The organism is Pseudomonas fluorescens (genome assembly GCF_000967965.1).
GTDB lineage: Bacteria > Pseudomonadota > Gammaproteobacteria > Pseudomonadales > Pseudomonadaceae > Aquipseudomonas > Aquipseudomonas grandcourensis.
This window is the reverse complement of the sequence record NZ_LACC01000009.1, coordinates 1-115343: the sequence shown is the minus strand read 5'-3', so window position 1 is coordinate 115343 and position 115343 is coordinate 1. Positions and strand designations below refer to the sequence as shown.

99 protein-coding genes, 3 tRNA genes, 1 pseudogene and 2 riboswitches (1 of these 105 running past the window's edge) are annotated in these 115343 nt (G+C 61.0%); of the genes and pseudogenes, 51 read left to right on the top strand and 52 right to left on the bottom strand.

What is annotated here, in order from left to right:
- The 7 genes from VC35_RS06270 to VC35_RS06240 form a co-directional block, all read left to right on the top strand.
- Window positions 1–578, top strand: partial view of an ABC transporter ATP-binding protein gene (locus tag VC35_RS06270; protein ID WP_046038533.1) — the 3' portion only. It extends 271 nt beyond the left edge of the window; the window shows 578 of its 849 coding nt (coding positions 272–849); the start codon falls outside the window, past its left edge; its stop codon occupies window positions 576–578.
- Window positions 575–1537, top strand: coding sequence for a HEAT repeat domain-containing protein (locus tag VC35_RS06265; RefSeq protein ID WP_046038531.1), 963 nt, complete (start codon window positions 575–577; stop codon window positions 1535–1537). The genes VC35_RS06270 and VC35_RS06265 overlap by 4 nt, the downstream gene beginning before the upstream one ends.
- Window positions 1534–1842: a DUF971 domain-containing protein gene (locus tag VC35_RS06260; RefSeq protein ID WP_046038529.1), complete on the top strand. Its 309-nt coding sequence runs from the start codon at window positions 1534–1536 to the stop codon at window positions 1840–1842. The genes VC35_RS06265 and VC35_RS06260 overlap by 4 nt, the downstream gene beginning before the upstream one ends.
- 102 nt (window positions 1843–1944) lie before the next feature.
- Window positions 1945–2562: a transcriptional repressor LexA gene (gene lexA / locus VC35_RS06255; RefSeq protein WP_046038528.1), complete on the top strand. Its 618-nt coding sequence runs from the start codon at window positions 1945–1947 to the stop codon at window positions 2560–2562.
- The gene (gene imuA / locus VC35_RS06250; protein ID WP_046038526.1) at window positions 2562–3179 is read left to right on the top strand and encodes a translesion DNA synthesis-associated protein ImuA; all 618 of its coding nucleotides are present in this window, start codon (window positions 2562–2564) and stop codon (window positions 3177–3179) included. Before lexA ends, imuA begins: the two co-directional genes overlap by 1 nt.
- Before the next feature lie 7 nt (window positions 3180–3186).
- The gene (locus tag VC35_RS06245; protein ID WP_046038524.1) at window positions 3187–4602 is read left to right on the top strand and encodes a Y-family DNA polymerase; all 1416 of its coding nucleotides are present in this window, start codon (window positions 3187–3189) and stop codon (window positions 4600–4602) included.
- Entirely contained in the window at window positions 4578–7676 is a 3099-nt protein-coding gene (locus VC35_RS06240) for an error-prone DNA polymerase (protein WP_185754746.1), read from the top strand. Before VC35_RS06245 ends, VC35_RS06240 begins: the two co-directional genes overlap by 25 nt.
- 185 nt (window positions 7677–7861) lie before the next feature.
- On the opposite strand, the gene VC35_RS06235 is transcribed toward VC35_RS06240, so the two are convergent.
- From VC35_RS06235 to VC35_RS06205, 7 genes are all read right to left on the bottom strand, one after another.
- A complete protein-coding gene (locus tag VC35_RS06235; protein ID WP_007973324.1) occupies window positions 7862–8524 on the bottom strand; it encodes a flavin reductase family protein in 663 nt (220 codons plus the stop codon).
- Between the two features lie 12 nt (window positions 8525–8536).
- Window positions 8537–10024, bottom strand: a complete 1488-nt coding sequence (locus VC35_RS06230; protein WP_046038521.1) for an amidohydrolase family protein — start codon at window positions 10022–10024, stop codon at window positions 8537–8539.
- Window positions 10021–11217: an amidohydrolase family protein gene (locus VC35_RS06225; protein WP_046038520.1), complete on the bottom strand. Its 1197-nt coding sequence runs from the start codon at window positions 11215–11217 to the stop codon at window positions 10021–10023. Before VC35_RS06225 ends, VC35_RS06230 begins: the two co-directional genes overlap by 4 nt.
- A 139-nt stretch (window positions 11218–11356) precedes the next feature.
- A complete protein-coding gene (locus VC35_RS06220; RefSeq protein WP_046038519.1) occupies window positions 11357–12409 on the bottom strand; it encodes an extracellular solute-binding protein in 1053 nt (350 codons plus the stop codon).
- A gap of 14 nt (window positions 12410–12423) precedes the next feature.
- On the bottom strand, window positions 12424–13212 hold the full coding sequence (locus VC35_RS06215; protein WP_008050662.1) for an ABC transporter permease: 789 nt from the start codon (window positions 13210–13212) through the stop codon (window positions 12424–12426).
- Window positions 13209–14126, bottom strand: coding sequence for an ABC transporter permease (locus tag VC35_RS06210; RefSeq protein WP_046038517.1), 918 nt, complete (start codon window positions 14124–14126; stop codon window positions 13209–13211). The genes VC35_RS06215 and VC35_RS06210 overlap by 4 nt, the downstream gene beginning before the upstream one ends.
- A gap of 1 nt (window position 14127) precedes the next feature.
- Window positions 14128–15213, bottom strand: a complete 1086-nt coding sequence (locus VC35_RS06205) for an ABC transporter ATP-binding protein (protein ID WP_046038516.1) — start codon at window positions 15211–15213, stop codon at window positions 14128–14130.
- Window positions 15214–15353: 140 nt separating this feature from the next.
- Here VC35_RS06205 and VC35_RS06200 point away from each other — a divergent pair, with 140 nt between their 5' ends.
- The 3 genes from VC35_RS06200 to VC35_RS06190 all read left to right on the top strand — a co-directional run bounded on the left by VC35_RS06200 (window position 15354) and on the right by VC35_RS06190 (window position 18717).
- Window positions 15354–16043: a GntR family transcriptional regulator gene (locus VC35_RS06200; protein WP_046038514.1), complete on the top strand. Its 690-nt coding sequence runs from the start codon at window positions 15354–15356 to the stop codon at window positions 16041–16043.
- A gap of 164 nt (window positions 16044–16207) precedes the next feature.
- A complete protein-coding gene (locus VC35_RS06195) occupies window positions 16208–18319 on the top strand; it encodes a hybrid sensor histidine kinase/response regulator (protein WP_046038512.1) in 2112 nt (703 codons plus the stop codon).
- Between the two features lie 164 nt (window positions 18320–18483).
- The gene (locus tag VC35_RS06190; RefSeq protein ID WP_046038510.1) at window positions 18484–18717 is read left to right on the top strand and encodes a DUF465 domain-containing protein; all 234 of its coding nucleotides are present in this window, start codon (window positions 18484–18486) and stop codon (window positions 18715–18717) included.
- 166 nt (window positions 18718–18883) lie between these two features.
- Here the strand turns inward: VC35_RS06190 and VC35_RS06185 are convergent, their stop codons facing one another.
- The 5 genes from VC35_RS06185 to VC35_RS06165 all read right to left on the bottom strand — a co-directional run bounded on the left by VC35_RS06185 (window position 18884) and on the right by VC35_RS06165 (window position 23436).
- The gene (locus tag VC35_RS06185) at window positions 18884–19963 is read right to left on the bottom strand and encodes an SMP-30/gluconolactonase/LRE family protein (protein ID WP_046038509.1); all 1080 of its coding nucleotides are present in this window, start codon (window positions 19961–19963) and stop codon (window positions 18884–18886) included.
- The gene (locus tag VC35_RS06180) at window positions 19960–21105 is read right to left on the bottom strand and encodes a sterol desaturase/SRPBCC family protein (protein WP_046038508.1); all 1146 of its coding nucleotides are present in this window, start codon (window positions 21103–21105) and stop codon (window positions 19960–19962) included. Before VC35_RS06180 ends, VC35_RS06185 begins: the two co-directional genes overlap by 4 nt.
- 106 nt (window positions 21106–21211) lie before the next feature.
- Window positions 21212–22075 (bottom strand): LysR family transcriptional regulator, encoded by an 864-nt coding sequence (locus VC35_RS06175; RefSeq protein ID WP_046038506.1) that lies wholly within the window; start codon window positions 22073–22075, stop codon window positions 21212–21214.
- Window positions 22076–22346: 271 nt separating this feature from the next.
- Window positions 22347–22661 (bottom strand): SCP2 sterol-binding domain-containing protein, encoded by a 315-nt coding sequence (locus tag VC35_RS06170; RefSeq protein WP_007976511.1) that lies wholly within the window; start codon window positions 22659–22661, stop codon window positions 22347–22349.
- Between the two features lie 64 nt (window positions 22662–22725).
- Entirely contained in the window at window positions 22726–23436 is a 711-nt protein-coding gene (locus tag VC35_RS06165; RefSeq protein WP_046038503.1) for a histidine phosphatase family protein, read from the bottom strand.
- Window positions 23437–23637: 201 nt separating this feature from the next.
- Between VC35_RS06165 and sohB the strand changes: the two genes are divergently transcribed.
- Both sohB and VC35_RS06155 read left to right on the top strand, forming a co-directional pair.
- Window positions 23638–24660, top strand: a complete 1023-nt coding sequence (gene sohB, locus VC35_RS06160) for a protease SohB (RefSeq protein WP_046038501.1) — start codon at window positions 23638–23640, stop codon at window positions 24658–24660.
- Between the two features lie 190 nt (window positions 24661–24850).
- Window positions 24851–28738, top strand: coding sequence for a dermonecrotic toxin domain-containing protein (locus VC35_RS06155; protein ID WP_046038499.1), 3888 nt, complete (start codon window positions 24851–24853; stop codon window positions 28736–28738).
- A 51-nt stretch (window positions 28739–28789) separates the two neighbouring features.
- Here the strand turns inward: VC35_RS06155 and VC35_RS06150 are convergent, their stop codons facing one another.
- Together VC35_RS06150 and VC35_RS06145 are read right to left on the bottom strand one after the other, a co-directional pair.
- The gene (locus tag VC35_RS06150; RefSeq protein ID WP_046038497.1) at window positions 28790–29284 is read right to left on the bottom strand and encodes a DUF934 domain-containing protein; all 495 of its coding nucleotides are present in this window, start codon (window positions 29282–29284) and stop codon (window positions 28790–28792) included.
- The gene (locus VC35_RS06145; RefSeq protein ID WP_046038496.1) at window positions 29268–30926 is read right to left on the bottom strand and encodes a nitrite/sulfite reductase; all 1659 of its coding nucleotides are present in this window, start codon (window positions 30924–30926) and stop codon (window positions 29268–29270) included. The genes VC35_RS06150 and VC35_RS06145 overlap by 17 nt, the downstream gene beginning before the upstream one ends.
- 523 nt (window positions 30927–31449) lie before the next feature.
- Between VC35_RS06145 and VC35_RS06140 the strand changes: the two genes are divergently transcribed.
- Window positions 31450–32535, top strand: a complete 1086-nt coding sequence (locus tag VC35_RS06140; protein WP_046038494.1) for an ABC transporter substrate-binding protein — start codon at window positions 31450–31452, stop codon at window positions 32533–32535.
- Window positions 32536–32541: 6 nt separating this feature from the next.
- Here VC35_RS06140 and VC35_RS06135 read toward each other — a convergent pair whose 3' ends face one another.
- Entirely contained in the window at window positions 32542–32760 is a 219-nt protein-coding gene (locus VC35_RS06135) for a DUF2970 domain-containing protein (RefSeq protein ID WP_046038493.1), read from the bottom strand.
- Between the two features lie 167 nt (window positions 32761–32927).
- On the opposite strand from VC35_RS06135, the gene VC35_RS06130 reads away from it, so the two are divergent.
- Complete coding sequence (locus VC35_RS06130; protein ID WP_046038492.1) at window positions 32928–39554, top strand: NEL-type E3 ubiquitin ligase domain-containing protein; 6627 nt, start codon at window positions 32928–32930, stop codon at window positions 39552–39554.
- Window positions 39555–39706: 152 nt separating this feature from the next.
- Here VC35_RS06130 and metH read toward each other — a convergent pair whose 3' ends face one another.
- Entirely contained in the window at window positions 39707–43417 is a 3711-nt protein-coding gene (metH, locus tag VC35_RS06125) for a methionine synthase (protein WP_046038491.1), read from the bottom strand.
- Window positions 43418–43573: 156 nt separating this feature from the next.
- On the opposite strand from metH, the gene VC35_RS06120 reads away from it, so the two are divergent.
- Entirely contained in the window at window positions 43574–45883 is a 2310-nt protein-coding gene (locus VC35_RS06120) for a fatty acid cis/trans isomerase (protein ID WP_046038489.1), read from the top strand.
- 152 nt (window positions 45884–46035) lie between these two features.
- Window positions 46036–46620: a Fe-S biogenesis protein NfuA gene (gene nfuA, locus VC35_RS06115; protein ID WP_007912592.1), complete on the top strand. Its 585-nt coding sequence runs from the start codon at window positions 46036–46038 to the stop codon at window positions 46618–46620.
- A gap of 170 nt (window positions 46621–46790) precedes the next feature.
- Here the strand turns inward: nfuA and cobM are convergent, their stop codons facing one another.
- From cobM to VC35_RS06095, 4 genes are all read right to left on the bottom strand, one after another.
- Window positions 46791–47537, bottom strand: a complete 747-nt coding sequence (gene cobM, locus VC35_RS06110) for a precorrin-4 C(11)-methyltransferase (protein ID WP_046038486.1) — start codon at window positions 47535–47537, stop codon at window positions 46791–46793.
- An 83-nt stretch (window positions 47538–47620) separates the two neighbouring features.
- On the bottom strand, window positions 47621–48034 hold the full coding sequence (locus VC35_RS06105) for a cobalamin biosynthesis protein (RefSeq protein WP_046038484.1): 414 nt from the start codon (window positions 48032–48034) through the stop codon (window positions 47621–47623).
- Window positions 48031–48738 carry a CbtA family protein gene (locus tag VC35_RS06100; RefSeq protein WP_046038482.1) on the bottom strand — a complete coding sequence of 236 codons (708 nt, stop codon included), beginning with the start codon at window positions 48736–48738 and terminating at the stop codon, window positions 48031–48033. Before VC35_RS06100 ends, VC35_RS06105 begins: the two co-directional genes overlap by 4 nt.
- A gap of 11 nt (window positions 48739–48749) precedes the next feature.
- Complete coding sequence (locus VC35_RS06095; RefSeq protein ID WP_046038480.1) at window positions 48750–48941, bottom strand: CbtB domain-containing protein; 192 nt, start codon at window positions 48939–48941, stop codon at window positions 48750–48752.
- Between the two features lie 121 nt (window positions 48942–49062).
- Window positions 49063–49288: riboswitch (cobalamin riboswitch) on the bottom strand.
- Window positions 49289–49382: 94 nt separating this feature from the next.
- A riboswitch (cobalamin riboswitch) is annotated at window positions 49383–49595 on the top strand.
- A 103-nt stretch (window positions 49596–49698) separates the two neighbouring features.
- Here VC35_RS06095 and cobW point away from each other — a divergent pair.
- From cobW to VC35_RS06075, 4 genes are all read left to right on the top strand, one after another.
- Window positions 49699–50769 carry a cobalamin biosynthesis protein CobW gene (cobW, locus tag VC35_RS06090; RefSeq protein WP_046038478.1) on the top strand — a complete coding sequence of 357 codons (1071 nt, stop codon included), beginning with the start codon at window positions 49699–49701 and terminating at the stop codon, window positions 50767–50769.
- Between the two features lie 3 nt (window positions 50770–50772).
- Entirely contained in the window at window positions 50773–54594 is a 3822-nt protein-coding gene (gene cobN / locus VC35_RS06085; RefSeq protein ID WP_046038476.1) for a cobaltochelatase subunit CobN, read from the top strand.
- Window positions 54595–54816: 222 nt separating this feature from the next.
- Window positions 54817–55824 carry a magnesium chelatase ATPase subunit I gene (locus tag VC35_RS06080; RefSeq protein WP_046038475.1) on the top strand — a complete coding sequence of 336 codons (1008 nt, stop codon included), beginning with the start codon at window positions 54817–54819 and terminating at the stop codon, window positions 55822–55824.
- A 119-nt stretch (window positions 55825–55943) separates the two neighbouring features.
- Window positions 55944–56489: a vWA domain-containing protein gene (locus VC35_RS06075; protein WP_046038592.1), complete on the top strand. Its 546-nt coding sequence runs from the start codon at window positions 55944–55946 to the stop codon at window positions 56487–56489.
- A gap of 145 nt (window positions 56490–56634) precedes the next feature.
- Here the strand turns inward: VC35_RS06075 and VC35_RS06070 are convergent, their stop codons facing one another.
- Window positions 56635–57858: an NADH:flavin oxidoreductase/NADH oxidase family protein gene (locus VC35_RS06070; RefSeq protein WP_046038474.1), complete on the bottom strand. Its 1224-nt coding sequence runs from the start codon at window positions 57856–57858 to the stop codon at window positions 56635–56637.
- A gap of 76 nt (window positions 57859–57934) precedes the next feature.
- Here VC35_RS06070 and VC35_RS06065 point away from each other — a divergent pair, with 76 nt between their 5' ends.
- The 9 genes from VC35_RS06065 to VC35_RS06025 all read left to right on the top strand — a co-directional run bounded on the left by VC35_RS06065 (window position 57935) and on the right by VC35_RS06025 (window position 65193).
- Window positions 57935–58339 (top strand): MerR family transcriptional regulator, encoded by a 405-nt coding sequence (locus VC35_RS06065; protein WP_046038473.1) that lies wholly within the window; start codon window positions 57935–57937, stop codon window positions 58337–58339.
- A 267-nt stretch (window positions 58340–58606) separates the two neighbouring features.
- Window positions 58607–59455: a transporter substrate-binding domain-containing protein gene (locus tag VC35_RS06060; protein ID WP_046038472.1), complete on the top strand. Its 849-nt coding sequence runs from the start codon at window positions 58607–58609 to the stop codon at window positions 59453–59455.
- 51 nt (window positions 59456–59506) lie between these two features.
- Window positions 59507–60169, top strand: a complete 663-nt coding sequence (locus VC35_RS06055) for an amino acid ABC transporter permease (RefSeq protein WP_032829783.1) — start codon at window positions 59507–59509, stop codon at window positions 60167–60169.
- Window positions 60170–60178: 9 nt separating this feature from the next.
- A complete protein-coding gene (locus VC35_RS06050) occupies window positions 60179–60841 on the top strand; it encodes an amino acid ABC transporter permease (protein WP_046038470.1) in 663 nt (220 codons plus the stop codon).
- Window positions 60838–61632: an amino acid ABC transporter ATP-binding protein gene (locus VC35_RS06045; RefSeq protein WP_046038469.1), complete on the top strand. Its 795-nt coding sequence runs from the start codon at window positions 60838–60840 to the stop codon at window positions 61630–61632. Before VC35_RS06050 ends, VC35_RS06045 begins: the two co-directional genes overlap by 4 nt.
- A gap of 29 nt (window positions 61633–61661) precedes the next feature.
- Entirely contained in the window at window positions 61662–62051 is a 390-nt protein-coding gene (locus VC35_RS06040; RefSeq protein WP_046038467.1) for a RidA family protein, read from the top strand.
- A 54-nt stretch (window positions 62052–62105) separates the two neighbouring features.
- Window positions 62106–62870 carry an IclR family transcriptional regulator gene (locus VC35_RS06035; protein WP_046038465.1) on the top strand — a complete coding sequence of 255 codons (765 nt, stop codon included), beginning with the start codon at window positions 62106–62108 and terminating at the stop codon, window positions 62868–62870.
- Window positions 62871–62909: 39 nt separating this feature from the next.
- The gene (locus VC35_RS06030; RefSeq protein ID WP_046038463.1) at window positions 62910–64127 is read left to right on the top strand and encodes an amino acid deaminase; all 1218 of its coding nucleotides are present in this window, start codon (window positions 62910–62912) and stop codon (window positions 64125–64127) included.
- A 130-nt stretch (window positions 64128–64257) separates the two neighbouring features.
- The gene (locus tag VC35_RS06025) at window positions 64258–65193 is read left to right on the top strand and encodes a sugar kinase (RefSeq protein ID WP_046038461.1); all 936 of its coding nucleotides are present in this window, start codon (window positions 64258–64260) and stop codon (window positions 65191–65193) included.
- A gap of 178 nt (window positions 65194–65371) precedes the next feature.
- Here the strand turns inward: VC35_RS06025 and VC35_RS06020 are convergent, their stop codons facing one another.
- From VC35_RS06020 to VC35_RS05965, 12 genes are all read right to left on the bottom strand, one after another.
- Window positions 65372–65647, bottom strand: coding sequence for a peptidylprolyl isomerase (locus tag VC35_RS06020; protein WP_007898282.1), 276 nt, complete (start codon window positions 65645–65647; stop codon window positions 65372–65374).
- 79 nt (window positions 65648–65726) lie between these two features.
- Window positions 65727–68264, bottom strand: coding sequence for a PAS domain-containing hybrid sensor histidine kinase/response regulator (locus VC35_RS06015; protein ID WP_046038459.1), 2538 nt, complete (start codon window positions 68262–68264; stop codon window positions 65727–65729).
- Window positions 68265–68401: 137 nt separating this feature from the next.
- Entirely contained in the window at window positions 68402–70357 is a 1956-nt protein-coding gene (locus VC35_RS06010) for an acetoacetate--CoA ligase (protein ID WP_046038458.1), read from the bottom strand.
- A gap of 189 nt (window positions 70358–70546) precedes the next feature.
- Complete coding sequence (locus VC35_RS06005; protein WP_046038456.1) at window positions 70547–71320, bottom strand: 3-hydroxybutyrate dehydrogenase; 774 nt, start codon at window positions 71318–71320, stop codon at window positions 70547–70549.
- A 7-nt stretch (window positions 71321–71327) separates the two neighbouring features.
- Window positions 71328–72719: a GntP family permease gene (locus VC35_RS06000; RefSeq protein WP_046038455.1), complete on the bottom strand. Its 1392-nt coding sequence runs from the start codon at window positions 72717–72719 to the stop codon at window positions 71328–71330.
- 294 nt (window positions 72720–73013) lie between these two features.
- Window positions 73014–74420, bottom strand: coding sequence for a sigma-54 interaction domain-containing protein (locus VC35_RS05995; protein ID WP_046038454.1), 1407 nt, complete (start codon window positions 74418–74420; stop codon window positions 73014–73016).
- A gap of 146 nt (window positions 74421–74566) precedes the next feature.
- A complete protein-coding gene (locus tag VC35_RS05990; protein ID WP_046038453.1) occupies window positions 74567–76144 on the bottom strand; it encodes an ABC transporter ATP-binding protein in 1578 nt (525 codons plus the stop codon).
- Window positions 76145–76158: 14 nt separating this feature from the next.
- Entirely contained in the window at window positions 76159–77181 is a 1023-nt protein-coding gene (locus VC35_RS05985) for an ABC transporter permease (RefSeq protein ID WP_046038451.1), read from the bottom strand.
- On the bottom strand, window positions 77181–78242 hold the full coding sequence (locus VC35_RS05980) for a microcin C ABC transporter permease YejB (RefSeq protein ID WP_046038450.1): 1062 nt from the start codon (window positions 78240–78242) through the stop codon (window positions 77181–77183). The genes VC35_RS05985 and VC35_RS05980 overlap by 1 nt, the downstream gene beginning before the upstream one ends.
- A complete protein-coding gene (locus tag VC35_RS05975; RefSeq protein ID WP_046038448.1) occupies window positions 78242–80110 on the bottom strand; it encodes an extracellular solute-binding protein in 1869 nt (622 codons plus the stop codon). The genes VC35_RS05980 and VC35_RS05975 overlap by 1 nt, the downstream gene beginning before the upstream one ends.
- A 135-nt stretch (window positions 80111–80245) precedes the next feature.
- Window positions 80246–80527: a peptidylprolyl isomerase gene (locus VC35_RS05970; protein ID WP_046038446.1), complete on the bottom strand. Its 282-nt coding sequence runs from the start codon at window positions 80525–80527 to the stop codon at window positions 80246–80248.
- Window positions 80528–80634: 107 nt separating this feature from the next.
- Window positions 80635–81513 (bottom strand): esterase/lipase family protein, encoded by an 879-nt coding sequence (locus VC35_RS05965; protein WP_046038589.1) that lies wholly within the window; start codon window positions 81511–81513, stop codon window positions 80635–80637.
- Window positions 81514–81848: 335 nt separating this feature from the next.
- On the opposite strand from VC35_RS05965, the gene VC35_RS05960 reads away from it, so the two are divergent.
- Window positions 81849–82913 (top strand): hypothetical protein, encoded by a 1065-nt coding sequence (locus tag VC35_RS05960; protein ID WP_046038444.1) that lies wholly within the window; start codon window positions 81849–81851, stop codon window positions 82911–82913.
- 57 nt (window positions 82914–82970) lie between these two features.
- Here the strand turns inward: VC35_RS05960 and VC35_RS05955 are convergent, their stop codons facing one another.
- Both VC35_RS05955 and VC35_RS29925 read right to left on the bottom strand, forming a co-directional pair.
- A complete protein-coding gene (locus tag VC35_RS05955) occupies window positions 82971–84050 on the bottom strand; it encodes a 3-deoxy-7-phosphoheptulonate synthase (RefSeq protein WP_046038442.1) in 1080 nt (359 codons plus the stop codon).
- A gap of 337 nt (window positions 84051–84387) precedes the next feature.
- Complete coding sequence (locus tag VC35_RS29925; protein WP_259674428.1) at window positions 84388–84516, bottom strand: hypothetical protein; 129 nt, start codon at window positions 84514–84516, stop codon at window positions 84388–84390.
- Window positions 84517–84675: 159 nt separating this feature from the next.
- On the opposite strand from VC35_RS29925, the gene VC35_RS05950 reads away from it, so the two are divergent.
- From VC35_RS05950 to otnI, 14 genes are all read left to right on the top strand, one after another.
- Complete coding sequence (locus VC35_RS05950) at window positions 84676–85434, top strand: carbon-nitrogen hydrolase family protein (RefSeq protein ID WP_046038440.1); 759 nt, start codon at window positions 84676–84678, stop codon at window positions 85432–85434.
- The gene (locus VC35_RS05945; protein WP_046038438.1) at window positions 85434–85907 is read left to right on the top strand and encodes a GNAT family N-acetyltransferase; all 474 of its coding nucleotides are present in this window, start codon (window positions 85434–85436) and stop codon (window positions 85905–85907) included. The genes VC35_RS05950 and VC35_RS05945 overlap by 1 nt, the downstream gene beginning before the upstream one ends.
- Window positions 85908–86004: 97 nt before the next feature.
- Window positions 86005–86646 (top strand): response regulator transcription factor GacA, encoded by a 642-nt coding sequence (gene gacA, locus VC35_RS05940; RefSeq protein ID WP_008015884.1) that lies wholly within the window; start codon window positions 86005–86007, stop codon window positions 86644–86646.
- 2 nt (window positions 86647–86648) lie between these two features.
- Window positions 86649–88472: an excinuclease ABC subunit UvrC gene (gene uvrC, locus VC35_RS05935; protein ID WP_046038435.1), complete on the top strand. Its 1824-nt coding sequence runs from the start codon at window positions 86649–86651 to the stop codon at window positions 88470–88472.
- A gap of 32 nt (window positions 88473–88504) precedes the next feature.
- The gene (pgsA, locus tag VC35_RS05930; RefSeq protein ID WP_008051977.1) at window positions 88505–89065 is read left to right on the top strand and encodes a CDP-diacylglycerol--glycerol-3-phosphate 3-phosphatidyltransferase; all 561 of its coding nucleotides are present in this window, start codon (window positions 88505–88507) and stop codon (window positions 89063–89065) included.
- A gap of 63 nt (window positions 89066–89128) precedes the next feature.
- Window positions 89129–89204, top strand: a tRNA-Gly gene (locus tag VC35_RS05925).
- Window positions 89205–89250: 46 nt separating this feature from the next.
- A tRNA-Cys gene (locus VC35_RS05920) sits at window positions 89251–89324 on the top strand.
- A 195-nt stretch (window positions 89325–89519) separates the two neighbouring features.
- Window positions 89520–89606 (top strand) — tRNA-Leu (locus VC35_RS05915).
- Between the two features lie 170 nt (window positions 89607–89776).
- Complete coding sequence (locus VC35_RS29465; RefSeq protein ID WP_185754745.1) at window positions 89777–90118, top strand: hypothetical protein; 342 nt, start codon at window positions 89777–89779, stop codon at window positions 90116–90118.
- Between the two features lie 1120 nt (window positions 90119–91238).
- On the top strand, window positions 91239–92144 hold the full coding sequence (ltnD, locus tag VC35_RS05905) for an L-threonate dehydrogenase (RefSeq protein WP_046038432.1): 906 nt from the start codon (window positions 91239–91241) through the stop codon (window positions 92142–92144).
- A gap of 10 nt (window positions 92145–92154) precedes the next feature.
- Window positions 92155–93453 (top strand): 3-oxo-tetronate kinase, encoded by a 1299-nt coding sequence (gene otnK, locus VC35_RS05900; RefSeq protein WP_046038431.1) that lies wholly within the window; start codon window positions 92155–92157, stop codon window positions 93451–93453.
- A gap of 8 nt (window positions 93454–93461) precedes the next feature.
- Window positions 93462–94100 carry a 3-oxo-tetronate 4-phosphate decarboxylase gene (gene otnC / locus VC35_RS05895; protein WP_046038429.1) on the top strand — a complete coding sequence of 213 codons (639 nt, stop codon included), beginning with the start codon at window positions 93462–93464 and terminating at the stop codon, window positions 94098–94100.
- Between the two features lie 189 nt (window positions 94101–94289).
- Window positions 94290–95750, top strand: a complete 1461-nt coding sequence (locus tag VC35_RS05890) for a GntT/GntP/DsdX family permease (protein ID WP_046038428.1) — start codon at window positions 94290–94292, stop codon at window positions 95748–95750.
- Between the two features lie 21 nt (window positions 95751–95771).
- Complete coding sequence (gene otnI, locus VC35_RS05885; protein ID WP_046038426.1) at window positions 95772–96560, top strand: 2-oxo-tetronate isomerase; 789 nt, start codon at window positions 95772–95774, stop codon at window positions 96558–96560.
- 44 nt (window positions 96561–96604) lie between these two features.
- On the opposite strand, the gene VC35_RS05880 is transcribed toward otnI, so the two are convergent.
- Window positions 96605–97426 carry a DeoR/GlpR family DNA-binding transcription regulator gene (locus VC35_RS05880; RefSeq protein WP_046038425.1) on the bottom strand — a complete coding sequence of 274 codons (822 nt, stop codon included), beginning with the start codon at window positions 97424–97426 and terminating at the stop codon, window positions 96605–96607.
- Between the two features lie 330 nt (window positions 97427–97756).
- Between VC35_RS05880 and VC35_RS05875 the strand changes: the two are divergent.
- A pseudogene (locus tag VC35_RS05875) lies at window positions 97757–98203 on the top strand (phospholipase D-like domain-containing protein); the annotation flags it as partial.
- Between the two features lie 216 nt (window positions 98204–98419).
- A complete protein-coding gene (locus tag VC35_RS05870; protein ID WP_046038422.1) occupies window positions 98420–99025 on the top strand; it encodes a transglycosylase SLT domain-containing protein in 606 nt (201 codons plus the stop codon).
- A 105-nt stretch (window positions 99026–99130) separates the two neighbouring features.
- Here the strand turns inward: VC35_RS05870 and VC35_RS05865 are convergent, their stop codons facing one another.
- Together VC35_RS05865 and VC35_RS05860 are read right to left on the bottom strand one after the other, a co-directional pair.
- Window positions 99131–99325, bottom strand: coding sequence for a hypothetical protein (locus VC35_RS05865; RefSeq protein ID WP_046038420.1), 195 nt, complete (start codon window positions 99323–99325; stop codon window positions 99131–99133).
- Window positions 99326–99417: 92 nt separating this feature from the next.
- Window positions 99418–100260: an NAD(P)H-binding protein gene (locus VC35_RS05860; RefSeq protein ID WP_046038417.1), complete on the bottom strand. Its 843-nt coding sequence runs from the start codon at window positions 100258–100260 to the stop codon at window positions 99418–99420.
- Window positions 100261–100437: 177 nt separating this feature from the next.
- On the opposite strand from VC35_RS05860, the gene VC35_RS05855 reads away from it, so the two are divergent.
- Window positions 100438–101100, top strand: coding sequence for a TetR/AcrR family transcriptional regulator (locus tag VC35_RS05855; protein ID WP_046038415.1), 663 nt, complete (start codon window positions 100438–100440; stop codon window positions 101098–101100).
- Window positions 101101–101302: 202 nt separating this feature from the next.
- Here the strand turns inward: VC35_RS05855 and VC35_RS05850 are convergent, their stop codons facing one another.
- From VC35_RS05850 to VC35_RS05820, 7 genes are all read right to left on the bottom strand, one after another.
- The gene (locus VC35_RS05850; RefSeq protein WP_046038414.1) at window positions 101303–101533 is read right to left on the bottom strand and encodes a hypothetical protein; all 231 of its coding nucleotides are present in this window, start codon (window positions 101531–101533) and stop codon (window positions 101303–101305) included.
- A gap of 128 nt (window positions 101534–101661) precedes the next feature.
- Window positions 101662–101883, bottom strand: a complete 222-nt coding sequence (locus VC35_RS05845; RefSeq protein WP_046038412.1) for a hypothetical protein — start codon at window positions 101881–101883, stop codon at window positions 101662–101664.
- Window positions 101884–102009: 126 nt separating this feature from the next.
- Entirely contained in the window at window positions 102010–103089 is a 1080-nt protein-coding gene (gene modC, locus VC35_RS05840; RefSeq protein ID WP_046038410.1) for a molybdenum ABC transporter ATP-binding protein, read from the bottom strand.
- A 3-nt stretch (window positions 103090–103092) separates the two neighbouring features.
- Window positions 103093–103773 (bottom strand): molybdate ABC transporter permease subunit, encoded by a 681-nt coding sequence (modB, locus tag VC35_RS05835; RefSeq protein ID WP_046038408.1) that lies wholly within the window; start codon window positions 103771–103773, stop codon window positions 103093–103095.
- Entirely contained in the window at window positions 103774–104541 is a 768-nt protein-coding gene (gene modA, locus VC35_RS05830; protein ID WP_046038407.1) for a molybdate ABC transporter substrate-binding protein, read from the bottom strand.
- 124 nt (window positions 104542–104665) lie between these two features.
- Entirely contained in the window at window positions 104666–105733 is a 1068-nt protein-coding gene (locus VC35_RS05825; protein ID WP_046038405.1) for an NAD(P)H-dependent flavin oxidoreductase, read from the bottom strand.
- Between the two features lie 104 nt (window positions 105734–105837).
- Window positions 105838–108282, bottom strand: coding sequence for a hypothetical protein (locus VC35_RS05820; RefSeq protein ID WP_046038404.1), 2445 nt, complete (start codon window positions 108280–108282; stop codon window positions 105838–105840).
- A gap of 179 nt (window positions 108283–108461) precedes the next feature.
- Between VC35_RS05820 and acuI the strand changes: the two genes are divergently transcribed.
- The gene (acuI, locus tag VC35_RS05815) at window positions 108462–109445 is read left to right on the top strand and encodes an acrylyl-CoA reductase (NADPH) (protein ID WP_046038403.1); all 984 of its coding nucleotides are present in this window, start codon (window positions 108462–108464) and stop codon (window positions 109443–109445) included.
- Here the strand turns inward: acuI and ada are convergent, their stop codons facing one another.
- From ada to VC35_RS05795, 5 genes are all read right to left on the bottom strand, one after another.
- Window positions 109446–110510, bottom strand: coding sequence for a bifunctional DNA-binding transcriptional regulator/O6-methylguanine-DNA methyltransferase Ada (gene ada, locus VC35_RS05810; RefSeq protein WP_046038401.1), 1065 nt, complete (start codon window positions 110508–110510; stop codon window positions 109446–109448).
- Window positions 110511–110597: 87 nt separating this feature from the next.
- Window positions 110598–111278, bottom strand: coding sequence for a DNA oxidative demethylase AlkB (gene alkB, locus VC35_RS05805; protein ID WP_046038399.1), 681 nt, complete (start codon window positions 111276–111278; stop codon window positions 110598–110600).
- Window positions 111268–111972, bottom strand: coding sequence for a 2OG-Fe(II) oxygenase (locus VC35_RS05800; RefSeq protein WP_046038398.1), 705 nt, complete (start codon window positions 111970–111972; stop codon window positions 111268–111270). The genes alkB and VC35_RS05800 overlap by 11 nt, the downstream gene beginning before the upstream one ends.
- A 117-nt stretch (window positions 111973–112089) precedes the next feature.
- On the bottom strand, window positions 112090–112257 hold the full coding sequence (locus VC35_RS29460) for a hypothetical protein (RefSeq protein WP_185754744.1): 168 nt from the start codon (window positions 112255–112257) through the stop codon (window positions 112090–112092).
- A gap of 37 nt (window positions 112258–112294) precedes the next feature.
- A complete protein-coding gene (locus tag VC35_RS05795) occupies window positions 112295–112597 on the bottom strand; it encodes a DUF1883 domain-containing protein (RefSeq protein ID WP_046038396.1) in 303 nt (100 codons plus the stop codon).
- A gap of 201 nt (window positions 112598–112798) precedes the next feature.
- On the opposite strand from VC35_RS05795, the gene VC35_RS05790 reads away from it, so the two are divergent.
- Together VC35_RS05790 and VC35_RS05785 are read left to right on the top strand one after the other, a co-directional pair.
- Complete coding sequence (locus VC35_RS05790; protein ID WP_046038395.1) at window positions 112799–113155, top strand: hypothetical protein; 357 nt, start codon at window positions 112799–112801, stop codon at window positions 113153–113155.
- 72 nt (window positions 113156–113227) lie between these two features.
- Window positions 113228–113458, top strand: a complete 231-nt coding sequence (locus VC35_RS05785) for a hypothetical protein (protein ID WP_046038394.1) — start codon at window positions 113228–113230, stop codon at window positions 113456–113458.
- An 11-nt stretch (window positions 113459–113469) separates the two neighbouring features.
- Here the strand turns inward: VC35_RS05785 and VC35_RS05780 are convergent, their stop codons facing one another.
- Complete coding sequence (locus VC35_RS05780; protein ID WP_046038393.1) at window positions 113470–113751, bottom strand: hypothetical protein; 282 nt, start codon at window positions 113749–113751, stop codon at window positions 113470–113472.
- Between the two features lie 137 nt (window positions 113752–113888).
- Complete coding sequence (locus tag VC35_RS05775) at window positions 113889–114077, bottom strand: hypothetical protein (protein WP_046038392.1); 189 nt, start codon at window positions 114075–114077, stop codon at window positions 113889–113891.
- Window positions 114078–114366: 289 nt separating this feature from the next.
- On the opposite strand from VC35_RS05775, the gene galU reads away from it, so the two are divergent.
- Window positions 114367–115206: a UTP--glucose-1-phosphate uridylyltransferase GalU gene (galU, locus tag VC35_RS05770; protein WP_007975949.1), complete on the top strand. Its 840-nt coding sequence runs from the start codon at window positions 114367–114369 to the stop codon at window positions 115204–115206.
- Window positions 115207–115343: the final 137 nt, after the last annotated feature.

Sequence of the window (115343 nt, the reverse complement as noted above, 5' to 3'; positions counted from 1 at the left end):
AGCACACATTGTTTCCGTGGCGCACGGTGCGCGACAACGTGGCGTTCGGCTTGAAAATGCAAGGCATCGGCAAGGCCGAACGGCACAAGGCGGCGGATGAAATCCTCGCCCTGGTGGGCCTCGAAGGCTTTGCCGGGCGCTGGCCCGACCAGCTCTCCGGCGGCATGCAGCAACGGGTGGAAATTGCCCGGGTGCTGGTCAACCGTCCGCGCCTGTTGCTGATGGACGAGCCCTTCGGTGCCCTCGATGCCCTGACCCGATTGAACATGCAGGAACTGCTGCTGGACATCTGGACGCGCATCCGCACCACCGTGGTGTTTGTCACCCATGACATCGACGAAGCGCTGTTCCTCGCCGATCGCCTGCTGGTCATGAGCTCGCGCCCCGGACGAATCATCGAAGACCTGCGCCTGGACTTCCCCCGGCCGCGCAGCACGGAACTGGTGACCCGCCCTGAATTCTCGCACCTCAAGCGCCATTGCCTCGAACTCCTGCGGCACGAAGACGGCCGGCAACTGCCGCGCCTGAACCCGCTCGGACTTCCCCCTGAAACCAAACTGCCGCGATTTGCCCTATGACCTCACTATTCGATGTAACCGATAACGACGACATTCTTGCCCTGCAACCGCGCCTGACCGACGAGGATGCCGGTGTGCGCCGGATCGCACTGATCGAACTGGCCGATCTCGAGGAGCCGGACGGCCTGCTGTGGTTGATCAATCGACTGGCCGAAGACCCGATTGCAGACGTTCGCGCCGAAGCCGCACGCCTGCTGGAAGCCTGGGAGGACGAACCGGTGGTCGAAGCGCTGTGCCAGGCCCTGACGGATCCATCCCCGGCGGTGCAGGTGGCCGCTGCGCAAAGCCTCAGCCTGCTCAAGAGTGAAGCGGCGGGCCGGGTCATCCTGCCGTGGACCGGGCACGCCGACAGCGGCGTACGCATCGCCGCGTTCAGGGCGTTGCGCGAGTTGCGTTGCCCCGATGCCGCCGATGCGGCTGCCCGGGCACTGGACGATGAAAGCGCCAGCGTGCGCCGCGAGGCGGTGGGCGTGCTCGGCTGGCTCAAGCAACTCGATGCCTTGCCGGTACTGGCGCGGCTGGCCAGCGCTGACCCGGACACCGACGTGCGACGTGCCGCCACCGGGGCACTGGGCCTGGCGTCTGACGCACAGGTGCTGCCCGCCCTGCGCCAGGCCTTGCGCGACGCTGCCTGGCAAGTCCGCGAGGAAGCCGCCACCACCCTGGGCAAGGTCGGCCACCTCGACGCCGGCCCGGCCCTGATCGACGCCCTGGACGACGATTACTGGCAAGTGCGTCTGCGCGCCACCCGCAGCCTCGGTCGCTTGCGTTTTGTACCTGCGCTCCAAGCGCTGATCGACACCCTCGGCCACCGTATCAGCAACCTGCGCAAGGAAGCCGCGTTGGCCATCGGCGAATTGAACGACCCAAGGGCCATTGCGGCATTGCAGGACGCACAAGACGACGGCGACCCGGAAGTGCGCAAGGCCGTGCGCATTGCCTTGAGTCAACTGCAATGAACCCGCTGGCGATTGGCAATTCCCGCAGCAAACAGCAGTTGCGACTGAACTGGCCGGATGGTCGCGAGCAGGTGTTCGAACACGCCGAACTGCGCCGGCAGTGCCCGTGCTCGCAGTGCCGGGCGTTTCGGTTGCGGGGGATGGTGCCGATGGTGGATGAGCGGGTTCAGGTGATCGAATTGCACTCGCAGGGGTATGGTCTGCAATTGGTCTTCAGCGATGGGCATGAGCGGGGGATTTATCCGTGGGCCTACCTGGCGCAACTCACCTCTGTAGGAGCGAGCTTGCTCGCGATAGAGGACTGACATTCAACATCGATGTTGACTGTACTGGCCTCATCGCGAGCAATCGAGCGTCGACCGGCTGCTCCTACAAGTCCTTGCCAGGAAAAAGCCAAAAGAGTACAAATGTACTCCATGACGACTCTGACTCCCCGCCGTACCGCCATCCTGACCTTTATCCGCGATCGCATCGCCGAGCACGGTCAGCCTCCGAGCCTCGCCGAGATCAGCGAGGCGTTCGGTTTCGCCTCCCGCAGCGTGGCGCGCAAGCATGTGCTTGCGTTGACCGAAGCCGGGTTTATCGAGGTCAACCCGAATCAGGCCCGGGGCATTCGCCTGCTCGGGCAGCCGCCGCGTCCCGAGTTGCTGGACATCCCGGTGCTGGGCCGGGTGGCGGCTGGTGCGCCGATCGGTGCCGATGCCGAGGTGCACAGCCGCTTGCTGCTCGATCCGTCGATCTTCTCGCGGGTGCCGGACTACATGTTGCGGGTGCGGGGTGATTCGATGATCGAGGACGGCATTCTCGACGGCGATCTGGTGGGCGTGCACCGCAGCCCCGAGGCCGTTAATGGCCAGATCGTCGTGGCGCGGCTCGACGGCGAAGTCACCATCAAGCGCTTCGAGCGGGTCGGCGATGTGGTTCGCCTGCTGCCACGCAACCCGGCCTACCAGCCGATCATTGTCGAGGCCGACCGGGACCTGGCCATCGAAGGCGTGTTCTGTGGCCTGGTGAGGCAAGGCTGATGGGCGCCGTCGTTGCGCTGGATACGCTGTTCAATGGCGGCCAGGTCTGGAGGGGCCGGCCTGCGCCACCGGCTGCCAGCCCGCAGCCCACCGGGCATGCCGCGCTGGACGCCGCATTGCCCAGCGGTGGCTGGCCGGAGGCGGCGCTGACAGAAATCCTGTTGGCCGGGCAGGGCGTGGGCGAGTTGCAACTGGTGTGGCCGACGCTGGCACGGCTGTCGGCGGCGGGCGAACGCATCGTGCTGGTGGCGCCGCCTTATGTGCCGTATCCCCAGGCGTGGCAGGGCGCCGGAGTCGATCTGCGTCAGTTGTCGATCATCCGGGCCAGCGAGCGCGATGCGCTGTGGGCGGCGGAACAATGCCTGCGTTCGGGCAGTTGCGGCGCGGTGCTGTGCTGGCCGCACCAGGCCGATGACCGCGCCTTGCGCCGCTTGCAGGTGGCGGCGGAAACCGGCCAGACCCTGGCCTTCGCCTATCGTCCCCTCGGTGAAGCGATCAACCCTTCGCCGGCGGCCCTGCGCATTGCCATCGATGCCCGACCGGCGCAACTGCGCGTGCTCAAGTGCCGCGGCGGCCTGGCCCGTTCGGCGCCGATTGCCTTCGCCGTGGGGCATTGAGGTTGCCATGCGCTGGGTCTGCATTCTTTTCCCGCAATTGGCGCTGGACGCGGTACTGCGTCAGCGCGCCGATCCCGATGAACCCCTGGCGTTGCTGACCGGCCCGGCCCAGCGCCGGGTGCTGCAGGCCGTCAACGGCGCGGCGCGGGCGCTGGGCTTGCGTCCGGGCCAGTCCATGAGCGCGGCACAGGCCTTGAGCAAAGGCTTTGTCACGGCCGAATACGACGCCGCTGAAATCGACCACTGGCAGCAGTTTCTCGCCGCCTGGGCCTATCGTTTCAGTTCCCAGGTCAGCGTGCATTACCCCCGGGCCGTAGTGTTCGAGATCGAGTCCAGCCTCGGCTTGTTCGGCGCCTGGCCGCAATTCGAAGCGCTTCTGCGCCGAGAACTCGGCGAACTGGGGTTTCGGCACCGCATCGCGGCCGCGCCCAACCCGGTGGCGGCGCGGGTGCTGGCCAACGCCTATGACGGTCTGGTGGTGCCGGATGATCAAGCCTTGCAGCATCACTTGGGGCAAATGCCCGTCGACCGGATCGGCCTCGAAGCCTCGGTCGCCACGGCCTTGTCGCGCATGGGCCTGCGCACCTTGAGCCAGGTGCAGGCGTTGCCCCGGCATAGCCTGGCCCGGCGTTTCGAGGCCCAGGTGCTCAAGCATCTGGATGCCCTGTTCGGTTCGCGGCGGCTGGCCCTGGCGTTTTACCTGCCGCCGGACCGCTTCGATGTGCGTATCGAGCTCAATTTCGATGTGCAGTCCCATCAAGCCCTGCTGTTTCCGTTGCGCCGGTTGACCGGCGACCTGTCGGCGTTCCTCTGTGGTCGCGACAGCGGCGTACAGCGTTTCGACCTGCATCTGGAGCACGCCGGGTTGCCGGACACGCTCATCAAGGTCGGCCTGCTCAGCGCCGAGCGCGATCCGGCGATGCTCTTCGAACTGGCCCGGGGGCGGCTGGAGCAAGTCCAGGTCGAGGCGCCGGTGCGCGGCTTTCGCTTGCGCGCCGAGGATTTGCCGACCTTCGTGCCCCAGCATCAGGAACTGTTCGACGATCGCCCGCAGCAGTCCTTGCCCTGGGAACAACTGCGCGAGCGCCTGCGTGCACGGCTGGGGGATGACGCGGTGCATGGCTTGCGCTTCCAGGCCGATCACCGCCCCGAGTGCGCGTGGCAGGCCCGTGCCGATAGCCAGCCCTGCGCGGTGCCGGCCGCGGTGAAACGGCCGGGCTGGCTGCTGACTGAACCGCTGGCGGTGCATCAGGGCTCGGCGCGCATCCTCATGGGGCCGGAGCGTATTGAGTCCGGCTGGTGGGACGGCGACGACGTACGCCGTGACTATTACCTGATCGAAACCCGTGCCGGCCAACAGGGCTGGGCCTACCGGGCGGTCGGTGAGGACGGCCCGCTGTGGTTGCAGGGCTGGTTCGCATGAGCAACGACTATGCCGAATTGCACTGCCTGTCGAACTTCAGCTTCCAGCGAGGTGCCTCCAGTGCCCTCGAGCTGTTCCGGCGCGCGAAAAAACAGGGTTATCAAGCCCTGGCGATCACCGACGAGTGCACCCTGGCGGGCATCGTTCGCGCTTGGCAGGCAGCGAAGTCCGTGGAGTTGCCGCTGATCATCGGCAGTGAAATACGCATCGAGAACGGTCCGAAACTGGTGCTGCTGGTGGAGAGCCTCGAGGGCTATCAGGCGCTGTGCCGATTGATCACCCGCGCCCGGCGCCGTACGCAGAAAGGCCAGTATCAGGTGCTGCGCGAGGATTTCAGCGAACCCTTGCCGGGATTGCTGGCGTTGTGGGTGCCGGACGCTGTCGATGCCTTTGAACAGGGCCGCTGGCTCAAACAGGTCTTCGCCGAGCGCCTGTGGCTGGCGGTGCAGTTGCATCGCGGTCAGGACGATGCCCGGCGCCTGAACGATCTGCTGAGCCTGGCCAGGGAGTTACGCATTACGGCTGTGGCCAGTGGCGATGTGCACATGCACGCACGCGGCCGGCGCGCCTTGCAGGACACCATGACCGCGATCCGTCATCACCTGCCGGTGGCCGATGCCGGGTTGCGCCTGCACCCCAACGGCGAACGCCATCTGCGCAGCCTCGACGTGCTGCAGGCGCTTTATCCGCCCGACTTGCTCGCTGAAACGCTGAACATCGCCCGGCGCTGCACCTTTGATCTTGGCCAGTTGTGTTATCAATATCCCCGTGAGCTGGTGCCACAAGGGCACTCGGCGTCCTCGTGGCTGCGTCATTTGACCGAGGAAGGCATCGAGTGGCGCTGGCCAAAAGGGCCGAAAAGCGAAGTGCTGGTGCAGATCGACAAGGAGCTGCAACTGATCGCGGAGCTGGGCTATGAAAGCTATTTCCTGACAGTCCACGACATCGTCCGCTTTGCCCGCCAGCAACAGATTCTTTGTCAGGGTCGTGGTTCTGCCGCCAACTCGGCAGTGTGCTTCGCCTTGGGCATCACCGAAATCGATCCGGATCGCACCACGCTGTTGTTCGAGCGTTTTCTCTCCAAAGAGCGCAACGAGCCGCCGGATATCGACGTCGATTTCGAGCATGAACGCCGCGAAGAAGTCTTGCAGTACGTGTTCCAGCGCTATGGTCGAACCCGAGCGGCACTGACGGCGGTGGTCAGCACTTACCATGCGGCCGGCGCGGTGCGCGATGTCGCCAAGGCGTTGGGTTTGCCGCCAGACCAGATCAATGCCCTGGCCGATTGTTGCGGTCACTGGAGCGATGAAACGCCTCCCGTTGAACGTCTGCGCGAGGGCGGGTTTGATCCGGAGAGCCCGGTGCTGCGCCGGGTGTTGAGCCTGACGGGGCAGTTGATCGGCTTCCCCCGGCATTTGTCCCAGCACCCCGGCGGTTTCGTGATTTCCGAGCAGCCGCTGGACAGTCTGGTGCCGGTGGAAAATGCCGCCATGGCCGAGCGCACCATCATCCAGTGGGACAAGGATGACCTCGATGCGGTCGGTTTGCTCAAGGTCGATATCCTGGCGCTGGGCATGCTCAGCGCGATTCGCCGATGTTTCGATCTGCTGCGCCGGCACCGGGGGCTGGACTTGAGCTTGGCGACCATCCCGGCCGAAGATGCGGCCACCTACGAAATGATCGGTCGGGCCGACACCATTGGCGTGTTCCAGATCGAATCCCGGGCGCAGATGTCGATGCTGCCGAGGCTCAGGCCGAAGACGTTTTACGACCTGGTGATCGAGGTCGCCATCGTTCGGCCGGGGCCGATCCAGGGCGGCATGGTGCATCCGTACCTGCGGCGCCGGAACAAGGAAGAACCGGAGGCGTATCCGTCACCGGAACTGGAGGTGGTGCTCAAGCGCACCCTCGGCGTGCCGCTGTTTCAGGAACAGGTCATGCAGATCGCCATCGTCGCCGCCGACTACAGCCCCGGCGAGGCCGACCAGCTACGCCGCTCGATGGCCGCCTGGAAACGCCACGGCGGGCTTGAACCACACAAGGAACGGCTGGCCGCCGGAATGAAAAAAAACGGCTATACCGCCGAGTTTGCCGCGCAGATCTTCGAGCAGATCAAGGGCTTTGGCAGCTACGGTTTTCCCGAGTCCCACGCGGCCAGTTTTGCCTTGCTGACCTACGCCAGTTGCTGGTTGAAATGCCACGAGCCGGCGGCCTTCGCCTGTGCGCTGATCAACAGCTGGCCCATGGGGTTCTACAGCCCGGACCAGATTCTGCAGGACGTTCGGCGTCATCATTTGCAGGTTCGCCCGGTGGACGTGCGCGCCAGTGACTGGGATTGCAGCCTGGAGCCGATCGCCGATGCGCAACCGGCGATTCGCTTGGGGCTACGCATGATCAAGGGTTTTCGCGAGGACGATGCCCGACGCATCGAGGCGGCACGCTCCAAAGGCGCGTTTGCCGACATCGCCGACCTCGGCGAGCGGGCGCGACTCGATGCCCGCACCCAGGAGCAACTGGCCGATGCCGGCGCGTTGCGTGGCTTGGCCAGCGACCGGCATCGGGCACGCTGGGAAGTGGCCGGGGTACAAAAGCAGTTGGGTTTGTTCGCCGGCGTGCCGAGCCAGGAGGAGGACGCGGTGTCGTTGCCAAAGCCCACCGTAGGCGAGGACCTGCAAGCCGATTACGCCAGTGTCGGCACCACCCTCGGGCCGCATCCGTTGGCCCTGTTGCGCGGTGAGTTGAAGGCGCGGCGCTGCCGCAGTTCGAAGGAGTTGCTGGACGTCGAGCACGGGCGGCCGGTCAGCGTCGCCGGGCTGGTCACTGGCCGACAACGCCCGGCCACCGCCAGCGGCGTCACCTTCGTCACCCTTGAGGACGAGTTCGGCAACGTCAACGTGGTGGTGTGGCGCGACCTTGCCGAGCGCCAGCGCCAGGTGTTGGTCGGCTCGCAGTTGCTCAAGGTCGATGGGCGCTGGGAGAAGGAGGGCGAGGTCCGGCATCTGATAGCCGGGCGGTTGAGTGATCTGAGTGCGTTGTTGGATGGGATTAGCGTGCGCAGTCGGGATTTTCACTGATCCACGGCGGGAGCTTTTGTGGCGAGGGGGCTTGCCCCCGTTGGGCTGCGGAGCAGCCCCCAAACCAATCACCGCAATAACTTCAGGCACACTGCATTCACCGATTTTACGACGGCTTCGCCACCGAACGGGGGCAAGCCCCCTCGCCACAAAAGCCGCTCCCACAGGGTTTGTGTTGATGCCTGTTATTTGGCCAGCGGCCAAAACCGCTCCCCACCCCCCGGCGCATCGGTCCAGGCCTGCAACGAGCGTGTCGGCAGGTCGAAGTAATCCCGCGTGCGCGCATAGCCATGCCCGCCCATGCGTCCGATCGCATCCAGCCCCAACTGATCGATGTACAGGGTTTTCGGATCGATCAGTTCGTCCCGCACGTGGGCCATCAGCACTTCACCAAAGATGATCTCCCGGGATTGGCCGATGGACAGCGCCATCATCCGCCGGCACTCCAGCGCCACTGGGGCTTCGCCGATGCGTGGGCATTTGACTGTGGTGCCGGGGATGGCGGTGAGGCCGGCGGCGGTCAGTTCATCGAAACCGGGAGCGAAGGGCACGGCGCAGACGTTCATGGCTTCCACCAGCGCATCGCTGACGATGTTCACGGTGAATTCCTGGTTGAGCTGAATGTTGCGGGTGGTGTCCTTGGGGCTTTGGTCGCCGTAGTTTTCCACGCCCAGCGCGAGGATTGGTGGATCGGCGGAAAGCGCATTGAAAAAGCTGAACGGCGCTGCGTTGATCCGGCCTTCGCCGTCGACGGTGGTGACCAGTGCAATAGGGCGGGGCACCACACTGCCAATCAGAATCTTGTATTTGTCCCTTGGGCTCAATGTGCTGAAGTCGAAGCTTTGCATGGGCAGGAATCTCTAGAGAAGTGGATCAATCGCGCTCAATGGCGCGTGGGCGCTGTAGTCGTCGGCGAACGGGATGGCTGGCTGGAACAGGCTTTTCCAGTCCGGTTGGCCGAAGGCCCGGTCGCTGTGGCTGCGCATCAGTTTTTCGAATTGTTGTTGGGCCTGGCGTTGCAGGGCGGGGTAGTCGACGCTCTCGACCTGGCCGTCCCGCATCAGGCAACGGCCGTCGATGTAGCTGGCGATGCAGTCGTCACCACGGCCGGCCAGCACCAGGTTTTTCAGTGGGTCGAACAAGGGGCCCAAGTGCAGGCCGCGCAGGCAGAACACGGTGATGTCGGCCTTGCATCCTGGTGCCAGCCGGCCGAGATCGTCGCGGCCCAGTGCTTTAGCGCCACCAAGGGTCGCGGCGTTGTACATATCCAGCGTGCTGGTCTTCTCGTTGCCGCCCTCCATCAGGCGGGCGATGTTCAAGCCCTGGCGCATGTTGTCCAGCAAGTCCGCCGGCCAGGTGTCGGTGCCCAGGGCGATGTTGATGCCCTTGGCCCGATAGCGCCCAAACGAATTCAGTGCCTCACCGTCCCGGGCAAACACCACCGGGCAATGCACCAGGCTCGCGCCGCCATCCACCGCCCGTTGCAGGTCGTCATCGCCTCGGGTGTAGATGCCGTGGGGCAGCAGGCTGCGCGGGTTCAAAAGCCCAAGCTGCTGCAACCAGCCCAGAGGCGAGGTGCCGCGCAGTTGCTCGACCATCGCCACCTCACCGAGGCCCTGGCAGCAGTGCAAACGCATCGGTGCGTTCAGTTCCCGGCTCAGCGCGGCGGTGCGTTGCAGCAGCGCCGGGGTGCAGGTCTGGATGCGATCAGGCAGCAGCGCGCTACGAATCAAGCCGTTGTGCGCGCCGTCGAAATCCCGGAAAAACCGTTCGGCGGCATCGAGGCCGGCCATGCCCCGGGCTTCGTCCCAGTGGTGCGCCAGGGTTCCATCGGCCTGCCAGTAGCTCATACCACTCATGTAGCAGGGGCCGAGGTAAGTGCGCAGCCCCAGTTCGGCAGCGACACCTGCCACCGCGGCAAATTCGTCGTAGGTCTCGGCCCACTCGCGGTAATACATCGAGGTGATCGGCATGGCCGTGGTGATGCCGTTGCGGATCAGTTGCGTGAAGGCGTAGCGGTATTTGAAGACTTCTTCTTCGGGGCTGTAGCTTTCCCGCGATCCACGCGCCAGATACTGCGCCGACCACATCCGGCCCAGGTCGCGCTCGTCGCCGTTGTCCAGGGTCAGCACCGTGGAGTCGAGATCGCCAAGGGCATCCAGATCGATGAAGCCGGGGCCGATCAGCGCGTTGCCGTAATCGATCCACTGATCCACCGGGCCCGGATAACCGCGCCCGACAAACTCGATGTGTGAGCCTGCGAACACCACTTCGCCGTCGCGCCACAGCACATGCTGCGTGCCGTCGAAGCCGACCACGCAACTGGCCCGCAAGCCGATGCGCTTCACAGACGACTGTCCAGCAAGCGACCACCCGCCGCAATCAACCGGCCCGCGCGATAAACTTGACGCAACGGCCGCGAAACCACCGCCTCACCCAGTGTTTGTACCTGCATCAACAGGAAGTCCGCCGGCTGGCCGATCTCCAGGCGATTGGCTTCGCAACCCAGCGCCTGGGCGCCGTTGCCGGTCGCCGCCTCGAACGCCGCCGCCAGTTCTTCGTCCTTGTTCAAATCGAAACGGAACGCCAGCAACATCGCGCGTTCGAGCATGTCGCCGTTGCCCATGGGCGACCAGGCATCACGAATGCCGTCCGAGCCCAGGCACACATTCACACCGGTTTCGCGCAAGGCCAGGAACGGCGGCACCGCACAATCGGCCGGGGCTGAACTCATCAGCGAAATACCCAGTGCCGCCAAGCGCTCGGCCACCGGTTTGACCTGGCTCCACGGCAACATCCCCAGGCAGTACGCATGGCTGATCATTACCCGACCCTGGCGGCCGTAGCGCTCGGTGTAGTCGGCGATCAGGGCGATCTGCCACAGGCCCAGCTCACCCTTGTCATGCAGGTGAATGTCGACGCCACGGTCGAACTCGCTGGCCAGTTTGAACACGAAATCCAGTTGTGCGATGGGGTCGTTGTCGATACCGCACGGGTCCAAACCACCGACGTTCTCCACACCCAGGGCCATGGCTTCGCGCATCAGTTCGGCGGTGCCGGGGCGGCTGATCAAACCAGTCTGGGGGAACACCACCAGTTGCAGGTCGATCAGGTCGCGGTAGTTTTCACGCAGTTGCTGCATGGCCTCGACATGTCGCAGGCCGAACTCCGGATCGATGTCGACGTGGCAACGCATGGTCAGCGAGCCGCGGGCGATGCAGTTTTCCAGCAGGGCACCGGCCCGTTGTGCGATGGGGGTGGTGACTTCGCGCAGGATGCGCCGTTCGTTGGCGATATAGTCCTTGAGGGTCGGGCCGGCACTGTTGGGGCGCCAGGGTTGGCCCCAGAGGGTTTTGTCCAGGTGTACGTGGCTTTCCACCAGGGCGGGGGTGAGCAGTTGGTTCTGGCCGTCGATGTCGGTGGCGAGCAGTTCGGTGGTCGAGGCCGGGCGGCGTTGGCTGAAGCGGCCGTTTTCGATCAGCAGGTCTTCGGCGGGGGCGCCGTAGGGGCGCACGTTGCGTAGCCAGCGGGGTTGGGTCATACAAACCTCAAATTCAGTGTTGTGTGAGAGGGCCTCTTCGCGAGCAGGCTCGCTCCTACAGTGGATCTTCGGCGTTCACAAAATCCCTGTAGGAGCGAGCCTGCTCGCGATGGCCGCAACTCGGTTTCAAGTCAGGCAATCAGCCCTTGAGCTTGGCCCAAATGCGGTCCTGCAGCTCCCGCGCCTTGTTGCTGCATTCCTTCTCGGGACGCAGGCGCGAGGCGAATTCGTCGGGCATGTTGATGGCGTCCATCACCCGCCACTTGGCGTCGATCAGCTTGTCGCTCTGGATGCCGTTGTCGTAGGCGATGGCGTTGGACACGGCGGCGGCGTTTTCCGGTTTCATCATCCAGTCGATGAAGATCTTCGCGTTGCCGGGGTGCGGTGCGCTTTTCGGTACGGCGAAGTTGTCCTGGAACATCGCCAGGCCTTCCTTCGGATACACGTATTTGATGGTGCTCTTCTGCAAGGTGGCCCGCGCTGTAGAACCGTTCCAGTTCTGCATCATGATCACTTCACCGGAGGCCATGCGGTCGACGGTGTTGTCCGAGCTGTACATCTTCAGGAAGGGTTTCTGTTTTTGCAGCAGCTCGAGGATGCGCTTGGCGTCCTGGGGGTTTTCGCTGCACTCGTCGACATTCAGGTAGTGACTGGCGGCGTTGATTACGCTGCTGGAGGTGTCGAGGGCCGCGAGCTGGCCTTGCAGTTCCTTGCGCGGCTCGAAGAACTCTTTCCACGAGTCGTCGAGCTTGCCGCCGGGCACCCGGGCGCTGTCATAGGAGAACCCGGTAGTGCCCCACAGGTACGGTGCTGAGAACTTGCGCCCCGGGTCGAAGCTCGGGTCGCGGAACGCCGGTTTGACGTATTGGAAGTTGGGCAGGGCCGAGGCGTCGATCTCCAGCAGCAGGTCCTGGTTGATCAGGGTGCGCATGATCGATTGCGACGGCACGATCACGTCATACGCCGCGCCGCCGGCCTGCAACTTGGCCAGCAGGGTTTCGTTGCTGTCGTAGCCGTCCATGGTGACCTTGATGCCGGTCTCCTTTTCGAACTTGGCCAAAAGCTCGACCGGGTAGTAGTCGGTCCAGTTGTAGAAGAACAGTTCCTTGGGCTCGGCGGCCTGGGCGCCGAGCGCGGTGAAGCAACTCAGGGCCAGACCGGCTACAGCGAAACACATGCTTTTTGTTTTCATGCTTTGCTCCAGGATCATTGGTTTTTGCCGCGCTGTCCCAGCCAGAAGGCCAGCACCACCAGCACGATGGAAATCACCAGCATCAGCGTTGAAATCGCATTGATCTCCGGCGTCACGCCGGCCTTGATCGCCGAGAAGATGTACACCGGCAGGGTTGTCGAGCCGGGGCCTGCGACGAAGAAGGTCATGATGAAATCGTCGAGGCTGACCACGAACGCCAGCACCGAACCCGACAGCACCGCCGGCCACAGCAGCGGCAAGGTCACCCGGCGAAACACCTGCCAGGGGTTGGCGTACAGATCGTTCGCCGCTTCCAGCAGGCTCTTGTCCAGGTCATTGAGCCGCGCGCGGATCGGCAGGTAAGCGAAGGGAATGCAGAAGCCGATGTGGGCGACGATGACCGTCAGCAGACCGAGCTTGATCCCCAGCGCCATGAACAGCAGCAGGGTGGCCACGGCGGTGACGATCTCCGGCAGGATCAACGGCAGGTTGATGCCGCCCTCGACCATTTTCTGCCCGTAGAACGGCCGGTAGGTCGCCAAGGCCGCAAGTAGCGCAATCGCCGTGGCACAAACGGTGGCGATGCTGGCGACAATGATCGAGTTCAGTGCGGCGGTCTGGATCGACGGGTTGGCCAGGATTCGCCCGTACCAGTCGAACGAGAACTCGGTCCACACCGTCGCCGAGCGGTTGGCGTTGAAGCTGTAGGCGATCAGCACGAATATCGGCAGGTACAGATAGGCCAGCATCAACAGGCTGACTTCGCGGGTCAGGGGCAGTTTCTTCAGGTGCAGGGCGATCATGCTTGGGCTCCTGGGCGTTGGGTCTTGGCGGCATTGCGGCTATAGAGGGCGTACAGCACCAGGGACAGCAACATGATCCCCAGCAACAGGAACGACAGCGAACTGCCCAGCGGCCAGTTGCGCGCGGTGCCGAATTGCTGCTGGATCAGGTTGCCGATCATCAGCGTCTTGCCGCCGCCAAGGATCGCCGGGGTAATGAAGGCACCCAGGCTTGGCACGAACACCAGCAAGGCACCGGCAATCACCCCCGGCATCGACAGCGGCAGGATGATCCGGCGCAATGCGTGCCAGCGGTTGGCACCGAGGTCGTAGGCGGCTTCTACCAGGCGCCAGTCAAGTTTTTCCAGGGTCGAATAGATCGGCAGAATCATGAACGGCAGGAAGCTGTAGACCAGGCCGACGCTGACCGCGAAGTCGTTGTAGAGCAGGGTGATGCCACCGGCCTGGGGGAACAGCGCGTTGAGGCTCTGGGCGATCCAGCCGTGTTCGCGCAGGATGATCAGCCACGCGTAGTTGCGGATCAGCAGGTTGGTCCAGAACGGGATGGTGATCAGCAACACCATCAGGTTGCGTCGACGGGGTGTCAGGCTCGACATCCACAACGCCACCGGGAAACCGAACAGGAAACACAGGACCGTGGTGCCACCGGCCTGGAACACCGAACGCAGCAACGCCTGGGCGTAGACCCAGTTCAGTTCCAGTTCGCCGTCGAAACCTTCCTGGAAAAACAGCTGCACATAACTTTGCAATTGCCAGTTGGCCTGCCAGTCGACGCCGCCATAGACGTTGCGCGGCAGCAGGCTGATGTAGCCCATGATGCCCAGCGGAATGGCGATCAGGGCCAGCAGGGTCAGAACCACCGGGCTGAGCAACAGCGCGCGGTTGAGGGCCGGGGAAGTGCTGCTGACGCTCATCTCAGGCCTCCATCAACAGGCAGGCGTGGGGCGGCAGGTTGACCGCGACACGATCGCCCACCACCCGCCCGTGGTTCAGGCCCTCGTTGTTCTCGCGCAGCATGACCTTGATGTCGTTGTTCAGGCGGCATTGATAGAGCGTGGCCGTGCCGACATACAGCACGGCTTCGATCACACCGCGCAGGTGATGGGGCTGCGTCGGCTCCACCAGTTGCGAACGCTCGGGGCGGAACGCCAGTTGCACCTTATTGCCGTCAAAGCCCTGGGCCGGGCAGGGGATTTCCACGGGCATGCCGTTGGGCACGAAGAGCTTTTCGTTCTGTTGGCCACGCTTGAGGTGGCCGGGGAGGAAGTTGATGTCGCCGATGAATTGCGCAACGAACTGGTGTTGCGGACGCTCGTAGATTTCATTGGGCGAGCCGATCTGCAGAATCTTGCCGGCGGACATCACGGCGATGCGATCGGACAGGGTCAGGGCTTCTTCCTGATCGTGGGTGACGAAAATGAAGGTGATCCCGGCTTCTTTCTGCACGCGCTTGAGTTCGACCTGCATTTCCTTGCGCAGCTTGAGGTCCAGGGCCGACAGCGGTTCGTCCAGCAACAGCACTTTGGGTTTTGGCGCCAGGGCCCGGGCCAGAGCCACCCGTTGCTGTTGGCCGCCGGACAGTTCAGCCGGTTTGCGCCTGGCCAGGTGCTGCATTTGCACCAGCGCGAGCATCTCGTCGACGCGCTGCGGAATCAGTTTGCGATCAAGACCCTGCATCTCGAGGCCGAAGGCGATATTCTGCGCAACACTCATGTGCGGAAACAGCGCGTAACTCTGGAACACCGTGTTGACCCGACGCTTGAACGGCGGCAAATCGTTGACCGGCTCGCCCGCAAGGCGGATCTCACCTTCGCTGACGTGCTCGAAGCCGGCGATGGTGCGCAGCAGGGTGGTTTTGCCGCAACCGGAGGGGCCGAGCAGGGTGAAGAATTCGTTGTCGGCGATGTCCACCGAGACGTTATCGAGGGCTGGAGCAAGCCCCGGATCGTCGGAGTATCGTTTTGAGACGTTTCGCACTTCGATTGCTGTTGGATGACCCATTATGGTGCATTCCTCTAATTATTGTATGCAAAATCTGGATGCAATTTAGAAATACCCGGATTAATCTGCCCGTGCAAGCCCCTTTTTCAATGGCTGTTCATTCGCCAGGGTCGGTTGCACAGGGCGCCAGGAGTTGATGAATGACGGAAAAGAAACTGGAAACCACGGTCGACCGCGTCTACCAAGGGGTTTACGAAGCGATCAGCAAACGCTCGTTGCGTCCGGGCATGAAGCTTGGCGAAGCCTCTTTGGCCGAGCTGTTTAATGTCAGCCGCACGTCCGTTCGGGCCGCGCTCAAGCAATTGGAGGCCGACGGACTGGTCACCACCGAGCCCAATAAAGGTGCGTCGGTGTCGTTGCCCAGTGACGAAGAGATCCGCTCGCTGTTCGAAACCCGTCGCCTGGTCGAGATCGGCATCGTCAGTGAGCTGTGCCGTCGGCGTGATACAGCGGTGACTCAGGACCTGCGCGATCACTTGCTGCTGGAAGATGAAGCGCATCAGAGCGGTGATCACGAACGGCTGATTCACCTGCTCGGCGAGTTCCACATCAAACTGGCCCGCAGCCTGAACAACCCGGTGCTGCTGGACTGGTTCCAGAAGCTGATTTCCCGGGCGTCGCTGTATGCCGCCGCACTGGATGACGACAGCCACGAGGTCTGCCGCGACGACGAACACCTGCGGCTGATCGAGTACATCGAAGCAGGGAACCAGAGCGCGGCCATAGAGCTGACCTGCATGCATTTGAATGGCATCGAGAAGGCCATTCTGGATGTCGCGGCCACGCTGAAAAGCAGTTACAACCCGCTAAAGCACTTGATTGAGGTGTAGTGCACGGTCTCTCGGTTACTGAGGACCAAATTGTGGGAGCGAGCCGGCTCGCTCCCACAAGGGATCTCCAGTGGCCCACCAGAATCAGCTATACCTCTATGAAACGAATAGCGTGCAGGATGCTCGAAATAAACGGGTGCAACTTACCGGGATAGAGCCAGCCGATGCAGTTTCTAGAGGATAGCCACGGGTGCTCCGGGTGGAACGGCGAAATGGCCGGGCGCATTCGTGCGTTCGACTGGAGCCTGACCGAACTTGGCCCGCTCGGCTCATGGTCCAGGAGCCTGAGCAGCGCGGTGCAGTTGATGCTCGCGTCCCCGCTGCCGATGGTGATGCTCTGGGGCCAGTCCGGGTACATGATCTATAACGACGCTTATTCCAAGTTTGCCGGTGGACGTCATCCGTATCTGCTCGGTTCTGCCGTGGAACTGGGTTGGCCGGAAGTTGCCGAGTTCAATCGCCACGTGGTCGACACCTGCCTGGCGGGCGGTACCTTGTCCTATCGCAACAAAGAACTGGTACTGCTGCGTGACGGGGTTCCGGAAGATGTCTGGATGGACCTCTACTACAGCCCGGTGGCCGACGATGACGGGCGCCCGGCCGGGGTCATGTCCATGGTGGTGGAAACCACGGAGCGGGTGATCTCCGAGCAACGCCGACAAGTGGCTGAAGACGCCTACCGCGCCGACAACGAACGGGTACGCCTGGCGCTGAACGCCGGCGCCTTGCTCGGTTCCTTTGTCTGGGACATCAAGACCAACGTGCTGTCGGGTGACGAGCGCTTCGCTCGCACGCTCTCTTATCCACCCGGGCAAGACCTGCAAAACCTGTCCCAGGAAATCGCTGAAAGCCGGATCCATCCGGATGACCGCAGTTGGGTTCAGGAGCGAGTCAGACTGTCGGTGGAGACGGGTGAGCCCTACAACGTCGAATACCGGATCCAGCGCCTGGATGGCAGCTACCTTTGGGTACTCGCCAGTGGTTGTTGCGAGTTCAATGAGCAGGGCGAGGCGTTTCGCTTCCCCGGCGTGCTGATCGATATTCACGAACGCAAGAACGCCGAAGAGTCCCTGCTTAAGTTCACCCGCAACCTGGAACAACGGGTGGCCGATGAAGTCGAGGCGCGGCTGGCGGCGGAAGAGCAACTGCGCCAGTCACAGAAGCTGGAAGCCATCGGCGGCCTCACCGGCGGTGTGGCCCATGACTTCAACAACCTGTTGCAAGTGATCGCCGGCAATCTGCACCTGCTGGCGCGCCATGAGCCGGGTAACGCCAATGTGCAGCGCCGGGTCTCGGCGTCTATCGCCGCCGTCGAGCGCGGTGCCAAGCTGTCCTCGCAATTGCTTGCATTCGCCCGTCGCCAACCGTTGTCGCCCGCGGTCTTCACGTTGCGGCAGATTTTCGATGGTCTGGCGGAGTTGTTGCTGCGTGCCCTGGGTGAAACCCTTCAGGTTCACATGACGGCACCCGAAGACTCGTGGAATGTGTTTGTCGATCGCAACCAACTGGAAAACGCCATTCTCAATCTGGCGATCAACGCCCGTGACGCCCTTCAAGGCGAGGGCAGGATTGACCTGTGCGCGGAAAACATCGTCCTTGATCGCAAATTTTGCGCCGCAAAGGGCATTGCTCCGGGGGACTATGTGCGGGTGTCCGTGACGGATACCGGCGTCGGCATGCCGCCGCAGGTGCTGGCCCAGGCGTTCGAGCCGTTTTTCACCACCAAGGCCGACGGGCACGGCACCGGCTTGGGCCTGAGCATGGTGTTTGGCTTCGTCAAGCAGAGTGGCGGTCATATCGAAATTGCCAGTGACGTGGGGCGGGGGACCCGGGTGCAGTTGTACTTCCCGCGCACCTTACGCGCAGCACCCAGCGAAACGCCGGGCCCCGATGTGCCGCAACGGGGCGGGCACGAACGCATCCTGGTGGTGGAGGACAATGAGGCCGTGCGGGTGGCGGCGGTGGAGTTGTTGCGTGAAGAGGGCTATCAGGTCCTCACGGCCACCAACGGTGACGTCGCCATGCAAATGTTGCTGGAAGGGCTGGCGGTGGACCTGATATTCACCGACGTGGTCATGCCCGGTCTGATCAAGAGTTCCGACCTGGCGGCCTGGGCGAAAGTGCAGGAACCGCCGGTGGCTGTGCTGTTCACCTCGGGGCATACCCGCGACATCATCTCGCGCAATCACCAACTCAGCTCCGACACCCACCTGTTGAGCAAACCCTACAATCCCGAATCACTCAGGCAGATGGTGCGCATGGTGCTCAACGGCTGAATCCGCTGGCGCAGGCAAAGGTTTTAGCGCCTGTGGGACCGGACGACGAACGGACACCGCTGGTCTGACAGGTGGTCGACAGAACGGGTAAACCGAGGCCATTCTGATAGTTGGTGAACGCAATTGATCGCGTTTCGCTGCCGATCAACAAACGGAGGTGTTCCATGCCGGTGCCACATGACCTTTATCAGGATCTGAAACGCTCAAAGGAAGAAGTCCAGCAGAAACGCACCAAGGATCCGTTACTGGATTCACTGCTTAACAAGTATTCCCAGGCGGATGCCGAAGTGGTGAAAGCAGAGGAGGCCAAGTCCAACGATGACACCGTAAGGAAACTCAAGGAGGCTCGCCTGCTGGTCAAGGACAAGATCGTCAAGCAACTGGGCTCGACATCCTGACCCAGCGTGCTGCCACCGACGACCGGTGGCGGGAAAGTTGGAACGGCAACCAGAGCCGGCACCTCGAATGTTCAGGGACCGTTGTTACGGCTCTCAACGAGGTGCCTCATGACCCAGCCAAAATATCCCGGTGAACAACAGCGGTGAACTCAGGAAGGGGGACCGCTCATTGCAATGCCTTGCTTAACGGCAATCGCACCATGTTCTGCGCTTTCAGCGAACCGAAATACAACCAGTCCCCATACTCGCGCACCGTAGTGATCGGTGAGTAATTGTCGCTGCTGCCGTCCTGCAGGTTTGCAATTACTTTGCCCTCAAGGTCCAGGCCCAGGGCAAATCCGCGTTTTTCCACTGGCTTGGGCAAGACGGTCATGGCCCGCACGATCATCTTGCGCACGAATGGATGCGCCGCCGTGCCATCAAGCAAGGCGTTCCGCGGGGCATAGAGTGCCACCCAGAAGCGGTCGTGGCCATTGAACGACAGGTTGTCCGGCAGCCCTGGCAGGTTGTCGATGAACAGGTCATGGGTGCCGGCCTTCGGACCGCTGAGCCAGTAGCGGCTGATGCGGTAGGCACCGGTTTCATTGACCAGCACATAGGCATCGTCCGGTCCCAGAGTCACACCGTTGGCAAACTCCAGCTTATCCAGCACAACCGATGTCTTGCCGGTCTGGAAGTCGTAGCGCAGCAGTCGACCGTCGCCGCCGTGTTCGATCACGGCCTCACCGTCGTGGCCATAGCCGAAGCGGCTCGAAGCATCGCTGAAATAGGCGTAGTGACCCGGTTTATCGATGGCCACATCGTCGGTAAAACCGAAGGGAACGCCATCGACCTCTGTGGTCAAGGCCACCAGACGCCCCTGGGCATCGAGGGACAACAAGCCTTTGACGGCATCGGCGATCACCAGCAGACCATTGGGATGCCGGGCCAGGCCCAGTGGCCGGCCACCGGTATCGGCAAGGACTTTGGTGGTCTTGCCATCCAGGCTCGTGCGGATCAGGCGACCGTCGTGCAGGCCGGTGATGAGCGTGTCGTTTTCCAGCAACAAGGCTTCCGGCCCGTCGATGTTGGCGGCACCGACGCGTTCCACCTCCTTGAGCCGCTGATTGTCGGCGTAGATTCCGCTGGTGAGGGACGGCGCAGGTTGTGGCGTCCAGGCCACCGGTCGCACCTTGGTCGGCATCAGCAGCAGGAAGGCGCCGACGGCGACGATGGCCAGCAACAGACATTTGGAGGTTCTGCTCACGCGCCGACTCCTGTCGCCGCCAGAGACTTCTGCGCCATGTCGCGCAACGCCAGCATCGATACCGCCGATTCCCGATCGATGCGCCGCTTGAGCAACAAACGGTTGGCAATGCGCATTGCCAGGCCGCTGAATTGATATTCCAGGGTGCGGACGAAGCGTGTGTCCTCGCCTGTGGCATCGCATTCATAGGTCACCACCAGCGACAGGCCGTGATCACCCCGGGCCTCGGCGCTCCAGCGCCTTCCGGGCAGGTACTCCGCGACCTCCCAGCGCAAGTGCCCGTCGCGCCCGCCGGCACGGATGTCCTCCTCGAAACGTGCGCCGGCATGCAACGGCCCTTTTGGCCCATCGATGCGCAGCGACGACGGATGCCATTGCGGCCAAAGGGTCACGGTGCTGGCGTAGGCAAGTACCTGGACCGGGTTTCCGGCAATGACAATCTGATGCTGCATGCGGGTCATGGGCGTTCTCGTCGGGTTGAGCGGCGCAGGTTCCGGCTCCCAATAGAGGGTGCCGAACAGGTAGTCCATCAGCGGGAAAACGATGTTGAAATTACGCTCCTGCATCAGTTCGCGGCGGTGGTGCAGTTCGTGCAGCCGGCGCATCTGGCGGATCCACGGCAGCCGTGTGAGCGGGTTGTGCGGCGGCAGATGCTCGCAGGCATGAAACACTTCGTAAGTCAGGTAACCGAGGACAAGAAGGCCGCCGACCAATCCGGCGACGTTGGTACTGATATGCTTGAGCAGCCACCAGAGGGGCAGGGCGACGGCGAGGGTGTGCAGCACGATCAGCCACGCCGGAAACAGAATCACCCGCCAGTCGCGGGCGTTGTCGTAGGTCATGTGGCCGGGGGTGAAAAAGCTGTGGTGGTCGACTGCGTGACGGGCATAAAACAGCCGGGCGAAGGTCTTTTTATGATGCCCCAGGTGGCGATGCACCATGTACACACCGAGGTTGAACAACAGCAGCGTGACGGGCACCGCCAGCCATTCCGCTGGCCGCACCTGATGTACGTTGCTCCAGTAGACGCTGATCGCCAGTGCCCCGAACACCAGGACAAACGCGCCGTGCAGCCAGGGGTTGTAGAGCGGATGAATGTCGGCGCGGTAACGGCTGCGGAATCCTTCGGTGGTCTGCCTCACTGCAATCACCTGTCGTTTTTGTTATCTCTTTCAGATTAGCCGATCCCGGTGACTTGACGGACCGAACCTTGAGGACACAACGGCCATGATCCGGTGCAAACCGGTCTCAGGTCAGCGGATCCCAGCGCTGCGACCAGTCTTCGTCGGAATCGATGACCTTGCGCAGCAGATCGAAGGCGCGTTGCAGCGTCGGCGAGTCACGATCGCGCGAGTAGACCAGATAGGTCGGGTAGTTGAATTCCGGCGCCTTGGGCACCCGTTCCAGGGCGCCGCTTTGCAGATAACTCTGTACGACGCGGGTGCGGAAGTAGCCACTGCCGCCGTTTTCAAGAAGGTACTGCAAGCCCAGCGGACCGAGATTGAAACTCAGCGCGGCCTTGGCTTTTTCCGGCAGCGCGGCGTCGTGCTGGCGTCGGAATTCGCTGCCCCAATCGATGTACACATAAGGGTCGGGCTTTTCGGCCTGGCGCACGAGAATCAGTTTTTCTTCGAGAACCTGCTCGACTTGCAGACGCGGCCAATACTCGGGCTGATACACCAGCGCGGCATCCAGAACGCCCAACTCCAGTTGGCGCAGCAGGTTTTCGCCATCGCGGATTTCCATGCGCAGGGCGTGGCTGGGGATATTCTTGCGGATTTCACCGGCCCAGCCGAGCATCAGCGGGTTGCACAGGCTCACCTCGCCACCGATGTGCAGGACATCGTGTAAACCCTCGGGCAACGGCAAATCACGCCGCGCGGCTTCCCAGGTTTGCACCAGCTGATTGGCGTACACCACGAACGCTTCGCCGTTGGGCGTCAGGCGGGCACCGGCACGATTGCGCACGAACAGAGTGCTGCCCAGCTGGCTCTCGAGTTTTTGCACCCGTGCGGTGATCGCGGTCTGGGTGACATGGAGTTTTTCCGCGGCGGCAGCCAGGCTGCCATGGCGGACGATTTCGAGGAAGGTGCGGGCGAGGTCGATGTCCATGGGGTGGCCGGTGTGAGAGGTTCAGGCATTGTAAGAGCGGATACCTCACTGGCACCACTCATACCCTGTGGCGAGGGGGCTTGCCCCCGTTGGGGCGCGAAGCGGCCCTTGGCGTCCTTCCGATAAGTCGAAATCAATGGTGGGACGACTGCTTCGCAGCCGAACGGGGGCAAGCCCCCTCGCCACAGGACCAGCAAAAACGACGAATCCCGCCACTAAGGGCGGGATTCGTTTGTAGCAGGCACGCTCCCGAAGTTCGGAAGCCCAGTGCTTACGACGGGAACAGCTCGGACAGTTTCATCGCCAGCATCATGTCGCCTTCAGCGCGCAGTTTGCCGCCCATGAACGCTTGCATGCCGTCAGTCGAACCGTCGACGATGCCTTCCAGGGTTTCGCCGTCCATCACCAGGGTCACCTGGGCGTCCGGGTTCTCGCCTTCCTGCAGTTCGCAGGTGCTGTTCTTGACGATCAGCGAGAAGTTCTTGGTGTCGTCGATGCGGAAACCGAAGACCAGGTCCAGACCGGCAGCAGCGGCTGGGTTGAACTTGGCTTTCATTGCTTGTACGGCATCAGCTACGGAGGTCATGGTTCGATCCTTTCTTGGGTAATAAGAGCTGGGTGATTACAGCCAGGGTCACAATAGTCCGGACTCAGCGAAACGTGATGAGTTCCGGGGCCTTCAACAGTTGCAGGTGCGCATGACTGTTGAAGGAAGCCAGGGACACCTCGCGACCACGAAACTTAAGCTGGTTGAGCGAGGTGTTGACGATTTGCCAGTTCAATTCAAAGGCCTGCCGGGCAGGCATTTGCGTAATCAGGTGGAGCAGGGCGGTGATGGTGCCGCCGGAGGTGAACACGGCGATTTTCTGGGTGTTGTCGGCCTGGTCGAGGATGCGATGCAAGCCGGCCTGCACCCGCTCGACAAACCCCAGCCAGCTTTCCAGGCCCGGTGTGTCGTAGGTGCCGGCCAGCCAGCGCTCGATGATCAGGGCGAAGATACGCTGGAACTCACCACGGTTTTGCGCGGCGTTGCGCAGGATGTCCAGGGCTTCGGGTTCGTCCGGCAGCATGGCCGGCAACAGCGCGCGGATTACCGCATCGGCGTCGAACTCGTTGAAGGCGGCGTCGGTTTCCAGCAGCGGCACCGGCAGGCCCGCCGCGGCGAATTGCTCCAGCGCGCTGTTGGCCGTGTGCTGCTGGCGGCGCAGGTCGCCCGCCAGGCAGCGGTCGAAGCTGATCCCGAGTTCGGCCAGGTGGCGGCCAAGGATTTCAGCCTGAAGAATACCGGTCGGCGACAGGACGTCGTAGTCGTCTGCACCAAAGGAGGCCTGGCCATGTCGAATCAAATAGATGCTGCCCACGTCCGCGTCTTCCCGGTACGTTGAAGGTTTGGCGAGGTTATGAGGATGGCGGTGTGCTGTCAATGAAAAAACATACGCTTGTTTGAAATGCCCGTTGCAGGCCTGTTGCCAGCGCTTTCACGGCTGGTCGCAAGGTCGGCGCATGGGTATGCTGGAGGTATCCCGCGCGCGTTCAAGCCGCGCATCGTTTGAGGAGTCCCTGTGGAGTTTTTTTCCGAGTACGCCATTTTTCTGGCCAAGACCGTGACCCTGGTGATCGCCATTCTGGTGGTCCTGGCCAGTTTTGCGGCCTTGCGCAGCAAGGGGCGGCGCAAGTCGTCGGGCCAGTTGCAGGTCAGCAAGCTCAATGATTTCTACAAAGGGCTGCGCGAACGCCTGGAGCAGACCTTGCTCGACAAGGACCAGCTCAAGGCCCTGCGCAAGACCCAGGCTAAAACCGACAAGAAACAGAAGAAAAAGCCCGAGGCCAAGCCCCGGGTGTTCGTGCTGGATTTCAACGGCGATATCAAGGCATCGGCCACCGAAAGCCTGCGCCACGAAATCACCGCCTTGCTGACCCTGGCCACACCGAAGGACGAAGTGGTGCTGCGCCTGGAAAGCGGCGGCGGCATGGTTCACAGCTACGGCCTGGCCTCCTCGCAACTGGCGCGTATCCGTGAGGCCGGCGTGCCCTTGACCGTGTGCATCGACAAGGTCGCGGCCAGCGGTGGCTACATGATGGCGTGCATCGGGCAGAAGATCATCAGCGCACCGTTCGCGATCCTTGGCTCGATTGGCGTGGTGGCGCAGTTGCCCAACGTCAACCGCTTGCTGAAAAAGCACGACATTGACTTCGAAGTGCTGACCGCCGGTGAATACAAACGCACCCTGACCGTGTTTGGCGAAAACACCGAGAAGGGCCGGGAGAAGTTCCAGCAAGACCTGGACATCACCCATCAACTGTTCAAGAACTTCGTGTCGCGCTATCGCCCGCAACTGGCGATCGATGAAGTGGCCACCGGCGAAATCTGGCTCGGCGTCGCGGCGCTGGACAAACACCTGGTCGACGAACTCAAGACCAGCGATGAATACCTCGCCGAGCGCGCCAGCAAGTCCGAGCTCTATCACTTGCATTACGCCGAACGCAAAAGCCTGCCGGAACGCATCGGCATGGCCGCCAGCGGCTCGGTCGATCGCGTGCTGCTGAGCTGGTGGAGCCGTTTGACCCAGCAACGCTTCTGGTAACGGGCCAGGAGATACAACAAAACATCCAGCCGGGGCATATGCCCCGGTTTTCTTTTTGCCTGCGAATGCTTGCCCGATGTCCTCCACGGCCCGGCGAAATCTCTGTAGGCAGCAGGCGACCGTTCCTGCTTTCGGCAAGGCAGTGGCTGGTTATGTTGGTGTTCCAAAAAACAGTTGCCATGGAACGCACATGAATGACCATCGGACACCGCTTCATGCCGAACATATGCCGCTGCGCGTAACACTGGAGTCTGTGGTGAGCGCGGCTTTGCTGCAGTCTCCCGCGCAGTTCGCTGCACAGTTGATCAAGGAAAAGTGGGGGCAAGACATCGACCCGCAAAACGCCCTGTTGGTCACCCTGGATTACCGCTACCGCGGGCACCCGCCGCAGGACGGTATCGAGCAAGGCCAGGTGGCAAACACGCAAACCCTGGTGCAGGCGTTGCTGGCAAACTACCAGAGCGTCGGTGACGGGCGTTTTGCCGAAAGCCTATTGGGCTTGTTCACACCGCCCGATGTCGGCCCGTCCATACGTATCGTGGAGCATGTCGATGAATTCGCCGACCACGGCAACGGCAACCACCATACCTACGAAGGCATCTATCGCCAGACCACGCCTCAGGTGTATGGGCCGGCAACGCAAATTGCCCTGAGGCCGGCGGCGTTCAAACAGTGGGTATGGGATCTGGATCTGCAGACCCACTATCAGGCTTACCTTGATCGCGCCTGGCCGTCCGATAAGCGAATCGTCCAGGCGCAGCCTTACGATCTGAGAACCTCGGCCAAGGCCGCCTTTATCATGAGCGCCTGCCTGCAACATCAGGAGGGCAGCTTGAGTCAGGAGGGCCTGGCCCTGGCCATGCAGGCCGCCGGTTTGCCAGCGGAGCAGGTCTGGGGTGCGTTGACCATCGATCAGGTGCAGGCGCCCACTCGTGTCAGTGCGCCGATCGAGGTCGGTCGGCTGACGATCTATCGCTACACATCGGACGATATCTGGTGTTACCGCCACCGTCACAGTGGCCGGGTCTTGCTGAATATTCCCGGCAACTCCTCACCCTTGCATGAATTCGCCGATTTGCCGCACCTGCGCCAATGGATCGTGGCCCAAGCCAGGGGTGCCGCCACACGGCAAGCGCTGGTCGCGCATTTTGCCGAGGACGATCGTGAAGACGGCACCTTCCATGCGGGCGTGTTGACGGCGTTGCAGGGCATGGCGGTTTACCCGAAGGAGCACTGGCTGAAAAAGAACGCAGGGTTCTTCAATAACGACGGTTTCTGGGACCCGCAGGACTATATCGACCTTGAGCGTGTGTCGACCGACACCGATCCGTTCGCGCAACTGGTACTGACCATGAAGCAGGCCTCCATGGCCAGCGTCAAAACCATCCGTGACGATGCCCAGGTCAATCGCGACAACCTGAGCGCGGTGGTGCAGCCGCTCGTGCAGTGGATCAACCGGCTGGGGCCTTTGGCATTGTTCATTCCGGGAGGTGAGGGCGTGCTGGTGCTGGCCGGCCTGATCGACGCCGGTTACGGCCTCGATCAGGCCATCAACGGCAAAGCGCCGGAGCAGCGCTCCGAGGGCGTGACGCGCACGGTGTTCGGCTTGCTCAATGCGCTCCCGCTGGCCGGGGCGGTGGCGGCACTCAAGGGTGAAGAAAAAATCGCCGGAACGCTGCAGGATTCGGGGGAGCCGGGGAGCGAGTCGCATCCCGAAACGCCGGTCGAACCCATACCCGGATCGGTATCGGTGCCGGTGTCGACACGTGTGGAGCTGATGCGAAGCGTTTGCGCACCGCTTGCTGGCTTCAGCGATGAGGTATTGGCGCAGATCGCCCGGATCAGCACGGTCGACGACGACATGTTGCGCCTTATGCAGGCCGGCCGCGCGCCGACACCTTTGCTTGCCGACACCATCACTCGCTTCAAGCTCGATCAGGAACTGGAAACCGTCACCGATCCGCAAGCACGGGCCGGATTGTTTAACGCCCGCTATCAGGCGCTTCAGCACTCGGACCAGGACTGGATTCGCCTGCTTCAGCGCGAATACCAGGGTTTGCCGAAAAATGCCGTGGAGCAGATCCTCGACCGTTCCGGGGTCGACATCAATCGGCCTGTCGATGCTGACGAGGTGCTGCAACTGTTCAAGCGTCTGGACAGCAAGGCACGCGAGTATCAGCAGCATGTACGACTCAACCGGGCCTATGAGGGCCTGTACTTGCGTTCGGTCAGTCATCCCGATTCCGATGTCCTGGCGTTGCACTCCCTGGAACGCCTGCCCGGTTGGCCGAAAGACCTACGCATTGAGGTGCTCGACGGGTCAATCAGTGGCCGGGTCCTGGACCGTTGCGGCCCGTTCGATTCCGCGGATTGCCGGCGCTTGATCAAGGTCGGTGATCGCTATCGGTATGCCACAGTGGCGGCTACCGACGGCGAAGGTTCGGATCTGTTTGCCGCGCTGGTCGATCTGTTGTCTGGGGAGGAACGCGCGGCGATGTCGCTTAACTCGCCAGACGCGGCCAGCCAGTTGCGCCTGCGCATTGGCGGGCGCGCCTTGTCTCGCTCCGAGCTGATACTCGGCTTGAATCGAATGGATTCGCGGTTGCCCTTCGAAGCCAGGGGGTTGCGCGGCGGCGGCTTTCCGAACACGCCACAGGACGCTGTGCTGGCTCACGAAATCATGCGCTTGCAGGTCAAGGATCTGTATCCGGAATTCACCGATGCCCAGGTGGACGAGTTGCTCCTGACGGCGGGTGCCCGGGCGCAAGCGCTGGTGGATCGCCTGACGCTCGAGGCGCAGCAGTTGCATGCCGATCTGTGCCACTGGGCCGACCAGGCCTCGCTGGATGCCGATGACATGGATGTGGATTTTCTGGCGGTGGGCGATGATGCCGCCGCAGGCATGAGTCCTCAGCAGGTGGCGGCGTACAATGTCGAACTGCTGCAAACCGTGATCGATTGCGAGCGTGAAGCGCGAAATGAATTGGGCGACGAGCTGATGAGCATCTGGCAAAAATGCCCGCCCCAGATCAATCGAGTCATGTCCGGCGAGGTGTGCAGCGGTTACAGACTGGACCTGGGGTACGAGGACTTCCATCGCTTGCCGACAATGAACGTTCGCTTCAATGAAGTCGTCGAGCTATCGATGCAGGGCCTGCATCTTGTCGAGCGCGAGAGCCTGAACGCTTTTCTCGAAAGTTTCCCCAATCTGCACTCCCTGAACCTGGAACGCGTGGATCTGCGTCGACTCAATGCAGACGACGTGCTGGAGGGGGTATTGCCTGCACCGGTTCGGCAAATGACTCGACTCACAACGCTCAACCTGAGGTCCACCTTTCTTCAGCTCCGGGAGAACACGGCTTCGCAGTTTCGTGATCTGGTGAGCTTGCAAACGCTGGACCTGAGTGACAACCCGTTGACTGTCCCGCCCGTGGTATTGGGGATGAATGAGTTGCGTGTATTGAACCTGAGAAACACCGGGATCAGCCGTTGCCCGATTGGCATCGCCGATCAGCCGTACCTCACCGCGCTCGACTTGCGAGGCAACCGGATCAGCCGGGTTCCCTTCGCGATACTGATTCAGGCGGTCTCCAGGGACCGGGTGAAACTGTGGGGTAATCCGCTGACGGATGAAGAGACCTTGTTGCGCCTGGTGGATCATCGCGAACGCACCGGTATCAATCTGTGGCTGAGTGAGCCGGGTGCCGATTATGGCAGTGCGACGCCCTGGCTAGAGGAGGGCGATGAAAGCGTGCGCCTGGCGCGACAACAGATCTGGCAACGATTGGCCGTCCTGCCATCGGGCAGTACGTTGCTGCGGGTCATGGATGGATTGAGCCTGACGGCGGATTTCCAGGTCGGCTATCGGTCGCTGCAGGCGCGTGTGTGGCGCTTGCTGCAGGAAGCGGATGCGTCAGAAGAGTTGTGGGGCTGGTTGCGTCAGTGTGTCGAAACGCGGATGGCGGATGCCGAGAATCCGTTTCGGTTGTTCGTGGTGCTGGAGGATCGAGTCCGGCTGTACCGCGATTGGGTCGCCTTGGGGCGGCCGATGCCGCTGGCCGACTATCCGCTGTTTTAGCGGGAGGGTGAAAACGCCTTGAACCCCGTGCCGGGGTTCAAGGCGTGACGGTCAGCGACGACGGAACAGCGGCAGCGGTTCGTCAGTAGCGGCCTGGTAGGTCACCGAGAAGTCCTTGAGGCCTTCAAGGGCTTCGTGCGGGTCTTTGTCGGCGCGAATGGCGAACGCGTCGAAACCACAGCGATGCATGTAGAACAACTGGTCACGCAGCACGTCGCCAATGGCCCGCAATTCGCCCTTGAAACCGTAACGGTCACGCAGCAAGCGGGCGTTGGAGTAGTTGCGGCCGTCGGTGAATGCCGGGAAGTTCAGGGCAATGACCTGGAACTGAGCCACGTCTTCGCCGATTTCCTCGGCTTCTTCATCGGCGTCCAGCCAGATGCCCAGGCCGCCGTCGCGGGCCAGGAGCATACGGCTGTGTTCGCGCCACAGCTGCAACGGCACGATGAGGTCGTCGCAGTTGCTGATCTCGTCGATGTTGAAATCCTTGGGCAGCAGGTGCCAGGTTTCGTCGACGACTTCGTTGTTTTTAATTACTCGCTGCATAGACGCGCTCCTTGAAGAGATCGATACCAATACGCTGATAGGTGTCGATGAAGCGTTCGTCTTCGGTACGTTGTTCGATGTACACGTCGATCAGCTTTTCGATCACGTCAGGCATGGCTTCCTGGGCAAAGGACGGGCCGAGGATCTTGCCCAGGCTGGCGTCACGGCTGGCGCTGCCGCCGAGGGAAACCTGATAGAACTCTTCGCCTTTCTTGTCCACCCCCAGGATGCCGATGTGGCCGACGTGGTGGTGACCACAGGCGTTCATGCAACCGGAGATGTTCAGGTCCAGTTCGCCGATGTCGAACAGGTAGTCCAGGTCGTCGAAACGGCGTTGGATCGATTCGGCGATCGGGATCGACTTGGCGTTGGCCAGGGAGCAGAAATCGCCGCCCGGGCAGCAGATGATGTCGGTCAGCAGGCCGATGTTCGGCGTGGCGAAGCCTTGCTCGCGCAACTCGCCCCACATGGCGAACAGCTTGTCCTGCTCGACGTCGGCCAGGATGATGTTCTGCTCGTGGGAGGTGCGCAGTTGACCGAAGCTGTAGCGGTCGGCCAGATCGGCCACGGCGTCGAGCTGTTTGTCGGTGATGTCGCCCGGTGCAACGCCGGTCGGTTTCAGGGACAAGGTCACGGCCACATAGCCCGGCTTCTTGTGGGCCAGGGTGTTGCGCACGCGCCAACGGGCGAAGCCCGGGTGCTGCTGGTCGAGCTCGGCCAGTGCGGCTGCCTGGTTTTCCAGGGCCTTGTAGTCCGGGTCGACGAAGTGCTTGGCGACGCGCTGCACTTCGGCTTCGGTCAATGTGGTCTGGCCACCGCGAAGGTGCTCCATTTCCGCATCGACTTTCTGTGCGAAGACTTCAGGCGTCAGCGCTTTTACCAGGATCTTGATCCGCGCCTTGTACTTGTTGTCGCGACGGCCATAGCGGTTGTAGACCCGCAGGATGGCGTCGAGGTAGCTCAACAGGTCTTGCCACGGCAGGAATTCATTGATGAATGCCCCGACCACCGGCGTACGGCCCAGGCCGCCGCCGACCAACACACGGAAGCCCAGTTCGTCAGCGGCGTTGTGCACGGGCTCAAGGCCAATGTCATGGACTTCGATGGCGGCGCGGTCGGAAGTCGAACCGTTGACGGCGATCTTGAATTTGCGCGGCAGGTAGGCGAATTCCGGGTGGAACGTGGTCCACTGGCGGACAATCTCGCACCATGGGCGCGGGTCGATCAGTTCGTCGGCGGCGACACCGGCAAACTGGTCGGTGGTGACGTTGCGCAGGCAGTTGCCGCTGGTCTGGATCGCGTGCATCTGCACGGTGGCCAGTTCGGCAAGAATGTCCGGAATGTCTTCCACGGCCGGCCAGTTGAACTGCACGTTCTGCCGGGTACTGATGTGGGCGTAGCCCTTGTCGTAGTCGCGGGCAATTTTGGCCATCATTCGCGTCTGGCGCGAAGTCAGTTGGCCGTAAGGCACGGCGACTCGCAACATCGGCGCGAAACGCTGGATATAAAGGCCATTTTGCAGGCGCAGGGGGCGGAATTCTTCTTCGCTCAGCTCGCCTGCCAGATAGCGTCGGGTCTGATCACGGAACTGCTTGACGCGGTCCTCGATGATCCGCTGATCGTATTCGTCGTATACGTACATATAAGTCCTGTTCTCAGGCTTGGGCCGGTCGGAAACAGCGGCATTTTTTGGCTTGCTGGCGTCCGATAAAACCTCGGCAATTCTGCGCGCACGGCCGCGCACTCCCTACGGAGCCGGGGCAAGATACCAGTTTGCAGTTATGCGTAAAAGTGATGTTTGAGCATATGTAAAGAACCAAATCGCCTAATGAGAATCGTTGTTGCAAAGACCCTGTTTGTGATGCGGGCAATCGTCGTCTTTACTCTGCTCGTGTCTTTATGCAATCACCGATAAAACCGACAAGAGGCGATGCAATGAGCAACCCAACCAAAGCAAGGAAAAGCGATAGCACCGTTGATGCATGGGCAATTTTGTTCCTGATCATTCTGGTCGTGGGGACGGCGGTATTCTGGGTCAGTCATCAGTAAGCGACCCCGTCCGGGCCCGGTTCCGACGATTGTCTGACAAATACCGGAAAAATCGCCGTTTTACGGTCGTCCGCTGGCTATAATGCGCGGCGAATTTCCGGGGGCTCGGACGACCAATGTTGAAGTTTCTGTGTGGCGTATTGCTGACGCTGGGCATGGTCGTGGGACCCTGTGCCCAGGCGGCGTCAGTGCTGTTCCTGAATCCGGGAACCCCCACGGAAGCTTTTTGGGTGAGTTATTCGCAGTTCATGCAGGCCGCGGCGACCGACCTGGGGATGGACTTGAGCATCCAGTATTCCGACCGCGTCTCCGAAAACACCCTCCGCCAGGCTCGCGAAGCCCTTCAGGGCCACCATCGTCCTGACTACCTGGTCTTCGTCAACGAGCAATACATCGCCCCCGAAATCCTGCGGCTGGCCAAGGGCAGTGGGGTAAAACTGTTCATGGTCAACAACGCCCTGACCCCGGATCAGACGAAACTGATCGGTGCCCAACCTGACAAGTACCCCGATTTGCTCGGCAGCCTGGTACCCAATGACGAGGAGGGCGGCTACCTGATGCTCAAGGAACTGATCCGACAGCATGGCCCGGTGGCCCCCGGCCAGACCATCGACTTGCTGGCTTTTTCCGGTTTGAAGATCACCCCGTCCGCGCAGTTTCGCGAGAAGGGCTTGCGGCGTGCCTTGGCCGAGCACCCGGAAGTGCGTTTGCGGCAGTTGGTGTACGGCGGCTGGACCCGGCAGCGTGCCTATGAGCAGGCCCGGTTGTTGTTCAAGCGCTACCCGCAGACGGCGCTGGTCTGGGCCGCGAATGACGAGATGGCGTTCGGTGGGATGCAGGCGTATGTCGAAGCCGGAGGTGTGCCAGGAAAAGGCGTGCTGTTCGGCGCGATCAACACTTCACCCGCGGCGTTGCAGGCACTGCTGGACCGTCGTCTGAGTGTCTTGCTGGGCGGGCACTTCAGCCTCGGTGGCTGGGCGCTGGTGCAATTGCATGACTACGATGAAGGCGTGGACATCAGCCAATACGGTGGCCGTGACCGCCAGATCCCGTTATTGCAGCTGATCGATCGGACACAGGCCAAGCGGCTGCTGGCGATGGGCACCGCGCAGGACTTCGGCGTGGATTTCCACAAACTCTCGGCCAAGGGGCGTCCCGCGTCCTGGCGTTACCCGTTCACCCTGCAAACCCTGATGCACTGAGCCCCGTCAAACCCCGACCAGAAGCAGCACCAGCTTGACGATGCCGAACAGCGTCAATGCAAACACCGCGGTGAACACAATCCCCAGAATCACGAAATGACTCGGTTTGCCGTGAGTGAAATCACGGGCCCGGTTCTTCCCGCTCTGCACCCCGAACGCTGCCGCCAAGACGCTGTGCAGCATTTGCCAGAAGGTCGGCGGCTTGTTGTCGGCCGGATCGTTCATAAATCCCTCGCCTGAAGGTTGGTCCTCACAGCATAGCCAATCTGCCGATTCGTGCCGTGGCTGGCTGAAACGCGTTGTCTCGCCTTTTTGAACTTGCGGTAACTATGTACCGCAGGTGTCCAGCCTTCGGGTGGTGTCCTGTCGCTCCATTTATCAGGAGAGACAGTATGAGCATTTCATCCCGCACTTCGTCCCCGACGTCGAAGCCGTTGCTGCCAGGCAAAAGCAGCATGCACAGTGAATCGCTTGAACGCATGACCCCCGATTGGCTGATCAGCGCGACGACCTCAAGGCGCGCCGCGATCAAAGATAGCGCAATACGCCTGCCTGACTGGTACGTGCACGCATCCGGCGCGCAACAGCAGGCACTGAGGGCAAGTTTCAACGCCAGTTTTATTTCGCAGACCCGGCTGGACCAGAAAATGTCCGCGCTGCACGACGCCGAAACATTCGCCGGGCCGATATTGGCCAAGGCTCTCAAGGACAGGTTCTCGATCGACGTCGACGTCAGCAAGACCTGGGTGTGCCTGCGGCGCCCCCTGGAGGCTGGCATGTTCGATATCGAAGTCTCGTCTTTCGAGGTGTTGAAGCTTTCCTTGCTCCAGGCGGCATTGCACAACTTCGAGGCGTCGGAGTGTGAAGAAGGGGCCTTCCACCGTGGTTCAGGGTTCGTCGTCGAAACACCGACCCCCGGTACGTTCAAGGATGTTGCGCTGGGCATGACGGTCAGGCAGTTCTTGTCGCTGTGCCGATCGCTGGACATCGGAGCGCAGTATCAAACCTTCGTGAGCGGTTTTTTCCAGCCAGCCGATACGCGGGCGGAAGCCAACCTGCGCGAGCAATTCATCGACAGCCAGAAAACCGCAATGAGGGCGGCAGCCGACCTGGCGTTGTTGAAAAAGGATATCGAGCCGCAAGACTACTCGATGATCCTTTCGGTCATTGGCGGGGAAGTCCATCCCCGGCTGGGCGACAGACAGGTCTGGTTTCGCGATCTCATCCTGATGAAGCGCCGGATGACCGGCTGCGTGGTGTTCAGCATCAGCGAGCAATATCGCTACACCAGCGATTTCATCGTCTACATCCCCCATGATCCCGAGCATCCGCTCAAGCGCTACACCTCGGCGCAGCTGAGTGACGAATTCAAGCGCCAGTTCACGGCCGGCAATTCACGGTCTGCAAGCGATGGCAGGCCGACCGCACACCAGCGCTTTTTCAGTCAGTTCGTGGCTTACGCCGACCGCCCTTACTACTTCAGCCAGTTCACCCGCAAGGCGGCGGACGCTCCAGGCGATCCGTTGCACTCCTTCTGGGTCAAGGTCGCCCGGTACATTCCGCCGATCTCCACGTTCGTCGGTATCAAGGAGCTGCCCCCTGAAGCCCAGGGCAAGCGCGAACCCGTGGAAGATCCTTACCTCGACCCAATGGGTACGACGCGTAATGGCGTAGCCGGAATCTGGTCCGCCAACACCGATCTGTGGACTTATCTCTACGAGCAAAACCGCGCCAAGGTCATCGCCGATGCGCGCAGCCATGCGGTCCCGACCGCCGAAGTCGATGCGAGGGTTCGGGCGGCAAAGCTTAATCACCTGCTGGAAATCGGCATGCTGGGCTTGAACATGGTGTCGATGTTCGTACCGGTGCTGGGCGAGATCATGCTGGCGGTAATGGCCGGGCAATTGCTGTACGAATCGTTCGAAGGGGTTGTCGAATGGAGTGAGGGTGATCAGAACGCGGCCAAGGCGCACCTGATCGATGTTGCGGAAAACCTGGCGCTGATCGCGGCGATGGCTGGGGCCGGCAAGGTGCTGGGCAAGATGGCGCCGGTTGCACCCGAACCTGTGGTTGAAGGGCTGGACGCCATCAAGCACCCCGATGGCGCGACACGGCTGTGGAAACCCGACCTGAAGGCCTATGAGTGCAACGTTGAACTGGGCGATGACATCGCCCCCAATGCTTTGGGCCAGTTTCGTGCGAACCGCAAGACTTACATCCGCCAGGTGGGCAAGGTGTATGAGATCACCTTTGATTCCTCGCTGAAAAAATGGCGCATCAAGCATCCGTCCGATGTCAGGGCCTGGCGGCCGATTCTCGAACACAACGGCCACGGTGCCTGGCGCCATACGCTGGAGCGTCCTCTAGAGTGGGATCGCCTGACCCTGTTGCGGCGCATGGGCCATGGGACCGAGGCCCTGACTGACGAACAACTGCTCACCATCGCCGATGCCAGCGGCACCCATGACAATGCCTTGCGCAAGATGCACCTCGATCGCCTGCCTCCACCTCCCGGGCTGGCTGAGTTGTTGGCGGCGTTCGAGGCTGGCCCGGGGAACACCAAGGCGGTCAAGGGGCCGGTGGCGATGTTGCAGCGAGCTTGCCCGGGGCTGAGTGAATCCGCTGCCAACAGGGTGTTGCTCGATGGCAATGCCGAGGAACTGGAGCGGTGGCAAACGACGCGGCGGATTCCCTTGAACATGCTTGAAGAGGGCCGCTGGTATGCACGGCAAGGGCGCGTCAACCAGGCCTTTGCCGGGTTGCTTCTGGAGCGTATGGCATCGGCGGACAGCCGATGGCTCGCCCTGCATTCCCTGGAAAAGCTGCCGGGCTGGTCCGACGGCGTGCGCCTGGAAGTGCGCGACAGTCACGTCGAGGGGCCGCTGATCGATGGCATTGGCAGTCAGGCTGCCGACACGCACAAATATGTGGTCAAGAAAGGGCCGGCTTACCAGGCGTTCGATGAGCGCGGCGAGGAGCTCAATGGCATTCCTCGAAATGGTGACAATTTTTATCCGTCGATCATGCACGCCTTGCCCGACGCGGCGCGCCAGGCGCTGGGTGTTCCCCATGTGGCTCAGGGCAGCCAGTTGCGTACGGCAATCATCGACTATGCCGTCACCCATCGTGGCGAGCTGGCACAAAGCCTGGAGACACGCACTGGCAAGCATGCGACGTTCAAGCCTCCGGTTCGGGTCAACGAGCGGTTGGTGGGGTACTACGCCAGCGGGCGCGGGCAAGGGATCAACCCTTCGCTGGCGATACGGGTTCGCAATGTCTATCCGGCGCTGACCGAACAGCAGGCCAACGGATTTGTCCTGGCGCAGTTGCGGGCAGGAAAAACCGACGCGCAGATTTACGGTTTGTTGCAGACCCGCCTGCGCGAGTGGGAGACGCTTGAGGCGACGCTCGATCAATGGGTTGGCGAGCCATCGCCGAGCTCTGCCCTGGAGCGCATGCTGGGCGGTAAGGCCTCGGTCGCGCAGAGTCTCAAGGATAGCTGGCGCAACTCGCCGTTGGCCGCAGAGCAGGCGCGCTTCACATTGCTTGACCTGACCTGTGACGAAGCGCTTCCTTCGTTGTCGGCGGATTTCTCCCATGTGCGTGATCTGTACGTGCGGGGCAGGTGCATCACCGATGCCAATGCCGATGCGCTGTTGGCGAATTTCCCCAGATTGAGAAAACTACGGATCAACGCCACGGGCAACCAGTTCAGCAATGTGCCCGAAATCATCGGCACGATGCCGGAACTCACCGATCTGAGCCTGTACTCATCCGCTCCCTACGCCGCCGACATGCCGACGAGGTTGAGCGCGCTGACCAGGCTCGAGTACCTCAATGTCTATTGCTCGGGATTCGCGCCGATTGCGCTGGATGTCAGCCAGTTGCGCAATCTGCGCCTGCTGGAAGTGCTTGCACCTTCGTTGTTCGAATGGCCCAGCGGGGTGCTAGAACTGCCGCGACTCGAGCGATTGAACCTCAAGGGCACCGGGATCAGGACCTTGCCCGACGGCATGTTCAACGGGCATGAAAAGCTCTGGTCCGGACTGTCGCTGGACTGGTCGAATTTCCTTCGTGAAAATTTCAGGCCGGCGTATGAGTACGCCAAAAGGCAACCCCCACACCTTGTCGATCTCGAGGAAATGGTCAGGGATTACAGCAAGGGTGAGTTGAGACGCGTTGGCGAGGGCATCAACGAGAATCACGAGGCCTTGTTCAATCAGTTTGTCGAGCAGTGGCAGGACGCCGAGGCGAGGTACGGGGCGATCGAAGCCTTGAGTGAGCAACACCATGCACTCAACCGCAACCTCAATGACTGGTCCTATCGTGTGCGTGAAATGCCGACAGCGATCAACGAAATGACAGGTCGGACATTAGCGGCCAATTCCCTGAGAGCCTGCTGGCGCAACGGCGTGTTCAAGCGCTACGGCGCTACGGTCAATGCCTCGGTGCTCGACTTGCCAAATCTGGGGCTGAGTGATTTTCCCGAGCTGCCGGCCGGTGCTTTCCCGGAGGTGCAAACGCTGTATTTGAGGGGGAGTAAAGCGCCTGCAGCACAGATTCGCGATTTCATCAGCGGGTTTTCCGAACTTCAAACACTCGACTTGCGCAGTTGCGGTCTGACCGAAATCCCCATCGGCCCCGACAAACTCGGAAAACTGACTCAGCTGGATCTCTCCAGTAACGCGATTGTTGTCGATCCAGGGGTTCAGCAAGGTCTCGACGGGCTGCAGACGCTCGAATATCTGGACCTGAGCAGCAATCCCCTGAACAGCCTGGACGTCAGCGCAATGACTCGTCTCAAGGCCTTGAATCTGCGCGCGACTGAGCTGCGGGATTGGCCGGCGGGTGCCCAGGATTTGCCGGAGCTGACCTGGCTGGATTTACGCGACAGCAAGATTTCCGAGCTACCGGTGGCGGTACTGGAAAATGAGGTAATGCTCAAAACCAATCTCGGCGGTTCGCCCTTGACCCATCAGGCTGGCGCCATGCTCCGGACCGCCTGGCAGCGAACAGAAGTTGCCAGAGTGCTGCCAGAGGGTGCCCTGCAACGGTTCGCCATGGAGCCGATACCGCTTGGTTTCCCGCCGTCCGAGAGTGGGCTTTCCATTGCGCAGCATTTGCTGACGCTGCCTGAGGTTGCGGCGGGAGAAGGGGCCGAGGTTTTCACAAGGCGTCTGCAACGTTTGAAGCCGGCACTGGCGGATGATGAAGCCTTGCAAGCGCTGGAACAGATGCGCGAGCGCGGGGCGAGCGAGGTGCAAATCAGCGAACGCCTTGCCGGTTGGGAACAGACCTTCGAAGCGCTTACGCGTCAGTTGAACGGCTGGATCTTTACACGGGGCGTGCGCGGCACAGGCTGGATGGTGTCTTCGAGCATTCGCAGGCTGGGCGCCTTGCGCATCCTCGAATGCTGGCGTCAGGGCCTGACCGGCGTGGAGGGCGTCGCCAATGCCGTTTTGGATCTGAGCGGTCTGCAACTGGGCGATCTTCCAGAGATGCCGGCAACATTCGAGCACGTCGGCAGGTTGAACCTGACCGGTGTAAAGCTGACCCCGACAGGCTCCGACGGATTCCTCAACGCTTTTACCCGGCTCAAGACCCTGGAACTCAACGGCAATGGGCTGGAAGCCATACCCGAGCCGGTCCAGCACATGGGTACGCTCGAGCGACTGGAACTGTCTTCGAACCGGCTGAGTGATGCCGAACACCTGTACGCCTCGTTGAGCAATCTGGAACGCCTGAACCGGCTTGACCTGGGCTACAACGAACTGGAGTCCTTCGATCTCGACGTTTTCGAAGCATTGGTGACACTCGATCTGCGCAATAACAATCTGGCGCAATGGCCGGACGGCGTGCTGGATGCCGCCCACCTCAGAGTCCTGAATCTGAGTGGTAACGACATCACATCGGTTCCAGCGCAGGCTCTGGATGGCAATCACAATGTCCTGATGATCGGCATCGATCTGAGCGACAACAACCTGGCGCTTGAGAGCCTCGAACGCTTGAGGGCTTACCGTGACTCGGGAGCACGCGACACCGTGCTGGGGCTCTCGCGGGCCGAACTCGACGAGTTACTTGATGATGCTCACGACGAAGGCGAAAGTGACAGCGTCGAGTCGGATGAAGAACTCCCTGACGTTGAGCCTGATTCCGCGCAAAAGACCCCATGGCTAGTCAATACACCCCCGGAGGAACTGGCCGGTAAAAGCGAAATCTGGAATCGGCTGGCGGCCGAGCCGGACAATGCTGCGTTCTTTCATTTGCTCTCGCGATTGCAGGACACCCAGGAGTTTCGGGTGGCCAATGCCGATTTGACGCGACGGGTCTGGACAGTGATGGAAGCCGCGGCCAGCAACAGCGAACTTCGGGAAGTGCTGTTCGCCAGTTCGAGTACCCATGGCACCTGTGTCGACGGGCGAATTCTCACGTTCAGCGGGCTGGAAAGCAAAGTGTTCACCCACAATGCCTTGCTCGACATTCCGCCTGGAGGCTTGAGCGTGAAGGGCGAAGCACTGCTGAAACTGTCCAGGCAGTTGTTCCGACTGGACAAGATCGATGATCTGGCGACCAAGGCCGCAGCTAATACCGGTGAGGATGAGGCCGAGGTGCGCCTGGGTTATCGAATCGGTCTGACGGAGGGTTGGGATGACGGCCTGATCCTGCCGGGTCAGCCGAAACACATGACCTATGCCTCGGGCGTCACGCGGCAACAACTGGCTGACGCGCGCGTGGAAATCGTCAATGCGGAGCGGTCCGACGGGTTTTTCGAAGACTTGATCCAGCGTGACTATTGGGTGAGTTATCTCAAGGAGAAATACCCTGAAGAGTTCAGGGCGCTTGATGAGGTGGATAGTCAGGCAGGGGAGGATGACGGTGTTGATATCGCCGATGACGCTGCCCTTTTGACTCAGATGTTCGAGCAGGCGGCGGCGCGCAACGCGAAGATGATCGAGTTGTCCCGCAAGGAGGTCGCGGGTGGGGAGCCGCAACCGGGGACCTCGGCCAGAAGCAGCTGAATCAGCCGCCGGATAACTATTGTAGGAGCGAGCCTGCTCACGATTGCGGAATAACATTCAACATCGATGTTGACTGAAAGACCGCTATCGCGAGCAGGCCTCGCTCCTACAGAGGGCCTTGCCAACCACAATGCAGTGGTTGGCAAGGCTGTTTAGTTGTCGTAACCCAGGTTCGGCGCCAACCAGCGTTCGGTCACGCTCAACTCCTGGCTTTTACGCGAGGTGTAGCTCTGCACCTGGTCCTTGTCGACCTTGCCCACGGCAAAGTATTGCGCCTGCGGGTGAGCGAAGTACCAGCCGCTGACCGCGGCCGCCGGGAACATCGCGTAGTGTTCGGTGAGGAACACACCGCTGCGGCCTGCGCGCATTTCCTGGGCCTCTGGATCGAGCAGGGCGAACAGCTGGGCTTTCTCGGTGTGGTCCGGGCAGGCCGGGTAGCCCGGTGCCGGACGGATACCGCTGTACTGCTCCTTGATCAGTGCCTCGTTATCCAGCGTTTCATCCTTGGCATAACCCCAGTAGTCTTTACGCACCTGCTGGTGCAGCCACTCGGCGCAGGCCTCGGCCAGGCGGTCGGCCAGGGCCTTGACCATGATCGAGTTGTAATCGTCGCCGGCGTCCTGGTAGGCCTTGGCCACTTCTTCGGCGCCAATCCCCGCAGTGGTGATGAAACCACCCACGTAGTCAGTCACTTCACTGTCCTTGGGCGCGACGAAGTCGGCCAGGGAGAAGTTCGGCTTGCCGTCGGTCTTGATGATCTGCTGGCGCAGGTGATGCAGCTTGGCCATCGGCTTGCCGTCATCGCCATAGAGCTCGATGTCGTCGTCATGCACCTGGTTGGCCGGCCAGAAACCGAACACCGCGCGGGCGCTGATCAGCTTCTCGTCGATCAGTTTGCTGAGCATTTCCCGGGCATCTTTGTACAGCGAGGTGGCGGCTTCACCGACCACTTCATCCTGGAGGATGCGCGGGAACTTGCCGGCCAGGTCCCAGGAGATGAAGAACGGCGTCCAGTCGATGTATTCGGCCAGGACATTGAGGTCGATGTTGTCCAGCACCCGGGTGCCGGTGAAGGTCGGCTTGACCGGCGTGTAGCTCGCCCAGTCGAATTGCGGCTTCTTGGCGATGGCCGCGCCATAGCTCAGGCGCTCGGTACGGGCACTGCGGTTGGCGGTGCGTTCGCGAACGTCGATGTAGTCCAGGCGGGTTTTCTCGACGAAACCGGCCTTGAGCTCCTTGGACAGCAACTGCGTCGCCACGCCCACGGCGCGGGAGGCGTCGGTGACGTAGATCACCGCATCGTTGCTGTACTTGGGCTCGATCTTCACCGCCGTGTGCGCCTTGGAGGTGGTGGCGCCACCGATCATCAACGGCAGGTGGAAGTCCTGGCGCTGCATTTCGCGGGCAACGTGGACCATCTCGTCCAGCGACGGGGTGATCAGGCCGGACAGGCCGATGATGTCGCACTTCTGTTCCTTGGCCACCTGCAGGATTTTCTCTGCCGGCACCATCACGCCGAGGTCGACGATGTCATAGCCGTTGCAGCCCAGCACCACGCCAACGATGTTCTTGCCGATGTCGTGCACGTCGCCTTTCACCGTGGCCATCAGGATCTTGCCCTTGGCTTGCGGTTTGTCGCCTTTTTCCAGCTCGATAAACGGGATCAGGTGCGCCACGGCCTGTTTCATCACGCGGGCGGATTTCACTACCTGAGGCAGGAACATTTTGCCGGCGCCGAACAGGTCGCCGACGATGTTCATGCCGGACATCAGCGGGCCTTCGATCACTTCGATCGGGCGGGCGAAGGACTGGCGCGATTCTTCGGTGTCTTCGACGATGTGGGTGGTGATGCCCTTGACCAGAGCGTGCTCCAGACGCTTGTTGACGTCCCAGTTGCGCCACTCCTCGGTCTCGGCTTCCTTGACACTGCCGTCGCCCTTGTACTTGTCGGCGATGGCGAGAAGGGCGTCGGTGCCTTCCGGTGTGCGGTTGAGGATCACGTCTTCCACGGCGTCGCGCAGTTCTGCAGGGATCTGGTCGTAGATCTCCAGTTGACCGGCGTTGACGATGCCCATGGTCAGGCCGGAACGGATCGCGTACAGCAGGAATACCGAGTGGATCGCCTCGCGCACCGGGTTGTTGCCACGGAACGAGAACGACACGTTGGACACGCCGCCGGAGGTCAGCGCATACGGCAGCTCGTCACGGATGTAGGCACAGGCATTGATGAAATCGACGGCGTAGTTGTTGTGTTCTTCGATACCGGTGGCGACGGCAAAGATGTTCGGGTCGAAGATGATGTCTTCCGGCGGGAAGTCCACTTCGTTGACCAGAATGTCGTAGGAACGTTTGCAGATTTCTTTCTTGCGCGCTTCGGTGTCGGCCTGGCCGGCTTCGTCGAAGGCCATCACCACCACGGCGGCGCCGTAGCGCTTGCACAGCTTGGCGTGATGGATGAACTGCTCGACGCCTTCTTTCATGCTGATCGAGTTGACGATGCCCTTGCCCTGGATGCACTTGAGGCCGGCTTCGATCACTTCCCACTTGGAGGAGTCGATCATGATCGGTACGCGGGAGATGTCCGGTTCGCCGGCAATCAGATTGAGGAAAGTCACCATGGCCTTCTTCGAATCGAGCATCCCTTCGTCCATGTTGATGTCGATCACCTGGGCGCCGGCTTCGACCTGCTGCAGGGCGACTTCCAGGGCTTCGGTGTAGTTGTCTTCGCGGATCAGACGGGCGAACTTGGCGGAACCGGTGATGTTGGTGCGCTCGCCGACGTTGACGAACAGCGAGTTGCGATCGATGGTGAACGGTTCGAGGCCCGAGAGGCGGCATGCCTTCGGAATGTCCGGAATCTCGCGCGGCGCATAACCGGCCACGGCCTTGGCGATGGCTTCGATGTGGCCCGGCGTGGTGCCGCAGCAACCACCGACGATGTTGAGGAAGCCGCTCTGGGCGAACTCTTCGATGACCTTGGCGGTTTCCGACGGCAATTCGTCGTACTCACCGAATTCGTTCGGCAGGCCGGCGTTCGGGTGCGCGGAAACGTGGGTGCCTGCCTTGTTCGACAGTTCTTCGAGGTACGGGCGCAATTCGCGGGCGCCGAGGGCGCAGTTCAGGCCGACGGAAATCGGCTTGGCGTGGGCCACGGAGTTCCAGAACGCTTCGGTGGTCTGGCCCGACAGGGTGCGGCCCGAGGCGTCGGTGATGGTGCCGGAAATCATGATCGGCAGCTCGATCCCCAGTTCCTCGAACACGCCTTGTACGGCGAAGATCGCGGCCTTGGCGTTGAGGGTGTCGAAAATGGTTTCGATCAGGATCAGGTCGGCACCGCCTTCGATCAGGCCTTTGGTGGACTCGGTGTAGTTTTCCACCAGTTCATCGAAGGTCACGTTGCGGTAGCCGGGGTTGTTCACGTCCGGGGACAACGAGCAGGTGCGACTTGTAGGACCGAGCACGCCGGCGACGAAGCGTGGTCGGTCCGGGGTTTCCAGGGTCTTGGCGTCGGCAACCTTGCGCGCCAGGCGTGCGCCTTCTACGTTTAACTCATACGCCAGGCCTTGCATGCCATAGTCAGCCAGGGAGATCTGGGTGGCGTTGAAGGTGTTGGTTTCCAGAATGTCGGCGCCGGCGTCCAGGTAGGCTTTTTCAATGCCGCCAATCACATCCGGGCGAGTCAGTACCAACAGGTCGTTGTTGCCTTTGACATCGCTTGGCCAGTCAGCGAAGCGTTTGCCACGGTAATCCTGCTCTTCGAGCTTGTAGCTCTGGATCATCGTGCCCATACCGCCATCGAGAATCAGGATGCGCTCTTTGAGGGCGTGCTTGAGAGCTTGAAGGCGAACGCTGCGATCGGACATTTGGACTACTCGGTAAGGCCATGACGAAGGGCCGGGATGATAGCAAACCTGTGCGCTTTTGGAGCATGGCTCGAATTTGCATGAATATCGTTCATGTTGGTAAGGATGACAGACCGGTAGAATCGCGGCGTTTTTTCAGGATTCAGGACCAGGGACATGTCGTATCGCTTCGTCATCAGCACATTGCTGCTGTTTTTAAGCTGGGGCGCCGTGGCGCAAGGCCCGGCGATTTCCACTGCCATTTCACCTGCTATTTCTTACAGCCGCGACATTCAACCGATCTTCACTGAAAAGTGCGTGGCCTGCCACGCCTGCAACGACGCCGCCTGTCAGCTCAACCTGGGCAGCGGCGAGGGCGCGACACGGGGCGCAACCAAAGTCCCGGTCTACGACGGTGACCGCCGCCAGGCCGTTGCGCCGACCCGACTGTTCTATGACGCCTCCGGCAAACAGGCCTGGCAGCAAAAAGGCTTCTATTCGGTGCTCGATGCCCAGGGCAGCCAGGCTGCATTGATGGCGCGGATGCTGGAGCTTGGCCACAAAACTCCGTTGCAACCCAACGCGAAGCTGCCGGAAGACATCGTCCTGGGCCTGAACCGGGAAAACATGTGTGCCATGCCCACGGAGTTCGACGACTACGCCGCCAAGCATCCGAAGGAGGGCATGCCACTGGCAGTGACCGGCCTGACCGACCAGCAGTACCAGACGCTGCAACGCTGGTTGGCGGCAGGCGCGCCGATCGATCAGCAAGCGCTGGCGCCGAGTGCCAGGGAAGCCCTGGAGGTGGTGCAATGGGAAAACCTGCTCAATTCGCCGGGCGCCCGGGAAAGTCTGGTGGGGCGCTGGCTGTTCGAGCACTGGTTCCTCGCCCATCTCTACTTCAAGGACGGCGAGCCTGGGCATTTCTTCCAGTGGGTGCGTTCGCGCACCCCGACCGGCCAGCCAATTGACCTGATCAACACCCGTCGCCCGAACGATGATCCGGGTACGCAGTTCTACTATCGCTTGTGGCCGGTTCAGGGCGTGATCGTGCACAAGACCCACATCACCTATCCGCTGAGTCCGGCGAAGCTGGCGCGGGTCAAGAGTCTGTTCTACAGCGGCAACTGGCAGGTCGACGCATTGCCGGGCTATGGACCGCAGAGCCGGGCCAACCCGTTTGCCACTTTCGAAGCGATTCCGGCCCAGGCGCGCTATCAGTTCATGCTCGATAACGCCGAGTACTTTGTGCGCACCTTTATCCGTGGGCCGGTGTGTCGTGGTCAGATCGCCACGGACGTGATCCGCGATAATTTCTGGGCGCTGTTCCAGGCGCCCGAGCACGACCTGTATGTCACCGATCCGAACTATCGCGGGCAGGCCACGCCGTTGCTGGCGATGCCGGGGCAGAATGACGACGTCGGCAGCGTCCTGAGCCTGTGGCACGACTACCGCGACAAGCGTAATGAATACGAAGCCTTGCGCCGGGACAGCTACGCCGATCAGCCTGCGCCGAGCTGGTCGACCCTGTGGGCCGGCAACGACAACGCGTTGCTGAGTATCTTCCGCCATTTCGACAGCGCTTCGGTGACCAAAGGCCTGATCGGCGAGGTGCCGCAAACGATATGGCTGTTCGACTATCCGCTGCTGGAGCGCACCTACTATCAACTGGCGGTGAACTTCGATGTGTTCGGCAACCTGTCCCACCAAGCCCAGACGCGCTTGTATTTCGACCTGATCCGCAACGGCGCCGAGCAGAATTTCCTGCGCCTGATGCCCGCCGATTCTCGGGATGGCTACCTTGACGACTGGTATCAGAACAGTGGCAAATTCAAGATGTGGCTCGACTACGAGACCATCGATGACGACTCGCCGACCGCGCTGAAACTCAATCCGGCTGATCCCAAGCGTGACTTTGCCAATCAGTTGCTGGCCCGATACGGCGACCTTAATGCCAGGCCCGACCCGATCAATCGCTGCGACGGCGCTTACTGTTCGCGGCCGAACATCGATCCGGACCTGCAAAATGCCGAGCAGGCGCTGAGCCGTCTGACTTCGCGTCCGGCCGCCGGGCTGAAGGTCATCGATCAGTTGCCGGAAGCCACTATGTTGCGTATCGAAACCAGCAGCGGCAAGCGTGAGGTCTACAGCCTGTTGCGTAACCGTGCCCACAGTAACGTGGCGTTTTTGCTCGGTGAATCGCTGCGCTATCAGCCGGGACTCGACACCCTGACGATTTTCCCTGGCGTGCTGAGCAGCTACCCGAACTTCATGTTCAACATCCCGGCCGGGCAAGTGCCGGCGTTCGTGGATGCGATGGAAAGCGCCAAGGATACCGACAGCTTCGAGAAAATCGTCGAACGTTGGGGCATACGCCGCAGTCATCCGCAATTCTGGCCTTATTTCCATGACCTGAGTCGCTACATCCACGAAAACGATCCGGTGGAAGAGGGCGTGCTGGACATGAACCGCTACGAGAACCTCTGACAGGACGCAGATCCCCTGTGGGTGTGGAGCCCCCTCGCCACAAAAGCCCGCTCACACAGGGTGATTGGTGTTTCTTTTCCCGACAAAAATACTAGGACTTTGTCCGGCGCGTTGATTGGCGTAAACTGCGCCCAAGCCTGCGAGGAGTTTCCATGACCGCTATTACCATCACTGACGCCGCCCACGATTACCTGGCTGATCTGCTCTCCAAGCAGAACACCCCGGGCATCGGCATCCGCGTCTTCATCACCCAGCCTGGCACCCAGTACGCCGAAACCTGCATTGCCTACTGCAAGCCGGGCGAAGAAAAACCCGAAGACACCGCGCTGGGGCTCAAAAGCTTCACCGCGTACATCGACCACTTCAGCGAAGCCTTCCTGGACGATGCCGTTGTCGACTACGCCACCGACCGCATGGGCGGCCAGCTGACCATCAAGGCGCCAAACGCCAAGGTACCGATGGTCAACGCCGACAGCCCGGTCAACGAGCGCATCAACTACTACCTGCAAACCGAGATCAACCCGGGGCTGGCCAGCCACGGTGGTCAGGTCAGCCTGATCGATGTGGTCGAAGACGGCATCGCTGTCCTGCAGTTCGGCGGTGGTTGCCAGGGCTGCGGCCAGGCCGACGTGACGCTGAAGGAAGGCATTGAGCGCACTCTGCTCGAGCGCATCCCGGAGCTGAAAGGTGTTCGCGACGTGACCGACCACACGCAGAAAGAAAACGCCTACTACTAAGGTGTTCGCTGCGAAACGAAAAAACGGCGCTGTGGCGAGGGAGCTTGCTCCCGCTTGATGGCATAGCCATCACAAAATCAGTCAATGCATTTTCCCGTGATGAATGCGTTGGCTGATGTTGGGACCGCTTTGCGGTCCAGCGGGAGCAAGCTCCCTCGCCACAGGTGCTTTCAGGGTCTGTAGAGATGCGCATGCCCCGCGCGATACAGTGACGACTCGCTGAAGTTATCGCTGCCCAGCACCCGACCCACCAGAATCAACGCCGTACGGCGAAAGCCCTTGGCTTCAACCTTCCCGGCAATATCCTCAAGCGTGCCCACCACCCAATCCTGATCCGGCCAGCTCGCACGGTGAACCACCGCAATCGGGCAATCGGCGCCGTAATGGGGTAGCAGTTCTTCAACGATCTTCGCCAGGTGATTAACCCCCAAATGAATCGCCATGGTCGCGCCGTGCTGCGCCAGGCTGGAGAATTCCTCTCCGGGAGGCATGGCGGTCTTGTCGGCGTAGCGCGTCAGGATCACGCTTTGCGAAACGTCCGGCAGCGTCAGTTCTGCGCCCAAAAGCGCTGCGCAAGCGGCTGTGGCCGTCACGCCGGGTACGATTTCGAACGCAATGCCCAGCTCACGCAGATAGCGAATCTGCTCGCCGATGGCGCCATACAGGCTCGGATCGCCGGAGTGCACCCGGGCCACATCCTGGCCTTTGGCGTGGGCAGTCTTGATCAGGTCGATGATCTGTTCCAGGTGCAGTTCGGCGCTGTTGACCACTTGTTCGGCACAGTGACCTTCCAGTACGGCGGCAGGCACCAGGGAACCGGCATAAATGATCACCGGGCAGCTGCGAATCAGCCGCTGGCCCTTGACGGTAATCAGTTCGGGGTCGCCGGGACCTGCGCCAATGAAGTAGACGGTCATCGTCGGTTCCTGTGGGGAAAAAGGGGCTGAACAGGGCTTCAGATGAAGAATGTTCATGATCAAAGCGGGGGATTATCGGTTTTTTACGCAGCGCCGGCCAATGCCAGGGTTGCCTGGGCGTATTTTTGTCGTGGAATCAGCAGTTTTGCCGGGGCCTGGGCCAGTTGTTCGGCCAGGGCCAGTGCGGCGCTTTCCGCCACGCCGTAGCAACCGGTGCGTTCAAAGGCTATTTGCGATTGATGACTGAGTTGCGGTTCATAAACGGCCAGTTGTTCACTGCTGAAATACATCAATTCCAGGCCAAGCTGCTGAGCCAGTTCGATTAACGCAGGTTCGTCGCGCTTCGAATCGATGCTGGCCAGCGCCTTGATTTCATGACGAGCAATCTGGTGTGCCTCCAGCGCCTGATCGAGCAGCGCCAGCAACGTGCTGACAGGGCAGCCGCGCTGGCAGCCCAGGCCGACCACCAGGGTCGGCGCTGTGCTGATATCCGTCATGCGTGGTACTGGCCATCGCTTTTGCGACGGAACAACCAGGCGCTGATCAGGCCCAGGGTCAGCCAGAACGCCACGTTGGTCAGTTGCGAAGCGATTTTGAACTGGGCTTCCAGCGCCTCTGGAGCGAGCATCGAATGCACCTCCGGTTGCGGCGCGCCAATCACATGGGGAACGGCGAGGATCGCCGCGCCGAGGACTTTCATCAGCCAGTGACGGCTGAATACGATCAGGGCGATACCGACGGCAGTGGACGCGGCCGTACCGATCCACCACAGTTGCCGCTGTGCCAGATCGGCGGCGGCAGTACCTGGCAGTTCCGGTGGCAGGCCGAGGGTCGGTGCGAGCACGAAGGTCGCGTAACCGGCCAGGCCCCAGAGCAGGCCCTGCGAGGTTTTGGTCGGCGCACGCAAGGTGTACAGGCCGGCCAGCATCAGGGCGAAACCGACGGCCACCACCAGGTTACCGCCGGTGGTCGACAGCACGCGCTGCCAGCCGTCTTCCGGCTCCCAGGCTTGCGCATCGTGGGTGTGGGCAGCCATCGCACCGTCGGCGTGTTCATGCATTTCAACAGCGGCCGGTTCGGCTTTTTCGTAGGTCTCGGCCTGCAAAATCAGCGGGGCGACCCAGAAGCTTTGCAGCAGGGTCAGCAACAGGGCGGCCAGCAGCCCGGTGAAACCTGCGGTTTGCGCAATACGCTTGATCATGTCGACAGCACTCAATGGCACGGGAACGCGGAGCTGTGACGGGTATCGTGGGCGGCGTTGTGCACCGCTTCGATGTGCGAGAAACCGGCAAAATACACAAGGCACGCGCCCAGGATCGACGCGCAGATGGCGGTGGCCAGACGTTGGGTCAGGGTTGAGGTGGTGCTCGCGGCTGTGTGTTCGGCGCTGCTGATGATCGACATGGCGTTTCCCTCTGGTCTGTCAGCGGGGAATAAGAGCGCATGCAAAAACCCGCACGACCAGGCGCGCAAGGTTTAAAACAGCGCCCGCCCACCGCGGGTTTGTTGGTTCAGTGATCGTACTGGTCACTTTGTGTTGCGGGCCGGTCTCCGGGCTCACGAGGGGCAAAGGCCTGGGCCTGAACCTGAAAGCATCACCTTCCCATGCCGTAGTGGCACAGTGGATCTGACGCTTCGCTCGCTTACCGTTGCGGGGGCAGCACCGGACTGACATGGCTTAAGAGTAAAGCACATGATTCACCGGTTTCCCGTTTCACCCTGTGAAGGGCACCCGTAACAAGGTGTGTAGGAGAGCATGGCCGGGGGTTGGGCGTCAATTGGCAAGGGTTCGCATTTAAGGTTCGCCACAGGGATCGCAAGCATTGACCCGCCCCAAGACCATGCGTAGCCTTGCGCTTTCGAGGTTCTTCGGCGTTTGTCGAAGCTAAGAAGGGAACGCGGTCGATGCCGCGGCTGCCCCCGCAACTGTGAACGGTGATGTTCGTTGCCACGCCACTGCAGGCTCAATCCATGAGGCCGGCGGGAAGGCGCAGCGAATGCCAGGCTCAAGGCCGGCACACCGTCAGCCAGGAGACCTGCCTCGTCACAGATTCTCACTTTCAACCGGGCGGGGTGATCCGGTGGCGAACTCTTCAGGCATGCGCGTCCGCGTTGCCGGTCGTCGTCCCGTATGCCCGCCACATTAGCCATAGGGCATCCGATGAAAACACTGGCCAAACTCCCCGTCACCATCGTTACAGGCTTTCTCGGCTCGGGTAAAACCACGCTGCTGCGGCACATGCTCGACAACGCCCAGGGTCGCCGCATCGCGGTGATCGTCAACGAATTTGGCGAGTTGGGCATTGACGGCGAAATCCTCAAGCAGTGCTCCATCGGTTGCACCGAAGAAGAAGCCAACGGCCGTGTCTATGAACTGGCCAACGGTTGCCTGTGCTGCACCGTCCAGGAAGAATTCTTCCCGGTGATGCGCGAACTGGTGGCCCGTCGCGGCGATCTTGACCACATCCTCATCGAAACCTCCGGTCTGGCGCTGCCCAAGCCGCTGGTGCAGGCCTTCCAGTGGCCGGAAATCCGCAGTGCCTGCACGGTGGATGCGGTGATCACTGTGGTCGACAGCCCGGCCGTGGCCGCCGGCACCTTCGCCGCGTTCCCGGACCAGGTCGACGCCCAGCGTAAACTCGACCCGAACCTGGACCACGAATCGCCGCTGCACGAACTGTTCGCCGACCAACTGGCCAGCGCTGACCTGGTGATCCTCAACAAAACCGACCTGATCAACCCGGCGGACCTGGCCCGCGTGCGCCTGGAAGTCGCCGAGGAATTGCCGCCAGCGGTGAAAATCATCGAAGCCAGCAGCGGTCGCCTGCCGCTGGACGTGCTGATCGGCCTGGGTGCCGGCTCCGAAGAACACATCGACAGCCGTCACAGCCACCACGACCATCATCACGATGGCGACGACGATCATGATGACCACGATCACGACGCCTTCGATTCGATCTCCATCGAACTGCCGCAAGCCGACGAAAGCCTGCTGCTGGATGCGCTGACCCAACTGGTGGTCCAGCACGGCATCCTGCGGGTCAAGGGTTTTGCGGCGATCCCGAACAAACCGATGCGCCTGCTGATCCAGGGCGTGGGCACGCGTTTCGACAAGCATTTCGACCGCCAGTGGGGCGCCGAAGAAGCGCGAGTCACCCGCCTGGTGCTGATCGGCCAGGAACTGGACGCCACTGTTCTCGAAGCGCAATTGCGCGCCGCGCTCAGCGTGTAAGCCATGCACCTGCTCAGGACCCAGCCCGGCGGTTTCGTGTCGGATGACAACATTGCCGACCTAGGACAAACCCCCGCCGAGCTGGTGGTCCTGTGCAGCGGCGACTCCAGCCTGGCGCTGCTCGCCGAAGCGGCGCAGCAGTTGCCCGACGATTACCCGAGCGTGCGCCTGGCCAACCCGATGCAGGTGCAGAACCATGCCTCGGTCGATTTGTACGTCGATGAAGTGCTGCGTCACGCCAGGGTGATCCTGATTTCGCTGCACGGCGGCATCGCCTATTGGCGTTACGGCATCGAGCGTCTGGTCGAACTGTCGCAGCGCGGCGTGCAGGTGATTCTGGTGCCGGGCGATGATCGCCCGGATCCGGAACTCAGTGACCTGAGCACTGTCGGCGCCGAGGATCGCGACCGGCTTTGGCAGTTTCTGCGCCAGGGGGGCATGGGCAACGCCCTCGATTTCTTCCGCTGTCTGGCCAACCGCTGGCTGGCCCGTGATTACACCTGGGGCGAGCCGCAAACCCTGCCACGCACGGCGATTTACCATCCGCACAAACACTCCGCCGCACTGAGCGACTGGCAAGCCGATTGGCACGCCGATCAACCGGTGGCGGCGGTGCTGTTTTACCGCTCGCATTTGCAGGCGGCGAACACCGCGTTCATTGATGTTTTTTGCCAGCGCTTGCAGGCGGCGGGGTTGAATCCGCTGCCGATTGCGCTGGCCAGCCTGAAAGAGCCCGGTTGTCTTTGCGCGGTCGAGGACTGGCTGGATGAGGCCAGCGTCTCGGTGATCCTGAACACCACCGGCTTCGCCCAATCCAGTCCCGAAGCACCGCATCTGCGCCCGTTTCGCCGCAATATTCCGGTGATCCAGGCGATTTGCGCCCAGGATAACGAACCCGGCTGGCGCGCCAGCGAACAGGGGCTTGGCCCTCGGGATCTGGCGATGCACATTGCCTTGCCGGAGCTGGACGGACGCATCATCAGCCGCCCGATCAGTTTCAAGGACCTGGCGTGGCGCAGTGAGCGCAGTCAGTCGGATGTGGTTTGCTACCGGCCACAACCGGAACGCATGGATTTCGTCGCCGAACTGGCCCGGCGCTGGGTCGATCTGGCACGGGTGCCCAATGCTGAAAAACGCATTGCCTTGATTCTCGCCAATTACCCGACCCGCGACGGCCGCATCGGCAACGGCGTCGGCCTCGACACCCCGGCAGCGGCGCTGAATATCCTGCGGGCGCTGCATGCCGAAGGTTATCCATTGCCGGCTGAGTTACCGGACAGCGGCACCGCGTTGATCCAGCAGTTGCTGGGCGGCGTCAGCAACGATCTCGAGACTCTCGACCAGCGTCCGTGCCAGCAAAGCCTGGGCATGGATGACTATCTGGTGATGTTCAATGCACTGCCCGAAGCCAACCGCGCGGCGGTGCTCGAACGTTGGGGCGCGCCGGAAAGCGACCCGATGTGCCGCAGCGGACGGATGATGATCGCCGGCCTGCGTTTTGGCCTGACCTTCGTCGGCATTCAGCCTGCCCGGGGTTATCAGGTCGACCCGAGCGCGGTGTATCACGACCCGGACCTGGTGCCGCCCCACGGTTACCTGGCGTTCTACTTCTGGCTGCGCAACACGTATGGCGCCCACGGCGTGATCCACGTCGGCAAGCACGGCAACCTCGAATGGCTGCCGGGCAAGGGCGTGGGGCTGTCGGAACATTGCTGGCCAGATGCGTTGCTCGGGCCGCTGCCGAACATCTATCCGTTCATCGTCAACGACCCGGGCGAGGGCGCCCAGGCCAAGCGGCGCACCCAGGCCGTGATCATCGATCACCTGATGCCACCGCTGACCCGCGCCGAAACCTACGGCCCGCTACGCAATCTCGAACTGTTGGCGGACGAATATTACGAAGCGCAGTTGCTCGACCCGCGTCGTGCCCGAGAGTTGCAGCGCGATATCTTGCAACTGGTACGCGACACCCACATCGACCGTGAACTGCAACTGGATGAACAGCTCGACAGCGATGCCGACGCGGCGATCTGGTTGCCACGGCTCGACACTTACCTGTGCGATTTGAAAGAGTCGCAGATCCGCGACGGCCTGCATGTGTTCGGCGAATCGCCCACCGGTCGTTTGCGTATCGATACCTTGCTGGCGCTGTTGCGCATTCCACGGGGCGATGGCCGGGGCGCGCAGTCGAGTCTGCTGCGGGCACTGGCCAAGGCTTTCGGGCTGGGGTTCGATCCGCTCGATTGCGCCTTGGCCGAGCCGTGGACGGGGCCGCGCCCTGAGCTTCTTGTGGGCATCAGCGAAGAGACCTGGCGCACGGCGGGCGATACTCGCGAACGCCTGGAGCTGTTTGCCGCGCAGTTGATTTCGGACGCGTTGAATCCAGAGGCTCAAACCACACCAATCTCCTCTGGGAACGGGCTTGTGTGGCGAGGGGGCTCGCTCCTACAGGAGGCCGACTGGATTGAGGTACAAGCCATTATCGATGGTTTGCGTGACGTCATTGCCCCGCGTCTGGACGCCTGCGGCCCGGCGGAAATGCGCGGATTGCTCGATGCCCTGAGCGGTCGCTTCGTCCCGGCCGGTCCCAGCGGCGCACCGAGTCGTGGCCGCCTGGACGTGCTGCCCACCGGTCGTAACTTCTATTCGGTGGACGTGCGCAATCTGCCGACTACCACGGCGTGGCGCATCGGGTTCCAGTCGGCCAACCTGATTCTCGAACGGCACCTGCAAGACCACGGCGATCATTTGCGCCAGCTCGGTCTGTCGGTGTGGGGCACCGCGACCATGCGCACCGGCGGTGATGACATCGCCCAGGCCATGGCGCTGATGGGCGTGCGCCCGGTCTGGGCCACCGGCAGCCAGCGGGTCGATGATTTCGAGATCCTGCCGTTGAGTTTGCTTGACCGTCCTCGGGTCGACGTGACCTTGCGCGTATCCGGTTTCTTCCGCGATGCCTTTGCCAATCTGATTCGCTTGTTCGACGCGGCGGTGCAAGCGGTGGCCGACCTCGATGAGCCGGATGACCTCAATCCGTTGGCGGCCAAGGTACGTGCCGAGCGCACAGCTCTGCTTGAGGCGGGGCTCGATGAAGACGCTGCGCGGCGTCAGGCTGGCTGGCGGATTTTCGGGGCCAAGCCCGGTGCCTACGGCGCAGGCGTGCAGGGCGCTATCGATGGTCGCCTGTGGCAGAGCCGCGAGGACTTGGCCGAGGTTTACCTCAACTGGGGCGGCTACGCTTATGGCGGTTCCGACGAGGGCACCGCCGCCCGCGAACAGTTCAGCCAGCGCCTGAGCCAGGTGCAGGCAGTGCTGCAAAACCAGGATAACCACGAGCACGATTTGCTCGACTCCAACGATTACTACCAGTTCCAGGGCGGTATGCTCGCGGCGGTGGAAAGCCTGAAAGGCGAGGCGGCGGCCAGCTATCATGGCGACCACAGCCAGCCGGACCTGCCGAAGATTCGCACCCTGAAAGAAGAACTGAACCGGGTGATCCGCTCCCGGGCGGCCAATCCGAAGTGGCTCGAAGGTGTTAAACGTCACGGCTACAAAGGTGCGTTCGAAATGGCCGCGACGGTCGACAACCTGTTTGCCTTCGACGCCACAACGCAGTTGATCGACGATCACCAGTACGCGTTGCTGGCCGATGCCTATTTGCTTGATCCGGACACCCGGGATTTTGTCCGCGAGCACAATCCCCATGCCTTGCGCGACATGACCGAGCGCATGCTCGAGGCGCAACAACGGGGGATGTGGAAGGAACCCGGCGAGTACCGCGAGGCGCTGGAGAATTTGTTGCTGGATATAGAAGAAGACAGCTGACACAGAAGCCCGAGGCCAACACAAACCTGTGGCGAGGGAGCTTGTCGGAACGCCGCACCGTCCCGCTCGGCTGCGAAGCGGCCGTAAAACCGGATAACCCGATTTTCCTGGACATGCGAGGGCCGCTTCGCGCCCCAGCGGGAGCAAGCTCCCTCGCCACAGAGTTCAAGTTTGTCCTTTGGATTGTTGATCGACACAACCGACCATAATGAGACGCCTGACATGACCGACACCCCGCATTTCCCGCTCTCCGCCGTGGTCGGCGCCGACGATTTGAAGCTGGCCCTGTACCTGACCGCCATCGACCCGAAAATCGGCGGTGTGCTGATCGAAGGCCCGCGAGGCATGGCCAAGTCGACCCTGGCCCGCGGTCTGGCGGACCTGCTGGCCAGCGGTCAGTTCGTCACCTTGCCGTTGGGCGCCACCGAAGAGCGCCTGGTCGGCACCCTCGATCTCGACGCGGCACTGGGCGAAGGTCGCGCGCAGTTTTCCCCTGGCGTACTGGCCAAGGCTGACGGTGGCGTGCTCTATGTCGACGAGGTCAATCTGTTGCCAGATCACCTCGTTGACCTGCTGCTCGATGTGGCCGCCAGTGGCACCAATTTGGTGGAGCGTGACGGCATTTCCCATCGGCATTCGGCGAAGTTCGTGCTGATTGGCACCATGAACCCGGAGGAGGGTGAACTGCGTCCGCAATTGCTTGACCGTTTCGGCTTGAACGTCGCCCTCGGTGGCCACACCGCGCCGGCCGAGCGCGGCCAGATCATCCGCCGTCGCCTGGATTTCGACAGCGATCCGCAAGGCTTCTGCGCCGAATGGGAATCCGCGCAAGCGTCTCTGCGCGAACGTTGCCAGAACGCACGCAACGCACTGGCAAACATTCCCCTCGATGATCAGGCGCTGGAACACATCACTGAACGCTGCTTTGCAGCCGGTGTCGATGGTTTGCGCGCCGACCTGGTCTGGCTGCGCGCCGCCCGGGCGCACGCCGCCTGGCGCGGGGCGAACGCGATCGCCGAGGAAAATATTGACGCCGTTGCCGAGTTCGCCTTGCGCCATCGTCGTCGCGAACATTCTCCACCGGCACCTCAGCCATCCCAGGCTGCGCAACAATCGGTGCCGCAAAACGCCAACCCGAGCGAAGGGCAAGGCCAGTGGGGCGAGTTGCCTGCCCAGCCGCTGGCGGTCGGCGCACGACGTGAAGTGCCGAGCTGGCCAAAAAAGCCCTAGGCATTCGCCCTCGCTCAGACGTGGGGGCGAATGCCAGACCCCGTGCCGGGCGGCTGGGCCACGGAAAACAGGGCAAGCGTCACACGGCGCGCAGCGGCTTGGTCAACTGGCCTGGTACTTTGCTCAACGGCCGACCGCGTCAGCGCGACGACCTGTTGTTTCACCTGCGCACTCGCTCGCCCCATGAACTGTGGCTAGTGATCGTTGACGCCTCCGCTTCGACCCGTCGTCATCAGGCCTTGAGCGATGCCAAGGGCTTGCTGGCGCAGTTGTTCGACGATGCCTATCGCCAGCGTGCGCGACTGGCGTTGCTCACGGCCAGTGGTGCTGCACCCAGGTGGCAGGTGCAGGGGTTGAAGGCCTCGACCGGGTTGCGCCATTGGCTCGATGGCCTTGGCGCCGGGGGCGGCACGCCGTTGCTGGCCGCGTTGGGCGAAGCAGGGCGATGGCTTGCGGCACGGCAAAAGCGTTTTCCGGCAGAGCAGCAGCGGTTGCTGCTGGTGACCGATGGCCGGCTGAAGGACTGGCCGTTGTTGCCCGTGCTGGAGTGCCCGGGGGTGCTGATCGACATCGAACGCGGGCCGATTCGGCTTGGGCGCAGCAGGGTGTTGGCGGCGCAGTTGCAGGCTGAGTATCGTCATATTGACGAGCTGCTTCCTGGCTGAATTCTGGGCTGTTCATGCCGCCATCTTCGCGGGTAAGCCCGCTCCCACAGTGGTTGGTGATTTACACAAAATTTGTGTTCAGCGCGAAACCTGTGGGAGCGGGCTTGCCCGCGAAGGCGATGTATTAGCCACCACAGGTTTCGGGTTACTTACCCATCGCCTGCCGGTACTGCCGGGTACGCTTGCCAATGTACAACTGATCGAAAATCAACGCCCACAACGCCGAGACTTCAGGCCGGGGCTTGCGCCCACGGCTCAAGCGATTCAGCTGAAACTTGACCACCGCCATGCTCGCCAGCGCTGCCAGAGGCTTGCGCTTCCAGCGGATCGGCGGCAGTTGCGGATGGCTGTCCTGGCCTTCGCGCCAGTGCTTGACCAGGTGCGGCTCCACGGCCAGCGCAGTGCCGATGCCGGCCATGGCGATGCCGCTGTCGAGCACCTGTTCGACGATTGCCAAACGCCGGATTCCGCCCGTCACCATCACCGGCATGCGCGCCACGCTGGCCAGTTCACCGGCCATTTCCAGAAAGTACGCTTCCCGTGCCAGGGTCCGGCCGTCGCGGGCTTCGCCTTGCATGGCCGGTGCTTCGTAACTGCCGCCGGAGAGTTCCAGCAGGTCGATCGCTTGTTCGTTGAGCCACTGGATCACTTGCCGTGCATCATCGGCATCGAAACCACCGCGCTGGAAATCCGCCGAGTTGAGTTTTACCGAAACACAAAATTGCGGCGACACCGCTTGGCGAACCGCTTCGACAACCGACAACAGCAGGCGCGCACGATTTTCCAGGGATCCGCCCCATTGATCGGTACGCCGATTGGTGAGCGGCGATAGGAACTGGCTGATCAGGTAGCCGTGGGCGGCGTGGATCTGCACGCCGGTAAAACCGGCTTTCTCGGCCAGTGCGGCACTGGTGGCGAAGCGTCGGATCACTTCCTGGATATCGTCCTCGCTCATGGGCTTGGGTTCGGCGAACATCTTCGAGAACTGGCCCAGATCCAGCGCAACCGCCGACGGCGCCAAGGCTTGCTGGCCCAGGTTGGCCATAGTCTGGCGGCCAGGATGGTTGAGCTGTACCCAGAAATGCGCACCGCCGGCCCGACCGGCGCTGGCCCACTGGCGGAAGCGCTCCAGGTGGCGTTCGTCTTCCAGTGCTACACCGCCGGGGCCGGTCATGGCGCGGCGGTCGATCATTACATTACCGGACAGCAACAAGCCGGCCTCGCCCTCGGCCCAGGCCTGGTACAGGCGAAACAGCGCCTGGTCGGGCACTTGGTCGGTATTGGCGAGGTTCTCTTCCATCGCGGCTTTGGCAATGCGATTGCCGATGGTCTGGCCGTTGGGCAAATTCAACGCTTGAAAGGGCGACATGCTTGACTCCTCGTAGTGATGAGTAGAGGCTAAGCTTAAAGTTAACTTTAATGTCAAGCAGGTAAACGAGGTCGCAATGAAGATTGGTGAATTGGCGCAGTTGAGCGGGTTGACCGCATCGCGGATCCGTTTTTACGAGTCTCAAGGGTTGATCCGCCAGGTCGAGCGCTCTGCCAACGGTTATCGGCGTTACTCGCAACAGGCGCTGCAAACCCTGCAAATCATCCAGTGCGCGCAGCAAGCGGGTTTCAGTCTGGAAGAACTCAAGCAGTTACTGCCAGATAATGTGACGGGATCGTTCAAGCACGATGAGTTGATGGCCGGCCTGCATCGCAAGATCGAGCAGATCGAAGAGATGCAACGACACCTGGCCCATAGCAAGGCGCAGTTGCTGGGCTGGATCGACACCATCCAGGCCCGGCCCGAAGGCATGAGTTGCGATGAAAATGCCGAGCGGGTGATGACGTCATTCAAGCACTAGGTCAGAACGGATTGCTCATCGGCGTACCGGCCCTCCAAACGCCCGGTTGTGAACCAGATACCCGCCCTTTGTAGCCAACGGTAGCGGTCAGGGTTCCGTGCGTTTGGTAACGTTTTTTCCAGTTTGCATGCATCCCTCTGATTCAAAACAAATTTCAATCTCCCTCACATTCCCTCCACATCCTGTGGCACACTTTCTGCTGTCTATTCCGTTGTTACATACCATGTTCCGGTATAGCGGAATAAACATCACCCTGGAGTGCTTGCCATGCATCGCCGTCCTTCCTTGTTCAAAGCGTGTGTTTTTCTATTCGCGGCTACCGCCGCTGCCGTGGGCGTGGCCCAGGCGGCGGACAGTAAGCTCGATAGCGTTCTGGCCCGCGGCAAACTGATTGTAGGCACCGGCAGCACTAACGCTCCGTGGCACTTCCAGGGCGCGGACGGCAAGTTGCAGGGGTTCGATATCGATATCGGACACATGATCGCCAAGGGTTTGTTCAACGACCCGACCAAGGTCGAGTACGTGGTGCAGTCGTCCGATGCGCGGATTCCCAACCTGCTGACCGACAAGGTCGACATCAGTTGCCAGTTCATCACCGTGACGGCCAGCCGCGCGCAGCAAGTGGCGTTCACCCTGCCGTACTACCGCGAAGGTGTCGGCCTGCTGCTGCCGGCGAACAGCAAGTACAAGGAAATCGATGACATGAAAGCCGCCGGTGACAGTCTCACCGTGGCGGTGCTGCAAAACGTCTATGCCGAGGAATTGGTGCACCAGGCGCTGCCCAAGGCCAAGGTCGATCAGTACGACAGCGTGGATCTGATGTACCAGGCCGTGAACTCCGGCCGCGCCGACGCGGCGGCCACTGACCAGTCTTCGGTGAAGTACCTGATGGTGCAGAACCCTGGCCGTTATCGCAGCCCGGCCTACGCCTGGAGCCCGCAGACCTATGCCTGCGCGGTCAAACGCGGCGATCAGGACTGGCTGAACTTCGTCAACACCACCCTGCATGAAGCCATGACCGGCGTTGAGTTCCCGACTTACGCGGCGTCGTTCAAGCAATGGTTCGGTGTAGACCTGCCGACCCCGGCCATCGGTTTCCCAGTCGAATTCAAATGATCCCGTGAGAGCAGGGCGCCCAAATGCGCCCCGCTCAAGGTACTGCTGACCATGAACTATCAGTTGAACTTTGCCGCCGTGTGGCGCGATTTCGACACTTTGCTGGCGGGGCTCGGTATGGGCCTTGAACTGGCCCTGGTGTCGATCGCCATCGGCTGCGTGATCGGCCTGATGATGGCGTTTGCTTTGCTGTCCAAGCACCGCGCATTGCGGGTGCTGGCGTCGGTGTATGTCACGGTGATTCGTAACACGCCGATCCTGGTATTGATCCTGTTGATCTACTTTGCGTTGCCGAGCCTGGGGATCCGGCTGGACAAGATCCCCTCGTTCATCATCACCCTGTCGCTGTATGCCGGGGCGTACCTGACCGAAGTGTTCCGTGGCGGTTTGCTGAGCATTCCCAAGGGCCTGCGTGAAGCCGGGTTGGCCATTGGCCTGGGCGAGTGGCAGGTCAAGGCCTACGTCACCGTGCCGGTGATGCTGCGCAATGTATTGCCGGCGCTGTCGAACAACTTCATTTCGCTGTTCAAGGACACCTCGCTGGCGGCCGCGATTGCGGTACCGGAGCTGACCTATTACGCGCGCAAGATCAATGTCGAGAGCTACCGGGTGATAGAAACCTGGCTGGTGACCACGGCGCTGTATGTGGCGGCCTGTTACCTCATTGCCATGATGCTGCGTTACCTCGAACAGCGTCTGGCGATTCGCCGATAGGAGGCCCCCATGTACGAATCCCCCAGTTGGTTGCATGAGTTGTGGGTGGCGCGGGAAGTGCTGTGGCAGGGCTTTCTGACCAGTGTCCAGGTGTCGGTGCTGGCGATTCTGCTCGGCACGCTCGTTGGCGTCGTCACCGGTCTGGTGTTGACCTACGGCAAATTCTGGATGCGCGCACCGTTTCGTTTTTATGTCGATGTGATTCGCGGTACGCCGGTGTTCGTGCTGGTGCTGGCGTGCTTTTACATGGCGCCGGCACTGGGCTGGCAGATCAGCGCGTTCCAGGCCGGTGCACTGGGTTTGACGCTGTTCTGCGGCTCCCATGTCGCCGAGATCGTGCGCGGTGCGTTGCAGGCATTGCCGCGCGGGCAGATGGAGGCGAGCAAGGCCATCGGCCTGACGTTCTACCAGGCTCTCGGCTACGTGCTGTTGCCCCAGGCGTTGCGGCAGATCCTGCCGACCTGGGTCAACTCGTCCACCGAGATCGTCAAGGCCTCGACCCTGTTGTCGGTGATCGGCGTGGCGGAATTGCTGCTCAGCACCCAGCAGATCATTGCCCGGACGTTCATGACCCTGGAGTTTTACCTGTTCGCCGGTTTCCTGTTCTTCGTCATCAACTACGGCATCGAGTTACTCGGCCGGCACATTGAAAAGCGGGTGGCTTTGCCATGACTCAGACTCAAACCCATGCACAAAACGGCCAACCGCTGCTGGACATTCGCGGCCTGCACAAGCGTTACGACCAGCTCGAAGTGCTCAAGGGCGTCGACCTGAGCATGCAGCGCGGCAATGTGGTGACGCTGATCGGCTCCAGCGGCTCGGGCAAGACCACGCTGCTGCGCTGCGTGAACATGCTCGAGGAGTTTCAGGGCGGGCAGATCCTGCTCGACGGTGAATCCATCGGCTATGACGAGGTCAACGGCAAACGCATTCGCCACGCGGAAAGAGTCATTGCCCGCCATCGCGCCATGACCGGCATGGCGTTCCAGCAGTTCAACCTGTTCCCGCACCTGACTGCATTGCAGAACGTCACCCTGGGCCTGCTCAAGGTCAAAAAGCTGCACAAGGACGAGGCCGTGGCCCTGGCCGAGAAATGGCTGGAGCGCGTTGGCCTGCTGGAGCGTCGCGATCACTTTCCCGGTCAATTGTCGGGCGGTCAGCAGCAGCGCGTGGCGATCGCCCGGGCGATTGCGATGAACCCGAGCCTGATGCTGTTCGACGAAGTGACCTCGGCCCTCGATCCGGAACTGGTGGGCGAAGTGTTGAGCGTGATCAAGGGTCTGGCCGAAGACGGCATGACCATGCTGCTGGTGACCCACGAAATGCGCTTTGCATTCGAGGTCTCGGACAAGATCGTTTTCATGAATCAGGGGCGTATCGAAGAGCAGGGGCCACCCAAGGACCTGTTCGAACGCCCGCAATCGCCACGACTGGCGGAATTTCTCAAAAGCACCCGTTTTTAACCTTCAATTTTCAAACAGGAGAAACACCCATGAGCATTACTCGTTACGGCACCGGCAGCACCGCCGCTGGCGGTCAGCCTCGCCCTTTCGCCCGCGCCGTTGAAGCCGATGGCTGGCTGCACGTTTCCGGGCAGGTGCCGGCGGTGGACGGCGAGATCATTACTGGCGGCATTGTCGAACAGACCCACCAGACCATGAAGAACCTGATCGCGATTCTCGAAGAGGCAGGTTTCGGCCTGGAAGACGTGGTGCGTGCTGGCGTGTGGCTGGAGGATCCGCGGGATTTCACGAGTTTCAACAAGGTCTTCTCCGAGTACTTCAAACCCGAACACGCCCCGGCCCGGGCCTGCGTGCAGGCGAACATGATGGTCGACTGCAAGGTCGAGATCGACTGTATTGCGTACAAGAAAAAGGCCTGAGTCAGCGCGACACTCTGGGTAAACTCCCGGCGACTATGAATGGGAAGCACTGAAATGACCGAAGACACCATCAAGCGCCGGGCACGCGGTCTGGACCGGGCGTTCGATATCCTCGATTTCCTCAAGGAAATCGGCCAGCCCCTGCGCCCGAACGACATCGCCAACGGCATCGGCAGCCCCAAATCCACGGTCTACGAACTGGTGGCCTCGCTGCTGGAGCGTCGGATCCTGGAGCCGGTGGGCAAGGACGGTCATGTCTACCTCGGTCGCCAGTTGTATTTTCTCGGGCAGGCTCACTTGCGCCATTTCGACCTGACCCGCGAGGCCGATCACGCCTTGCAGGACATCGTCAGCCAGACCCATGAAACCGCGCAGATGTGCCTGCTCAACGGGCGCAAATACACCGTGGCGCTGATGAAGGAAGGTGAGCGGCATTTCCGCATTTCCTCAGACATCGGCGAAAACGCGCCCATCCCCTGGACCGCGTCCGGGCGCCTGTTGCTGGCGCACTTGAGCGACCAGGCAATCGTCGACCTGATCGACCACGACGACTTCATCCTGCCCAATGGCGAACGCTTGGAACTTGCGCAGTTTCTCAAGGAAATCCGTCAGGCCGGTATGGATGGTTTCTTTTCCTTCGATAGCGTCGCCGACACCTTTACCCATTGCTTCGCCGCGCCGGTCAAAGACCCCAACGGCGTGGCCATCGCGACCCTGTGCATCGTCGCGCCACGGGCCGATGCGAAGAAAAACTACAACGACTACCGCCGGGTGCTGATCGAAAGCGCCAACAGCCTGGCCCGTCGCATCAACGAATAACAGCGGCTGCCTGCGGCCGCGTGAACGAGGAGTTCGACCATGTCTTCTGCCCCCAATACTGCCACCGTGGAAAAAGGCACCGCACCCATTGGCGCCAGCCTGGTGCGTGACGTCAGCCTGCCTGCGCTGGTACTGCACCGCGAGGCGCTGGAACACAACATCCGCTGGATGCAGGCGTTCGTCAGCGACAGCGGCGCCGAACTGGCGCCCCATGGCAAAACCAGCATGACTCCGGCGTTGTTCCGCCGCCAACTGGACGCCGGTGCCTGGGGCATCACCCTGGCCAGCGCCACGCAAACCCGTGCGGCCTACGCCCATGGTGTACACCGGGTACTGATGGCCAACCAGTTGGTCGGCACGCCGAACATGGCGCTGATCGCCGACCTGCTGGCCGACCCGACGTTCGACTTCTATTGCATGGTCGATCACCCGGACAACGTCGCCGACCTCGGCGCCTATTTCGCCTCCCGCGGCGTGCGCCTGAACGTCATGATCGAATACGGCGTGGTCGGTGGTCGTTGCGGTTGCCGCAGCGAACAGGAAGTGCTCGATCTGGCCAAGGCCATCGGCGCGCAACCGGCGCTGGCCCTGACCGGGATCGAAGGCTACGAAGGCGTGATCCATGGCGATCATGCGGTGACCGGCATTCGCGATTTCGCCGCATCACTGGTGCGCCTGGCGGTGCAGTTGCAGGACAGCGGAGCCTTCGCCATTGCCAAGCCGATCATCACCGCGTCGGGTTCGGCCTGGTATGACCTGATTGCCGAGTCCTTCGAAGCGCAGAACGCCGCAGGGCGTTTCCTCAGCGTGCTGCGTCCCGGCAGCTATGTGGCTCACGACCATGGCATCTACAAGGAAGCGCAGTGCTGCGTGCTCGACCGTCGCAGCGACCTGCACGAAGGCCTGCGTCCTGCGCTGGAAGTGTGGGCGCACGTGCAGTCGTTGCCGGAGCCGGGGTTTGCGGTGATTGCCCTGGGCAAGCGCGATGTGGCCTACGACGCCGGTTTGCCGGTGCCGTTGTTGCGCTACAAGGCGGGCGTGGTGCCAGCCAACGGCGATGATGTGAGCGCCTGCAAGGTGACCGCGGTGATGGACCAGCATGCATTCATGACCGTGGCGCCGGGGGTTGATCTGCGGGTGGGCGACATCATTTCGTTCGGCACTTCGCACCCGTGCCTGACGTTCGACAAGTGGCGTGTCGGTTGCCTGGTGGATGAGCAACTGAATGTCATCGAGACCATGGAAACCTGTTTCTAAGGCTCAGGACCGAGGCGCGGCCATCGCGAGCAGACTCACTCCCACAGGGGAACGCATTCCAATGTGGGAGCGAGCTTGCTCGCGATGAGGCCCAACCAGACAACAAAGAAACACCAGAGACCCCACAACAATGAACACCATCAACACCCTGGGCCCCAACACTCCACGCATCGCCCTGATCGGCGAGTGCATGATCGAGTTGCAGCATCGCGCCGACGGCAGCCTGCAACAAAGCTTCGGCGGCGACACCTTGAATACGGCGGTGTACCTGTCCCGGGAACTGGGAGAGGACGGCTCCGTGGACTACGTCACCGCCCTGGGCGATGACAGTTTCAGCGACGCGATGTGCCAGAGTTGGGCTGCGGAAAATATCGGGCTCGGCATGGTTCAGCGTCTGCCCGGACGCCTGCCGGGTTTGTATTGCATCCAGACTGACGCCGCCGGTGAGCGACGCTTTCTGTACTGGCGCAACGAAGCGGCGGTACGCGATTGCTTCACCACCCCGGCCGCCGCGCCGATCCTCGCTGCGCTGCCGGATTACGACGTGCTGTACTTCAGCGGCATCACTCTGGCGGTACTCGGTGTGCAAGGTCGGGAAAAATTGCTGGAAACCCTGATCGAAGCTCGTCAGCGCGATGCGCGGATCGTCTTCGACAACAACTACCGGCCACGGCTGTGGGCATCGGTCGAGGATGCCCGGGCGGCATATCGCAGCGTGCTGCCACATGTCGACATGGCGTTGCTGACGGTGGAGGACGAACAGGCGTTGTTTGGCTATGCCGATTGTGACGCAGTGTTTGCCGCGTATGAGCAGATCGGTACGCCGGAAGTGGTGCTCAAGCGCGGCGCCCAGGCGTGCCTGATTCGTTGTGATGGCGAGTCATTCGAGGTGCCGGCGCAGAAGGTCGAGCGGGTGGTGGACACCACGGCGGCGGGGGATTCTTTCAGTGCGGCGTATCTGGCTTCGCGGCTCAAGGGCGGCAGCCCATCGCAAGCTGCCGAGGCCGGGCATCGGTTGGCGAGCCGGGTGATTCAGGTGCCGGGGGCACTGATCCCACGGGATTGAATCCATTATCTGTGGCGAAGGAGCTTTTGTGGCGAGGGGGCTTGCCCCCGTTGGGTTGCGAAGCAGCCCCAAAACCTGCTGGATCTGATTTTGATGACACACCGACTGTGCAGGGTTTGCGACTGTTGCGCAGCCGAGCGGGGGCAAGCCCCGTCGCCACAGGGGCCTGACCAGCCACTCAATCCCGGTAAAACACCTGCACCAGGTGATACCCGAACTTGCTCTTGATAGGCCCATGCACCACCCGCAGTGGTTTCTTGAAGATCACCGCATCGATCACGCCAACCATCTGCCCCGGTCGCACTTCGCCGAGATCGCCGCCGCGCTTGCCCGATGGGCAGGTAGAATACTTCTTGGCCAGCACATCGAACGCTTCGCCCTTGGCGATGCGTTGTTTGAGCTGCTCGGCTTCTTCCGAGGTTTTCACCAGAATATGGCGGGCTTGAGCTTTCATCGGCGGTACCTTGCAACGGTGGTGGCTATGAGGGTGGCTATGGGTGTGGCAGCGGGGGGGCGCGCGATTATGCCTCAACTCAGTCCGGTTGACTGATCATCGTGCGAATCTTGTTGGCCAGCAGGTCGATGGAAAACGGCTTGGCCACCATGTCCATGCCTTCTTCGAGGAAACCCTGGCGCTCGGCGGCGATCTCGGCGTAACCGGTCATGAACAGCACTTTCAGTTCGGGACGATGCTGACGGGCGATTTCCGCCAGTTGGCGGCCGTTCATGCCCGGCAACCCGACGTCGGTCACCAGCAGGTCCACCCGCAGGTCCGACTCCAGCAGCGGCAGGGCGCCCTTGGCATCTTCGGCTTCATGGGCGCGGTAACCGAGCTCCTTGAGCAGGTCCAGCACCAGCATGCGTACCGCCGCATCGTCCTCGACCAGCATCACGGTTTCGCCGGCAATCGCCGCCGGTGCTTCGCCGACGACGGGCGACAGGACTTGATCCGGTTCGGTTGAATGCAGGCGCGGCAGGTACAAGCGCACGCTGGTGCCCCGTCCGGGCAGGCTGAACAGACTGACGTGGCCCCCCGTTTGCTGGGCAAAACCGTAAATCATCGACAAGCCCAAACCGGTGCCCTGGCCGATGGGCTTGGTGGTGAAGAACGGGTCGAATGCCTTGGCCAGAACCGAGGGCGTCATGCCGGTGCCGTTGTCGCTGACGGCAATCATCACGTAGTCACCGGCCTTGACCGGCTCCAGGGTGGTGATGTCGCTGCCGTCGAGGTACAGGTTGGCGGTTTCGATCTGCAACTCGCCACCATCGGGCATGGCGTCCCGGGCGTTGATCACCAGGTTTAGCAAGGCGTTTTCCAGCTGGCTGACATCGGTACTGACCCGCCAGATGTCCTCGGCCAGTTGCACGTTGAGTTCGATGTGGTCGCCCTTGGTACGCCTGAACAAGTCTACGAGCGAGTGAATCAACTCGTTGGGGTTCAGCGGCTTGCGGTTGAGCGACTGACGCCGGGAGAACGCCAGCAAGCGATGGGTGAGGGCGGCGGCACGGTTGGCCGAGGACACGGCCGCTTCGGTGAAACGACCGATCTCGCTGGCGCGGCCGTCGGCAATGTAGCGTTGCATCAGGTCGAGGCTGCCGATGATGCCGGTGAGCATGTTGTTGAAGTCATGGGCGATGCCACCGGTAAGCTGGCCGACCGCTTCCATTTTCTGCGCATGGCGCAAGGCCTCTTCGGCACGCTCGCGCTCGCACATCTCGTTCTGCAGGCGCTCGTTGGCTTCGGCGAGTTGGCGGGTGCGCGCGACAACCCGTTCCTCAAGGGTTTCGTTGAGGTTGAGCAGGGCTTCTTCGGTCTTTTTGCGTTCGGTTTCGTCGATCACGAAGATGTAGAAACCGTTCACCGCGCCATCCGCACCATGGCGTGGCAAGTAATTCGTTAGGGCCTGGCGGACGCTGCCGTCGCGGTGTGGCGTGCTGATGCTGAAGCAGCAGGGCCGGCCGGACAGCGCCTCAGTGATGTGCGGGGCGCGCAGTGCATAGGCTTCTTCGCCGAGCACTTCAAGAATGGTTCGCCCGTAAAGCTCTTGCGGCGTCAGCCCGTACCAGTCCAGGTACGCCGCATTGTTCAGGCGAAAGCGTTCTTCGCGGTCGACGTAGCTGATCAGGATCGGCATGGCGTTGATGATCAGTTGCAGCTCGGTCTGGCTTTGGCGCAAGGCCTGTTCGGTGTGTTTGCGCTCGGTCAGGTCCAGGGCCGCGCCGAGGAAGCGCATCGGCCGGCCATGGTGATCCTTGTAGCAGCGACCGCGGGCAAACACCCAGCGCATCTGGCCGTCGGTTTGCAGCAGGCGATACTCCTCGGCGTATTCGCTGCCGTGGGTGATGCAATGCTTGATGCTGCGGGCGATCAGGGCGCGGTCTTCGGGGTGTACACCGTGCAGGTATTCAGTGATCGGTAACTGACTGGCCATGGCCGGGTCGATGCCGTGCAGCTGGGCAAAATGCGCATCGGCGATGAAACGGTCCTCACTGATGTCCCAGTCCCAGGTACCGACCGCATCGGTGGCGGCGAGGGCCAGTTGCAGGCGCTCCTCGGTTTCACGCTGAGCCTTGAGGCTGGCCGCCGAGCGCTGTTCGAGTTCGAGGGCGATGCGCCGGCGTTCGTTGGTTTCGATGGCGGTGACCAGGATCCCGGACACCTCGGCACTTTCGTCGCGGATCGGGCTGTAGGTCAGGTCGAGCCAGAAGTCGGATTCCCGGCCCCCGCGTTGCAGGGTAAAGCGCTGCTCGCTGTAGGTTCGCACCTGACCTTGCAGGACGGCGTCGTAGATCGGGTCGGTAAAGTCTTGCAACTCTGGCCAGATCAGGTGTGCCGGTTGTCCAAAGGCGTGTGGATGCTTGCTTCCGGCGAGCAGGGCAAAGCCGTCGTTATAGATCTGCGTCAGTTGCGGACCCCATAGCAGCAGCATCGGCATCGGTGAGTGAATGACGATGTCCACGGCGGTTCGCAGGCTTTGTGGCCAAGTGCTGGCAGCGCCCAGCGGGCTGCTGGCCCAGTCGATTCGGGCGATCAAGGCCTGGGCATCGCTGGCGGTTGGTGTTGCGTTCATCTGGGAGTCCTGCGCCAATTCGCTATAGCTGGCGTCTATTCTTGCACAGGTGGTCGATTGTGGAGGACCCGTCAGGGTGAGCGGTAGGCGACACGGTACCCTGTGGGAGCAAGCTCGCTCCCACCGGTAATCCCATTTCAATCCTGGAGTTCGGGTCTGTTTCGGTACTGCTCCAGCGCTTCGGGGTTGGCCAGCGCATCGGTGTTTTTCACCTTCTGCCCATGCACCACATTGCGCACCGCCAACTCAACGACCTTGCCGCTGATGGTCCGGGGGATGTCCGTCACCGCGACAATCTTCGCCGGCACATGACGGGGCGTGGTGTTGGCGCGAATCGTCTCGCGGATCTGCTGTTGCAGTGCCTCGTCCAGTTCGAACCCGTCGCGCAAGCGTACGAACAGCACCACCCGCACGTCATCCTGCCACTGTTGGCCGATCGCCACGCTGTCGAGCACCTGGGGGACTTTCTCCACCTGGCGATAGATTTCCGCCGTGCCGATGCGCACGCCACCGGGGTTGAGCACGGCATCGGAGCGACCGTGGATCATCATCCCGCCATGGGGCAGTTGTTCGGCGTAATCCCCTTGGGCCCAGACGCCGGGGAACAGGCTGAAATAGGATTGGCGCAGTTTCTCGTCGTCGGGGTCGTTCCACAGGCCAATGGGCATCGCCGGGAAATGCCGGGTGCAGACCAGCTCACCTTTTTCGCCGATCACCGGGTGGCCTTCGTCGTTCCACACTTCGACGGCCATGCCCAGGCTCTTGCCCATGATTTCACCGCGCCGCACGGGTGACATCGGGTTGCCGTTGACGAAGCACGAGACGATGTCGGTACCGCCGGACATCGAGGCCAGGCACACGTCAGCCTTGAAGTCGCGATAGACGTAGTCGTAACTCTGCGGCGACAGCGCCGAGCCGGTGCAGAGCAACGTCTTGAGGCTGCTCAGGTCATGACTTTCACGCGGCTTGATACCGCTGCTTTCCAGGGTCGCGAGGTATTTGGGGCTGGTGCCGAAGACGCTGACGCGTTCGTCGTCGATCAGGTCGATCAGGCGTTGCGGCTCGGGCTGGAACGGCGAGCCGTCGTACAGCACCACGGAGCTGCCTGTCGCCAGCGCCGACACCAGCCAGTTCCACATCATCCAGCCACAGGTCGTGTAGTAGAACAGCCGTTCACCGGGGCCGAGATCGCCATGCAGGCCGTGCTCCTTGACGTGTTGCAGCAACACGCCGCCGGTACTGTGGATGATGCATTTGGGCACGCCGGTGGTACCGCTGGAATAGAGGATGTACAGCGGATGGGCGAAGGGCACCGGGACGAAATCCGGTTCGCCGCCGGGTTCGTAGAAATCGTCCCACAGCGTCACATTGGCCTGGGTGCGGAATTCTTCGATGTGTGCGTGTGGACGTGCGTAAGGCACGACGATCAACTGTTGCAGGGAAGGCAGGCGCTCGAGGATTTCGTTGACCTTGGCGGTCTGGTTGATCTCCTTGCCGGCGTAGCGATAACCGGCGCAAGTCACCAGCACTTTCGGTTCGATCTGGCCGAACCGGTCAACCACCCCTTGGGTGCCGAAGTCCGGCGAAGAACAGGACCAGATAGCGCCAAGGCTGGTGGTGGCGAGCATGGCCACCAGGGTTTGCCAGGTGTTGGGCATGCACGCTGCGACCCGGTCGCCTACACCGACGCCGGCGGCGATCAAGCCATTCTGAAAACCGGCGACCTGTTCGGCCAGTTCGGCCCAGGTCAAATGGTCACGCTGACCGTTTTCGCCAACGGCTATCACGGCGATCGCATCGTCGCGACGCTGTAGCAGGTGTTCGGCAAAGTTCAGCGTTGCACCGGGGAACCATTGGGCGCTGGGCATCTGCGGGCCTTCGAGCAGCACGGCGTCGGGTTGCTCGTGGAAGCGGATGTCGAAGAAATCGACGATGGCCTGCCAGAAGTCCGGGCGTTGCTCGATGGACCACTGGTGCAGGGCCGGGTAGTCGTCGATCTTGAGGTGGTATCGCTGATTGACGAAGCGCCGAAAGGCCTCCATGCGGGTCTTGCCAATGCGTTTGGCGTCGGGTTGCCAGAGGATGTCGGACATGGTTTGCCTCTTCTTTTTTATGCCTTCACACAGGCTGATGTGGAACAGGCTCTTGTGGCGAGGGAGCTTGCTCCCGCTCGGCTGCGTAGCAGTCGCAAATCCAGACAACCGGTTTTTGTCTGTGAGACTTATGGGGCGGCTTCGCCACCCAGCGGGAGCAAGCTCCCTCGCCACAAAAGCAAACGACAGTCACTGCGCCAACCACCCACCATCAACATTCCACGCCGCACCCCGCACCTGGCTGCCGGCTTCGCTGCACAGGAACAACACCAGTTCACCCAGCTGCGGCGGTGTCACGAATTCCAGCGATGGCTGCTTTTCCGCGAGCAAATCATGTTGCGCCTGCTGCGGGTCAACCCCGTTGGCGGCACGATCATCAATCTGCTTCTGCACCAGCGGCGTCAATACCCAGCCTGGGCAAATTGCGTTGCAGGTGACCTGGGTGGTCGCGGTTTCCAGCGCGACCACTTTGGTCAAGCCGATCACCCCGTGCTTGGCGGCGACATAGGCTGACTTGCCCACCGAACCGACCAGACCATGCACCGAGGCAATGTTGATCACCCGGCCCCAGCCCTTGGCGCGCATGCCCGGCAAGCTCAAGCGGGTGCTGTGGAACACCGACGACAGGTTGATGGCGATGATCGAGTCCCAGCGCTCCACCGGGAACTCATCCACCGCTGCAACGTGTTGAATGCCTGCGTTGTTGACCAGAATGTCGACGCCACCGAACTCGCGCTCGGCGTAGGCGATCATGTCGGCAATTTGTGCCGGATCGCTGACATCGGCCGGGTGATGGCCGACCTTGCCGCCGAACTGTTGCACTTGGGTGATCACTTGGGAGGCATCGCCAAAGCCGTTGAGGATCAGGTCGGCCCCGGCCTTGGCCAGGCTGAGGGCGATCCCCAGACCGATGCCGCTGGTGGAGCCGGTGACCAGTGCGGTCTTGCCGGAAAGAGTCGTCATGAATACCTCACACAATGCCAGTGGCGTAGAAGGTGCCGATCACCACGAAAACCGCCAGGGTCTTGATCAGCGTAATACAGAAAATGTCTTTGTAAGCCTCGCGGTGGGTCAACCCGGTGACCGCCAGCAGGGTAATCACCGCGCCGTTGTGCGGCAGGGTGTCCATGCCGCCGCTGGCCATCGCAGCGACCCGGTGCAGCACTTCCAGGGGAATGTTCGCCGCATGGGCGGCGCTGATGAACTGCTCGGACATTGCCGCCAGCGCGATGCTCATGCCGCCCGAGGCGGAGCCGGTAATGCCGGCCAGCAGGGTCACGGTAATCGCTTCGTTGACCAGTGGGTTGGGAATGCTCTTGAGCCAGTCGGCCAGCACCAGAAAGCCCGGCAAGGACGCGATCACGGCACCGAAACCATATTCCGAAGCGGTGTTCATCGCCGCCAGCAGCGCACCGCTGACCGCACTTTTACTGCCTTCGGCCAGCTTGCGGCTGATCGCCTTGTAGCCGAACGCCAGCACCATGAGGATGCCTACCAACAGCGCAGCCTGTACGGCCCAGATCGCCGTGAGTTTGGCGATGTCCGTGGTCACCGGAGCGACCATGCCCGGCAGCGCGAGGCTGTGGGTCTTGCCGTATACCTGGGGAATCCAGTGAGTGAACAAAAGGTTCATGATGCCCACCGCCAGCAGCGGCGAGAGCGCCAGCCACGGGTTGGGCAGCTTGAGGTCGGCGGCGGTTTCCGGTTCGTTGCGCAGGTCCGAACCATAGCCTTCACCGGAGCGCTGAGCCCTGTTGCGCTGGCGCTGGAGAAACAGCATGCCGGCGCAGAACACGAAGATCGTGCCGATCACACCCAGCCACGGCGCCGCCCAGGCGGTGGTGTTGAAGAAGGTGCTGGGGATGATGTTCTGGATCTGCGGGGTGCCGGGCAGGGCGTCCATGGTGAACGAGAAGGCGCCCAGGGCAATGGTCGCCGGGATCAGCCGCTTGGGGATGTTGCTCTGGCGGAACATTTCAGCGGCAAACGGATAGACCGCGAACACCACCACAAACAACGATACGCCGCCGTAGGTCAGCAGGGCGCAGACCAGCACGATCACCAGCATCGCCTGGCGGGTGCCGAGCAGGCGAATCGCTGCCGCGACGATGGAGCGCGAGAAACCGGACAGTTCGATCAGCTTGCCGAACACCGCGCCGAGCAGGAATACCGGGAAATACAGCTTGATGAAACCGACCATTTTTTCCATGAACACCCCGGTGAAAGCGGGGGCGACGGCAGACGGGTCAGTCAGCAGGACAGCGCCGAGGGCGGCAATCGGGGCAAAAAGGATAACGCTGTAGCCACGGTAGGCAGCCAGCATCAGCAGCGCGAGGGCTGCCAAGGCAATGATCACACTCATGGTGTGTCTCCTGGGTTGTTATTTTTGTTGGGTGAAGCCTGGTAGGAGAGGCGTATAGCGAGTTTTGTGCCATATGCTTAAGTTGTTGAAATATAAGGATATATTTAAAGTTCTGTGAGCTGGTCAGGTGTTTTTGTCTCTAGTTTGAGACTTTCTTTGGCAGTGCTGGCCTCTTCGCGAGCAGGCTCGCTCCTACAGTTGACCGAGCTGATCAGTAGAGTGTGGTCTCTTGCAGGAGCGAGCCTGATCGCGATGGTCTGTCTAACAATGGAGATATGTGTCTCTTTATGGAGATTAGGCAATCCCCAACGCCACCATCTTCTTGTACAACGTCGACCGGCCCAGCCCCAGCCGCGTCGCTGCATCAACCACCTTGCCCCCGCATTGCGCGAGGGTGGTTTCGATCAATTGCCGGTCAAATCGCTCCCGCGCTGCACTGAACGTTTCATGGGCAAGCGGTTCGATGGTCAATGGCGCCACGCGTTCCACCGGCGTGAACGTACCAATCGCCGCGCGGATATCCGCGGTCGTCAGGCGCAAGTCATCACTGAGCAGCGCGGCCCGCTCCAGCACATTGCGTAGCTCCCGGATGTTCCCCGGCCAGGCGTGTTGGCCCAACAGTTCCAGGGCTTCGTGGTGCAGTTCATGCTGGCTGCGCAGTTCTTCGAGAATCGCTTCACTGAGCGCCGGCACGTCATCGAGGCGGTCGCGCAGGGGCGGAACCTGGATCGGCAGCACGTTGAGCCGGTAGTACAAGTCGGCACGGAATTCGCCGCGTTTGATCGCGGCCTCAAGGTCCGTTGAGGTCGCGGCGATCACTCGCACATCGCTCTGGATCACTTCGTTGGAGCCCACCGGTTCGAATTCCTTTTCCTGCAACACCCGCAACAGTTTGCTTTGCAGGGGCAGTGGCATGTCGCCGATTTCGTCCAAGAACAGTGTGCCGCCTTGGGCGATCTGCAATTTGCCGGCGCGGCCCCTGCGGTCGGCACCGGTAAACGCACCCGGGGCGGTGCCGAAGAACTCGGCTTCCAGCAACGATTCAGGGATCGCCGCGCTGTTGATGCTCACGAATGCCTTGTGCGCGCGGGGCGAGGCATTGTGGATCGCCTGGGCCAGCAGTTCCTTGCCGGTGCCGGTTTCGCCGAGCAGCAGCACCGGCGATTCGGTGCTTGCACTGCGTCGGGCGCGGCGTTTGACTTCCAGGCTGGCGGCGCTGGTGCCGATGAAGTGGGCGAAGTTGTATTTGGTCTGCCGCGCCCGCAGCAGCGAGCGGGTGGAGGCCAGTTCTTCCTGCATGTTCATGTAGCGCTTGAGCATTGGCGACAGGCTGCGCAACTCGTCGAACAGGGCGAACCCGATAGCGCCGATCACCACGCCGGCATCGTCGTGAATCGGCAGGCGCATGACCACCAGCGGCTCTTTAGAGGTGTCTTGCATATCCAGCAGAATCGGTCGGCCGGTGCGCACCACCTCACGCAGCAGGCTGCCGGGGATCACGCTTTCGCAGGGCTTGCCGATCGCGACCTCGGCCGATTGCAGGCCGAAGCGCCGGGCGTAGCGCTCATTCATCCAGACGATGTTGGCATCGCGGTCGACAATCACCGTGCCTTCACTCGATTGCTCGATGATTTCGAACAACGAACGGATCGCCAGCAGGCGAACGCGCTGGTAGTCCTTGAGGCTTTCGGTGGTGTTCATGGGGGCTGATCCTGATTATGTTTTGCCTGTGCCGGCCTCTTCGCGAGCAGGCTCGCTCCTACAGGGGATTTGTGAACGACACAGATCAACTGTGGGAGCGAGCCTGCTCGCGATGGCCGCGCCTCGGTCCAACTTCATGCAACGGATTATGCCTGCCCCAACATCGCCGCCGCCAACAGCTCCTTGGTGTACGGATGCTGTGGTGAGTCAAACACCTCGTGGCTGGCGCCGCGTTCCACCACTTTGCCGTCCTTGATCACGATCATGTCGTGGGCCAGGGCGCGGACCACTGCCAGGTCATGGCTGATGAACAGATAGGTCAGTCCGTATTTTTCCTGAAGCTGGCGGAGCAGGGCAACCACTTGTTTCTGCACTGTGCGGTCCAGCGCCGAGGTCGGTTCGTCGAGCAGGATCAGCGCTGGCTTCAGCACCAGCGCCCGGGCGATGGCGATGCGCTGACGCTGGCCGCCGGAAAATTCGTGGGGATAGCGATGGCGACTTTGGGGGTCAAGGCCGACTTCGGTCAGTGCCCGGATCACTTCGGCATTGCACTCTTCAGTGCTCAACTGGCTGTGCACTTCCAGGCCTTCGCTGATGATCTGCGCGACCGACATTCGCGGGCTGAGGCTGCCAAAAGGGTCCTGGAACACCACCTGCATTTTCTTGCGCCATGGCCGTAGCTGTTTTTGCGTCAGGCCATCCAGGGCCTGGCCCTGAAAGCGGATGCCGCCTTCGGAGTCGAGCAAGCGCAGGATCGCCTGGCCGAGCGTGGACTTGCCCGAGCCGGACTCGCCAACGATGCCCAGGGTCTTGCCGCGCTGAATATTCAGGCTGATGCCATCGACGGCACGCAACCAGGTCTTGCGCTGGAACAGGCCTCCCCCGACGGGAAACCGCACCTGCAGGTTGTCCACCTCCAGTACGTTTTCGCGCTCGTCCCGGGGCAAGGCTTCGCCCTCGGGTTCGGCGTGCAGCAATACGCAGCTGTAAGGGTGCTTGGGCTCGGTGAAGAGTGTTTCGCAAGGCGCCTGTTCGACGATTTCCCCGGCCTTCATCACACACACGCGCTGGGCGATGCTGCGCACCAGATTGAGGTCATGGCTGATCAGCAACAGTGACATGCCCAACCGCTGTTGCAGGGATTTGAGCAGCAGCAGGATCTTGCGCTGCACCGTCACATCCAGCGCGGTGGTCGGTTCGTCGGCAATCAGCAGCTCCGGTTCGCACGCCAGGGCCATGGCGATCATCACCCGCTGGCGCTGCCCGCCGGACAACTGATGGGGGTAGGCCTTGAGGCGTTCCTCGGGTTTCTGGATGCCCACCAGGTGCAGCAATTCGAGGATCCGCGCTTGCGCAGCCTTGCCCGCCAGGCCTTTGTGCACCAGCAAGGTTTCACCGATCTGTTTTTCGATGCTGTGCAGCGGGTTGAGGGAAGTCATCGGCTCCTGGAAAATCATCGTGATGCGATTGCCGCGCAGTTGTCGCAACTTGCCGGCATCGGCACCCACCAGTTCCTGGCCGCGATAGCGGATGCTGCCCGTCGTCTCGGTATCGGATTGCGGCAGCAGTTGCAGGATCGAGTGGGCCGTCACCGACTTGCCCGAGCCTGATTCGCCCACCAGCGCCAGGCACTCGCCGGGGCGGATGTCCAGGCACAGATTGCGCACTACGGTCTGGCCGCTGAAGGCCACGCTGAGGTCACGGATTTCGATCAGGTTGGTCATCTCTACATTCCGAATCAAGAGCGCGGATCAAAGGCGTCGCGCAAGGCTTCGCCAATGAACACCAGTAAAGAAAGAATCAACGCCAGGGTGAAGAACGCCGTCAGCCCCAGCCATGGCGCTTGCAGGTTCTGCTTGCCCTGGCCAATAAGTTCGCCCAGGGACGCACTACCGGCAGGCATGCCGAAGCCGAGGAAGTCCAGTGCCGTCAGGGTGGAGATCGCCCCGGTCAGAATGAACGGCAGGTAGCTCAAGGTTGCGTTCATGGCGTTGGGCAGAATGTGCCGCACGATGACCTTGCGGTCGGTCAGGCCCAACGCGCGGGCGGCCTTGACGTACTCCAGGTTGCGCCCGCGCAGGAACTCGGCGCGCACCACGTCCACCAGGGCCAGCCAGGTAAACAGCGCCATGATCCCCAGCAGCCACCAGAAATTCGGCTCGACGAAGCCCGACAGGATGATCAGCAGGTACAGCACCGGCAACCCGGACCACACCTCCAGCAGACGCTGGCCGAGCAAATCCACCCAGCCACCGTAATAGCCTTGCAGGGCTCCTGCAGCGATGCCGATCAGGGCACTGACAAAGGTCAGCATCAAGGCAAACAGGATTGACACCCGGGCCCCGAAGATCACCCGGGCCAGAACGTCCCGTGCCTGGTCGTCGGTGCCCAGCCAGTTGACGCTGGAGGGCGGGCTTGGGGCAGGTGTGTTCAGGTCGTAGTTGGGTGTGTCGTCACTGAACGGAATCGGTGGAAACAGCAACCAGCCGCCATCCTTCTTGATCAGTTTCTGCACGTAGTCGCTGCGGTAGTCGGCCTGGAACGGCAGTTGCCCGCCGAACGCCTGTTCGGTGTGGCGCTTGAAGACCGGGAAGTACCACTGGCCCTGATAGCTGACCACTAGCGGTTTGTCGTTGGCGATCAGTTCGCCGCCCAGGGTCATCAGGAACAGGCCGATAAACAGCCAGAGCGACCACCAGCCCCGACGGTTTTTCTTGAAGCGCTCGAAGCGGCGACGCGCCAGCGGTGAAAGCTTGAGCATCAGGCGTTCCTCGCGGCGAAGTCGATACGCGGGTCGACCAGGGTGTAGCAGAGGTCGCCGACCAGTTTTATCAGAAGGCCGAACAGGGTGAAGATAAACAGCGAGCCGAACACCACCGGATAGTCCCGGGATACTGCCGCTTCGTAGCTCATGCGACCCAGGCCGTCGAGGGAGAAGATCACCTCGATCAGCAGGGAGCCGGCAAAAAACACGCTGATGAACGCTTGGGGAATGCCCGACACCACCAGCAGCATGGCGTTGCGGAACACGTGTCCATAGAGCACCCGTCGCTCACTCAAGCCCTTGGCCCGGGCAGTGACCACGTACTGGCGGGTGATCTCATTGAGGAACGAGTTCTTGGTCAGGATGGTCAGTGTGGCGAAGCCGCCGATCACCAGCGAGGTCACCGGCAACACCAGGTGCCAGAAGTAGTCGGCCACCTTGCCAAGGGTCGACAGCGATTCGAAGTTGTCCGAGACCAACCCGCGAACCGGAAACCAGTTCAGCGAAGTGCCGCCGGCAAAGACCACGATCAGGAACATCGCGAACAGGAACGCCGGCATGGCATAACCGATGATGATCGCGGTACTGCTCCAGATGTCGAAATGGCTGCCATGGTGCACCGCCTTGCGGATGCCCAGGGGAATCGACACCAGGTAAGTGATCAGCGTCGCCCAGAGTCCGAGGGAAATGGTCACGGGCATTTTTTCGAGGATCAGGTCAGTGACGGTGGCACCGCGGAAGAAACTCTTGCCGAAGTCCAGGCGCGCGTAGCTGGTGAGCATCAGCCAGAGGCGTTCGTGTGCCGGTTTGTCGAAGCCGTACTGTTTTTCAATGTCCTTGATCAGCTGCGGATCAAGCCCGCGACTGGCCCGGGACTTGCCGCTCATGGCTTCGCCGGAACCGCCGCCAACCGCGGCGCCGCCAATGCCTTGCAGGTGCGCGATGGCCTGTTCGACCGGCCCGCCTGGCGCGGCCTGGACGATGACAAAGTTGACCAGGAGAATGATCACCAGCGTCGGAATGATCAGCAGCAGGCGCCGCAATATGTAAGCCCACATCAGTGCGGCCCTCCGGGTTTGCCTCGGCTGATACGCTCGGCCGTCATCTGTTGGTTGGTCAATGGCGTGGTACTCATCTCCCACCAGCTCTCGATGGCTTCGTCATTGCTCGCTTGCACGTTCGGGATACCGAAGCGGTTCCACCACACCGTCGAGGTGCCCGGCGGGTAATAGTTGGGAATCCAGTAGTAATTCCATTGCAGCACCCGGTCCAGGGCATGGGCGTAATGCAGCATGTCAGCCTGGGTATTGGCGCGGATCAGCCCGGTGATCAGGGTGTCCACCGCCGGGTTCTTCAACACCATGTAGTTGTTGGAACCAGGGTCAGTGGCCGCCGCCGAACCGAAGTAATTGACCAGTTCGCCCCCCGGGGAGGTGGTGACCGGGTAGCCGGTGACGATCATGTCGTAGTCGCGGCTCATCAGGCGATTGACGTACTGGGACGAGTCGATGCGGCGGATGTTCAGGTCGATGCCGATCTGTTTCAACGTGCGTTTATAGGGCAGCAGCAGACGGTCCATGCCGTTCTGGCTGACCAGGAAGGTGAAGCTCAGCGGCTCGCCGTCGGCATTGACCAGTTGGTCGCCATCGGGTTTCCAGCCGGCCTGTTCGAGCAAGTCCAGGGCTTGCAGCTGCTTGTCGCGAATCACGCCACTGCCGTCGGTCTTCGGTGCCTCGAACACCTGGGTGAAGACTTCGTCGGGAATCTGCCCGCGCAGCGGTTCGAGAATCGCCAGCTCACCGGCATCCGGCAATTGCCGGGCCGCGAGGTCGGTGTTGGAGAAGAAGCTCTGCTGGCGGATGTACATATCACGCATCATCTGCCGGTTGCTCCACTCGAAGTCCCACAGCATCACCAGTGCCTGACGCACGCGGCGATCCTGGAACATGGGCTTTTGCAGATTGAACACAAAACCCTGGGCCGGCTGCGGTGCCTCGGTGGCGAGGTGGGCTTTTTGCAGGCGACCATCGCTCAGGGCCGGGCTTTCGTAGCCGATGGAGTAAGCGGTGGCGGAAAATTCGCGATTGTAGTCAAAGGCGCCGCCGCGCAACACCTGGCGCGCCACGTCGGTATCGCCGAAGTACTCGATGCTGAAATGATCGAAGTTGTACAGGCCACGACTGACCGGCAGGTCCTTGCCCCACCAGTCGGGATTGCGCTCGAAGGTGATGCTGCGCCCCGAATCGATCTTGCCGACTTTATAGGGGCCGCTGCCCAAGGGCGCTTCATAGCCGCCGCCACCGGCGAAATCGCGGCTCTTCCACCAGTGTTCGGGAAACACCGGCAAGGTCGCGATATCCAGGGGCAGGGTGCGATTTTCGTTGTTCTTGAATTCAAAACGGATGGTCAGTGGCGATTCCACTTCGACGCTTTTGACGTCAGCGAACTGGGTACGGTAGCGCAGGCTGCCCTGGGTCATCAGCAGGTCGAAGGTGTAGCGCACGTCCTGGGCGGTAATCGGTTTGCCATCGGCAAAACACGCCTTGGGGTTGAGGTAAAAGCGCAGGGACAGGCCGTCCTCGGAGCGCTCCATCTTCTCAGCCACCAGACCGTACACGGTGTAAGGCTCGTCCAACGAGCGCTGGGCCAGCGGCGAATAGAGCAAGCCGTCTATCTGTGTAACGCCGATGCCTTTGTCGATGTAAGGCAAGACATGGTCGAACTGACCGATTTCGATCGCCGAGCGCCGCATCGTGCCACCCTTGGGAGCCTGCGGGTTGGTGTAGGCAAAATGACTGAAGCCAGCAGGGTATTTCGCCGGTTCGCCGTACACGGTCATTGCCGGTTGCGGTGCCGCATTCACACCCGAGACACCCATCAGCAGGGCCGCGGCCGTGAACAGCAAGGTAGGGAAAGCCAGTCGCATTGTCAGCCTTAGAGCCGGGTGGTCGTTAACGACAATTTGTACGCTAGCGGCGCGTCCCTCGCCAGCCGTATTGCGCGTCACAAACACAACGGCCCACCAATAGGCGGGCCGTCGTGTGAATAGCTCAGGCGTCGATCAGTCCTGACGGCTGGTCACTTCCAACAGGTGGAAACCGAACTGGGTCTTGACCGGGCCCTGGACCACATTGATCGGTGCGCTGAAGACCACGGTGTCGAATTCCTTGACCATCTGGCCCGGACCGAACGAACCCAGGTCACCGCCCTGACGGCTGGATGGGCAAGTGGAGTTTGCCTTGGCAACTTCGGCGAAATCGGCGCCAGCCTCGATTTGGGCCTTGAGTTCGTTGCACTTGGCTTCGGAGGCAACAAGGATGTGACGGGCAGTGGCTTTAGCCATGGGGAAATACTCCTTTCAATACTCGATAAAGTGCTGAGCCTACCGGATTCAGTGAGCGATTTCTCCTCAAAGTTCCGTTCCGCGCGGGATCCACGGCAGGTGGCACCTCAAAGGCCGGCGTCCCTCAAACGCCTGGCATGCTGGACATACAGATCAATCGGGTCGACACCTGTGCGCAGCTGGCCGGTCGGCTGGCCAATGGAGTCCAGATGATCCAGCGCATAGTCGGACCGGATAACCGTGCCCAGGTGGGAACTGAAGCGACCGACCAGACCGTCGTTCTCGCTTTCCGTGACGAAGTAACCGGAAAGGGCCCGGCAAAAGGCGTTGAGCGGATCGAGCGCGTAGAGCCCTTCTTCGAGAACATTCGACGCCAGCACGCCACCCCACGAGTAGTAACGAACACCGTTGACCTGTTCGCAGCCCTTGCCGCCCCAGGTGGTGGGCAGTCCTTGCGGGTATTTGTCGTTGAATGCGCCTACGCCTTCGGTGGTCAGCGCATTGAGGGCGGCAATGGCGTTTCGCGGTTGATACCGATTGTCGCTCAAGGTCGCGAGGAAGTCGGCGAACAGGGTCACCACCGTCTCGGCCACATGTTCCGGCAGGCAGCCCGGCGTCAATGCCTTGCGCAGGAAATCGGCCAGTTCCGAACCATGGTTCGGCCCGCTGACGGAGGTGACCGACGCCACGCTGTGTGGCGCAATCGCTGCGGCATAACGTGCGGTCAGTGCGCCCTGGCTATGGCCTATGAGGTTGACTTTGCGTGCACCGGTTCCTTCCAGTACCCGCTCGATCTGTGCGAGCAATTGGTCTCCGCGTATCTCGTTGTCATGGATGGCCGACAAGTGGGGGACGAACACCCGGGCTCCGGCGTTCCTCAGCGCCTGCCTGACGTCGTGAAAGAGCTCGAACTTGCCGATTTTTTCGAAACCGAAAAGGCCGTGGACCAGCAGTATTGGGTAACGAGTGCTTGCATTCCTTTGCATGTTCATACCTTTACGCAGAAGTTCATTGGGACTGCATGGCGCTTCACTCTAAAACACTCGAGGTTGGCGCGATGTATGAAAAGTCCGCCGAAATTTGCGGAAAACGGAATAGAACAAGTGCGAATGCTCAAGAGTGGCTGAAGCCTTTGTCGGAATAGTTCGAGGACTTTTCGCGGCAATCAGCTTGCTGCTGATCAAAGACCTACTTTGCATGTATCGATTTTCCGAGCGGGCCGGAGTGAGAGGCCGACATCACGACTGTTCGTCATGCGGTTAAATAGTCTTCAAGAGCCGGCCTGCTGTCCGGCGTTTATTCCAGGGAATGGAGCGAATGAATGACTGTTTATGAACCCGACACCTTGAATCTCGCGCAGCAACCATTACCACCTCCCATGCTTGAGCAGGCGCAAAACGGCGTTCTGAATCCCTCTGACAAAAAAGCCGTCATCAGGGTCCTGCCTTATCCCGGCATGACCTGCGGCGACAAATTGTTGTTGAGTTGGGCGGGGCTGGATGCCGATGGCCTCGCCTGCAATCACCAGGTGGCGCGTTTTGTCAGTGAGGACCGGGTCGGCGAGGACATAATCTTTGCCGTAGGTAGCGCACATATCGCGGCGCTTGAGGGTGGTTCACTGGAAATCGGTTACTCACTCACGAGCACCCGATTGGCCGAGCCCGTGCATTCCCAAAGGTTGCAACTGAGTGTCGGAGATGTGCAATCGGACCTGTTGCCCGCGACGGTGAACGATGCGGTGGGCAGAACGCTTGATCCGGATTGGGTGAAGGAAGGGGCGATCGTTACGATCAAGCCCTATGCGCGCATGGCGGCGGGCGACTTGGTGCTACTGACCTGGGCGGGCGTTTCGGTCGAAGCAAGTTTCAGTGATGCACTCAAGGTCGAGTCGTTCGCTGTGGGGGACGAACTGTCGTTTTGGGTCAGTCCGGAGTGCATTACGCTCAATCTGGGCTCCTCGGTGTCCGTCGACTATTGCGTCAAGCAGGCAGGGCAGGGTCCTCGTTATTCTGAAGTAACGGCACTGATGATTGGCATCCTGGAGCGGCGACCACTGCGAGCACCCACTGTACTGGAAGCCAACGAAGCTTGGGTGGATCTGCAAGATGCGCAGGATGGCGTGACCGTCATCATCGAAAACGCCAGCGCTGAAAAAGGAGAACGGATCTACCTGACATGCGACGGGGAGAAATTCAATCACGGTGACGACCGCGAAATAACCCGGGACACCGCGGGCGAACCGTTGGTGTTCATCGTTCCCTACCCGTTCTGGAGGGATCATCGAGACTCCGCGATCCGTGTTTCCTGCTCAGTCGAGCGCCTTGACGGTACCCGCCAGCAATCGGGGGTGACACTGGTTCAGGTGCAGTCCCTGATGGGACATTGATTGTCATTTGCCCTCCAGTCTTCGCATGAAGACCGGAGGGCGCATGGAGGATGCTGATTATCGGGCGTTGTTTGAGGCTCGCAGCCGATCTGCCGCCTCAAGCAACAACTGTTCTGTCCCGGCCCAACCGAGGCAACCATCGGTCACCGACACACCGTATTGTAGTGTCGAACCCAACGGCTGGCAGCCCTCGAATAAATGACTCTCGATCATCATGCCGATCAGCGAACGATCACCTTGCAGACGCTGTTCAAGTACCTCCTGGAACACGGCTGGCTGGCGCAGCGGGTCTTTGCCGCTGTTGGCGTGACTGCAATCGACCATGATTCGAGCCGGAATCCTGAGCCTGGTCAGGTCGCTGTTCACCTGGGCAATGCTGGCGCTGTCGTAGTTCGGCCCGCGATGGCCGCCGCGCAATACCAGGTGGGTGTCCGCATTGCCCATGGTTTGGATGATCGCCGGATGTCCCTGGCTATCGACACCGAAATGGCGATGGGGATGGGCGGCGGAGCGCATGGCGTCGCTGGCGACGCCGACACCGCCGTCAGTCCCGTTTTTGAACCCTACCGGCATGCCCAGGCCGCTGGCCATTTCCCGGTGGATCTGCGACTCCGTGGTCCGGGCGCCAATCGCCACCCAGCTCAACAGATCGTCGAGGTAGCCGGCCGCCATCGGTTGCAACAGTTCAGTGGCAACGGGCAAACCCAGGCGAAGCATTTCGCGCATCAGTTCGCGGGACAGCGTCAGGCCGGCGGCCATGTCATCGCTGCCATCGAGGTGCGGGTCGTAGGCAAGGCCTTTCCAGCCAACCGTGGTACGGGGTTTTTCGACGTACGCGCGCATCACCAGCAGCATTTCGTCGCTGACTTCGGCGGAGAGGCGGGCAAGGTTGCCGGCGTATTCGAGAGCTGATTTCGGATCGTGTATCGAGCAGGGGCCGACGATGACCAGCAAGCGGGAATCTTCGCCGTTGAGGATCGCGCGAACCGCCTGACGGTGGGCGGTGACTTGCCGGGTCAGGGCGTTGCTGAGGGGCAATTGCTGTTTGAGATGCAATGAGCTGGGCAGGCGCAGGGTCAGCGCTTCATTGGCAGGGCTCAAGGTGGACAGCGGCAGTGCAGAGACGGACGAGTTCATATTCAAGGCTTCCTGGGCTGGTGGCGGGTTCGTGCCCGCGCGCTCGGCCCTACTGGGGTGTTCGACAATTGGCCGGATTGGCTGCGTGTGTGTGCTTGCCACCTGTGGGTGACCGATCGGAGGCGGCAGGCTGTCCCGAGCGGAGGGTGGTAAATCGCCAGGCGGTAAAACTGTCGTAACGGTAATAAGTGGCGTAGTTCATGTTTTGAATCCTCTGAATGTCTGGTGTGTCGCTAAAAGTCTTGGGGCTGAAAAAACAAAACCCCCGGTCGGGAGGCCGACCGGGGGTTGAGAATTCTCTGGTGGCGACCCGTTTAAAGTGGGCGCCGTGTGGGTATCAGGCGCGCCAGTGGCTAAACCAATACCCAAAATAAAAACTGACCGGAGCACAACCGTCGTTCACCCGGGCAGCCGCAACCGAGCGCAGGGCGCTGGCGGTACGAAGCTGTAAGAGGGTGTTGAACATGGTCTGTCTCCGATGGATGGGTCGAGCTTACTAGAGGCCGGTACGCAGATTCAATCAGAAAATGCTATCGGCCAACGAAGGCACTTTCTATCGCCTGAGTGCCCCGAAGGTTGTGACACACTCTGCGCTTCAACAAACATATCGTCACAAGGACGCATCATGACGGCACTGACCCTCGCCGCCGCGCAATCGATCTCCATCGCCGGAGATCTCGCCGGCAACATCGCCAGACATCAACTTTTCTTGCAGGTGGCTGCGGAGCAGGGCGTGCAATTGCTGGTGTTCCCTGAATTGTCGCTGACCGGATATGAACGGGGGCTTGCGGCGCAATTGGCTGTTGCGCCGGACGCGGCCGTACTGCAACCGCTGCGTGATTTTGCCAAGGAGGTCGGCGTGACGGCCGTCGTCGGCATGCCGATTCGGCTGACGGACACATCGCCGGTGCTGATTGGCGCGATGATACTCGGCGCCGATGGTTCTCTCGCGGTCTACAGCAAGCAACATCTGCATCCGGGGGAGGAGGTGGTATTTGCGCCGGGAGCGGGAGGCGAGCCTCTGACAATCGGCGTGGATACTATTGCGTTGTCCGTGTGCGCCGATTTCAACCATGCCGATCATGCGGCCCTGGCCGCACTGAAAGGCGCTGGCATATATGCTGCGGGTGTGCTGGTCACGGAAAAAGGCTACGACCCGGATACCGCCTTGTTGCAGGGCTACGCCGCTGGCCATTCGATGGTGGTGTTGATGGCCAACCATGGCGGTGCAACGGGTGGTTGGGAGTCGGCAGGACGTAGCGCAGTGTGGGCGTCGGACGGTTCGCTGATTGCGGCCGCCTCCGGTACTGGCAACCTGATGGTGGTTGCCCGGCGCAATCCCGCGGGCTGGACCGGGGAGGTATTGGCGGTGGAACTGGAATGATGGAACGCCAATGGCGTCCGGCAACACCGGATGACCTCGAATTCGCCCGCGAACTGACCTGTAGAGGCATGCTGCGCTACTACATTGAGCATGACCTGTTGTGGCAGGACGAAGCGTTTGACGTGGCCTGGGCCGGGCGCGACAACCGCGTGATTGCATGGGGCGACAAAGTGCTGGGTTATGTCAGCCTGAGCCGTGATGCCAGAGCCTTGTATATCCGCGAATTGCATATCGTCGAAGCGTTTCGTGGGCAGGGCGCCGGATCCTGGGCGATCGATCAGGTATTGGCTCTGGCGCGCCAGGAACGGCGCTCGGCGTTACGCCTGACGGTTTTCGAAAACAACCCGGCGCAAGCGTTGTACGAGCTCAAGGGATTAAGGGTGGTGGGCAAGGACGAATGTTTCCTGAGGATGCAACTGGATATCCCCGGCCTGGATTGCTGCGACACGCTTGCGACAAGCCTTTCAAGATGAATTGAAACTTTTAATCTGACGCTTTCCGCTAGGTCTGCCAGATGCTTTTTGCTAAGGTGTCTGGCAAACCAATAAGACCATATCGCGAGGTGTCTGCTTGATTAGGGTGCTAGTAGTCGATGACCATGATCTCGTTCGTACAGGCATTACACGAATGCTGGCTGACATCGATGGCCTGCAAGTAGTCGGCCAGGCCGAGTCGGGTGAGGAATCCCTGCTCAAGGCGCGTGAGCTGAAACCCGATGTGGTGCTGATGGACGTCAAGATGCCGGGTATCGGCGGTCTTGAAGCCACTCGCAAATTATTGCGCAGTCATCCGGATATCAAGGTCGTCGCGGTGACCGTGTGTGAAGAGGACCCGTTTCCTACTCGGCTGTTGCAGGCCGGTGCGGCCGGGTACCTGACCAAGGGGGCAGGTTTGCCGGAAATGGTCCAGGCCATCCGCCTGGTGTTTGCCGGGCAACGCTACATCAGCCCGCAAATTGCCCAGCAACTGGCGATCAAGTCCTTCCAGCCCACCAACGATTCGCCTTTCGATGCCTTGTCGGAACGGGAAATCCAGATCGCGCTGATGATCGTTGGCTGCCAGAAAGTGCAGATCATTTCCGACAAATTGTGCCTGTCCCCGAAAACCGTGAACACCTACCGTTACCGCATCTTCGAAAAGCTTTCGATCAGCAGTGATGTCGAGTTGACGCTGTTGGCGGTTCGTCATGGCATGGTCGACGCCAGCCTCTGAAAATGAACGACACCTTTGATCCTAGCGCCTTTCTGTCGACCGTTAGCGGGCGCCCCGGCGTGTACCGCATGTTCGACAGCGAAGCGCGGTTGCTCTACGTCGGCAAGGCGAAGAACCTCAAGAATCGCCTGTCGAGTTACTTTCGCAAGACCGGGCTTGCCCCCAAGACCGCCGCGCTGGTAGCGCGTATCGCCCAGGTCGAGACGACGATCACCGCCAACGAAACTGAAGCCTTGCTGCTTGAGCAGACGCTGATCAAGGAATGGCGCCCGCCCTACAACATCCTGCTGCGCGACGATAAATCCTACCCCTACGTCTTTCTCTCCGACGGAGAGTTTCCGCGCCTGAGCATCCATCGCGGCGCGAAAAAGGCCAAAGGCAAATACTTCGGGCCTTACCCGAGCGCCGGTGCGATCCGCGAAAGCCTGAGCCTGCTGCAAAAGACGTTTTTCGTTCGCCAATGCGAAGACAGTTATTACAAGAACCGCACGCGCCCTTGCCTGCAATACCAGATCAAACGCTGCAAGGCGCCCTGTGTCGGGCTGGTGGAACCCCAGGTGTACGCCGAGGATGTACGCCATTCGGTGATGTTTCTTGAAGGGCGCAGCAATGCACTGACTGACGAGTTGTCCGCCGGGATGGAAGAGGCGGCGATCAATCTCGAATTCGAGCGAGCAGCCGAGTTGCGGGACCAGATTGCGTTACTGCGCCGGGTCCAGGATCAACAGAGCATGGAAGGCGGGACTGGGGACGTCGACGTGATTGCCGCCTTCGTCAATCCGGGCGGCGCCTGTGTTCACCTGATCAGTGTGCGGGGCGGGCGGGTACTGGGCAGCAAGAACTTCTTCCCTCAGGTCGGTATTGAAGAAGACGTTTCTGAAGTCATGGCCGCGTTTCTCGGTCAGTACTTCATCAGCAGTCCTGAACGCGACTTGCCCAGCGAACTGATCGTCAATGTGGTCCACGATGACTTTCCCACACTGATCGCCGCCATCGACGAGCTGCGCGGTCGTGAACTGACCATCAGCCATCGCGTGCGGGGTACGCGGGCGCGCTGGCAGCAATTGGCGGTGACCAATGCCGAGCAGGCACTGAGTGCGCGCCTGGCGAATCGTCAGCACATTACGGCGCGCTTCGATGCGCTGGCCGAGGTGCTGAAGCTCGATGAGCCTCCGCAGCGCCTTGAGTGCTACGACATCAGCCACTCCAGTGGCGAGGCGACGGTGGCGTCCTGCGTGGTCTTCGGCCCCGAAGGTCCGATCAAGGCCGATTACCGCCGGTACAACATCGAGGGCGTTACGCCCGGCGATGATTACGCGGCGATGCACCAGGCGCTGACCCGACGCTTCAGCAAACTGAAGGACGGGGAGGGCAAGCTGCCGGATATCCTGCTGGTGGATGGCGGTAAAGGTCAGTTGTCCATGGCCCGCGACGTGCTCGATGAATTGTCCGTACCTGACCTGATTCTGCTGGGCGTGGCAAAAGGCGCGACGCGAAAGGCCGGTTTCGAAACCCTGTACCTGAACGACGCTGCACATGAATTCACGTTGCGCGGCGATTCTCCCGCGCTGCACCTGATCCAGCAGATTCGCGACGAAGCCCACCGGTTTGCCATTACCGGGCACCGCGCCCGGCGTGGAAAAACCCGTCGGACGTCTACACTGGAAGGCGTCGCCGGCGTCGGACCCACACGTCGGCGTGATCTGTTGAAACATTTTGGTGGATTGCAGGAGCTGTCTCGTGCAAGCATCGAAGAAATTGCCAAAGCCCCCGGGATCAGTAAAAAGCTCGCAGAGTTGATTTATGCAAATCTGCACAGCGAGTAGAATGCCCCCTCACCTCGTAGCCAGTTGTGCCGATGAATATCCCTAATCTGATTACCGTTCTACGCGTTCTGCTCATACCGATCTTCATTTTGCTGTTCTACCTGCCTTACCAGTGGAGCTACATGGCCTCCGCCTCGGTCTTCGCATTCGCTGCCGCGACCGACTGGCTGGACGGGTACCTGGCCCGCCGCCTGGAACAAAGCACACCGTTCGGGGCTTTCCTCGATCCGGTTGCCGACAAGCTGATGGTAGCGGTTGCATTGGTCCTGTTGGTGCAGGAACACGGCAACCTGTGGCTCACGCTGCCAGCTGCCGTGATCATCGGTCGCGAGATTGTCGTCTCGGCACTGCGCGAATGGATGGCCGAACTGGGCGCTCGTGCCCACGTTGCCGTATCGAACCTGGGCAAATGGAAAACCGCCGCGCAAATGCTGGCGCTGGTGATCCTGCTGGCCAATCCCAAGGATTTCAGTTTCTGGGTCTTGCTGGGCTACACCTTGCTGATGGTGTCGGCCGGCCTGACTTTGTGGTCGATGGTCCAGTACCTGCGGGCTGCCTGGCCACATCTGAAGACCGACGTTGAAAAGAAATAAAACTTTTTTGAATCAAGGGGTTGACGGGGCTTCTGGATTCTATAGAATGCGCCACACCAAGACGCGGGAATAGCTCAGTTGGTAGAGCACGACCTTGCCAAGGTCGGGGTCGCGAGTTCGAGTCTCGTTTCCCGCTCCAAGTTTGTACGCATTTGATGTCGCGCTACTGACAGCAAATGTTTTGAGGCCGAGTAGCAAAATGGTTATGCAGCGGATTGCAAATCCGCCTACGCCGGTTCGATTCCGACCTCGGCCTCCACTAATAAACAAGCTCCGTAGATCTATGATTTACGGAGCTTTTTTATTTGCAATAGCCTGCAAGATTTAGTCTTGAAAAGGGTATTTGCGAACTTGCTTCACCGGGGCGGGATGTATATATTTCCACCTCTGCTGCACAAGCGTCAGATCTGCCAGATCGTTATCTGGCAAAACCTGGACGCTTCACCGCGCTACCGCCCGAATGGCGAAACTGGTAGACGCATGGGACTTAAAATCCCCCGCTCGTAAGGGCGTGCCGGTTCGATTCCGGCTTCGGGCACCATGAATATCAAGGGCTTGCGTGAGATACCTCATGCAGGCCCTTAGTTTTTTCTTGCCGCAATTCCTATTTTGTAGACGTCACCTTCCTCCCTTTGCGGTTGCGGATGTATTGCTCAGTCATCACTACGGTGGTGTGACCAAGCTGGTCCATTACCTCCCGGATGTTGCCGGTTGACTCAGAAACTGCCCCGTCCGCGGATCGAAGTGGCGCACAAAGTGAACGTGCCTGGAACCGAAGGGCTGATCGCTGACCCCGGGCCCTCTGATCACCTTGAAGCTGTCCATCCGGTGGATCGGTATGAAATGCCGGTTATCCATTGGTACGAAATGCCGGTTATCTATTGGTACGAAATGCTGGTTGTTGATTGGTACGAAATGCTGGTTGTTGATTGGTACGAAATGCTGGTTGTTCATTGGTACGAAATGCCGGTTGTTCATTGGTACGAAATGTCGGTTGTTCATTGGTACGAAATGCCGGTTGTTCATTGGTGCGAAATGTCGGTTGTTCATTGATACGAAATGCCGGTTTCCCATATGAAACGGGCCCGTGTGGGAATGGTGGAATTGCCCGCATTGCTGTGGCTGCCCACTGACCAGAACAGCCGGGTAAGGATTTTGACCTGGGCTGCCACCGCTGATTGCCTCCAGGGAGAGGTTGCTTGCCAAAAGCCCCGCGACAAGGAGCAGGAGCTGCTTGAAGATACGCATAGCGCCACCTCCGACGGTCCCCCTACACTAAATTATAGAGCGTCATGGACCCCGGCCTGGACTTGGCGCTGAAGTAGACATCTAGCCAGACGGTGGATGACCAGAAAGTAAGAACCTGAAAATCACCCTGTAATTCATCGTGTTACAGAACGTATGTCCTAATTTTTGCCATATCTCGATACGACCCCGAGAAGATGCCGCAAAAAATCTCAAACCACTGGGTATAAGGCTTGTGGCGGCGTGCCTCGGAAAGAATTGAGGCAGGAATATTCGTCTAAGCTATTGAATTATATGAAGATATCGAATGGACTTAAAATCCCCCGCTCGTAAGGGCGTGCTGGTTCGATTCCGACTTTGGCACCATGAATATCAAGGGCTTGTGTGAGATACCTCATGCAGGCCCTTAGTTTTTTCCGCAATCAAAAAATCCTTTCCGCAATTCGCTAACGACTGCCTCCCTCGCGACATCAAACCTGTTCCTGTGCACTCCAGTGGTCATCGGCTGCCCGGTTCCATGACCACCAGGCACGTCGATCTAATCCAGTGCCCAGTCTTTCGAGCCAGTCCCACATCACTCAGGGCGAGCCTCTCTTTGCACCCCGAGTGCTTTTGGCCGCTTGTAATCCGTAGGGAGGCCGTATCTCGTTCCTGCGTGACAAACCGATGTTAAAAAATGTTATTAATAAAAAATACTTCACATAATCAGATCACTGGTAGATGATCTGTACCAGCCGGTATGACAACCTGATAACACGACAAAAACAGGATGGCCTTGATGTTCAATGAGAACTCGACTCACGTCCTGTATCACAACGTCCCTCAGCTGGTTGGTCCGCACGGTGCTGATTCTGTCTAGCCCTATTCACAACGCGGCCAACGCCTGTGCCTCGCAGGCGGCAGTCGCTGCTTTCCACTGGAGTACCCCATGAATAACAAAAATGTCGGTGTAGTCGGTCTGGGCGCGATGGGGCTGGGCATTGCCCGCTCGTTGTTGCGCAGCGGTTTTAATGTGCATGCCTGTGATGTGCGCACTGTCGTAACGGAGCAGTTCGCCGGGGAGGGCGGTGTGGCTTGCCTGTCACCGTCGCACATGGCCGCTGAGTGTGACGTGATCATTACCGTGGTGGTCAACGCCGAGCAGACCGAGACCGTATTGTTTGGTGAGGGTGGAGCCGTGGCCTCTCTGCGGCCGGGCAGCCTGGTGATCGGCTGCGCTACAGTCGCTCCGACCTACGCCGTGGATCTTGGCCAGCGCCTGGCCGCACTGGGCCTGCTGTATCTGGATGCACCGATTTCCGGTGGCGCGGCGAAGGCTGCCGCTGGCGAGATGACCATGATGACCTCGGGCCCGGCCGACGCCTACGCCAAGGCTGAGTCGATCCTGGCTGGCATGGCCGGTAAGGTGTATCGCCTGGGTGACGTCCATGGCCTGGGTTCGAAGGTCAAGATCATCAATCAACTGCTGGCCGGGGTGCATATTGCCGCTTCTGCCGAAGCCATGGCGCTGGGCCTGCGTGAAGGGGTCGATGCCGATGCGCTGTATGAGGTGATCACCCACAGCGCCGGTAATTCCTGGATGTTCGAAAACCGCGTGCCGCACATTCTCAAGGCGGACTACACGCCGTTGTCCGCGGTGGATATTTTCGTCAAGGACCTGGGCCTGGTGCTGGATACCGCCCGGGCCAGCAAATTCCCGTTGCCGCTGTCGGCCACCGCTCACCAGATGTTCATGCAGGCATCCAGTGCCGGCTTCGGCCGTGAGGACGACTCGGCGGTAATCAAGATTTTCCCTGGCATCGAATTGCCGACTGCCAAGCCTGAGCCTGTTTGAGGAACACCCCATGACTACCTCCACCGCACGCCCGTTACTGGGCTGCATCGCCGACGATTTCACCGGCGCCACGGACCTGGCCAACATGCTGGTACGCGGCGGTATGCGCACCGTGCAAAGCATTGGTATCCCGAGCGCGGAAGTTGCGGCCGGGCTTGATGCCGATGCGATTGTCATTGCCCTGAAGTCGCGTACTACGCCGGTCGCCGAAGCAGTCGAGCAGTCCCTCGCCGCGCTGGCCTGGCTGCGTGAACAAGGCTGCGAGCAGATTTTTTTCAAGTATTGCTCGACGTTCGACTCCACCGCGGCCGGCAATATCGGCCAGGTCAGCGAAGCACTGCTGGCCGCACTGGGTAGCGACTTTACCCTTGCGTGCCCGGCGTTCCCGGAGAATGGCCGGACGATCTTTCGCGGCCATCTGTTTGTGCAGGATCAACTGCTCAGCGAGTCGGGCATGCAGAACCATCCGCTGACGCCAATGACCGATGCCAATCTGGTGCGCGTCCTGCAATCGCAGACCCGCCTGAATGTCGGCCTGTTGCGCTACGACACGATTGCCCAGGGCGCTGAGCAGGTGCAGGCGCGAATCGCCGAGCTGAGGGCTCAAGGTGTCGGCATGGCCATCGCCGATGCCTTGTCGGACAGCGATCTGTACACCCTGGGTAGCGCCTGCGCCGATTTGCCGTTGTTGACGGGTGGTTCGGGGTTGGCCCTGGGCCTGCCGGAAAACTTCCGTCGTGCCGGCAAGCTACGCGACCTCGACGCCTCGAAACTCCCGGCGGTGTCCGGCGGGGAAGCGGTGTTGGCCGGTAGTGCTTCGATCGCCACCAATGGGCAAGTGGCCGCCTGGCTCGAAGCCGGCCGTCCGGCTTTGCGGATTGATCCGTTGGCCTTGGCAGCGGGCGAAGCGGTGGTGGCGCAAGCCCTGGCCTTCGCCCGTGATAACGAGCAAACCGTATTGATCTACGCCACCAGCTCACCGCAAGAGGTCAAGCTGGTGCAACAGCAACTGGGCGTCGAGCAGGCCGGTAGCCTGGTGGAAAACGCCTTTGGCGAAATTGCACAGGGCTTGCGCCAGAGTGGCGTGCGCCGTTTCGTGATCGCCGGCGGAGAAACCTCGGGTGCTGTGGTTCAGGCCCTGGGTGTACAGCTGTTGCAGATCGGCGCGCAGATTGATCCGGGTGTTCCGGCGACCGTCAGCAGTACCGAGGAGCCTTTGGCGCTGGCACTCAAATCGGGCAACTTCGGTGGCCGGGATTTCTTCAGTAAAGCCTTGAACCAACTCGCCCAGGCCGGGGGTGAAAAATGAGCTGCGCAATGAGCAACGAGAACGCCCTGCGCGAAGAAATCTGTGAGGTTGGCCGCAGCCTTTACGAGCGCGGATACACCGTCGGCAGCGCCGGTAATATCAGCGCACGCCTGGATGATGGCTGGTTGATCACGCCGACGGATGTCTGCCTCGGGCGTCTCGATCCGGCAACCATCGCCAAGGTCAATCTGGCGGGTGAATGGGTGTCCGGTGACAAGCCTTCAAAGACCCTGGCGTTGCATCGCCAGGTCTACGACCGCAACCCGAATGTCGGCGGCGTGGTGCATACCCACTCCACCCATCTGGTGGCTTTGACGCTGGCCGGTGTCTGGCAGACGGACGACATTCTGCCGCCGCTGACGCCGTATCAGGTCATGAAAGTCGGGCATATCCCGTTGATTGCCTACCAGCGACCCGGTTCGCCGAAGGTTGCCGAACAGGTCGCGCTGCTGGCCAACAGCGTTCGCGGCGTGATGCTCGAACGGCTGGGGCCGGTGGTCTGGGAGAGTTCGGTCTCCAGGGCCAGCTACGCCCTGGAAGAGCTCGAGGAAACCGCGCGGCTGTGGCTGATGAGTAATCCCAAGCCGGAACCGCTCGATCAGGTGGCGCTGGACGAACTGCGAGCAACCTTTGGTGCGCACTGGTAACGCATTGCCTTAACACGACAGATCGATAACACAGGCACTACCCGGGAAACGCACAGGGACTCTCGACGGCCCCGGCTTGCCTGAAAAAACAATAACAACAGGAAATCCAAGCATGACTCACCTTCACTGCGGCATGTTCAGATCCAGTGGCAGTACCCTTTCATTTACCCTCCGTGGAGGGCTTGTGAAATGAGCCCGTTAATCCTGATGGTTACCGCTGGGGCAGGCATCGCGCTGTTGTTGTTCCTGGTGCTCAAGTACAAGTTCCAGCCCTTCGTGGCCTTGATGCTGGTGAGCATTCTGGTGGCGCTGGTGGCCGGGGTGAAACCGGCCGATCTGGTTGCCACCATCGAAGGCGGCATGGGCAAGACCCTGGGTCATATCGCAATCATCATTGCCCTGGGCGCGATGATCGGGCGGATCATCGAGCTTTCCGGTGGTGCCGAGGCGCTGGCCAAGACGCTGATCACCCGTTTCGGCAACCGGCGTACGCCCCTGGCGTTGACGATTGCCGGCTTCATGGTCGGGGTGCCGGTATTTTTCGAGGTTGGCGTGATCATCCTCATGCCGTTGGCCTATGGTATTGCCCGGCGTGCGCGCAAGCCGCTGTTGGTGTTTGCGTTGCCGATGTGTGCTGCGTTGTTGACCGTACACGCCTTTTTGCCACCGCACCCGGGTGCAGTGGCCGCTGCCAGCCAATTGGGCGCGGACCTGGGCCGCGTGCTGATGTTCGGTTTGCCGATCACCGCGTTCCTTTGCTATGTCGGCTACCGCGTGGCCGGGCGCATGACCCGTCGGGCGTACCCGATGACCGACGATATTCGTGCCGAGGTCTATGGCCCGCATGTCACCAACGAGGATCTGGCTGCCTGGTCCAATGGCAACGACATCAGCGCTGATCGAGCGGCTGAAGCCGTATCACACATGGGCCTGGAAGAGTCGACCAGCAGCATCGTTTCCAAATTGCCGCCGGCCCCCGCACCGGGTTTTGGCCTGATCGTCAGCCTGATCCTGCTGCCGATCATTCTGATTCTGCTGGGGACTCTGTCTACCTCGTTGCTGCCTGCCGAATCGACTCTGCGCGGCATCATGACCGTGCTCGGTGCGCCGCTGGTGGCGCTGCTGATCGACACCTTGCTGTGTGCCTGGCTGCTGGGTTCGCGTCGGGGCTGGAGCCGCACTCAGGTGTCCGACGTGATCGGTTCGGCCTTGCCTGGTGTGGCCATGGTGATCCTGATTGCCGGTGCCGGCGGTGTGTTCGGCAAGGTGCTGGTGGATACCGGAATCGGTGCCGTGGTCTCCGACATGCTGCGCACCACCGGTCTGCCGGTGCTGGCCCTGGGCTTTCTGCTGACCATGTTGTTGCGCGCGGTGCAGGGCTCGACCACGGTGGCGCTGGTGACCACTGCCGGCATCATCAGCCCGCTGATTGCGACCCTCGATCTCACCCCGAACCACATGGCCTTGCTGTGCCTGGCCATGGGCGGTGGCGGGTTGGCCATGTCCCATATCAATGACGCCGGTTACTGGATCTTCACCAAGCTGTCAGGCCTGAACGTGGCCGACGGTCTGCGCACCTGGACGGTGATGACCACTTTGCTCGGCACCTTGGGTTTCTGTATTACCCTGCTGATCTGGCCCTTTGTCTAACCCTTTATCTCAGGAGCTACCATGCCTCGTTTTGCTGCCAACCTCAGCATGCTCTACCCGGAACATGAGTTTCTGGATCGCTTCGCCGCCGCTGCCTCTGACGGTTTCGAAGCGGTGGAATATCTGTTCCCCTACGACTACGGCGCTGAAGAACTCAAGCAACGCTTGAGCGACAACGGCCTGGTGCAGGCACTGTTCAACGCGCCGCCCGGTGATTGGGCTGCGGGGGAGCGGGGCACGGTGTCGTTGCCCGGTCGGGAGGGTGAATTTCGTAGCGGTTTTGATCGCGCTCTGGATTACGCCGGTGTGCTGGGCAATTCGCGCATCCATGTCATGGCCGGGCTGTTGCCGTCGGAAAGCGATCGCCCAAGGCATCACGGTGTGTACCTGGAGAACCTCGCCTACGCCACCACCCAGGCGGCCAAGGCAGGCGTCACCGTATTGCTCGAACCGATCAATACACGAGACATGCCAGGCTTTTTCCTCAACCGCCAGGATCAGGCCCAGGCCATCTGCAAGGAAGTGGGCGCCAGCAACCTGAAGGTTCAGTTCGACTGCTACCACTGCCAAATCGTCGAGGGTGACCTGGCAACCAAACTGCGTCGCGACTTCGAGGGTATCGGCCATATCCAGATCGCCGGCGTGCCGGATCGGCATGAACCGGACCTGGGGGAAGTCAATTATCCCTATCTGTTCGAGCTGATCGACCAGTTGGGTTATGACGGCTGGGTAGGGTGCGAATATCGGCCACGAGGCAACACGTCTGCCGGCTTGCAGTGGTTGCGCGACTGGAAAGCGCGGGCACTATAGGGAAGGGTGGCGACGGGCTCCACTGGATGCAGGAACCCGTCGTTTCACGCTGGTGTGTTGTCAGCCGGCAACAACAACTCGACACCCTGCTTGCGGATGCCATCGGCCGCCGCAGGGGTCAATGCGTCGTCGCTGAGGATGATGTCGAACTGCTCGAGTCCGGCGATCCTGTACATGCTGAAGGTGCCGTATTTCGAGCTGCTGGCCACCAGCACCACTTGCGAAGCCGATTGCATCGCGGCTTGCTTGACCTCAACCTTCAGCGCCGAAGGGGTTGTGAGGCCGCGCCGCAAATCCCAGGAGCTGGTCGATATGAACGCGATGTCGGTGACCACCTGACGCAAAGTGGCAACCGCCAGGCCGCCCACGCACGATTGATTGGAGTGATCCAGCTGTCCTCCGGTATGAATCACCGTGACATGGGGCGCTTCGATCAGTGCCTGGACAATGCCGAAGTCATTGGTCACCACGGTCATGCCGGACAGCGCCTTGATGTAGGGGACGATTTCCAGCGTGCTGGTTCCCGCATCCAGGTAAATCGTCATGTCGGCATGCAGCAGCCGGGCAGCGAGCCTGGCCATGGCCTGTTTCTGCGGCAACTCCACCACCGCCTTGATCTGATGGCTGGGTTCGCTGTGCAGCTGGCTGGCGATCCGCACCCCACCCGTTACCGAGTAAGCACGACCTTCCTGCTCCAGCAACGCAATGTCGCGGCGTATGGTCATGTGCGAGCAGTCGAACATTTCCATCAATTGATGAACGCTCAGCACCTGATGCTTGCGCAACTGTCGCAGCATCAATTCACGGCGCTGCTCAGGGATCATCGGTGCGCCGCTTTCGGCGGCGATGTCCTTTTGACTAGGCATTCGGGCTCCAGAATGAAGAAATCCGCAGACAGGGAAGGCGGGTAAACATAGTAGCGAATCTGCCGTCGGATCAGTAGCGCGACGAGGCACCGGGGCGCTTTCATGCTCCGGGCGCAGCTGCCGGGAAATTTCGACACGCTGCTTGAAACGGGCTTTACTGGAACAAGTCGTGCAGATTACCGAGGGCTGCATGTTCTCGGCAGCCAGTACTGGCTGGATGCCGAGTGCAAAACTACCCGTCGAGGTTGAGGACCAGCCCTTGCCCATGTCCCGGTTCCTCCCCGCCATGCTGTTCGCGCTGCTGCTCGTCGGTTGCGCCACCACGCGCTCAACTCACTGGAAGCCACCGATGTGCCGGCGGTGCATGGCGGCTATGCACCGTATCGCAAGACTCTGCTCGAACATGACGTGAAACTCTATGAGCTGCGACGCCAGCCAGACGATCCCGGCCGCAGCTCTTCGTTTGGTTTCAGTGGCGGCTCGGACTCCAGCCTGCACACCAAGGCCATGATCCTGGACAAGAAGAAAGTGTTCATTGGCTCGTTCAATTTCGACCCGCGTTCAGTGTTCTGGAATACTGAAGTCGGGGTGCTGGTCGATAGTCCCGAACTCGCCGGCCAGGTGCGTCAGCTGGCGCTTGAGGGTATGGCGCCGGCCATGAGTTACCAGGCCCGACTGGAAAACGGCGAAATCGTCTGGCTCACCGAGGACGACGGTCGCCTGCAGACCTTGCGCAAGGAGCCCAGCGACAAGATCGGCCTGGAGAAAATGCTCTAGATCGAAATCCGGAGTTCACGCCCACGGCTGTGAGCATTCAATCAGAGCTCAGGGCTTGCGTCAGGTCGCCGTGCAATAGGGACTTACAAAGAAGCCTCTCGATAAGGGTGACGCGGTCAAGCCGGAGGTCTTCTGAGGTTTTTGCCTGCACCTGCCTGACTCAGGCTCCTTGCAGTAAACGGAGGGTACCTATGCCCTTATTCTTGAGGGTAATGAATGAAACAAGGACAAGTTCTGCTGTTGGCTTTGTTGATTATGTTTTTAACGGGTTGCACGACTACGCCGCCAAAAGACCAAGGCAATCTCTGCAGCATCTTCCGTGAGTATCCCGACTGGTATGAGGACTCGCTGCAAATGCAGAGTGAATATGGGACGCCGCTGCATGTGGCCATGGCGATCATGAAGCAGGAAAGCAGCTACGTGGCGGACGCATTGCCGCCTCGTGACTACCTGCTATGGGTGATCCCCTGGGGGCGAGTCAGTTCGGCCTACGGTTATGCGCAGGCTCAGGACCCGGTGTGGGGTGAGTACAGGGACAATACTGGCAACGGTGGTTCGCGTGACAGCTTCGACGACGCGATCATGTTTATCGGTTGGTACACCACTGGCACCCAACGTCAGCTCGGAATCTCCAAATGGGACACCTACAATCAGTACCTGGCTTATCACGAGGGGCGAGGGGGCTTCAGCCGCAATACCTATCGCAGTAAACCGTGGCTGATGCAGGTTGCCCAGAAAGTGCAAAAGCAGTCAGAGGTCTACAGCGCCCAGCTCAAGCAGTGTCGCCAGGAACTGGAAGATGATCGTAGCGGGTGGTTTTAGCGCGGCATCATCGAGGAGCAAGGGCTTGCAAGCGAAAGCGGATGCAAGCCCTTGTTTGTTTCTGCTTCATTAATTTCTATCTTTGATCGTGGTTGCCTGATGCTTTCAGGACGCCGGGCCTGCCTTGCGACGATCGCTGCCGGCCGGATTGCCGGTATCGATCAGTCTTCTTTCCAGCAGTACGTTTTCCAGGGCCTGGCGGTCTGACGGGGCCATCTGATGTTCTCGCTCCTTGAGTTCCAACAGGATCGGGGTCGACCACTGGCGGTAGGTTTGTTCAGCACTACGATTGGGTGACATGGGTTCCTCCTTAATCAGGCTCCTGCCAATAAAGGCGCCGCATTTCGATACGTCCAAAACCCTAGTCGACGAAGCGGGTTACCGCCACTGCGTTACGTCGGACTGCCATTGCCCCAGATGCCCGTAGCGGCAGTGCGTTGTACGTAGTCGCTAAAGTCGCGCGCCGGGCGTCCCAGTGCCCGCTGTACGCCATCGGCCACGGGTGTGTTGCGCCCGTCCAGCACAGTCGTGAACAGATACAACACCAGATCGATCAAGGCCGGGGGAAGTTGTTCCTGTTCCATTGCCTGTCGATAGGCGTCCGGCGGTACGGCAACGAATTCGATGTTGCGATCGGTGGTGCGGGCAATCTCGGTGACAGCTTGAGCAAAGGTCAACGCCCGAGGGCCGGTCAGTTCATAGAGTTGGCCAGTGTGCTCGGGTTGGGTGAGTGCCGCGACGGCACACTCGGCGATGTCTTCTACATCGACAAAGGGCTCGGCGACCTGACCGACGGGGAGTGCGAGTTCACCTTGCACAATGGGCTCAAGAAAGTGTGCCTCGCTGAAATTCTGGCAGAACCAACTGGCCCGCAGAATCGTCCAGTCAATCCCGCTGTCCTGTACGACGCGTTCGGCCTGTTCGGCTTCCACTTCGCCGCGCCCGGATAACAAGACCAGTTTGCGGGCGCCGCTTTTCACCGCCAGGTCGGTGAACGCCTGGATGGTTTCAAGGGCGCCCGGAACGGCGAGATCCGGTTGAAAGGAAATGTAGACAGAATGAACGCCATCGATCACTGCGTCCCAGGTTGATCGATCTTCCCAGTCGAAGGGTGGATTGGCGTCGCGGGAACCCCGGCGGACGGGCAGGCCGGCGGCTTCGAGTCGTTGTGTGATGCGCCGTCCGGTTTTACCGGTGGCGCCGAGGACCAGCGTGATTGGTTGAGTCGTGTTCATTGCGTTCATCTCCATCGGGTAATGTGAGTGATGCTCACGTTTAAAAGATGATAGATGCTCATGTTTTATCGTCAACCCATCAGATCGAATTCCCCGACGTGTGGCATCTGTTGTTGGGCATAGGGAGTGGTGATGCTAAGGTGAGTACATGTCACGTTTTTGATCGGGAATTCACTCGTGCGCAAAAAGCCCTCTGAAACCCTCGAACAGCCTGCTGCAGAGCCGGTTCGACGCAATCCCACGCAACAGCGCAGCCGCGATCGTCAGGAGCGGATTCTGGCCATGGCGACTCAATTGATCGCGGACAAGGGCAGCGATCAACTCAAGATGAGTGAAATCGCCGAGCGCTCCGAGATCTCGATCGGTTCCCTTTATCAGTATTTCCCCGACAAGGGTTCAGTGATCCGTACGTTGGCCGAGCGCTATAACGCTGAGAGCCGTCGTTGCATTGCAGAGGCAATGGAGGCCGTCGAGGATGCTCGGGGGTTGCAGGCTGCCTATTCGCAGTTGCTCGACCTGTATTACGAGATCGTGATGGCTACACCGGTGATGCGTGACATCTGGTCCGGCATGCAGGCCGACAAGCAGTTGTTGCAGCTGGAGCTGGAGGAGAGTCGGGTTGCCGGAGCGCTGCTGGCCCAGGCGATGCTTCGTGTGTATCCCGATTGCGACGAACAACAGGTCGAGGAGTCCGCGTTTTTGATCTGGCACCTGGGCGAGGCAACCATGCGGTTGGCTGTCACTTGTGCTCCCAAGGAGGGGCGAGCGCTGGTCGAGGCGTTCAAACGCATGTCCCTGCGCGAGGTCATGGAGCCGGCGCGCAAGGGCGTCGACAAGTAACGTCTCCTTCGTGACATGTGACCGGTTGACTCCACGTGATCGGGGGCGTTCGATTGGTTTTGCGCAACAAAAAATCCCGACACCAGGCCGGGTTGTGAGAAAGGATGGAAATCCAGCAGGCAGCCAAAGGTTCGGAGACGTCAGTGTCACCGATCATGCTGCCCGAATCGGGCCTGTCCTCGCACCGCGAATCCGTGACGGATCATCTGAACCGAGGCAGAGGCCGGTCGACAGGCTGGAGAGACGACAGCGTGTTCCGGATCAGCGGCGTGTCCTTTTCGATGTCGTTCAGGCGATCACGGATTCTGAGGGCGGTGGGGTGTCCGCCTTGATGATCGACCCAGTCGGCGATTTCCTTGCAGGCTGCGGCCAGGCGGGCCTGACGGGAGTCCAGCAAGGTGAGCAGGGTGGTGATGGACTCTTTTTCGGACATGGGAGACACCTCCGTTCAAGAAACCTGGTGTGGCAGCAAAAAGCCCGCCGGGAGCGAGCTTTCTGCCGAATGGGTTACTGATCCTTCAGCCATTTCAGTATAGACCCGTTAAAAAGTGGTGACACTCCTCAACTTTGTCGGGCTGTCACTTGTGATTTAGCGTTCAACTGACGGCAAACACGCACGGCGTCTTCTTCAACCTCGTAGCCATCGCCGATGAAGCCTTGGGTGCGGGTATCGGCGATGCGATACCAGACCGAGGCATCCGGTGGCAGGTGGCTGTATTCACCCGCACGGCGGCCATGGATGATGATCTTGTTGCAACGCTTCACGACGAAAATGTCTTCCATGGCGTCTCCGCAGCGGATTCGTGTTCAGTTCAACTATAGAAGCCATTGCTGATCGTGCAAAAAATAGGCAGGTCAATTCGTCGGTTCAGGCGCTGACCTCTGCCCGGTGCAGTCGTGCTTTCGGATTTACGCCAGCACCGCGACCGCTTTTATTTGCGCCCAGAGTGGCTGGCCGGGATGGACGTTCAGTTGATCACGGGAATAGCGCGTGATCCGCGCAAGCAGTGGCGTGCCAGCGGCGTCCAGGCGAATCAGCACATGGGCGGCGTTGTCGGCGTTCATCTCACTGACCACGGTGACCGGCAGCCGATTGAGAATGCTGCTGTGCCCGGCATTGTCCAGGCTCAGGCTCACATCCCGCGCCTGGACCTTGCAGCGCAGTGCCTGGCCCACGTCCATTGGCGTATGCGGCACGCGAATTTCGAGGGCGGTGTCGGGCAGTTGCAGGCTCAGCAATTGATAGTCGGCGTCATAGGCGCTGACGCGACCTTCGATCACCACCCCGGCGTCATCGCCCATTGCCAGCGGCAAGTCGAGGCGTGCCAGGGTCTGGCCGATCGGGCCGCTGGCCAGTGCCTTGCCGTTGCTGAGCAACACGATATGGTCGGCCAGCCGCGCGACTTCATCCTGGGAGTGGCTGACGTACAGCACCGGGATCTCGAGTTCGTCGTGCAGGCGTTGCAAGTAGGGCAGGATTTCACTTTTGCGTTGGGCATCCAGCGCCGCCAGTGGCTCGTCCATCAACAGCAGTTTCGGGCTGGTGAGCAAGGCGCGGGCGATGCCGACGCGTTGTCGCTCACCGCCTGAAAGGTGTTGCGGGTGCCGGTCCAGCAAATGGCCGATGCCCAGCAATTCGGTGGCGTGGGCCATGTCGACCCGACGCTGCGGCTTGGGAATGCGCTTGAGGCCGAACTCAAGATTGGCCAGCACCGACAGATGGGGAAACAGGCTGGCTTCCTGGAACACGTAGCCCAGCGCGCGTTTGTGCGGCGCGACGAAGATCCGGTTGTTGCTGTCTTGCCAGACTTCATCGTTGACCTGGATAAAGCCTTGATCGGCCCGTTCCAGGCCGGCGATGCAGCGCAGGCAAGTGGTCTTGCCCGAGCCGGAATGACCGTAAAGCGCAGTGACGCCTCGGCCGGGCAGCTGCAGGTCGACGTCCAGGGCGAAGCCTGAATAACGTAGTTTCAAACGCATATGAATCATCGATCAGCTCCAGCCCGCTTTGGTTTTACGGCTGGAATACAGCGCCAGCAGGACGACAAACGAGAACACCAGCATCGCCCCGGCCAGCCAATGGGCCTGGGCATATTCCATGGCTTCTACGTGATCGTAGATCTGCACCGAGACCACGCGGGTCTTCTCGGGAATATTGCCGCCGATCATCAGCACCACGCCGAACTCGCCGACGGTGTGGGCGAAACCGAGAATGGCCGCGGTAATGAAACCAGGCCGGGCCAGGGGCAGCGTCACGCTGAAAAAGGTGTCCCAGGGATTGGCCCGCAAGGTCGCGGCCACTTCGAGCGGGCGCGTACCGATGGCGGAAAAAGCGTTTTGCAGCGGCTGGACCACAAACGGCATCGAGTACAACACCGAGCCGATGACCAGCCCCGCAAAACTGAACGTGAGAGTACCAAGGCCGAGTGACTGGGTGAGCTGGCCCAGGAACCCATGAGGGCCGAGGGCCAGCAACAGATAAAAGCCAATCACTGTCGGTGGCAGCACCAGGGGCAGGGCGACAATCGCCCCGACCGGGCCGCGCAACCAGGAGCGGGTGCGCGACAGCCATAACGCAATCGGAGTGCCGACAATCAGCAGGATAACGGTCGTCAGGGACGCCAGTTTCAGGGTCAGCCAGATGGCGGAAAAATCGGCACTCGATAGCGACATTTAGATTTCGTAACCGTATGACTTGATGACAGCTGCCGCTTTCGGCCCCTTGAGGTAGTCAACCAGTGCCTTGGCGGCGGGGTTGTCCTTGCCCTTGTTGAGAATCACCGCGTCTTGCTTGATCGGGTCGTGCAGGCTGGCGGGAACGATCCAGGCCGAACCGCTGGTGATCTTGCCGTCCTTGTAGATCTGCGACAGGGCGACAAAACCCAGCTCGGCGTTGCCGGTGGAGACGAACTGGTAGGCCTGGGTGATGTTCTGGCCTTCAACGATCTTGTCCTTGACCTTGTCGGTCAGACCTTCTTTTGCCAGCACCTGGGTTGCCGCCAGGCCATAAGGCGCGGCTTTCGGGTTGGCGATGGACAGGTGCTGGTAAGCGTTCTTTTTCAGCACATCGCCCTTGGCATCGACGTAGCCTTCCTTGGCCGACCACAGCGCCAGGGTACCGACGGCGTAGGTGAAGCGCGAACCCTTGACGGCGTCGCCTTCGGCTTCAAGTTTTTTCGGGGTGCTGTCGTCTGCCGAGAGGAACACTTCGAACGGCGCGCCGTTTTTGATCTGGGTGTAGAACTGGCCGGTGGCGCCAAAGGATGCGACCAGTTTATGCCCCGTGTCTTTTTCGAAATCAGCGGCGATGGCCAGGATAGGCGCGGTGAAGTTGGCGGCGACAGCCACCTGGACTTCGTCCGCCTGGGCTGAGCCGAAGGCGAATACGGCGAGAAGGCTCGCCAGGCAGGTCGGGGCAAAACGTGAGGCACGAATGGTCATGAAACGGCTCCGTTAAAGGCAATTGCGGCAGGGGTAAATCGTTATGTACTTAAATATATAGCGAATTGCCTTTGAACGGAATGTGTTGTCGCAGTATTGTATACAATTTTAACAAAACTGATGCTCAGGAGCGACCTAGCAGCCTCGCTAATCCTTCTTCAGCCAGTTTTCGAGTCAGTGCCTCGCTGGTCAAATCGACGCCGAGGGTAAAGGCCTGGCCGGCCCAGAGGTTGCTGAAGTCCGCTTCACCTTTGGCCCGCAACGGCATCAGCGCGCCACCGGCAAGGGGGAAGGCCGGGGCCTTGGCGCTCATGGGGCCCAGTTCACGCATCACCCGATTGAGGATGCCCCGGGCCGGGCGACCGGTGAACACGTTGGTGACGGCCGTCTCGCTTTCCCTGGCGGTGCGCAAGGCTTTGTGATGGGACGGGCTGACCTTGGCCTCTGGGGTGAACAGGTACGCCGTTCCCACCTGTACCGCCGAAGCGCCCAGCATGAAGGCGGCGGCGACGCCTCGTGCGTCAGCGATGCCGCCGGCGGCAATCACCGGCACTTTCACCGCATCGACGACTTGGGGCACCAGGGCGAAAGTCCCCACCTGACTGCTCAGGTCATCGCTGAGAAACATCCCGCGATGGCCCCCGGCCTCGTAGCCCATGGCGATGATTGCATCGCAACCATGCTGCTCAAGCCACACCGCTTCTGCGACGGTGGTGGCCGAGGACAGCACTTTCGCACCGGTGGCTTTGACCCGGTCGAGCAGGGATTTTTCCGGCAGGCCAAAGTGAAAGCTCACCACTTCCGGGCGAAACGCTTCGACCACTTCGCAGGCCGCGTTATCGAACGGCGCCCGGTTGGACACCGGCGTCGGCGCATCGAAGTCGATGCCGAGCTCCTGGTAGTAGGGTTGCAGCAGGTTTTTCCAGTCCTGTGCGCGTTGCTCATCCGGAGCTGGAGGCTGATGACAGAAGAAGTTGACGTTGATCGGGCGCCGAGTGTGTTGGCGGATGGTTTTGAGCTCTTCGCGCAGTTGTTCGGTGCTGAGCATCGCCGCTGGCATCGAGCCCAGGCCGCCGGCATTGCAGGCGGCAATCACCATGGACGAGTTCGTGGCACCGGCCATCGGCCCCTGAATGATCGGCAGTTCGATCCCGAGCAGGTCAAGAATGCGGGTATCTGGCCATTGGTTCATGTGCTGTGTTCTCCGACGTTGGATCCGGGCAGGGACGGTAGAACAGAATTTGTAACGCAACGACTGGCGCAAGGCCAGTCGTCTTTTCAGCGGTTCAGGCTTTTTCAGCGTCGGTGGAAGCCGCCACCCCCGAAGGAGTGATTCATGAACCGGGACGAGTCGTGATAACTGTTGAAGCGATCATTGCCGAAGGAGCGCGCATCGTATTCCCGGTTGAGATTCTGGACCTGGGCCGTGTTGGCCGAATCAAGACGGGTTGCACCGCCCTGGACCATCGATTGCCAGCCGCTGTCGGTCCTCTTGTAAACGTTGCCATCATGGCCGGCGTACACGTTGTCGCCGACATGCGCCACGCCACCGTTGCGATCATGGATACCACCGTACTGGGTGGTGTTGCCGGTATTGGGGTTGTAGACGGCCCCGCGATTGGCGGTGACCTGGGTGCCGGTGCGGACGTTGCCGGCGGTCACATGCTGGCCGGCGATGGCCCCGCCGTTCGGGCCGACGGCCACACCGCTGCGGCCAGCGGCATAGTTGCCGTTGTAGACGTTATGTACCGCGCCGCGCTGGCCTGCCGCAGCGATGCCGGTACGCGAGTTGTAGGAGGCGCCTACCTGGCCGGCCCAGCGATTGCCGGTCCAGGCGTTGTAACCGCCGCCATAGCGGCTGACCGAAGCCCGGTCGCCCCATTGGCGGTAGATATTGCCGGTCGTGCCGGCCCAACCACTGGGGCCCCAGGCGACGGCGCCGCCATGATAGCCGTAAGCGGCACCGCCCCAGGGCATTGGCGCCGGGTACAGGTGCGGGCCCCAGGCGTAACCCCAGCCGTAATTGCCCCACCACGGATAAGCGCCCCAGCCCCAACCCACGGCGACCGTGCTGCCACCCCAACTCCAGCCGAAGCCGAAGCCGAAGGTCCAGCCCGTCCAGGGTGTGTAGCGCATCGCCACACCAAAGCCATAGGTCACTGGCGGGCCATACCAGACACTGCCCACCCACGGCGTATACGGATAACCGGTGCCATACACCACCACACCGCTGTCAGGGTCCAGCGTCGAACCCTGGTACCCCGGCGTGTAACCGACGACGACCGTATCGCCACTGGCTTCGTAGACTTTCACATAAGTGACGTAGTGCATCGGTGAACTGGGCGGAATCGAATAGATCACCGCCGGCACCGAAGAGGCGACCGTCCAGGGGCCTTGAACCGAGGTGGCCACGAACCAGATACCGTTCTCCACTGCGTACCAGCTTTGTGCATCGACCATGATGATCGGCATTGGGCTGTTGACTACATATTGCAGGGGCGTGCCCTTGATGGCCTTGAGTTGCGGCTCGCCGTCAAAAGTCGGCCTGGTCATTTTCACCTGGCTTTTCTTGATCGCCGAGGTCTGTGGAATGGTCGCTGCAATGGCCGCTTCCTTGGCCTGGGGCGTACCGGCCACCGAGGCTTTTACGTTTTCCTTGGGGCTGTCATCGGGAATGTTGGCGAAGTCCGCCGGCAACTTGTCTGCCCCCACGAAGGTCCAGGGGCCTTTCATGTCACCGGCGCGGAACCAGCGCCCCGAGATCAGCACGTAGCTGTCCTGGTCGCCGATCTCCTTGAAAATATGCCCGGTGGTGTTGGTCACATACAGCAGCTTGGTGTTCTGGATCGGCTGCCATTGCGGCGCGCCGTCTGTGACGATCAGCTCGGTCGGCACCGTGGCGATATAGATCTGCGGAATCGGCGGCTTGGCCAGCGTCGGTATCTTGTCCTTCGGATCGCTCTGGCCTGTCAGCAGGTCAACCTGGTGACCCTGGATCGCAGCTTTCTTGGCTTTTTCCAGCTCGGCCGAAGGCGAGGGCAGTGGCGCATATTGTCCGCCCAGGTTGTCCGCGACCATCCAGCCATCGAACACGTGCAGGTAATGCTTGCCCTGTGCATCCTTGAGCAGCAACGGCCGGGTGTTGATCACCCGCTGCAGCGAGGTGCCATCAACGGGGCGATAGGCAGGCTCGCCATCGATGTACACCAGCAGCGCGGGTACCTCGGACGAAACAATGGTCGGCGGGGTATTTTTCAGCGGCTCGCTGTTGGACTTTTGCTCGGCGGCGATGACGCCGAGCGCAGCTTCGAGCTGGTCGAGGGAAATGGTTTTCGTGCGGTTCTCGGCGTCTTGCTTCACCGCGGCGACCCAGCTGTCAGCCTTGGTGGCGCCGTCGGGGAAGTCGGCCTTGGTGATGGTGTACTGGTCGAGCGCCACCCAGCGGGAGGCCTTGTCGACCAGGGTGTGGGCGCTGAACTGCACGATGCCGTAGGTGGATTTTCCATCGGTGTCCGTGGCCTCCACGGCAGCCCGCGCGTGCAGAGTGTAACCGTCCCAACTGTCCAGTTGTGGCTGGTAGATGGTCAATTTGGTGTCGCCGGCAGCCAGCACCTGTGGCCAACTGGGTGAGGCCGGCGCCTGATTCGCGGGAGGTTGGGCGGGTTGCTCGGCTGCCTGGACGCCGCTGAGCGGAATCATGCAGAGCATCAGTAAAACGGTGAATAAACGCAGTTGAGGCATTGTCAGCTCCATCGACAAGACAGTTTGTTGCGGTACTTCAGGGTTGCGAAAAAGCATAGCTGCCGTCAATGAAAACGCTCGGCGGTTTGCCTGATTGGCTTAAAATCGGGTACGGCAATCCGTGGCCATGTGTTATTTCAAATGCTCCACCACCAGACTGATTCCATTGAGAGGCCGTAATGTTCAAAGGCATTTTGATCGACAAAGACGACAGCGGTTACCGGGCCACACTGCAGGAGATCCAGGACGATCAGTTACCCGAGGGCGATGTCACGGTGCGTGTTGCCTACAGCACGCTGAACTTCAAGGATGGCCTGGCGATTACCGGCAGCAGTCCGGTGGTGCGCAAATTCCCGATGGTGCCGGGCATCGACCTGGCCGGTGTCGTCGAAGCCAGCGGGCATCCGGACTACAAGGTCGGTGACCCGGTCCTGCTCAATGGCTGGGGTGTGGGCGAAGGGCATTGGGGTGGATTGGCGCAGAAGGCTCGCCTTAACGGTGACTGGCTGATCCCGCTACCCAAGGCGTTTAGCGCTGCCCAGGCGATGGCCATCGGTACGGCGGGCTACACGGCCATGCTGTGCATCCTGGCGCTGGAGCACAACGGCGTGACGCCCGGGCAGGGTGAAGTTCTGGTGACCGGCGCCAACGGTGGCGTCGGCAGTTTCGCCATCGCCTTGTTGAGCCGGCTCGGCTACCGGGTGGTCGCGTCCACCGGACGGACCTCGGAGCACGACTACCTGAAGCAACTGGGGGCCGGCGAAATCATCGATCGCGCCACCTTGTCCGAGCCGGGCAAGCCGCTGGCCAAGGAGCGCTGGGCGGCCGTCATCGATTCGGTCGGCAGCCACACCCTGGCCAACGCGTGCGCCAGCACCAAGGCCAATGGCACCGTCGCGGCCTGCGGTCTGGCCCAGGGCATGGACTTTCCGGCATCCGTGGCGCCGTTCATCTTGCGCGGCGTGACCCTGGCCGGCATCAACAGCGTGACCCAGCCCAAAGCCAAGCGCGTGGAAGCCTGGAATCGCCTGGCCCGGGATCTGGACTTCACCCTGTTGCCGCTGATCAGTCACGAAATCGGCTTGAGTGAGGCCATTGAAGCCGCGCCGCGCTTGCTGGCCGGGCAGTTGCGTGGGCGCGTAGTGGTGGATGTGAATCGCTGATCACTGCGACTCGCGCTCCAGCAACTGCCGTTTGCGCTCGACACCCCAGCGATAGCCCGACAGATTGCCATCGCTGCGCACCACGCGATGGCAAGGGATCGCCACCGCCAGGTTGTTCGCACCGCAGGCCTGGGCCACGGCGCGAACGGCTTTTGGTTGACCGATGCGCTGGGCGACATCGGCGTAGCTGGCAGTGCTGCCCACGGGAATCTCCCGCAGCGCTTGCCAGACACGCTCCTGAAACGCCGTGCCGCGTACGTCCAGGGGCAAATCAAGGCCAATGGCCGGCGCCTCGATAAAGCCGACGACCCTGGCAATCAACTGCTCGAATTCATGATCGGCACCTATCAGGTTGGCGCGGCGGAATTTGTCTTGCAGATCGCAGACCAGTTGATTCGGGTCATCGCCCAGCAGGATCGCGCAGACCCCGCGCTCACTCTGCGCCACCAGAATCGCGCCCAGCGAACACTGGCCGACGGCAAAACGAATGTCGTTGTTTTGACCGGCCGCGCGGTAGTCCCCGGGTTTCATTCCCAGCAACTGGTCTGCCGCTTCATAAAACCGGCTGTTGGAGTTGAAGCCGGCGTCATACAGGGCATCGGTCACCGAGCCGCCGTCCGCCAGGCGCTCGCGCACCTTGCGTGAGCGATGGGCATCGGCGTAGCCCTTGGGCGTCAGGCCGGTGACGGCTTTGAACACGCGATGGAAGTGGAAGCTGCTAAGGCCCGCCGCCTCGGCCAATTCGCCCAGGGCAGGCAGTGTTTGCGCGCTTTCGATCTGGCGGCACGCAGCGGCCACGGTGGCGGCATGTTGCGCGGCGAGTTCGCTCTGATCCTTCGTCGCGCGCTTGCTCGGACGATAACCCGCGGCCAGGGCCTGTTCGGCGCTATCGAAGAATTCGACATTCTGTGGTTTGGGCAAGCGCGCATGGCTGCTGGGATTGCAGTAGATGCCTGTGGTCTTTACGGCATAGACAAACTGTCCGTCAGCCTTGGGATCGCGCGCGACCACGGCGGCCCAGCGCGGATCGTTTTCGATGGTGATCTTGGTCGATTGGGTTGTCATGGCGTCACGTCCATTGAGGGGTTGCCTGCACATTAACCATGGGGCGATTCCCACACACTCCGGCGCTTGCGGTCAAATTCGAAGTCTTTATCCAGCGGTACGGAAGGTGAAGTTGATGCGTTGCTCGCCGAGTTTCGGATGATGACCGTCCTTGATCGGCAACACACCGTGATAACGCAGGCGATCGACGCCACCCCAGACCACGATGTCGCCGTGGAACAGGGGGACGCGCTGACTTTTGTCGCCGCGTGCAAAGCCGCCGAACAGGAACATCGCCGGCAAGCCCAGGGATACCGAAACGATGGGGGCTGCGTAGGAATGTTCGTCTTTGTCCTGGTGCAATGACATTTTTGCCCCGGGGATATAGCGGTTGATCAGGCAGGAGTCCGGCGCAAAACCGGTAAACCCTGCTGCCTGCGCCGCCGCTTGTGCCAGTTGGAAAAACACCTCGGGCATCATTGGCCAGGGCCGGCCGGTCTGTGGGTCGTCGCGGGTGTACCGATAGCCGCTGCGGTCCGTGGTCCAGCCGAATGTGCCACAACTGCTCAAGGCAACCGACATGGTGAAACCGCCGGGTGTGACCATTTGCCGAAATGGCGCGGCCACCAGCACTTCTTCCAGGGCAGGCAGCAAGCGCTCCAGCCAGGGCAGGGCGAAGCCCCTGAGTACGTAGGACTGTTCGCCGATCTGCTCGCGCCTGGGCTGTTGCTCGGGCTCTGCATCGGCAAACAGATCGAAAGTCAGCGGATTCATGGGTTCATGATGCATCGTGAAAGATGATTCCAAGGGTATGCCGTTTGCCGCTGTGCAGGCGACTCACGCCGTGACGCAGGGTCACGCGGTAGTAACCGCGAGTCCCTTTGACCGGCCGTTGATTGACCGCAAAGATCAACCCGTCACCTTGCTTCAGGCCGATGACCATCGGGCGTGACTGCATTCGCGGGCGCTGTTCAGTCAGGACAAACTCACCGCCGGTGAAGTCTTGATCCGGGTCTGACAGCAGGATCGCCACTTGCAGCGGGAACACGTGTTCACCGTATAGATCCTGATGCAAACAGTTGTAGTCCTGCGGACCATATTGCAGCAACAAGGGTGTCGGACGGTTCTGACCGGCGGCATGGCAGCGTTCGAGGAAGGCGGGATGGGCTTCAGGAAAACGGTCCGGCAACCCCATCTGTTCCTGCCAGCGATTGGCGATGGGCACCAGTCGTGGGTAAAGCGCGCTACGCAAGCGGGCCACCAGTTCCGGCAACGGGTAGCTGAAATATTTGTACTCGCCTCGGCCGAACCCGTGACGAGCCATCACCACGTGGGAGCGAAACAGTTCGGTTCGAGGGTACAGGGCGCTGACTTGGCCGCAAGCCTTGTGGCTCAGCAGTGACGGGATGACGGCGTAGCCGTCCTGATCAAGTTGCTGCTCCAGCCGGGGCCAGTCCAGCCGGTCCAGATATTGCTCGCTCATTGCCGGGCCTCTTGTTGTTGAGGTGGCCAGTCTGCAAGGCAAGGATGAAGCTGGCACTCCGGTGCTTGCGGTCGAACTGCGAGTGGGAGGCGACGTCCATTGTCGCTCCGGATCGCGTTACAGCGCTTTGCTGACGCTGATGTCGCTGATGACATCGTCCTGCCCATGAAGGGCATCCAGCGCCGCTTTGGCTTCTTCCGGGGTGCCGTTTTCAAGCTGGGCAAACTCGAAGCGGCGCTCACCGTTGAGTTTGTATTTGATGACGTACTTGGTCGTTTGGGCCACGGTTGTATCTGCCTGTCTTGTGTTTCGGGTTCGCTGATCAGCTCAGTTTCGTGCTGGAACGGCGAATGATTTTGATCGAGTGCGTCAGGGTGGGTTTGCGCGTCACGCTGATGGCGCGGTGGTTGACGGTGTCGATCGTGATGTTCCAGAAGCCGGTGCTAGGGGCGGTGATGCGGGCCGGAAAGGTGTCGAATGCACCGCCGTGATAGGTGTGACGGCCGCCATTCTTGAAGCTGCGGAAGTTGGCGTCGTTCATCAAGCGGATGTTGCACATTTGGGAGCATTGAATGACGACGATGTCGTCTTCATTGAGGTGCTCGCGCTGATGGATAAATTTCATGAGGCGCCTCCAGAAGGGCTTTTTCTACAAAATCAAAACGATAGCATGGGCGATTGGCGCAGTTTATCAGCCCGAACGCCTTATTATCCGGCCGCTTCGACAATAAAAAACGCTTATTTCACATTTGATGAGCGATAAAGCAGTTTGTCTCGGAGAAAAATCGCAGTTGCGCTGTCCGAGCTTCTTTATCGGAGGTTTGGTATGAAGTGGGGTTTGTGGTTGTTGCCGATGGCATTGACGATCAGTGGTTGCGCGAACGTCTCGGAGATCAACGAGTCCTTGCCGACGATGAACGTGATTTCCGGCAAGAAGCCCCATGAATACGCGCAATGCCTGAGCGAAAAGCTGGCCGCCAGCCGTGGTGCCTTGCAGATCCAGCCGCACAAGGATGGCTTGCGCGTGATCGTGCCGCTCAAGTACTCCTCCGGTCCGTCTGCCGTGTTTGACATTGAAGAACGCTCCGGCGGCAGCAGCATCAAGCTGCACGAGAGCATGTCCAATGTCCCGGTGCGGCCAAAGGACGTACAGAATGCTGCCAACGAGTGCATTTCCGGCTGATAGACTATCGACCATCAGCACCGATGCCGCCCAAGCCCTGCTTTGGCGGCATCGTCATTTCTGGAGTCGAACATGAAGCGAGAGCAAGTCCGGGAGCGCCATGCAGAGGGTTTGATCTCTGCCACCCACGTGATTCAGAACCCGGCGGAGCTGGGGGAATGGATCGTGTTTTTCAAGAAAAGCGCCGGGCGCAGCTATTTCCTGGTGGATGACAATGATGAAGTCGAGTCCTTCAGCCGCCTTGATGATCTGATCGATACCGTGCGCGGGCTTGGAATCAAATTCGCCGAAATCCATTTGTAGGGCGTGGTGCCTTACTTGCAGATCACCACGACGTTGCGGCTCTTGTAGTTGCCGACGTCGGCGCCGAGGGTCTTTTCGCTCTCCTTGAGCGCGGGGGTGCCATCGGTCCCGACAATCTTGTAACCGGTGCCCGCGCAGGACGCATCGGCCTTTTCGTAGCACGCAGCCCAGGAGTTGGCTTCCCCGGAGCAGTCAATCGATAGACCTTGCTCTCCGTTAGCGAGGTAGGTTTGTTCCGACGTTGCGCAGCCGCTCAGGGCCAATACCGTTAGCAAAGGCAAAATTTTATTCATGGCTTGATCATCGTCAGGGGGGTGGGCTAAGGCTGAGACAGCGCCGTAATCAAAAGGTTATAGCCAAAGGCCACTTCTTTTTCGTTTTTCATAAAAAAGCCCTGCGCCATGGCAGGGCTTTTCCCATCGAGCGTCGATCAGCTCTTGTCCTTGCCGCGTCGCTTGGGTTCCGGGTGCTCAAGCTCCAGCACCGAGGCCACTTCGATTGCCAGGGCTTCGGAAGGGAAAGGCCCGGCGATATTTTCACCGGAGACACTGGCCACCCACCATTGGCCGTCTTTCTCCTGATTGATCAGGAATCCGTTGACGCTTTTTACTGCCGACATCTACTTGCCTCGTTGTCTGGTTCAATCGCGCCATGATACCGCCAAACGCACTCAAGGGGTGCCGATGGGCGTATGGTGATGGGTTTCGGGCGGTAGAAAGCCGTGCAATTGTGCAAGTCTCTGCTATGCATAAGAGGCTGTGCAGCGACCTGCGCACTCTCGCAGGGAACTATCGGCAAGAATATTTCTCTATGTTGACATCGGTTAGCCAGCGCGGGGCATTGTAAGGTGCACGCCGCCTGATTAGACTGCGCCGAAACTCGTACACACAGCCCTTTCAAGGACTTATATGATCAAGAAATGCTTGTTCCCAGCAGCCGGTTACGGTACTCGCTTCCTGCCAGCGACTAAAGCCATGCCCAAAGAAATGCTGCCGGTGGTGAACAAGCCACTGATCCAGTACGGCGTCGAAGAAGCACTGGATGCCGGCTTGAACGAAATCTCCATCGTCACCGGTCGCGGCAAGCGCGCCTTGGAAGACCACTTCGACATCAGCTACGAGCTGGAAAACCAGATCAAGGGCACCGACAAGGAGAAATACCTGGTCGGCATCCGCCGCCTGTTGGATGAGTGCTCGTTCTCCTACACTCGCCAGACTGAAATGAAAGGTTTGGGTCATGCGATCCTGACCGGTCGTCCACTGATCGGCGACGAGCCGTTCGCCGTGGTGTTGGCGGATGACCTGTGCGTCAACCTGGAAGGTGACGGCGTACTGAAGCAGATGGTCAAGTTGTACAAGCAGTATCGCTGCACCATCGTCGCGATCATGGAAGTCGATCCGCAAGAAACCAGCAAGTACGGTGTGATTGCCGGCGACCTGATTGGTGACGACCTGTACCGCGTGCGCAACATGGTCGAGAAGCCAAAGCCGGAAGATGCCCCGTCGAACCTGGCGATCATCGGTCGTTACATCATGACGCCGGACATCTTCAGCCTGATCGAGCAAACCGAGCCAGGCAAAGGTGGCGAGATCCAGATCACTGACGCCCTGATGAAACAGGCGCAGGATGGTTGCGTGATTGCCTACAAGTTCAAGGGCAAGCGTTTCGACTGCGGTGGCGCCGAAGGCTACATCGACGCGACCAACTTCTGCTTCGAGAACTTCTACAAGACGGGCAAGGCGTACTGATCGCTTTCGACCTGCCTGTATTGAAAAGCCACCTTCGGGTGGCTTTTTCATTTGTGCGCCAGGCATGGCGCGTTGCGCGTAAGCGCAACCAGCTTGGCTGTGGTGGCCTCGCTGGTGACTTGGAGGTGAAAGTCCTC

What these genes read in the sequence shown, in the direction of transcription:
- otnC (WP_046038429.1), top strand. Translation starts at nt 93,462, where the DNA reads ATGAGCAACGAGAACGCCCTGCGCGAAGAAATCTGTGAGGTTGGCCGC.
- VC35_RS06150 (WP_046038497.1), bottom strand. Translation starts at nt 29,284, where the DNA reads ATGCAGCGAGTAATTAAAAACAACGAAGTCGTCGACGAAACCTGGCAC.
- nfuA (WP_007912592.1), top strand. Translation starts at nt 46,036, where the DNA reads ATGACCGCTATTACCATCACTGACGCCGCCCACGATTACCTGGCTGAT.
- VC35_RS06000 (WP_046038455.1), bottom strand. Translation starts at nt 72,719, where the DNA reads ATGAGTGTGATCATTGCCTTGGCAGCCCTCGCGCTGCTGATGCTGGCT.
- VC35_RS06120 (WP_046038489.1), top strand. Translation starts at nt 43,574, where the DNA reads ATGTCGTATCGCTTCGTCATCAGCACATTGCTGCTGTTTTTAAGCTGG.
- VC35_RS06030 (WP_046038463.1), top strand. Translation starts at nt 62,910, where the DNA reads ATGTCTTCTGCCCCCAATACTGCCACCGTGGAAAAAGGCACCGCACCC.
- VC35_RS06205 (WP_046038516.1), bottom strand. Translation starts at nt 15,213, where the DNA reads ATGGGTCATCCAACAGCAATCGAAGTGCGAAACGTCTCAAAACGATAC.
- acuI (WP_046038403.1), top strand. Translation starts at nt 108,462, where the DNA reads ATGTTCAAAGGCATTTTGATCGACAAAGACGACAGCGGTTACCGGGCC.
- VC35_RS06015 (WP_046038459.1), bottom strand. Translation starts at nt 68,264, where the DNA reads ATGAACGCAACACCAACCGCCAGCGATGCCCAGGCCTTGATCGCCCGA.
- VC35_RS05990 (WP_046038453.1), bottom strand. Translation starts at nt 76,144, where the DNA reads ATGACCAACCTGATCGAAATCCGTGACCTCAGCGTGGCCTTCAGCGGC.
- pgsA (WP_008051977.1), top strand. Translation starts at nt 88,505, where the DNA reads ATGAATATCCCTAATCTGATTACCGTTCTACGCGTTCTGCTCATACCG.
- VC35_RS05965 (WP_046038589.1), bottom strand. Translation starts at nt 81,513, where the DNA reads ATGCAAAGGAATGCAAGCACTCGTTACCCAATACTGCTGGTCCACGGC.
- VC35_RS05785 (WP_046038394.1), top strand. Translation starts at nt 113,228, where the DNA reads ATGAAGCGAGAGCAAGTCCGGGAGCGCCATGCAGAGGGTTTGATCTCT.
- VC35_RS05995 (WP_046038454.1), bottom strand. Translation starts at nt 74,420, where the DNA reads ATGAACACCACCGAAAGCCTCAAGGACTACCAGCGCGTTCGCCTGCTG.
- VC35_RS06025 (WP_046038461.1), top strand. Translation starts at nt 64,258, where the DNA reads ATGAACACCATCAACACCCTGGGCCCCAACACTCCACGCATCGCCCTG.
- modB (WP_046038408.1), bottom strand. Translation starts at nt 103,773, where the DNA reads ATGTCGCTATCGAGTGCCGATTTTTCCGCCATCTGGCTGACCCTGAAA.
- galU (WP_007975949.1), top strand. Translation starts at nt 114,367, where the DNA reads ATGATCAAGAAATGCTTGTTCCCAGCAGCCGGTTACGGTACTCGCTTC.
- VC35_RS05780 (WP_046038393.1), bottom strand. Translation starts at nt 113,751, where the DNA reads ATGAATAAAATTTTGCCTTTGCTAACGGTATTGGCCCTGAGCGGCTGC.
- VC35_RS06005 (WP_046038456.1), bottom strand. Translation starts at nt 71,320, where the DNA reads ATGACGACTCTTTCCGGCAAGACCGCACTGGTCACCGGCTCCACCAGC.
- VC35_RS06175 (WP_046038506.1), bottom strand. Translation starts at nt 22,075, where the DNA reads ATGGACATCGACCTCGCCCGCACCTTCCTCGAAATCGTCCGCCATGGC.
- VC35_RS06155 (WP_046038499.1), top strand. Translation starts at nt 24,851, where the DNA reads ATGAATGACCATCGGACACCGCTTCATGCCGAACATATGCCGCTGCGC.
- VC35_RS05950 (WP_046038440.1), top strand. Translation starts at nt 84,676, where the DNA reads ATGACGGCACTGACCCTCGCCGCCGCGCAATCGATCTCCATCGCCGGA.
- VC35_RS05850 (WP_046038414.1), bottom strand. Translation starts at nt 101,533, where the DNA reads ATGTCCGAAAAAGAGTCCATCACCACCCTGCTCACCTTGCTGGACTCC.
- VC35_RS05795 (WP_046038396.1), bottom strand. Translation starts at nt 112,597, where the DNA reads ATGAAATTTATCCATCAGCGCGAGCACCTCAATGAAGACGACATCGTC.
- VC35_RS05860 (WP_046038417.1), bottom strand. Translation starts at nt 100,260, where the DNA reads ATGAACACGACTCAACCAATCACGCTGGTCCTCGGCGCCACCGGTAAA.
- ada (WP_046038401.1), bottom strand. Translation starts at nt 110,510, where the DNA reads ATGACAACCCAATCGACCAAGATCACCATCGAAAACGATCCGCGCTGG.
- VC35_RS05985 (WP_046038451.1), bottom strand. Translation starts at nt 77,181, where the DNA reads ATGCTCAAGCTTTCACCGCTGGCGCGTCGCCGCTTCGAGCGCTTCAAG.
- VC35_RS06260 (WP_046038529.1), top strand. Translation starts at nt 1,534, where the DNA reads ATGAACCCGCTGGCGATTGGCAATTCCCGCAGCAAACAGCAGTTGCGA.
- VC35_RS05890 (WP_046038428.1), top strand. Translation starts at nt 94,290, where the DNA reads ATGAGCCCGTTAATCCTGATGGTTACCGCTGGGGCAGGCATCGCGCTG.
- VC35_RS06200 (WP_046038514.1), top strand. Translation starts at nt 15,354, where the DNA reads ATGACGGAAAAGAAACTGGAAACCACGGTCGACCGCGTCTACCAAGGG.
- VC35_RS06050 (WP_046038470.1), top strand. Translation starts at nt 60,179, where the DNA reads ATGTACGAATCCCCCAGTTGGTTGCATGAGTTGTGGGTGGCGCGGGAA.
- VC35_RS06235 (WP_007973324.1), bottom strand. Translation starts at nt 8,524, where the DNA reads ATGCAAAGCTTCGACTTCAGCACATTGAGCCCAAGGGACAAATACAAG.
- VC35_RS06105 (WP_046038484.1), bottom strand. Translation starts at nt 48,034, where the DNA reads ATGACGGATATCAGCACAGCGCCGACCCTGGTGGTCGGCCTGGGCTGC.
- cobN (WP_046038476.1), top strand. Translation starts at nt 50,773, where the DNA reads ATGCACCTGCTCAGGACCCAGCCCGGCGGTTTCGTGTCGGATGACAAC.
- VC35_RS06020 (WP_007898282.1), bottom strand. Translation starts at nt 65,647, where the DNA reads ATGAAAGCTCAAGCCCGCCATATTCTGGTGAAAACCTCGGAAGAAGCC.
- VC35_RS06195 (WP_046038512.1), top strand. Translation starts at nt 16,208, where the DNA reads ATGCAGTTTCTAGAGGATAGCCACGGGTGCTCCGGGTGGAACGGCGAA.
- modC (WP_046038410.1), bottom strand. Translation starts at nt 103,089, where the DNA reads ATGATTCATATGCGTTTGAAACTACGTTATTCAGGCTTCGCCCTGGAC.
- VC35_RS06245 (WP_046038524.1), top strand. Translation starts at nt 3,187, where the DNA reads ATGCGCTGGGTCTGCATTCTTTTCCCGCAATTGGCGCTGGACGCGGTA.
- VC35_RS06060 (WP_046038472.1), top strand. Translation starts at nt 58,607, where the DNA reads ATGCATCGCCGTCCTTCCTTGTTCAAAGCGTGTGTTTTTCTATTCGCG.
- VC35_RS06140 (WP_046038494.1), top strand. Translation starts at nt 31,450, where the DNA reads ATGTTGAAGTTTCTGTGTGGCGTATTGCTGACGCTGGGCATGGTCGTG.
- modA (WP_046038407.1), bottom strand. Translation starts at nt 104,541, where the DNA reads ATGACCATTCGTGCCTCACGTTTTGCCCCGACCTGCCTGGCGAGCCTT.
- VC35_RS06065 (WP_046038473.1), top strand. Translation starts at nt 57,935, where the DNA reads ATGAAGATTGGTGAATTGGCGCAGTTGAGCGGGTTGACCGCATCGCGG.
- cobM (WP_046038486.1), bottom strand. Translation starts at nt 47,537, where the DNA reads ATGACCGTCTACTTCATTGGCGCAGGTCCCGGCGACCCCGAACTGATT.
- imuA (WP_046038526.1), top strand. Translation starts at nt 2,562, where the DNA reads ATGGGCGCCGTCGTTGCGCTGGATACGCTGTTCAATGGCGGCCAGGTC.
- VC35_RS06130 (WP_046038492.1), top strand. Translation starts at nt 32,928, where the DNA reads ATGAGCATTTCATCCCGCACTTCGTCCCCGACGTCGAAGCCGTTGCTG.
- VC35_RS05845 (WP_046038412.1), bottom strand. Translation starts at nt 101,883, where the DNA reads ATGGAAGACATTTTCGTCGTGAAGCGTTGCAACAAGATCATCATCCAT.
- VC35_RS06170 (WP_007976511.1), bottom strand. Translation starts at nt 22,661, where the DNA reads ATGACCTCCGTAGCTGATGCCGTACAAGCAATGAAAGCCAAGTTCAAC.
- alkB (WP_046038399.1), bottom strand. Translation starts at nt 111,278, where the DNA reads ATGCATCATGAACCCATGAATCCGCTGACTTTCGATCTGTTTGCCGAT.
- VC35_RS05820 (WP_046038404.1), bottom strand. Translation starts at nt 108,282, where the DNA reads ATGCCTCAACTGCGTTTATTCACCGTTTTACTGATGCTCTGCATGATT.
- metH (WP_046038491.1), bottom strand. Translation starts at nt 43,417, where the DNA reads ATGTCCGATCGCAGCGTTCGCCTTCAAGCTCTCAAGCACGCCCTCAAA.
- VC35_RS06010 (WP_046038458.1), bottom strand. Translation starts at nt 70,357, where the DNA reads ATGTCCGACATCCTCTGGCAACCCGACGCCAAACGCATTGGCAAGACC.
- VC35_RS05825 (WP_046038405.1), bottom strand. Translation starts at nt 105,733, where the DNA reads ATGAACCAATGGCCAGATACCCGCATTCTTGACCTGCTCGGGATCGAA.
- uvrC (WP_046038435.1), top strand. Translation starts at nt 86,649, where the DNA reads ATGAACGACACCTTTGATCCTAGCGCCTTTCTGTCGACCGTTAGCGGG.
- VC35_RS05945 (WP_046038438.1), top strand. Translation starts at nt 85,434, where the DNA reads ATGGAACGCCAATGGCGTCCGGCAACACCGGATGACCTCGAATTCGCC.
- VC35_RS05955 (WP_046038442.1), bottom strand. Translation starts at nt 84,050, where the DNA reads ATGAACTCGTCCGTCTCTGCACTGCCGCTGTCCACCTTGAGCCCTGCC.
- VC35_RS06265 (WP_046038531.1), top strand. Translation starts at nt 575, where the DNA reads ATGACCTCACTATTCGATGTAACCGATAACGACGACATTCTTGCCCTG.
- cobW (WP_046038478.1), top strand. Translation starts at nt 49,699, where the DNA reads ATGAAAACACTGGCCAAACTCCCCGTCACCATCGTTACAGGCTTTCTC.
- VC35_RS06040 (WP_046038467.1), top strand. Translation starts at nt 61,662, where the DNA reads ATGAGCATTACTCGTTACGGCACCGGCAGCACCGCCGCTGGCGGTCAG.
- VC35_RS05800 (WP_046038398.1), bottom strand. Translation starts at nt 111,972, where the DNA reads ATGAGCGAGCAATATCTGGACCGGCTGGACTGGCCCCGGCTGGAGCAG.
- VC35_RS05980 (WP_046038450.1), bottom strand. Translation starts at nt 78,242, where the DNA reads ATGTGGGCTTACATATTGCGGCGCCTGCTGCTGATCATTCCGACGCTG.
- VC35_RS06135 (WP_046038493.1), bottom strand. Translation starts at nt 32,760, where the DNA reads ATGAACGATCCGGCCGACAACAAGCCGCCGACCTTCTGGCAAATGCTG.
- VC35_RS06215 (WP_008050662.1), bottom strand. Translation starts at nt 13,212, where the DNA reads ATGATCGCCCTGCACCTGAAGAAACTGCCCCTGACCCGCGAAGTCAGC.
- VC35_RS05865 (WP_046038420.1), bottom strand. Translation starts at nt 99,325, where the DNA reads ATGTCACCCAATCGTAGTGCTGAACAAACCTACCGCCAGTGGTCGACC.
- VC35_RS06095 (WP_046038480.1), bottom strand. Translation starts at nt 48,941, where the DNA reads ATGTCGATCATCAGCAGCGCCGAACACACAGCCGCGAGCACCACCTCA.
- VC35_RS05960 (WP_046038444.1), top strand. Translation starts at nt 81,849, where the DNA reads ATGACTGTTTATGAACCCGACACCTTGAATCTCGCGCAGCAACCATTA.
- lexA (WP_046038528.1), top strand. Translation starts at nt 1,945, where the DNA reads ATGTACTCCATGACGACTCTGACTCCCCGCCGTACCGCCATCCTGACC.
- VC35_RS06210 (WP_046038517.1), bottom strand. Translation starts at nt 14,126, where the DNA reads ATGAGCGTCAGCAGCACTTCCCCGGCCCTCAACCGCGCGCTGTTGCTC.
- VC35_RS05970 (WP_046038446.1), bottom strand. Translation starts at nt 80,527, where the DNA reads ATGGCTAAAGCCACTGCCCGTCACATCCTTGTTGCCTCCGAAGCCAAG.
- VC35_RS06080 (WP_046038475.1), top strand. Translation starts at nt 54,817, where the DNA reads ATGACCGACACCCCGCATTTCCCGCTCTCCGCCGTGGTCGGCGCCGAC.
- VC35_RS06045 (WP_046038469.1), top strand. Translation starts at nt 60,838, where the DNA reads ATGACTCAGACTCAAACCCATGCACAAAACGGCCAACCGCTGCTGGAC.
- VC35_RS06190 (WP_046038510.1), top strand. Translation starts at nt 18,484, where the DNA reads ATGCCGGTGCCACATGACCTTTATCAGGATCTGAAACGCTCAAAGGAA.
- VC35_RS06225 (WP_046038520.1), bottom strand. Translation starts at nt 11,217, where the DNA reads ATGACCCAACCCCGCTGGCTACGCAACGTGCGCCCCTACGGCGCCCCC.
- VC35_RS06220 (WP_046038519.1), bottom strand. Translation starts at nt 12,409, where the DNA reads ATGAAAACAAAAAGCATGTGTTTCGCTGTAGCCGGTCTGGCCCTGAGT.
- VC35_RS05975 (WP_046038448.1), bottom strand. Translation starts at nt 80,110, where the DNA reads ATGCGACTGGCTTTCCCTACCTTGCTGTTCACGGCCGCGGCCCTGCTG.
- VC35_RS05870 (WP_046038422.1), top strand. Translation starts at nt 98,420, where the DNA reads ATGAAACAAGGACAAGTTCTGCTGTTGGCTTTGTTGATTATGTTTTTA.
- VC35_RS06145 (WP_046038496.1), bottom strand. Translation starts at nt 30,926, where the DNA reads ATGTACGTATACGACGAATACGATCAGCGGATCATCGAGGACCGCGTC.
- otnI (WP_046038426.1), top strand. Translation starts at nt 95,772, where the DNA reads ATGCCTCGTTTTGCTGCCAACCTCAGCATGCTCTACCCGGAACATGAG.
- VC35_RS06035 (WP_046038465.1), top strand. Translation starts at nt 62,106, where the DNA reads ATGACCGAAGACACCATCAAGCGCCGGGCACGCGGTCTGGACCGGGCG.
- VC35_RS06070 (WP_046038474.1), bottom strand. Translation starts at nt 57,858, where the DNA reads ATGTCGCCCTTTCAAGCGTTGAATTTGCCCAACGGCCAGACCATCGGC.
- VC35_RS29925 (WP_259674428.1), bottom strand. Translation starts at nt 84,516, where the DNA reads ATGTTCAACACCCTCTTACAGCTTCGTACCGCCAGCGCCCTGCGCTCG.
- otnK (WP_046038431.1), top strand. Translation starts at nt 92,155, where the DNA reads ATGACTACCTCCACCGCACGCCCGTTACTGGGCTGCATCGCCGACGAT.
- VC35_RS06100 (WP_046038482.1), bottom strand. Translation starts at nt 48,738, where the DNA reads ATGATCAAGCGTATTGCGCAAACCGCAGGTTTCACCGGGCTGCTGGCC.
- VC35_RS05880 (WP_046038425.1), bottom strand. Translation starts at nt 97,426, where the DNA reads ATGCCTAGTCAAAAGGACATCGCCGCCGAAAGCGGCGCACCGATGATC.
- VC35_RS05790 (WP_046038395.1), top strand. Translation starts at nt 112,799, where the DNA reads ATGAAGTGGGGTTTGTGGTTGTTGCCGATGGCATTGACGATCAGTGGT.
- ltnD (WP_046038432.1), top strand. Translation starts at nt 91,239, where the DNA reads ATGAATAACAAAAATGTCGGTGTAGTCGGTCTGGGCGCGATGGGGCTG.
- VC35_RS05775 (WP_046038392.1), bottom strand. Translation starts at nt 114,077, where the DNA reads ATGTCGGCAGTAAAAAGCGTCAACGGATTCCTGATCAATCAGGAGAAA.
- VC35_RS06055 (WP_032829783.1), top strand. Translation starts at nt 59,507, where the DNA reads ATGAACTATCAGTTGAACTTTGCCGCCGTGTGGCGCGATTTCGACACT.